The following is a 112095-nucleotide window of genomic DNA, read 5'->3' as shown; positions in this document are numbered from 1 at the left end:
CCTGCTCGCCGCCGGGCGGATCGCCCGCGTCACCGGCTCCTACATCGGGGCGAACAAGGAGTTCGCCCGGCAGTACCTGGCCGGGGAACTGGAGGTCGAGCTGATCCCGCAGGGCACGCTGGCCGAGCGGCTGCGCGCGGGCGGGGCCGGGATCCCGGCGTTCTTCACCCCGGCCGGGGTGGGCACGCAGGTCGCGGAGGGCGGCCTGCCGTGGCGCTACGACGGTGAGGGCGGTGTCGCGCTGGCCTCGCCGCCGAAGGAGGTGCGGGAGTTCGACGGCACGGAATATGTGCTGGAGCACGGGATCCGCACCGACTTCGCCCTCGTCCGGGCCGCGAAGGGCGACCGGCACGGGAACCTGGTCTTCAACAAGTCCTCCCGCAACTTCAATCCCCTCGCCGCGATGGCGGGCAAGGTGACCATCGCCGAGGTGGAGGAGTTGGTGGAGCCGGGTGAGATCGACCCGGACGCGGTGCATCTGCCGGGGATCTTCGTGCAGCGGGTGGTCGCGCTGACGCCCGAGCAGGCGGCGGACAAGCGGATCGAGCAGCGGACGGTGAGCGGCTGATGGCCTGGACACGCGAGGAGATGGCCGCCCGGGCCGCCCGGGAGCTGCGGGACGGCCAGTACGTGAACCTGGGCATCGGCCTGCCCACCCTGATCCCGAACCATCTCCCGCCGGGCGTCGAGGTGATCCTGGAGTCGGAGAACGGCATCCTGGGCACCGGCCCCTACCCCACCGAGGAGCAGGTCGACCCCGACCTGATCAACGCGGGCAAGGAGACCGTCACGGTCCTGCCGGGCGCCTCCTTCTTCGACTCCGCGCTCTCCTTCGGGATGATCCGCGGCGGGCACATCGACGTCGCGGTGCTCGGCGCGATGCAGGTGTCCGCCGGGGGCGATCTCGCCAACTGGGCCATCCCCGGCAAGATGATCACCGGGATCGGCGGGGCCATGGACCTGGTCCACGGCGCCCGCACGGTCATCGTCGTGATGACGCACACCGCGAAGGACGGCAGCCCGAAGATCCTGGAGGACTGCGCGCTTCCGCTGACCGGCAAGGCATGCGTCGACCGGATCATCACGGACCTCGGCGTACTGGACGTGACGGACGAGGGCCTGGTGCTGATCGAGACCGCGCCGGGTGTCGCCGTCGAGGAGATACTCGCCAGGACCGCCGCCAAGGTCCGCATGCCGGAGGAGATCTCATGAAGGACGTCTACATCGTCGACGCCGTCCGCACGCCGTTCGGCAGGTACAACGGCTCGCTCGCGGCCGTCCGCCCGGACGATCTCGCCGCCCACGCCATCCGCGAACTCCTCGCCCGTACCCCCGACTTGGACCCGTCCCGGATCGAGGACGTGTACTTCGGCAACGCGAACGGCGCGGGCGAGGAGAACCGCAATGTCGGCCGTATGGCGGCCCTGTTGGCCGGGCTGCCCACCTCCGTACCGGGCGTGACCGTCAACCGGCTGTGCGCCTCCGGCCTGGAGGCGGTGATCCAGGCGGCCCGCGCCATCGCGGTCGGCGACGCCTCCATCGCCGTAGCGGGCGGGGTGGAGTCGATGACCCGGGCGCCGTATGTACTGCCCAAGTCGGACCGGCCCTTCCCGGCCGGGCACGCCGAGCTGTACTCGACGACGCTGGGCTGGCGGATGGTCAACCCGAGGATGGACCCGCAGTGGACGATCCCGCTGGGCGAGTCCGCCGAACTCATCGCCGACAAGCACAAGATCACGCGTGAGCAGCAGGACGAGTACGCGCTCGCCAGCCACCGCAAGGCGACTCGGGCCCAGGCGGAGGGCCTGTTCGACGGGGAGATCGCCCCGGTGTCGATCCCGCAGCGCAAGGGCGAGCCGGTCGTCTTCGCCGCCGACGAATGCGTACGCGTCGACGCCTCGCCGGCGGCGATGGCCAGGCTCAAGCCGTCCTTCCGCACCGAGCACGGCACGGTCACCGCGGGCAACGCGTCCCCCTTGAACGACGGCGCCGCGGCCCTGCTCCTCGTCGACGAGGAGGGTCTGAAGGCCACCGGCCGCGAACCCCTCGCCCGCGTGTCCGCCTCCGGGGTCTCCGCGATCGAGCCGCAGTACTTCGGGCTCGCCCCCGTCGAGGCGGTCAACCGCGCCCTCGCCAAGGCGGGCAAGGGATTTGACGACCTGTCAACTCTCGAACTCAACGAGGCCTTCGCCGCGCAGGTGCTCGGTTGCGTTGCCGAGTGGCCCGAGTTCGACCCGGCGATCCTCAACCCCCGGGGCGGCGCGATCGCGCTGGGCCACCCGCTCGGTGCCTCCGGGGCCCGCCTGGCCGGCACGGTCGCCCACCAACTCGCCCGCCGCGGCACCGGAGTCGGTGTCGCCACCCTCTGCATCGGCGTCGGCCAGGGCCTCGCCCTCGTCCTCGAACGCTGAGCCACGCAGCCGCACACGCCCCAGGAGCCGCAGTGACTTCCCCGCACCTGCTGCATCACCAGGCCGTCGGACCGGCCGACGCACCGCTGCTGGTCCTCGGCCCGTCCCTGGGCACGTCGACGACCGTCTGGCAGGCACAGCTGGCCGCCCTCTCCCGCGACCACCGGGTACTGAGCTTCGACCTTCCCGGACACGGCGGTTCACCGAGCGGTCTGCTCCCCGCTCCAGAACCGGACGGCACGACGGTCGAGGGCCTCGCGTCTCTGGTCCTCGACCTCGTCGACCACCACGGCCGGGATCGCTTCCACTACGCGGGCATCTCGCTGGGCGGCGCCATCGGGGCCCACCTCGCGGTCCAACACCCCGACCGCGTGGCCTCGTTGGCGCTGATCTGCTCGTCCGCCCACTTCGGCCCGCCGGAACCCTGGCGGGAACGCGCCGCCCTCGTACGGCTCAAGGGGACCGAGCCACTGCTGGTGAGCAGCCCCGGCCGCTGGTTCGCCGAACCGCATACGGCCGAACAGCCCCTTGGTCGCGCCCTGCTGCGCAACCTCGCCGACGCCGATCCGGTCGGCTACGCGGCCTGCTGCGACGCCCTCGCCGCCTACGACCTGCGGCCCGACCTGGCCCGGATCACGGCTCCCACGCTCGTCGTCGGGGGCTCCCACGACCTGGCAACGCCCTTGCCCCACGCCCAGGAACTGGCGGACGGGATTCCCCGCGCAAAGCTGGAGACGGTCGCCGCCGGCCATCTCGCCGTGGAGCAGCCCGACGCTGTACAGGCCGTGCTGAACACGCATCTCAGTACTGCGTAACCACCCGGTGGATCTGCTCCCACTTGTCGGCGGACGCCGCGTACTCACCTCCCATGGCGGGAGCTTGCCGAGATTCCTTTGCGGAGCGATTTCGGGTGAGCTGTCCGGATGTTACGACCACGGCGACCCCCCGCCGTTGCTACTCGACGGTGACCAGGACTTCGACCGGGTCACATCCGGGAGCGGAGGCGAGGAGGTGGATCTTGCCGGGGCCGGTGGGGCGGAGGACGGCCAAGGCGCGGCCCTCGTAGGTACGGCGTTCGGTGGCGTCGAAGCGTTCCTCGGAGGCCGGATCGCCGCTGCCGAAGCCCAACAGGACTCCCGCGCCCGAGACTTCGAGGTGCACCGCGCGGTCGGCCGCGGTGTGGAGGGTGCCGTCCGGGTCCGTCAGGGTGACGGTGACGTACGCGAGGTCGCCGCGGTTCGCGGTGATGACCGGGCGGTCGGCCTCTGCGCGCAGCCGCACCTCGCCGGTCGCGGAGCGCAGGGTGGTACGGCCGGTTTCGGCGCCGTCCCGGTAGGCGATGGCGAGGAGTTCGCCGGGCTCGTACGTCGTGTCGAACTCGGTGCGGAAGCGGTGGTCCTCGCCCACCGGCTGCCGTCCCAACGAGCCTCCGTTGACGAGGAGTTCGACCTCGTCGGCGTCGCCGTAGACCTCGACGGCGACCGGCTCGCCCTCGAATCCCGGCCAGGTCCAGCTGGAGATCGAGTCGCTCCAGGCCCACGGCGTCCCGGCGTAGGTCTTGCCGTGGTGTTCGGGGCGGCGGACCGCGATGTACGGCTCGGACCGCAGACCGAAGACGATCTCGCGGTAGTAGGAGGCGGGGCGGCGGTGCCCGGTGATGTCGAGGTCGCCGCAGCCCGCGACCAGGTAGGGGTACGGAGCGGTGTGCGCGGGGCGCGGGGCGTCCGGGGTGAGGTACTGCGGGCGTCCGATGCCGACCTCGCCCAGGTAGTCCCAGCCGGTCCAGGTGAAGTCGCCGATGACGTGGCCGTGTTGCTTCACCAGGCGCCAGTTGCCGTCGATGCGGGTGGGGAAGGTCTCGGTGCCGAGGATGATGCGGTTGGGGAACAGGTCCTTGTCCAGGGCGTAGCGGGCCTCGGCGTAGTTCATGCCGGCGACGTCGAGAACGGCGAAGGACTCGGCCGTCTTCTCCGACACGAGGCCGGAGGCGCTGATCGCGTTCATCATGTCGCCCGCGTCGACCATGAGGGTGTTGATGCCCTTCTCCTCACCCTCACCCGCATCGGCCGGCTTCTCCTGCGACTGCTGCCGCATCTTGGCGAGTTCGGACATCACGGCGAGCATGCCGTTCACCGCGTTGGTGACGTAGCGAGTGCTGTCCAATGAGCGGACCTTCTCGGCGAGTTCGCGCCCCCACGCGGCGCCGAAGGGCGAGCCGGTCTCGGGGATCTCGTTGCCGATCGAGTACATGATGACGCTGGGGTGGTTGACGTCCTTGGCGACCATCGCCTCGATGTCGCGCTCCCACCATTCCGGGAAGTTCAGGCTGTAGTCGAACTCGCTCTTGCCGGACGTCCACACGTCGAAGGCCTCGTCCACCACCAGCATGCCGAGGCGGTCGCAGGCGTCCAACATCGCCTTGCTCATGGGGTTGTGGGACATGCGGATCGCGTTGAACCCGGCGTCCTTGAGGAGTTGGACCCGTCGTTCCTCGGCGCGGGCGAACGTCGCCGCGCCCAGTACGCCGTTGTCGTGGTGGACGCAGGCGCCGCGCAGCTTGACCGTCTCGCCGTTGATCCGCAGCCCGAGTTCGGGGTCCAGACTCAGCGAACGGATGCCGAAGGTGACGGTCTCGGTGTCCAGGTCCTTCAGACTCACAGTGGCGGCGTACAGGGTGGGCGCGTCCGGGCTCCACAGCAACGGGGAACGGACGTACAGGCGTTGACGTACGGTCGCAGGTTCGCCCGGCAGCACCGTGGCCTTCGAGACGTCGATCGCGACGACGCTCCCGCCGGCATCACGGATCTCAGTGACGACGTCGACCGTACGGGCCGTGATCGAGTCGTTCTCGACCCTCGTCGCGACCTCGACGACCGCCCGCTCGTCGTTGATGTCCGGGGTGGTGACGCGGACCCCGTCGGGCGCGATCCGGACCACCTCGCCGACCAGCAGCCACGTGTCGCGGTAGATGCCCGCGCCGGTATACCAGCGCGAGTCGCGATGGGCGCGGGCCTCGACGCGGATCTCGTTGTCCTCGCCGAAGCGCAGGAACCGGTCGGCGTCGATGAAGAAGTGCGAGTATCCGAAGGGCCGTTGGCCGGCGTAGTCACCGTTGACGAACACGACGGCATCGCGGTAGACGCCCTCGAACTCGAAGAGGATCCGCTTGCCCCGGTGCTCCTCGGGAACCGAGAACGTCTTGCGGTACTCGTACGTCCCGCCCGGGAAGTACGCGCCGGCGCCGCCCTCCATCGTGACCTCGCCGCCCGGGGCCGTACGCTCCCGCTCGATCATCGCGTCGTGCGGGAGCGTCACCGGACGGAAGGGAACCCTCGCGCCGGACAGTTCGGCGAAGGGATTGACCTTGGGGCGGGTCTGCCAGCCGTCGTTGAAGGATGTGCGCATCATGTGGTCTCCGTGGAGTGCGGGGTGGGGGCAGATCCGGTCAGCCGTGCCCCCAGCCAGACACGGCCGCGCTCCACGAGTTCCCGGGCGATGCGCGTGTCGGGAGCCCAGGCCTCGAAGCCGTGGGGAGCGCCGGGGACGAGGTCGAAGGCGCAGTCCACGCCCGCGTCGCGCAGACGATCGGCGTAGGTGCGGCACTCGTCGGCGAACAGGTCGATGTCGCCCACGCTGATCCAGGCCGGTGGCAGACCGCTCAGGTCACCGCGCCGGGCCGCGACCGCGTGGTCGGGGGCGTGCGGGCCGCCGGGCTCGGCGCCGAGGTAGGCGCCCCAACCGGTCCGGTTCGCGGCGTTGTTCCACACCCGGTGCCGCACCTGGTCGAGCTCGCGGCGTGCGGTGGTGCGGTCGTCGAGCATCGGAGCGAACAGCCACTGCCCGGCCGGCCGGACCCCGCCGGCATCGTGCAGCCGCTGCGCCAGGCAGGCCGCCAGACCCGCGCCGGCGCTGGAACCTCCGACGACGATGCGCTCCTGGTCGACCCCGAGGTCCCCGGCCGACTCCAGCAACCACTGCCACGCGGCGAAGGTGTCGTCGAGAGGGGCCGGGAAGGGGTGCTCGGGGGCGAGGCGGTAGTTCGCCGAGACGACGACGATGCCGAGCGCGTGGGCCGTCGCGGAGCAGAAGGCGTCGTCCTGGACGACATCGCCGATGACGTACCCACCGCCGTGCACCCACAGCAGCGCCGCCCCCGAACCGCCACCGGCAGGCGTGTACAGGCGTATGCCCTGCCCCTGGTCGGTTTCGGTGACGTCGACGCCGTCGACCGGAGCGCCCGGCCCGCGCCGGCGGACCAGGGCACGCACGACCTGCCGCCCCCACTTCCGCCGGATCGGCAGGCGCGGCATCCGTGCGACGCTGCGGCGCAGCTCCGGGTCGACCAGGTCGAGCTTCATGGGCGCCACTCCCGTGGTAAATCGTATTACCATGTGTTCGCGGGTAATCTATCCAGCGCGCCGAAAACGCACAACCCACTGACCAGGGCGCACGCAGGAGGCCCGCCGACGGTCCCCGTCCCGAGGAGCGAGTGAGTGAGCAAGTCCACGCAGTCCCCGCGCGCGACAGCCAAAGACGTCGCCCGGGCCAGTGGCGTCTCACAGACCACGGTGAGTTTCGTGCTCAACGGCGCGGCCGGGCACGTCTCCCAGGAGACACGGGAACGGGTGCGGGAAGCCGCTCGCACGCTCGGGTACGTCCCCAACGGATCGGCGCAGGCGTTGCGCAAAGGGGCGTCCCGCATCGTCCTGCTCAACATCGAGGGAATCCCCACCGGCAGCAGCCTCGGCAGCTACATCCGGGGCCTCGACGCCGAACTCGCCTCGCACCACCACGTACTCCTGGTGCTCCACGGCCACCTCTCCTCGCAGGCGCTCTCCGATGTCGCCCAGGCCGTCTCCGCCCGGGCCGTGATCGACCTGAGCGACGCCGGCCGTGCGGACGCGATCGTCACCGACGCCGCAACGTCCCTCGACGCGTTCTCCGCTCAGGCCGACGTCCCGGTCCAGTACCTCGTCGACCGAGGTCACCGGCACATCGCCACCGTCATGCCGGACACCCCTGAACTCCAGGCTCTGGCCGGTCTGCGAGAGCGGCTCATCCGGCAGGCCACGCAGGCCGCGGGCCTGGCCGACCATCCGACGCTGGTCCTTCCTGCCGGCCTCGATGCCGCCGAGGAACGGCTACGGACCTTCCGCGCCGAGCACCCGGAGGTGACGGCGGTCCTCGCCTACAACGACGACCTCGCACTCGTGACGCTCGCCGCGATGCGGCACATCGGACTGCGGGCACCGGAGGATCTCGCCGTCATCGGGTTCGACGACACCCCGCACGGAGCACTGTTCTCACCTGCTCTGACCACCGTGCACATCGACGCGGAGGCCATCGGCCGCATCGCCGCACGCAGCGCACTGGGCCTGCCGGCGGCCGACACCACCCCCGAACCGGCGCGAGTGATCGTTCGGCAGTCCGCGTAGCCGACTACCGGGCCACCCGGACCGGCAGGATCACCGCGGACGGGTGCTCGGGATCGTGGAACACCTCCTGATCCGCGGCGCGGAGGGTTGCGGCGGTCGCCCTCGGCTCGCCGGTGCCCGGATTGCGGTTGTAGCGCGGGAAGGCCCCGCTGGACACCTGGACCCGGATGCGGTGACCGCGCCGGAAGCGGTACGCCGTAGGCCACAGCCGCACCGTCGCACAGGAAGGCTTGTCGGCGCCGGTCAGGCTGACCAGGCCGTCGCACACGTTGGTCGAGCGGCCCTTGTCGTCCACGTCGCACAGCCGGACGAACACATCGGCGTACGGGAGGCTGGACTTGAACCAGATCTCGGCGGAGACCTCGCCGATCACCTCGGTGTCCGTGTCGAGCGTGGCGGTGGTGTACGTGAGCACGTCCGGCCGGGCTTCGAGCCCGGTGTTGTCGACGCGGCCCCCCTTGACGCCGAGGGCCAGGCGCACCCCACCGACGGCTGGAGTCGGGTCCGCCGGGTCGTAGCGGTAGCCGTCCGGCGCGGACTCGCCTGGCGTATCCGTGGCCAGGGGGCCGCCCGGGTGGAGATGGAAGCGCTGCGGTGAGTATCCCGGCGGCGGCCAGGACGGGAAGTCGCGCCAGGTCTCCGCGCCCATGACGAACAACCGGACCGGGGCGCGCTCGGGCGGCTGCTCGCCGCGGGCGTGCGCCAGCCCGAAGTCGAGGGCCTCGGCGGCCGCCGTGACCCCCACGCCCCTGGAGGTGTGCGACCACGGGCCGACCGTGAGCCGGGCCGGACGCCCGGCCGCCTGCAGGGCCTCGTGGTCGCGGAGTTGGCCCGGAAGGAAGATGTCGTACCAGCCGCCGACCGAACTCACCGGTATGGCGATGTCGGCCACCCGGTGGCTGTGGTCGGCCTCCGCCCATCGCGGCGTGCCGGCGTCGTGGGTGAGGACGTCCTGGATGTAGTCGGACCGACGGCCCATGGCAGCGACATCGGCCTGGCCGAGCGGCAGCGTGCGCAGGGCGCGTTGCACCCGCTTCGCCTCCAGCAACTGGCGCGGCATCGCCCACCGGCGTTCCTGGCCGGCGACCATGACGCCCCAGCCGAACGGCGTCTCCAGGGAGAATCCGTCCGTGCGGAGGAACTCCAGGGTGAGGGCCGACTCCGACACCGCCGGGATCATCGCCTTGACCTGCGGCGGCAGTTGGTCGGCCACCGCCCACTGGACGAAGCCGAGGTAGCTCATCCCGTACAGCACCATCGACTCGCCGAACCAGGGCTGCTTGATCACCCACTCCAGCGTGTCCAGCCCGTCCTCGCGCTCGCGCCGAAACGGGTCGAAGTCTCCGCCCGAGCCGAACGTCCCACGCGTGCTCTGGATCAGCACCTGGAAACCGCGCTCGGCCAACGGCCGGACCATCGGCCCCGCAGCCATGCCCGCCCGGCCATAGGGAATACGGAGGAGAACGGTCGGCAAGCCCTCGCCCCCGGTCCTCGGGGCCCAGCGGTCGGCCAGCAGGACGGCCCCGTCACGCACCGGCACCCGCAGATCGCGCTCGACGACCAAGTCCCTTGTCAGGGGCGGCGGAAGGCGCAGCAGGCGCTGAGTGAGATGGCTGCCCAGGTTCATCGGTGTGTCCTCCGTCTGCTCCTACGTGGTGACCGTCGGCGTATACCTACCCCGGTTCCAGGCCCGGTGTCGGGCCGTGGACGGCTTCCGGCGGTTCGCGATCCCCTTCACACCGTCCGTGGTCAGGTAACTGACCACGGCGACACCGCCATTGAAGAGGAACAGGAACCAGAGCGTGGAGGACTTGGACAGGAACGCCTTGATCTTAGGCTTCTTCGCGATGCGCGAGCCCGCCGGCATCGAGACGGCGATCCCGGGGACCGGGTTGAGGTCACAGCAATCGGTCGACCAGCCCGTCGACGTAGTCCGGGGTGAGCGGGCCCATGCCGAACAAGACGCGGATATACATCGGGGCCAGGATGTGGTCCAGCACGTCGAACGCGTCGGGTGCGTGCTCGCCGCGTTCGCGGGCGCGATCGAGCATGGACTGCAGTTGCCGGGTGCGTTCGTCGCGGAGGTCGTCACGTGCCCGTAGGCCCTGCTGACCGTTGCTCGACAGGGCGACGGCCAGGCGCACCACCATGAGACCGTCCGGTCCGGTGATCTCGCGGGCCACGTTGGCCGCGTAAGTGCGCAGGTCGCCGACCAGGCTCCCGGTGTCGGGCATCGGCGACCGCGCGTTGAGGCGGGTGAGCGCCACGTCGGTGAGCAGGGTCTCCAGGCTGCCCCACCGGCGGTAGATGCTGCTGTCGGCCACGCCCGCGCGGGCTGCGACCTCGCCGACGGTGAAGTTGCCGTAGCCGCGCTCGCTGATCAGGTCGGCGACGGCCTGGTGCACCGCCGCGCCGACGCGGGCGCTGCGCCCGCCGGGCCGCCGGGCTCGCTGTCGCTCGTTCACGCCCCCACCTTAACGCAGTTATCACTTGCGTTTGCGAGGCGATCCTCCTTACAGTCGCCTAACGCAGCCACCGACTGCTTTAGAGCGCCCAGCGGCTGACCACGTCGGCCGCGGAGAGGCGCAAACCAACGATGGAGAGGAATCCCATGGCTGCATCGCCCGCGGCCGTAGGCAGTCGACCGAACCGGGCCGTGCTGCTCACGGTGACCTGCCTGGGCCAGTTCATGGTCCTGCTCGACAACACGATTGTTGGAGCAGCGCTGCCCGATATGCAGCACCGGCTGCACACTCACCTGACCGGTCTGCAATGGATCGTCGACGCGTACGTACTGCTGGTCGCCATGCTGCTGCTGTCCGGCGGTGTCTTCGCCGACCGGTTCGGCCGCAAGCGGGTGTACCTGGCCGGCGTGGCGGTGTTCACCACCGCGTCGGTCCTGTGCAGCCTCGCGCCCTCGGTCGGCTGGCTGGTCGCCGGCCGGGTGCTGCAGGGCATCGGGGCCGCGGCACTGAGCCCTGCCTCGCTCGCCCTGCTCGCCGCCGCCCATCCCGTGCCGCAAGAACGGATCAAGGCGATCGGGCTGTGGGCCGGATTCAGCGGAATCGGTCTGGCCGCAGGCCCCGTGGCCGGCGGCGTGCTGACGGATGCCTTCGGCTGGCCCGCCATCTTCCTGGTCAATCTGCCCATCGGCGTGGTCCTTCTGCTGGTCGGTCTGCGCACTCTTGAAGAGGCCCGCAATCCGAGCGCCCCCGCGATCGATGTCCCGGGGACGGCGCTGTCCGTTCTGGGGGTGGGGGCGCTGGCCTACGGGCTGATCGAGGGTGGTGCCCGCGGCTGGACGTCGCCGGTGATCCTGGGCGGCTTCACCGCCGTGGTGATCCTCCTCGCCGCTTTCGTCGCCGTCGAAGCGCGTCGCTCCGCTCCGATGCTGCCGCTGCGGCTGTTCCGGCAGCCCCTGTTCACCGTGTCCAACACCGCCATGGTCGTGGTGGGGTTCGCGCTCATGGGTTCGTCGTTCTTCTTCTCCCAGTTCTTCGTGTACGTCCAGGGCAGCTCGATCCTGCGCGCCGGCCTGCAGACCCTGCCGGTATCCCTCGCCATGGTGATCGTCAGCCCGTACGCGGGCCGGCTCGCCGCCCGGTACGGCTTCCGCATCGTGGTGACCACCGGCCTGGCCCTGGCCGGCCTGGGTCTGCTGGCGCTCGGGATGGTGCACGCCGACACCGGCTACGGGAACGTGTGGTGGCGGCTGACAGTCGTCGGCATCGGCTTCGCCCTGGCCATGTCCCCACTGACGGGAGCCGCCATCCAGGCAGTCGGCCCGCAGGAAGGCGGCCTCGCATCAGGCATCAGCAGCACCACCCGGCAGATCGGCGCGGTGCTCGGCGTGGCGGTACTCGGAGCCATCGTCCGCACCCGGCAATCCGGCGGCGCCTCCTTCGAGACTGGCCTCGACAGCGCCTTCCTCGCTGCCGGCACCGTCACTTTGGCCACCGCCGTGTTCACCGGCCTGTGGCTGGCGAGGTCCGAGCCCGCGGAAGGCTCCGCGGCGCCGCAACGTTCTACCGATCCAGGTGCGGTTACCCTCTCGAACGAGGCATCCGCGAACAGCCGTTGACGGCGAGACCGACCTTGGCCGGGAGGCGCCCCGCCGGATGATCCCCCGGCGGGACGCCTCCCGGCCAACAGGATGATGCTCCGCGCCTCTCACCAATGAATGACCAGATGCGAGACGGTTCTGACAGGCTGTCCGGGGGAGCCCGTGCCGCACCCGCGGCGGGAAGACCGCGACGAAGTACCACATGCCGCGCTTTATCCTCGTCCCCGCCCTCCGCGAGGAGCTGGAGGTGCCGGTACCCGAGGACCGCGGCCCGGTCGGCCGTGGAAGCCCGGCCCGCCGGTCGAGGCGGCGTCGGCCGCCGCAGCGACCAAGCCGATCCGAATCGGTTATTGCAGGATGCGCCCCTGGTCATCGAAGCCTTGTGTTCGCTGGACCGATCTGTCGTGTGAGAAGCGGTTCGCGGTTCGCTTCGGGCGAGGGTGAGTTTCGTCGACGAGGTCAGCGAGACAGTCCAGCTGGCCCGGACGTCGCGTCGCTTCTTCGATCCGCCCGACAGGGATCAGGCCGTCGAGGACGTCGACGACGAACTGGGACGCGGGGCATGGCTTCGAACTCGTCTCGTGAGTCGTCGTTCAGCACCGTGTGCGTATCAGGTGACGGATGCTCAACGATGGCTGGGCCCGCCGGTCAGTCGATGCCTTCGATGATGCGGAAGTCGCGCTCGACGCCGTCGGGGAGGGCCACCAGCGCCTTCTGGTATGCCTCGCTCTCGTATGCCGCGACGGCCTGTTCAAAGCTGTCGAACTCGATCAGAACGACGCGTTGCGTGATTCCGGCCTCGTGGGCGACGACTCGACCGCCACGGGACAGGAGGCGCCCGCCCCCAGCCTGGACAGCCGGACGGGCCAGCTTGTCGTAGGCAGTCAGCCTCTCAGGGTCGGAAATGGCGGGGTAGACACTGACCCAGTAGCCCTTAGCCATGGAAACCTCCTGTATTCGGCCGGACACGTCCGACTTCGAATTGACACTCAGATCGATCGATCCCGGCGACGGGTACTGCGGTCAGTTGAATCGTCATATGCGCAGGTTAGGGCTTGATGTGCGGTCGAGGGAAAGACCGGTACGGGATAGACTCAGAACGGATCGTTATCAATCGGCAGGGAGGGCACATGGCGCCGGATACGGTGAGCCTGCGGTACTTCCTGGTGCTGGCGCAGGAGTTGAACTTCACCCGCGCGGCCGCACGGATCGGTATCGCACAGCCCGCACTCAGCGCCCGGATGCGCCGATTGGAGGCGGAACTCGGTACGGCCCTGCTGGTCCGCAACACGCGTAGCGTCGTATTGACCACGGCCGGTGCGGCTTTGGCGGAGTCCGCGCCGCCCGCGCTGGCGGCGCTGGACCGGGCATGGGACACCGCCCGGAGCGCGGCGGCCGGTGAACTGGGCACGCTGCGCATCGGATACAGCCTCAGCGCCGGGGCCGAGACGGCACCGGCCCTGGTGGACAGGCTGATTCGCGGCAACAGCGGACTCGAGGTCGGCGCGGTCCCGATGGCGACACCGGAGATCTCCCCCGCGGTCGCCGACGGCCGCATCGATGCCGGGATCACCCGCGGTGAACAGCCGGGCCGTGGCGTGCGCCGGTTCCTGCTGCGGCGTCAGCGCGTCGGGGTCCAGCTGGCGCAGCACCATCCGCTGGCCGAACACCCGGAGATCGAGATCGCCGACGCGGCCGCGTATCCGCTGCGACTCCCGGACCGTGCGGCCAACCCCGTGATCCACGATCAGCTGTCCGCACTGTTCCGAGACACCCGACCACACCCCCGATTCCACACGCCCGCAGTCTCTTTCGACATGTCTCAGCGCGACCTGCGCGACGGGGTCACCCTCGCCCCGGCCGGAGAAGCCGCGGTCACGGCACAACCGGCCGGTCTCACCTGGCGACCGCTGCGGGGCGCGCCCAGCCTGACGATCCACCTGGTCCTCCCACGCGAGCAGTCGCCGCTACACCGCCGCATCCGTGCCGTCGCCAAAACCCTGGCGCACGAGCTGCACTGGCTGCCGGACTGACGCGCAAGAGGTCAAGCGAGACGGACGCCTGCGGTGGCGAGGCCGAAGACCTTGCGCCCGGCGGACTTCGCGGTGATGACGACGGCGGTCTTGCTGAAGGTCCGACACGACCTCGCTACGCCGGCGGATCAGCATCCGATGATGGCCCCGGGTCCGGTCCGAGTCGTACACCGCGGCGACGTCCTCGCCCAGCCCGAGATCTCGGCGGATACCGCGCCTTCGCCGACGCCGAACCGGACAAGCACGGGTAACCGGCGGGAACGCCCGCCGTCAACGGCGTCCATGACGTCGGTCAATGCTTAACGCCAACCACTGTTCCCTTGCTCCCCGAGGCCGGATCCCGACTCGGAGGCGTCTGTCATCGGCTCGTCGTTGTTCTGTTCGTCCAGGGCCGCGAAGGCGTCAAGACGGGCTTGAGTATCTTCGAGACCTTGGCGCTGAACATCAGGAAGGTCTCCAACGGGATCCAGACCAGCGGGTCCGGCGGCGTTTGCCCTGCCCGCGTTCGGATCTCCAGGAGCGCGACCTGCGCGTATCGGATGTCTCGTGCCAGCCAGGTCGGGTATACCCGCTGAGCCCACTCGTCCCAGATCAACTTCTCAGTCGCAGCGACCATCCTCCACGCGCTCGGTGCTCGACGGCATTCGATTTGCGTCGCCGGACGCTGACAGGTCTATCTGCTTGGCAGCACGCGGACCCTGGTCTCCGTGGTGGACGCCAGTTCCCGCCGCAAGGCGGTGATCTCGTCGTGCTGGGTGGCGAGGCGGGAGAGTGCCTGTGCTCGGAAGTTTTGGAGATCACCGACTTCGGTGTTCCTCCTGGCAAGACGTTCGCGCAGGCTGGCGACCTCGGCCTTGAGCCGCTCGATCTGGGCGAGGCGTGGGTCGGGACGATGTCCGGCAACCTGGGCAGCGGTCCGCCGGCGATCGAACTCGGCTTTCAGATGCGGGTAGGCGCGGTAGAGGGTCGCTCGTGGCACTCCCGCGAGGGTGCACAGGCTCTTGACGTCGCACTTCAGGCCGTCTGGGGCGGGTCCGACAAGGAGCTGTTGCATTGCTGCCCGGATCCTGGCCCCGGCTTCGTTCTGGCGTTCCTGCGTCATCTCTCAGGTTCCTCCTCAGTGTGTCCGGAGGTGTCGATCTCGGCGACGATGCGGGTGGCGCGGTGGAACGCGGCCTGGGCTCGTGCCCGTTCAGGCTTGGAGAGTCTGAGGTTGCCCAAGAAGACGGCCTGGGTGTTCTCGGCATGGTCGGCCCAGATCTGCCGGTGCTGGGAGTGATGGGTGGCCTGCGGGCAGCGCGCCGAGTCACACATCCCCATAAGGGGTTCACCGGCGTCCGGGGTGCCGGCGAGCTTCAGGCACAAAGCCTTCCCTGGATCGGAGAACCAGCAGTAGTTACCGACACCGAGGTGCAGGGTCTTCGCCTTCGCCTTGAGGACACGCTCGACGCGCCGGTCGTCGATGACGGTGACCGGCCCGGCGTCGTGCCGTGCCAGGATCTGGTCGACGGTCTTGAAGGCGCCGATGAGGTCGCGGGCACCCTGGCCGCTGGGCAGGATCCCGCGCTGGTAGTCCTCGTAGGTGGCGACGGTCAGCCGTAGATGTTCGGCTTCTTCCTCGGCGGCTACCTCGGCGGCGAAGGCAGCCTGGTGTCCGCCGGGGCGGGCAGCATAGCCCTCGGCCGTGGCCACACTGACATGCTTGAGGTGCAGTTTCACGGCCATCAGGCCGTGCGGACGCTGGGCGATGGCCATCGCGAGCGTGCCCCGCAGAGCTCTGGGGTTGACCGGGCCGTCGGGGAGGGGCTCCAGGCCGAGCCGCTGTCCGTACTCGCCGTTCACCCGTGCACGCAGGGCGGTATAGCGGCTGTTGCTGTTGTTGGATGCCTTGGCGAACAGCCGCTTACCGCCGACGAGGGCTTCGGCTGTGGCGATGGCCCGGTGCACGTCTTCGGTGACCACCCACGCGTCCTCGGTCCCGCCGAATGCCTGGCCCTTGATGCGGCGGGAGACCAAGCGGTAGCGGGTGCCGCCGCCGGGCCGCCGTTCCTGCTGGCCTCAGCCGCTCGTCAGTTCCGCCAGCTCCGAGGAACGCATCCCGGAAAGCGCCGAGGTGAGGAAGTAGGCAGCCGAGGTGACGGCATGGACCGTGGCGTCCAGTTGGTGCCGGGCCATCGGCAGGGCCCAGGGCACCGGTGTGCCGTCATCGTGCCGGGACACCAGGGCCGCATCGCGGCACCAGGGCTGCTGAAGGCCGCACTCACTTACCCACCGTTCCAGCTCGGGACGGAGCCTCTCCAGGTCCCTGCGGTGCCCCATGGCCCCCACCGCCTGAACGACGAGCGGATCAAGCCCAGTAGTGCAGGATCACGGAACGAACCTGGAGTGAGACACGAGACAGAGCGAGAGATAACACTCGTACGAGCGAAGGAACTTCACTCCTACGAGACACGCTCAAACCGCAGAGCTAACGCCCGCTGCTCGACCGCCCAGCAGGAACTCCGATCCCAGCTCGACGCACTCGCCCGCGCCAAACTGCAAGCGGGTGTTCTCCGAGAGGATCCCACCCGGATCGCGCACGTCCCGGGATCGTCACTCCGGCTCGATGATCGACACGGTCTTGTAGCGCAGGAACTCGTCGATGCCGGCCCGTCCGCCCTCCTTGCCGTAACCGCTGATTCCGAGACCGCCGAAGGGCGTGTACGGGAGGTTCTGGCGCGCACCGTTGACGTAGACACCACCGGCCTTCAGACGCTCGGCCACCCGGTGGACGCGGGTGAGGCTCGTCGACTGGATGTTGGCGCCGAGCCCGTACGGCGTGCTGTTGGCGAGGGCGACCGCCTCGTCCTCGGTCGCGAACTTGAAGACCAGCAGCACGGGTCCGAAGACCTCCGTCTGGGCGATCTCGTGGTCGGGATCGACGTCGACGATGACCGTGGGCTCGACGAAGTTCTTGTCGGCGAGGTCACCACCGGCCCTGTTTCCGCCGACGGTGATCCGGCCCGCCTTGTCCCGCCTGGCGCGGTCGAGCATCCCGCAGACCCGCTCGACGGCGGCCGCGTTGATGAGCGGCCCCACCTTGACCCCGGGATCGAACGGATCACCCATCTTGTAGGTCGCGGCGACCGCGGTGACACGTTCGACCACTTCGTCGTAGATGTCCTCGTGCACGATCAGCCGGGTCGGCACCACACAGCCCTGGCCGGCCAGCACCCCGATGCTGTCCCGCACGGCACGGCCTGCCACCGCCTCCAGGTCGCCGGCGTCCGGAAACACGATGCTGCCCGTCTTCCCGCCCAACTCGAGTACCGCGGGCTTGAGTTGTTCGGCGCAGGCATGCATGATCCTGCGCGCCGCGACGGGTCCTCCGGTGAAGCTCACCTTCTCCACCTTCGGGTGGCGCACCAGGGCCTCTCCTGCCTCCGGACCACCGCTGAGAATGCTGCACACGCCGTCCGGCACACCGGCCTCCCGCAGCAACTGCCCGTACAGGTGCGGTGAGAAGGGCGTGAACTCCGACGGTTTGACCACCACGCAGTTCCCCGCGGCGAGCGCCGGTATGACCTTCATCCCCAGCGAGACGACGGGGCCGTTCCAGGTGACGATGACTCCGACGACGCCGTACGGCTGCGGCGCCGTGTAGGAGAAGTACCCGCGCGTGTCGAGCGTCGAGATCAGCTCGCCGGACAGCTTGTCGCACCACCCGGCGTAGTAGCGCGTCCAGCTGATCGAGTTGTCGACGATCCGCAGGCCGAAGTGGGTCGGAGTGCCGCCGTCGAGCGCCTGGAGGTCGACGAACTCCTGACGGTGTTCGTCCAGCAGATCGGCGAAACGTGTCAGGACGTCGCGCCGCGCCTCCGGCGTCCAGCGGCGCCAGGCCTCCGCCTGTGCGGCGGCCAGTTCGACGGCCTCGTTGATCTCGGTGGCACCGGCCAACGGGATGGCCGCCTGCACCTCGCCCGTGTACGGATTGCGGTGTTCGAAGACACCGCCGGACCCGGAATCGAGGATCTTGTCACCGTAGTGAAGCCGGACTTGTGGAGCGGTTACGGTCATGGGTGCCTCTCGGAGAACTCTTGACCAGCGGTGATGTTGTTGCCGAGGTGCGGAGGCCGAACAGCAACCGGTGTTCGCGCTGTCAGCGGACGGCGAATCCGGCGTCGAGCGGCAGTTGGACACCGGTGATGTAGGCGGCTTGATCGGATACCAGCCACGCGACGGCGTTGGCGATGTCCTCGGCTTGGAGAATGTCGATCGGGAGGGCGTTGCGCATCTGGCTGATCGGGGTCTTCTCGCCTCTGGCGGCCTGCGCCTGGAGTTCCTCCATGACCGGGTTCTGCGTCATGCCCGACACCACGCCGGTGGGGTGAATGGTGTTGACCCGAATCCTCTCGTCGGCGTACTCGTTGGCGAGTACCTGCATGAGGCCGACCAGGCCCCTCTTCGCCGCTGTGTAGGCCTGGCCCCCTGCCTTGTCGTTCGCGACACCCTTGATCCCGGCCGCGGAACTCGTGATGACGACCGATCCGCCGCGCCCTCCGTCACGGATCGCCGGCAGCACCACCTCGATGGTGCGCCATACGCCCGTCAGGTTCACGTCGATGATGTCGACCCAGGTGCGGTCGCGGTCGCCGTCGGGGGAGAGCCGGATGATGCCGGCGTTCGCGAGCAGGACATCGACCCGGCCGAAGCGTTCGACGCCGTGGTCCAGTACCCGGCGCAGATCGTCATAACTGCGCACGTCGCCCTTCTCGGCGACGATCGCCCCGCCGACCGCTTCGACGGCCTTGACGGTCGCCCGCAGGTCGTCCTCGGTCGCGTTCGGGTAGTCCATCGACTCGATGTTCTCGCAGATGTCGAGACCGATGATGTCCATGCCCTGCGAGGCGAGTTTCACCGCGTGGGCCCGGCCCTGACCGCGGGCGACACCGGTGATGAAGGCGACCTTCCTGCCTGGCTCCATGGCAATCCCTATCTGTAGGTGACGAGTTGAGGGGGCAGGTGGGAGTACTCGTTGAAGGTGACGAGCGTGCTGCCTCGGCTTCCGACGACAACTCGCGTGACTCCGCTGTTCACCGCTACTCGATTGAGTGCGAGCCACTGTCGCTGCCCTCCTCCCAGCAGCGAGGCGGCGATCCAGCCGATCACTCCGGCGCTGGTGAAGACGACAGCGGTTTCCCCCGAGGCCAACTCGGCGGCCACTTTCCCCAGTGCGCTGTCCACCCGGTTCGTGAAGGCGGGAAAGGGCTCCGCGTACTCATGATCGTGAATTCCCGAGGCCCATCGGGGAATTGCCTGATCGAGCGGTTCGGAATCAGGAATGTCCGGCTTGCGATGCGCCGCGCGAACGTCTTCGTGGTCGAACTCGTTCCATGCTTCGTCGACTTCCACGGATGTCGACCACTGCGACGCGAGGCGTGTGCGACGGGCGGTGTCCTGTTGGCGTTTGAGACGGCCGGTCAGAATCCGGGTCGCGGAGACACCGCGCCGACGGAATTCCGTACCGAGCATCTCGGACTGGACTTCGCCGGTACCGGAGAGCACGTCGTAGTCCGCCGCGCCCACCGACGCCTGGCCGTGCCGGACGAAGAGGATCACACCCATCACGGCATCCCCGCCTTCGATGTGTGGAGCCGGGCAAGGCGCAACCCTTCCATCTGACTTTGTGCCTCTACGTTCCACTCGCCGCAGGAACACCAGCACCGATAACGGTCGCCGTCGGGAACGACCGCCTGGCCGTCACAGGAACCTCCGCTGTTCGCCACGCTCGTCAGGAACTCGAGTGGCTTCTCCTCCAGCGCACTCTCGTAGTCGTCGGCCATGCCTCACTCCTTCTCGGCGTCGGCGTCGGCGGCCACGCGGAACACGGGGAGGAGCCAGCCATCGGTGATGGGATGGAAGTCGACGGTCAGCGCCATCCCGATCCGTACGTTCTCCGGTTCGACGCCGATCACGTTCGTGATCAGCCTCGCCCCGGGCGCGTCCGGCAGGTCGACCACGGCCGGGACCAGGGTCAGATCCGGCAGCCCGGGATAGCCGTGCACCACGGCGAAGCTGTAGACCGTCGCGCGGCCGGACAGTTGGGGCCAGTCCACCGAGGTGGACTGGCACTCCGGGCAGAACGGGGTGGGAGGCAGTCGGAAGGTTCCACAGTCGCCGCACTTCGGCGCCACCAGCCGCCGTTGCTTCGCGGCCTGCCAGAACGGCTCGGTCATGGCGTCCGTGGCGATCCTGACGACGTCTGACGGCAGAGCTGTCGCGACGCGCGCCGCGCTCATCGGTCACGCCCCAGGATCAGGCCGCTGACCGGCAGACTGGCCGGCCCGCCGGTGCACAGCGCGAACTCGGCGTCGGCGACCTGGTTGATCGCGGTGCCGCGCATCTGCTCGACGCCCTCGACGATGTGGGTCATACCGATGACGTACGCCTCGGAGAGCTGTCCGCCGTGAGGGTTCACCGCGATGCTCCCCGGCTTCCGTCGGGGGGAGTAGCGAATCGCGCCGCTCTCGACGAACGGGCCACCGTCGCCCTTGTCGCAGAAGCCGTAGTCCTCCAGCTGCATCAGCACCATCGGTGTGAAGTGGTCGTAGATCAGCGCCACATCGATGTCCTGCGGCGTGATGCCCGCCTGCTTGTAGAGGCGTCCGGCGATCGGCTTGTGACCGGACGAGGTGAAGGTCTCGTCCGGCATGCCGTACCACGAGAACGCGCGGCCCCAGTCGCGGGTGCCGCCGTGCGCGACGGCCACCACGGGGACCGGCCGCTGCCGCAGATCGCGGGCGCGATCGACCGAGGCCGTGATCACCGCCACCGCTCCCTCCGTCTCCAGGCAGAAGTCGTACACGCACAGCGGCTCGGCGATCATTCGCCCGCTGAAGTACTCCTCGCGGGTCAAGGGAGTCTTCTGGATCGCCTTGGGCCGGTTCAGCGCGTTGTGCCGGGTGGAGATGGCGATCTCGGCGAACGCGTCCCTGGTGGTGCCGTACTGATGCATGTGACGTCGCGCCAGCACCGACATCAGGTGGCCCGGACCCGCCAGTCCGGACGGTTGGAGGAAGGAGCCGATGGGGCTTACCGGCTTGGCCGCTATCACCGTGCCGAGGCGTTGCTTCTGCTGCTGCAGTGCCATGACCGTGACGACGACAGACGCGTCGCCGGCGACAACGGCCGCGCGTGCGAGGCCGATCGCCCCCGCGGAGCCGCCGCCACCGTTGGTGAGCGACGCCGAGAAACGGACCTCGGGGATACCGAGGGTCTCCATGAAGTCGGCGGACTCCATCTTGTCGCCGTACCCGGCACCGGCGCCCGAGTAGTAGGCGAAGCCGTCGATCTCCTTGACCGAGAGCCCGGCGTCCGCGCAGGCGGCGAGGATGGCTTCGCCGGCGAGTTGCGTGATGCTCTTGCCGGCGGACTCACCCCGCCGGTAGTAGGGCGTGGCGCCGACGCCGACGATCGCGACGTCGCGCAGTCCCGAATCCTGCGGCATCAGGTCAGACCCCGCTCGTGGGGACCGGTGGGACATGCGGGAAGAGTTCGAAGAACGCGCCCTGCGTGATCCGCAGCCGGGTCTGCTCCGAAACGCCGTCGAACAGCGCCTTCAGGGTGTCCTGCGTGTGCCCGAAGGTGCCTTCCATGTGCGGGTAGTCGGAACCGAACATCACGTTCCGGTAGCCCATCGCCTCGAACGCCGCGACCGCCGTCTCGTCGTGCTGGAAGGAGGCGTACACCTGGGTCATCAGGGTTTCCTTCGGGTCCCGTTCGAGTTTGGGACGCACCGCCATGTGGTGCTGGCGGTAGCCCTCCAGCATGCGGTCGCCCAGGAACGGGATCCAGGTGGCACCGCCCTCGGAGATCAGCACCTTCAGATCGGGGTGCCGGTCGAGCGCGCCGGAGGCCACCAGCTTCATGGCGGCACGCTGGCCGGAGAACGTCGTTTCGGCGTAGTTCATGACCGCCCCGCCGGGGCCGCGGTAGACCACCCCCGCGCCACCGCTCGTCATGTCCACCGGATCGGTGCCGATGTGGAAGGCAAGAACCATCCGTGCACGCTCGGCGGCATCCCAGAACGGCTCCCAGTCCGTTCGATGCCAGTCCGGGGCGCTGGGGTGCGGAGTGGTGGGCAGGAACACGGCCCGGAAGCCCTGCTCGGCAGCCCACTCGAGCTCGGAGATCGCGTCCTGAACCACCAACGTCGACACCTGGGCGGTGACGACGTAGCGGTCCGAGACCGCCGCGATCTCCTCCAGCGCCCACTCGTTGCCGGCCCGCATGCATGCCTTGAGCAGCTCGGGTGTCCGGAAAGTCGAGGCCCACATCCCCAGCGAGGGGAAGATGACCTCACCCCAGACACCTTCCTGGTCCAGGTCGTCGAGACGCACCCGCGCATCGCGGATGCCCCGTGCCTTCCGGCTCTCCTCCAGGAACTCCCTGGCCACCGAGGTCGGCAGCTTCCGACGGAACGACTGACCGTCGACATGCACCGTCTCGTACTCCCCGTCCGGGTCCTTCTCGGACTTCGGCGTCAGGTCGGCGAGCCGCTTGGGCAACCGCGACTCCCAGAGATCGCTCGGTTCGAGGAAGTGCGAGTCGCCGGAGTTGGTCCAGATCTTCGGCATCGTGTGGTCCTCCGGAAGTAGGGAGGCAAATGGCCTGCGTTGCCAGGTCTTCGCATCGAACTGTTCCACCGACCGGGCCGACTGTCCATACTTTCTAAGGCTTCTCCATTAGTTTTGGCGTTGCACCGGCTGCGTGATGTCCACGAACATGGGCGTCGGCCGGCTCCCCCCGACGTGAACGAGGACGAGGACCATGGAAGTGGACGCGAAGGCCGCAGGCGGCAGGCGTCGGCATACGACGGGGGAGGCGACCCGGGAGCTGTTGATGACGACCGCCGAGCGGCTGTTCGCCGTGCGGGGGGTCGAGGGTGTGACCTTGCGGGAGATCCAGGTCGAGGCAGGCCAGTCCAACTCGTCGGTGATCACGTACCACTTCGGTTCGAAGGCGGGCCTGGTCCGGGATCTGATCGCCTTCCGCTACCGGGCCATCGACGCGCGCCGGGCCGCGTTGATCGAGGAAGCCCGGGCCGACGGCGTGTCCGATGACCCCCTGGCGGCGGTGTGGCTGATCGTCCGTCCGCTGATCGAGAGCATCGAGGCCGGCGAGATGTTCGTGCCGTTCCTGGCCAGGCTTGCTCCCGCGAGCGCGGACGCGGAGTACTGGCCGAGACAGATCGACGACGCCACCGACGTGCTCCAGGAGTTGGTGCCCGGTCTGCTCGGCGACTTGCCCGATCGAGTACGGCGCGGCCGCGAGGTGCAGCTCTACAACAGCGTGCTCAACCTCCTGGGCGATCATGCGCGGAGCCGGCACAGGATCAGTGAGGCGCAGCTCAACAACTACATCGACGGGTGGGTGGGCATGCTGACCGCCCCCGTCTCGGCGGCCACGTCCGACCTCATGGAGGAAGAGGCGCGCGCGAAGAACCGCCAGGGGTGACGCCCGCGGACGACAGCGTGGCGGCAGTCGTCCCCCGAAGACCAGGTCAGCATGTCGATGCTCCGCGCTTGCGAGGAGCCGCGGCTGTTTCCTGCAGCGAGCGGACGATGTCCGCGTGCCAGTCGGGGTCGGAATCCTGCGGGAGGGTGAGCCCGATCCGGTCGGCGTAGCCGCCGATGTGCTGACGCATCGCCTCGGCGAGCCCCTCCGGCTCGGCGGCGACCGCGAAGGCGCCGAACACTTCGTCGTCGATGAGTGCACCCATCTCGGCCCATCGACCCTGCCTCGACAGTGCTGACAGCTCGGTCTGCAGGTCGCCCCAGCCGTGCAGTTCGAGCACCGGGCGGTACGACGGGGTGGAAGCGTAGAAGGCGATCTGGTCGCGGACTGCGGCGATCGCCCGGTCTCGTGCGGGTCCGTCCGGATCGGTCACCACGAACGGGCTGGCCCGTACCTCGAAGCTGTTCCTGTCTCGGCCCGCGGCGGCGAGGCCGCGGTCGACGGCGGGTTGTGTCACCTCCTGCACGTACCGCGCGGTGGTGAAGCTGTGCAGGATGAGACCGTCGGCGACCTGGGCGGTGGCCTCGGTCATTCGTGGCCCGACCGCCGCGACGAACACAGCGGGCGGTGGCACGTCGAGGGGCCCCGGATCGAACCTCGGCGGCATGAGGGTGTGCTGGGTGAAGTCACCGCGGAAGTCCAGCGGAGTCCCGTCCTGCCATGCCTGCCATATGGCGCGCAGTGCGCTGACGTACTCGCTCATCCGCTCGGCCGGCCGGGACCAGGGCATCGCGAACCTGCGCTCGATGTGAGGGCGCACCTGGGAGCCCAGGCCGAGTTGCAGCCGGCCTCCGGAGAATCGTTGCAGATCCCAGGCCGCCATCGCGGTACTCATCGGACTGCGGGCGAACGCCACGAGGATGGACGTTCCCAGGGTGATCCGGCTTGTGCCGTCAGCCGCCAACGCGACCGGGAGGAGACCGTCGTGTGCCACCTCCGGGACCAGCACGGAGTCGTAACCGAGATGCTCCAGGGCCGATGCGCCGGCGCGCGCGTCCGCGAGCCCACCGTTGAGCCTTCCGTCCACCTGCACGGTGTCTTCGTCCTTTCCGATGTGGGCCGAACGAGCAGGGGCAGCCCCGGCCCTACAGTTGATCCCGGTTCCGGGCCGTCACCGCGCGGCGCCGGTCCTCCAGCAGGCCGAGGTCCGGCCGATGGGTCTCGGAGATCGTCCGCTCGACCGCGAGCGCCGCCCCGATCGTGGGCTCGCCGCCCTCTCGGTACATGCGCTTCAGCGTGCGCATCGTCTCGTGCGGCACCTCGCCGACGGCAGTGGCGAGCTCGATCGCACGGTCGAGAAGCGCCTCGTGCGCGACGACTTCGGTGACCAGCCCGATGCGCAGGGCTTCGGCCGCGCCGATCACCTCTCCGGTGAACGACATGCGTCGCGCCCACGCCTGCCCGACGACACCCGGCAGGCGTGCGGTCATCCCGCCGCCGGGCAGCACTCCGACACGGGCATGCGTGTCCGCGAAGACCGCACGCTCGGAGGCGACCAGGAAGTCACACCCGAGCGCGATCTCCAATCCGCCTGTGAACGTCGCGCCGTTGATCGCGCCGATGATCGGAGTCGTCATCCGCGCCACCTGCTGGACGCATGGTTCCTCGCGATGCCGGCGGAAGTAGGCCTCCCTTTCGCGAGCGGCCTGCTTGAGATCCACGCCGGCGCAGAACGCGGGGTCGACGCCGGTCAGCACCACCGCTCGCACTTCGGGATCGGCGTCCGAGTCGACCAGCCCTGTGTACAGGGCGCTTATCAACTCGCCACCGAGCGCGTTGCGCGCCTTGGGTCGATTCATCGTGAGGATGCGGACCGAACCGACGTCCGCGATGAGCACCGTCTCGCTCACGCTTCGGCGACCAGTTCCGCTGCGACTCGTCCCGCCTCGAGGATCGAGTCGTTGTAGTGCGCGACCTTCGGATTGGTGACCTCACCCTTCAGGAAGCGGGCGTAGCCGCCTTCGAGGACGATGGCGAGTTTGAAATTCGCGAGCACTTCGTAGTACCGGTAATGGTCGAGCGGGTTCCCGGTCAACTCGCGGTATATGTCGACCATCTCGTCTCTGAGCGGCATCCCCGTGTAGTCGACGTACCTGCTGTGGACGTCCTCGACGCGTGCCGGCCACTGCCTCATCAGCCAGGCGAGATCGAGGACGGGATCACCCACGGTCGCCATCTCCCAGTCGACGATGGCGGCGAGTGCCGGCTCGGGGCCGTGCCGGAACATGACGTTGAGGAACGAGTAGTCGCCGTGCATGATGCCGGGTGCCCACTGGGAGGGGATGTTTTCGCGCAGCCACCCGCCCGCTTCGGCAAGGCCGGGGATGTCGCGGAAGCGGAACCTGTCCCAGTGCGCGGTCCAGCGATCGACCTGCCGCTCGTGGAAGCCGTCCGGTTTACCGAAACCCGTGAGCCCGCGTGCCTGCCAGTCGACCGCCGAGAGGGTCGCGAGACCACGGACGAGTTCGTATGCGAGCTGTCGGCGAGGGGCGACGCCGTGCTCGGCCGCGAAGGGTTCCGGCCAGGACATCGAGGCCGCCGGGGACCAGCCCTCGACCTCGGACATCACGTAGAACGTGGCGCCGAGAACGTCGTGGTCGGTGCAGATGGCCAACGGTGTGGCGTGCGGGACATCGGTGCCCTCGAGCGCGGTCAGCAGCCGGAACTCGCGTTCCATCGCGCCATTGCGGCCGTCCGGGACGACTCGCGGCGGGCGCCGCAGGATCATCCGCTGCGCCCCGCCCCCCAGCCTCGCCACGATGTTCTGGTTGCCGCCATTGATCGGATCGACGACCAGTGCCTCGGGCCGGTCCACAAGGGACCGCTCGACCAGCCAGGCGGCGAGGTGCTCATGGTCGAGCTCATCGACGGTCATGACCCCGGGAACCTCCGACGTGATGGACGTAACGGATTCTATCAACGCGGCGTTGACGAGAAGAGTATCCTCATTCAAAGTGGGTTGGCAACGACGGAAGGAAGACATGGTCGACTTCTCGATCGATGCGGAGTTCCAGCAGAAGCTGGACTGGATGTCGGACTTCGTGGAGAACCGCATCCGCCCACTGGAGTACGTCTACGACTACGACATCGACGCTGCCTACGACGTCGACAACCGGGCCCTGCGCAAGGTCGTCAGGCATCTGCAGGACGAGGTGAAGGCGCAGGGGCTGTGGGCGGCTCACCTCCCGCCGCATCTGGGCGGGCAGGGGTTCGGGGCCGTCAAACTCACCTACATCAACGAGCACTTCGGGGGCTCGGCGTTCGGGCCGGTCGTCTTCGGGTGCCAGGGGCCCGACAGCGGCAACTCCGAGATCCTCGCCATGTTCGGCACCGACGAGCAGAAGAAGACCTATCTGGAGCCCCTGCTGGCCAACGAAGTCTTCTCCTGTTACGCGATGACCGAACCGCAGGGTGGCTCTGATCCGACCAACTTCCGGACGCGGGCCGTTCGTGACGGTGACGACTGGGTCATCACGGGCGAGAAGTGGTTTGCCTCCAATGCCAACCACGCCGCCTTCATGATCGTCATGTGCGTGACGGATCCGGGGGCGCCGCCGCACGGTCGCGCGACCATGTTCATCGTTCCCACCGACGCGCCCGGGTTCGAGGTGGTGCGCAACATCGGACTCTGGGGGGACAACCCCGGTAGCGGTGGGCACCCTTGGCTCCGCTTCAACGCAGTGCGCGTACCGGACACCGCGCGCCTCGGCCCGGTGGGGGAGGGCTTCAAGGTCGCGCAGTCACGGCTTGGCGGTGGGCGACTGCACCATGCCCAGCGCACCGTGGGCCACGTCAAGCACATGCTCGATCTCATGGGGGAGCGCGCTCTCAGCCGAGAGTCGTACGGCGAGGTGATCGCGCAGAAGCAGGCCGTTCAGCATGACCTCGCACGGAGCTTCATTGAGTATCAGCAATTTCGGCTCCTCGTTCTGTATACCGCGTGGATGTTCGACCAGCGCGCCGAACACGGTCGCGAAGGCCGCAAGATGATCTCCGCCGTGAAGGCGGCCATGGCCAAGATCGCGCAGGACGTCACCGTCCGCGCCGTTCACCTGCACGGTTCCATCGGCGTGTCCAACGTGATGCGGTTCGGCCAGTACATGGCTCTCGCCCTGCATGAGGGTATGGCCGACGGGGTCACCGAACTGCACCTCTCCTCGGTGGCGCGGGCGTTGTTGCGCGACTATCAGCCTGCGAAAGGGAACTTTCCGACCGAGGTGCTCTTCGAGCGGAAGGCGTGGGCCGCGGACCAGTTGCGGCCCGTCCTCGACCAGGTGGGGGTCACGTTCGAGGAGAGCCGAGGCACTGTCGATGTGGTTCCCGTGTCCCCGCCTTGGCGGCCGCCGTCGATCACGCCGACCGGGTGACCAGTCCGGAGAGCGCGATGTCCGCCAGGCCATCGGCGAGATCCTGGGCCGAGAGCGTGCGACCGGGTTCGTACCAGCGGAAGGTCCACGCGACAAGACCGACGATCGACTGCGCGACGATCCCTACGGGAAGCCTGGTCGTGAACTCGCCGGAAGCGACCGCTTCCTGGACGAAACCCTCGATGAACTCGAACTGGCGCTGGGACAGATCAATGATCGGATCCAGATCGCTCTGCTTGATGCCCTCGAACCGGGACAGGTCCTCGTGCACCCAGATGTAGAGGTAGGGGAAGTGGCGGTCGTAGTGCCTCATCAGCACACTGATTCCGGCCCGCAGCTTGTCAGCCGGTGACTGCTCGGACTGCGACACCTTCGTGAGGTCCTCGTCGCTCTCGATGAGAGCGCGGTGCACCATGTCCGCGAGCAGCTCTTCCTTGCCCGCGACGTAGTAGTAGATGCTGGCGCGATCCGCCCCGAGCTCCTCGGCGACGTCGCGCAGTGTCATGTCGTGAAACCCCTTGCGACGCATCACCGTTGTCGCCGCGAACTCAAGCTCTGCCCGCCTGCGCAGATACGTCTCGCTGGGACGTTTCCGGGCCTTGCTACGCCGGCGGTCGATATGGCTGCCCGCCTCGGCGCCGCTGTCGTCGTTGGCCGTCCCCATGCCGTGAATCCTACGGCGTGCGTCGGCCTCCTACCGTCCGTCACCGTCCCCGGCCGGCGAAGGCTCCGAGCGCCGAGGCCAGGGCCGGTGCGTCGGCGAGAGCACGCAGCATGTCGTTGAGGTGGGTGCAGCCGGCGACGCCGGCCAGCACGCTGAGGACCATCGGACGAAGTTCTCCGAGCGGGCGACCGATGAGGTGAGTCGTGTTCGGAACGGCGAGCGGGCACTCGCGGTAGGGAAGCACCCGGGGGACCGGCTCGACCGACTGCAGGACGAAGCCGGCCGCATCGGCTTCCGCGGTCAGGGCGTATTCGTGGATCGACTGTCGGCCTCCCTCCGGGAGGGTCGAGGAGTCCTGGAAGAAAGCGTCGACCTGGACCGTGGAACCACTCGTCCACAGGTCCAGGCGCCGGGCCCGGCGCATGGAGACCTCGTGGTGGTCGACGACCTCGTGCCAGGCCCGGTCGTCGTCGACATCGTCGATGCCCACGGCACGCCCCCGGTGTTGCTCCCACCGAAGTGTGCCGTCGGGCGCCAGCGCGCTCGATCCCTCCTGATATCCGGTGCACACGCCGGTCATGACTCTGCGTCGGACCTCCTCCTTGCCCGCCAGGTAGCGCTCCATGCCGTACCACGGTCGGAACGCCGATCCGGACACCAGCGTGGCACCGGGAAGGTCGTCGAGCAGCAGATGGAGCGGCGTCGCGGCGGAGACGTCCGCTGCCGCCACCTCGGCCAGCCGCGCGCGATGCCCGCTCATTCCGGAGTGACCGACGAGGCCGTCGAGCAGGGGGCGTTCGGGTGCCGTGGAGATCTCCGCGATCAGCCGCCGGGGATCGAGGACGACCCGCATCCGAGCTTCGGCGACGACCGAGGCGGTTCCGTCCGCCGACGTCACCAGATCACGCGCACGGCCGTCGAGGATCGTCTCGCCTCCCATCCCGTCGGGCCAGGTGGCGTCGATCGTGCTGGTGCGCCGTATCGAACCCGGACGACGAGCGGGAGCCGAGGTCCCCGGTCCGCCGGGCGTCAGTCCCGTCGGCACGTCGAGCCCCATCACCCCTCGCGTCGGACCGTCACGTGACGTCAACGCACGACTCCCGCGTCGCGGAGACCGGCGATGCGGGCTTCGTCGTATCCGATCGCGCGCAACAGGGCGTCGGTGTGCCGGCCCAGGGTGCAGCCCCCCTCCGCCTTGGTCGTCGACCGGGAGAAGCGGTTGAGCGGGGCGAGGCGACGGTGCTCGTCGAAGATCGGGCTGTACGCGTCGACGGCGTAGCCCGCGTCGTAGAACTCGTCGCTCTGCATGTGCCGTTCCGCCGGTGTCTGGGTGACCGCGACGCAGCCGACGTCCTTCGCCGTGAGCTCGGCCTCCCACTCGGCCTTCGTCCGGGTGGCGAAGATCTTGGTGAGTACGTCCGCGAGCGCGTCGTTGTTGGCGGCACGCGCCCGGCCCGTGGCGAACCGCTCGTCGGCCAGGTCGCCGGGGTCGCCGAGACCAGTGGTCAGCGCGGCCCAGTCCCGTTGCGCCGGCGCGGCGAGGAACAGCCAGCCGTCGGATGCGGCATACATCCGGTAGAGAGCACTGAGACCTCGGAAGTCGGCGTCGACACGAGGATGCGCGGGACGTCCCTCATAGCTGGTGTTGTGGGCGATCAGTGCCTGGGTGCCCGTGCCGAGCATCGTGGCGACGATGTCGGTCAGTTCGATCCCGCGACGCTTCGCGTAGATCCCGAGGAGCAGGGTCGAGCCCACGCCGAGGGCGGCCATCCCGTCGGCCTGGACCGCCGGGACCGTTCCGCCGGCGTACAGTTTGCGGGCCTGATCCAGCAGCTGGTCGCGATTCTCCGCGGGGCGGCCGACCACCTGCGCGTCGGTCACGGAGACTCCCGATGCCGCGCCGATGGACGGTGCGTAGGCGGGCTTGGATCCGTACGGGCCGTCGATCCCGTAACCGGGGGCGTTCACGTAGACCAGATCCGGGTTGAGCGACTTCAGCGAGGTCTCGTCGGCGCCGATCCGGGCGGCGGCGCCCGCCCGGTAGCACTGGAGCACCACGTCGACCTGCTTGACCAACTCGCGCAGGATCTCCAGCCCTTCGGGGGCCCGGAGGTCCACGGCGATGCTCTCCTTCCCCTGGAGCGCCTTCGCGCCACCCGCCTCGGGGAACGCCATGATGCCGCGGATCAGGTCGCCTTCGAGAGGCTCGACCTTGATGACCCGCGCACCGAGGTCGGCGAGGAGAGTGGCGCCGTACGGTCCCGCGTACATCAGGCCGAGTTCGAGGACCGTCACACCGGCGAGGGGGAGCCCCGAGTGGCCGTGCGGTTCCCCGGCGTTCAGGGGACTTCCGCTCGGATCCTTCACCGGCGGCTCGCCGGCCGCCAGTTGTCGCAGCTCCCGGGTGTGCTCGCCGAGGCGAGGGGCGCGCCGGATCCTGGTGAGCGGACGTCCGGCCGCGTGGACCAGGGTCGACGGCTGGCGTACCGGGCCGAGGTCCGGATCGTCGACCACGGCCACGCGGCCCTCGTGCACCAGCTGGGGATGGTCGAGCGCCTCGTCCGGTGAACGGAACTGCTCGCCGAAGACATCCGGATTGCCGGCGAACGTCTCTTCCCACTCCCGCAGCGTCCGCTTCCCGACCTTCGAGATCATCTTGTTCCACCACTCGAACCGGAGCTCGGGCGTCGGAAGCATCGGAAAGCCTTCCCACTTCGGATCGGCGAGCTCGGAGCTCAGGCCGAGCTCGTCCAGCCAGGCCTGCATGAGCCGCGGCGCCGTCTGCGCGAACTGCAGCCAAGTGCCGTCCGCCGTCGCGGCGATGAGCATCGCGTACTGCAGCTTGGTCTGCGGCCGCCCCTGGTCGTCGTAGGCCGCACCCGTCGGCTGGAACGCCTCCGGAAAGCGGCTGAGCACCAGCTCGTGGAACCAGTTGTACGGGTCGTACGCTCCGACCCCGGTCACCAGATCGGACTCCACCACCTGGCCCAGGCCGCTCTCCTCCCGTTCGAGCAGCGCGGCAAGGATGCCCTGGACCGCTGCCTGCGCTGCCGCGAACGACGCGTAAGGAGTGGTGACGTAGGCGGGATCCGGTCCTGCGGTGAGTTGGTGCTTGGAGTGGAGAACGCCGCTCTTGGCCATGATCAGCGCCTCGTAGCCCTTGCGGTCGGACCATGGTCCGCGGGTTCCCCATCCGGTGATGAGAGCCGCGACCAGTCGTGGGTACCGAGCCGCCAACTGCTCGGCAGTGAAGCCGAGTCGCTCCGCGGCGGCCGGGCGCATCGTGGTGACGGCGACGTCGGCCCTGGTGAGAAGGCCTTCCAACGTCGCGCGATCGGCGTCGTCGTGCAGGTCGAGGGCGATGCTCCGCTTCCCGCGCAGCAAGCCGGGCCAGCCCGGATTCCCGCGCAACGGGCTTCCCCCGGGCGGCTCGACCAGAATGACGTCCGCTCCCGCGTCCGCGAGGAACTGCGTGGCCTGAGCGCCGGGCAGTGTCGTCGAGAGATCGACGACGACGATGCCGTGGAGCGGGCCTTCGCCGAGGTCGTCGTTCTGGTCCGTCATTCTCATCTCCCTTGGACGGGAACCCATATGCCGTCAGTTGAACCGGGTCGTCGCGAGAATGCCGCCGTCGACCAGCAGATCCGTCCCGGTGATGTACGACGCTCGGTCGGAGGCGAGGAACTCGATGGCGTCGGCGGTCTCGACCATCGTGCCCTCGCGGCCGAGGGGCGACCGGCGCAGCATGCTCAGCTTCAATTCGCGGTTGGGCCCGGCGGACTCCAGGGCACCCATCGGGGTGTCGATCGGGCCCGGCGACATCGAGACGATGCGGGCGCCCTTCTCTCCCCATGCCGCCGCACGCCTCCTGCACATGCGGAGCATCGCGAACTTGGTGAGCCGGTAGGCCTGGAGAGGCGTCTGCTCCGCGACCAGTGACTCCAGTCGCTCGACGAAGTCCGGTACCAGCGGGTCGTCGAGCACGGCGGTGATCTCCGGACTCGGCGGTTCGGCAAGGTGCCCGGCGGAGGAGGACACGAAGACCGCGGCCGTGCCCGGCGCGGCCAGGCCGAGACTCATTCGCTCGACCAGCCTCGCCCCGACGAGGTTCACCCTGAGCAGGGTGCGCCAGTCGTCCATCGACGGGGACAGTGCCGCGACGTGTGCGACTGTCCGCAGCCGTCCCCGTGCCGCGACCAGTTCGCCGAGTTCCGCAACCGAGGCGGGTTCCGTGATGTCGCACCGCGTCACCACCGCGTCGATCCCGTCCTCGCGCAGCGCGGCCTCCCGAGCCGGGTTCCTGGCGGCCGACAGGCTGGCCAGCACGAGCCGGTGGGACTGGCCCAGACGCCGTGCCGCCGACATTCCTATGCCGCCCCCGCCGATCACCAACGCGACGGGCAGATCGGGACGTTCGCTCGTCCCGGTCCTCACCTCACGGCCAGAGACCATGACGTCCCCTTTCTCCGGAACCGACGCCGGCCCGATCGCCTGGCGTTCGTCACGTCAGCGCGAACTCGGCGGAGCCGTCGACCACGAGCACACCGTCGTCCTTGCGCAGCTGGATCACGAGCTCCAGGCGTCGCTCGTTGTCGTGCTCGAACAGCCGCACGACCTCGGCCGATGCGATCAGCCGGTCCCCGCGGTACACCACCTGCGTGAAGCGCGTGCGAAAGCGCCGTACGCTCTCCTCCCCGAAGTGGTCGGTGCAGTAAGCGGCGAGCCAGCCGGCACCGAGCATCCCCGCACTGAAGGCCGCGGGATACCCGACGGACCGGGCGAGGTCGTCGTCGTGGTGCATCGGGTTCATGTCACCGCTCGCGCCCTGGTAGCGCACGATGTCGGTCATCGTGACCGGCCCGAACGTGCGCTCCGGAAGACGGGCACCCTGTGCGAGCTCGATCACGACGCCTCCTTGCGCACGTAGGCGGACGTGTACCGGCACTCGGCGCGCAGGAGTCCCTGGTCGTCGTGGAAGGAGACCAGGAAACGGACCAGCACCATCGGTCCCTGGCGGCCCCGCTTGATCCGAACGTCATACAGGCGTTCGGAGTTGTGCAGCGTTTCGCCTGCCCGCGGTATGGGGCCATGGAAGAAGTACTCCTGCTCCAGTGAGAGCAGATTCCGCACATCGGGCTCGATCCCGACCGTTGCGCACGCCTCCGCCACTTCGGGCGCGCGCACTGTCTCCCCGATGCGGCTCCAATAGATCACCGTTGCCAGGAAGGTCGGCGGAATCGGAGCGTTCGAGTTGTCGAGGTAGGCGGGGCGAGCCGCCGCTGTCGCGTTGGCGTACTCCCGTACCTTGCCCCACTCGATGGGCATGATCGCCATACCTGCTCCTCACAGTTGATCCGCAGGAGGTCTTCGCATCGCACTATTTCGCTGACGGATCCGACCGTCAATACTTTCTAAGAGTTGATCATTATCTTTTGGTGTTGGACGGCGGACGCGCGGTGGTTTCGAGCAGTGCCCCAGAAGTCAGGGCTGACCGGGATTCAGGACTACGAAGAGCCCCTCCGCTTCGGCGCAGAGCACGTCACCGTGACGAATCTCGGCCCTGAGCACGCGCTTTCGGCCTTCCTCGCTCACGAACCAGCCGTGTACGTCGAGTTCTACTCCGATCGGGGTGACCGACCGGAAGTCGGTGTGCAGGTAGGCGGTGCGGGCCCGGCTGCGGCCGGCCGAGCCCGACAGCCGACCCAGGACCTCGTCGAAGAGAAGCGGGATGGCGCCACCATGGACCGCTCCGTTCCCGCCCAGGAAGTAGCGGCCGAAGCGGACCGTGCCACGGACACTGAAGCGATCGGCCTCGTGGACCCGGAAAGCCGGTGCCATCGTCTGGCCACGGCCCAGCACGTCGTCCCGGTGCCCGAAGACCTGCTCGCGCTCGGGAACCGCCGCGTCCGAGAGCCGCTCGCACCAGGCGCCGAGGTCATGCGCCAGTGCGGCCACCGTCCCGGTGTCCGGCCGCGCGGCGGCGACATGGTCCAAGAAGGTGCGCAGGCGGGCGATCATTTCGCCGTACCCGTCTCCGGGCTCGCCGCCCGGTCCCGTCGACCGGGTCCATGATTCGACCTGCGGGATCCGCTCCGGCTCGGCGGTGTCCAGCCCGAGCGCCGGGTCGTCGGACCGTTTGCTGCCGAGCGGCTTCTCCTCAAGTGCGCCCTCACCGCTTGTCATGATCCTTCACTCCTTGTTCGTGGGTTCGCTCGCACTCGGGTCGGCTCACTGCGAAGAGGCGTGAGCGGGGTTCGATCTCGCCGAGGTGTTACGAACGGTTGACAGGCGGATTCGCGGGTGTGACTCTGATTAGAGGCTACTGATTATAGGTCAGATGCGAAAATATCGGGCATAATTCTCCGTAGAGATGTGATTCGGGGAGGAGTTTAGTGCCCTGAATAGGAGGGTGGCGGTCGTGTTTACGAGCTCGGCACTGGGTGCGTCGGCCATGCCTGTGGAATCGATCATCGACCCTCTGGGCGAATGCATCGCGGCGATGCCGAACCGCCATGACCGCCATGACCGCCATGACGAAGAAGCCGGCGACCGGCGCTGTCCGGAACGTACCGTCCTCGGAAGGGTCGCCTCGATCATGGAGGCCTTCAACGGCGGTCAGCAGGTGCTCGGTCTCGGTGACCTCGGTGAGTGCACGGGGCTGCCGAAGTCGACCGTGCATCGCCTGGCCGACCAACTGTGCCAGGTCGGGTGGTTGGAACGTGATCCGGGCGGATACCGCGTCGGTATGCGGCTGTTCGAACTGGGGGGCCTGGCTGTCGAGGGAAACCGGCTCCAGGAAGCCGCGTTCCCGCACCTGCAAGCCCTCGCGGCCAAGACCGGAATGTCCGTGCAACTCGGCATCCTCGACCGGACCGAGGTCGTGTATCTCGAACGTATCGTGGTGGGCCCGATCCGGTTGCCGACCCGACGCGGCGGACGCCAGCCCGCCTACTGCACCGCGCTGGGCAAGGCGATGACAGCGTTCGACGGCGAAGCCATGCGCGCGGTGGTCTCCGCGCAGATGCCGAGAAGGACGGCGAACACGATCACGGAACCCTTCGCCCTGTGGACCGAGCTCGACCAGATTCGTAAGGTCGGCGTGGCGTTCGACCGTAGCGAGGCGTACGAGGAACTCGCCTGCGTCGCCGCCCCGATCCGTAGCGCGGGGCGCGCTATCGGGGCGGTTTCGGTCACCAGCCCGGCCGGCCGGATGCGTTGGCGTATGGCGTCCGAGGCCGTGCGCAGCACGGCTGCCACGATCTGGAACGCGAGCTTCAGGGTCGGGAGCGCGAGCGGCTGGATGTAGCGGCCGCTTCTCCTCGACTGCGGCGTCTCCCGGGCAAAGCTCGACTGCCGACAGACTGCTGGTCAGCGATGGACCCAGCCCGCGTCGTGCCAGTACGTCAGGAGCTTCTCCATCGGTTCGGGCCAGGTCTCGATGTAGGTGACGCCCTCGGGGCCGGCCGTCATGATGTAGGGGGTTCCGGCTGTGCTGATCCAGAATTCGCCCGGACCGACGGTCCGGCTCCCCTCCTCCCCGTCCTTGCCCCAGGCGACGTGGAACCGGCCGCCGAACACGATGATCAACTCGTCGAGGTTGTGGTGGTGGCGGGGCACCGAGAAGTTCGGGGCGCACCGGAGCCCGTTCAGATTGAACGAACCATCGACCTTGGTCGAGAGCCACATGTTGCCCTCGAAGGTCTTCTGCATGTCGACCGGGGCGTCAGCGAGGAGACCACCTCCATGCCACAAGTACGTGGGAGCGGCTTGATCGACCGGCAATTCGATCCAGCCCTCGTCGGACAGCAGACTGAAGAACTCGATTCCCATGCCCCGATTCTGTGGAACGAGGCGGGGCGTGTCATCGGTACATCCCGGTGGCCGGAACGGGCGCGGTGGTCGGAGGGCAAGTACATCCCGATGAGCGGAACGGGCCGACGACATGACGGACGGCCGCGCGTACGGTCGCGGCGTGACTCTTACTTTCGGTGATCTGGTGGAGGACGCGGACTGGGTCCCGATGGACCTGGATCAGCAGAGGCATCCGAACTACTTCTGGAACGACGGTGGTTCGCTGCGCGACGCACCGGTGGACTTCCGGGCGACATTCGACGGGGCGATGTGGGTGACCACCAAGCCGATCGACATGCCGCGCTTCAATCGCAACCCGCTGCGCGTGCGCCCGAACTTCACGGTGCCCCGTCACCACCACAACGTGGACGAGATGCTCTTCGTCTTCGCGGGCGAGTACCACATCGAGCACTACGAGGCGGGCGAGCCGCAGACCGTGCGGGTGGGGCCGGGGGACTTCTTCCTCAGCCGTGCCGGCACGCCGTACACGATGACGGCCGGACCCGCGGGCGTCACCTACATCGAGACCTGGCCGAAGCCGGTGACCGAACTCGAGACGTACTGGCACGACGTCGGCTGGGTCCGACTGTAGTCACCGCCGGGTTCGTGTCCCGGCCCCTGAGGGCCGGGACCCCGGATCAGTCCGTCCAGAGGAACCGGTCGGCGACACGGTGGTGGTTGTAGATGGTCATCTCCTGCTCTTCGCTGAGCCGGTGGCCGTCGAAGCTCGGAGAGTGCATGCCGACCGTGACTTCCTTGGCGTTCATCAGATCCTGGGTGAAGATCTCGCCGAGGTCGGCTTCGCGGAAGTCCTCGAAGAACTCGGGCTGGAAGTCCCTCTTCTTGTCGTAGTCGGCGACGGGAACCTGGTCCAGGCTGAAGATCTCGAAGAGGCAGCTGTCCGGGTCCAGGCCGTTGGGGCGCGCCCGGTAGCCGAACACCGACCCCTGATTGGGCAGCAGGATCGTGTTCGGGAACACGTTCCACGCCGTACCGGCCTCCGCCCACTGCTCGGGGGTGATGACCGGCCAGTCGTAGCCCTCGGCGAGCGACAGTTCCCGGTACAGCTGGAGGAAGTACTGACCGGCGGTCATCCCCTCCGGCACGTCCGCGGTCTTGAGCGCCTCGGCGGCACGCCAGCTCCGCTCGTTCTCCAGGCCGCGCATGTCGTCGGCGATGTACTGCACGCTCAGCGCGACGCTGAGCCGCTCGTCGGTCACGCCTCCCGTGCCCCGGTTGGTCGGGTCCTTGGCGGCGTTGTCGGGATTCATGTCCTTCTTCTGGCCGACGCTCGAGTAGTGCGCATGCCGCTCGTACACGGTCGTGGGCGCCCAGATCCGTGACTCGAGTTCCTTCATCGAGGCGATGTTCGTGTTCGACTTGTCGAAGCGGTAGAGCTGCGGATGGGTCCCCGCCACGTGGTACGCCTCAAGGAATCCGTCCAGCGCGGTCTTCCAGTTGCACGGCAGCAGCACGCTCTTGAACCACCGGTACCGCATGTGCTCGAACTGGAACGGTGCGAAGATCCTCGGGATCGGGTCGAGGTACTCCAGGAGCGGCTTTGCGTCGGGGTCCATGTTGATGAACACGAACCCGCCCCACTGCTCCACCCGTACCTGGACCAGGCCCAGGTCGTCGTCCGAGCGGGGCACGAACTCCTCACGGTCGAGCACCAGCCTGATCGAGCCGTCCAGGTTCCAACGCCACCCGTGGAACGGGCAGATGAGCGAGCCGACGCGACCCCGTCCCCGCGCGAGGCGGGTACCGCGATGCCGGCACGCGTTGAAATAGGCGCGGATCGAGTCCTTGGCCTCCCGCACGATCAGGATCGAATGACCGCCGATCTCGTACTCGACGAAACATCCGACACCCGGCAATTCCTCGACGCGGCAGGCCATGAGCCACGCCCGCGTGAACACCTTCTCCAGCTCCAACTTGAGGAACTCGGAGTCCAGGTACCGGCCCTTGGGCACGAACGCACGGGAAAGCCGGTACTTCTCCGGGACTTTCTCGGCGGGGACATCGCCCTCGAACCAAGGAACGGGACGGGCCAACCGGGGCTCGATTTCCACAGACACCAAAAATCACTCCTCGACTCGTCGTACGCGCACGGCTCCGGGCGCGCACAAGGTGATGTCAGCCCGCGTCGGGGCCGGCGACCTCGGTCCCGTCGGCGCGCCGCACCACGTGGATGCAGTTGCCCGGGCACTCGTCGGCGGCGTCGATGACGTCCAAGCGCAGCCGCTCCTCCACGTCGGCCTGCGACCCTTCCGACATCAGCAGCTCCCCGTCGGCGTCGGCCTTGACGTAGGCCAGCCCATCGCCGCCGAACTCGAAGACCTCGGGCGCGTACTGGGTGCACAGACCGTCACCGGTGCACAGTTTCTGATCGATCCACACCCGTACCTCATCGCTCACGAGCCTCGCCCTCCTCGTCCACAGAAAGCTCCGAGCGCTTCACGACGTGCGGACATCCACAGGTCATCGCCCTTCGTCCGTCATCGCAGTGGCGCTGAACACGACTCTCCACGCGGCGTCCCAGGCCGTCCACCGGCCGTTCCATCAGACGGGACCGGAGCCGACGGCCCGGCGCGGGCGCGCCATACACTCAACCGGCCATCCGCTGCTGATGCCGCGCGAGCCGTGTGGCGGCGTCCCGGTCGTCGGCCTGTTTGCCACCGATTCCGCCGGTGGGGAGCGCCTCCGCCGCTCCCCACCACTCCCAGGAGGTCGGCCCGTGGCCGAGACCGTGACCACAGACATCCTCATCGTCGGTGCCGGCCCGATCGGCCTCTACGGCGCCTACTGCGCGGGCTTCCGCGGGCTGCGCACCGTCCTGGTCGACGCGTTGCCGCAGTGCGGTGGCCAGATCACCGCGCTCTACCCCGAGAAGCAGATCCGGGACATCGCGGCTGTTCCCGGCGCCCGCGGCCGCGACGTCGTGACCGCCCTCAAGGACCAGGCCGACGCGTTCGACCCGACCTACCTGCTCGGCCGTCAGGCGGTTGAGCTCAGGCACTCGCCCGACGGACGCCCGCAGGTCACCCTCTCCGACGGCACCACGGTCGATACCGGCGCTGTCGTGCTGACCGCCGGGATCGGCACGTTCACCCCGCGATCCCTCCCGGCCGGGGAGGAGTTCCTCGGCCGGGGGCTGAGCTACTTCGTCCCGGACCCGGCGGAGCACTCCGACCGTGACGTCCTCGTCGTCGGAGGCGGGGACAGTGCGGTCGACTGGGCGCTCGCCCTGCACCCGATCGCCCGCTCGGTGACCCTCGTACACCGTCGCGGCACGTTTCGGGCACACGCGGCGAGCGTGCGCGAGCTGCATGAACGCGGCGTCGACATCGTCACCAACGCCCAGGTGGAGACCCTGGCCGGCGACGACCGGCTGCGCCAGGCGCACCTCCGGGTCGACGGAGAGGACAAGGCCCGGGTGCTGAAGGTGGAGGCGGTGGTGGCCGCGCTCGGCTTCATCAGCAACCTCGGGCCACTGGCCGACTGGGGCGTCCGACTGGACCGGCGCACGATCGTCGTCGACACCCGGATGCGCACCACCGTCGACCGGATCTACGCTGCCGGTGATGTCACCGCGTACCCCGGCAAGGTCCGCCTGATGTCCGTCGGCTTCGGGGAGGTCGCGACCGCGGTCAACAACGCGGCGGTCGCCCTGGACCCCGCGCTGTCTCTCTTTCCCGGTCACTCGACCGAGTCGGCCTGACCGCCGACGCCCTCTCGAAGTGCCGCTTTTCGAGAGGGCGTTGAGGAGCTCTGGCCTAGCGACTCTCGTCGGCCATGTCGAGGGCGGCGATGTAGGAGAACGCCATCGACGAGCCCACGGGGCCTCCCGCGCCGGGGTAGATCCGGCCGGACATCGGAGCCATCGTGTTCCCCGACGCGTACAGGCCCGTGATCACCGAGCCGTCGGGCCTCAGGACGCGCGCCTGGTCGTCCGTCCTGAGGCCCCCCTTGGTCCCCAGGTCGGACAGCACGATCGTGGCCGCGTAGAACGGCGGTTTGTCGATCACGCCCAGGCAGGGGTTGGGCCCGTCGGTGTGGGCTCCCGCCAAGTGCGTGATCATGAGGTCCCAGGGATCCTCGCCACGACCGAAGTTCTCGTCCTTGCCGCTGCGGGCGTAACCGTTGAACTCCTCGACGCTCTGGGTGAGCGCACCCGCGGGCAGGCCGATCAGTCGCGCGAGTTCCTCAAGCGTCTCGGCCCGCTTCAGGACACCCGCGTCGATGAACCTGTCGACGTCGAACCATCCTGGGACCTGCGGCGCGACAGGAAGCGCCGCGAAAGCCCTCTCGTTGTCGATCTGGCGCTGGTCGAACACCCAGTGCGTGGGAAGGTGCGACACGTCCGAGGACCTGTGCGCCCGGAGCATCTCGTGGCCAGCCCGGTCGTACGGGAGGCGTTCGTTCATGTAGCGCTGTCCGGCGGCGTTGACCCAGATGCCGCTCCAGACCGACGTGTAGAACACCGGACGCGTGTCGGGGACGACGAGGCCCGGCGCGAACCATGATTCGTCGAGCAGGTCGGTCGCCGCGCCGATCTCGATGCCCGCGGTGAGGGCGTCGCCGGTGTTGCCCGGGCAGCCCTGGGTCCACTCGTCGGTGATTCCGGGCTGGAACCGCTCACGGAGCGTGCTGTTCCGCTCGTAACCGCCCGCGGCCAGGAGTACGCCCCGGCTCGCGCGGAACGTCACCCTCTTGCCCTCGCTGAGGGCCTCGACCCCGACGACCGTGCCGTCCTCGACGACGAGGCGCTCCAGCCCGGTGTTCGTCAGCACGGTGCCGTTGCCGGTCTCCACGAACGCGAGCAGCGCGCGGCCGATGAGGGCCTGCCCGCCGATCATCACGGACTCGACCTCGACTCCCCAGCGCTCCGTCCACAGAGGCCTGCGCACCAGGGGCTCCAGAACACCGAGTTCGGACCGGTCGAAGTCCTGGGGGAAGACGGTGCGTCCCTGCGGGAGGCTCCCCGGCCGTCCGGCGAAGTAGTCGGGCACCCCCTGCCAGAAGAATCGGCCGAACCGCGGATTCCTCTCCAGCTCGTCGATCATGGGAGGCCCCGCCTGAAGGAACGCCTCCCGCAGCGATGCCGGAGAGTCGTCGCCGACGATCGCGTCGAGGTAGGGACGCGCGACGTCGGGACCGTCCTCGATGCCTGCTCGCCGCTCCGCCGCGTTGCCGGGGAGCCAGATTCCGGCACCGGAGTACGCGGTGGTCCCACCGACGTACTCGGTCTTCTCGATGACCAGCGTGCGCAGCCCGCGAGAGGCCGCGGCGTACGCGCCGACGAGCCCCGCGCCCGAGCCGACGACGATGACATCGTAGGAATCAGCTGTGCCTTCGCTGCTCATGACGGTTCCTCTCACGATGTGCGGAGCATCGGATGCACACGGCCCGACTCACCACGAAGAGCGCCGTGCCGAAAGAATCAGCGACTCAGCCCCGGCCCGCGTTCGACGCCGCCTCGAGCTGCGCGAACCCCTGTGCGGCGACCTCGTCGAGCTCCATGATTTCGACGAAGTGGCCCAACTCGGCCGTCATGTCGAGATATCCGAAACGGATGGCACCGCTGTCCCCGAACTGCTTCCACGTCCTGCCGCTCGCGTCGACGATCGCGGACGCCTCGTCGAAGTCGTCGACGCGGAAGCCCAGATGATGCAGCGTCGCCGGTTCCCCTGGCCTGATGGCGTCCCGGTAGAGGTCGACCATGCCGCCGACCGGGCGGATGATCTCCAGATTGGTCGGACCGGCGTTGACCAGGGCGACATCGATGACCCACTCGTCAGCCGGCTCACCGTCAACCACCACGAAGGCTGTCCTCGGGTCGTCGACACCGGCCCGGGGCCGGCCTCCGCCCAGCGACGACTTGAAGTGCTTGACGCACTCCACGGTCCCCAACCTCGACTCGAGGAACGACGCTGCGGCGTCGATGTCGTCCGTCACGTATCCGAGCTGCATGAAATTGCGGAAAAGGTCACTCAACGCCCGCATTCCGCACCCCTTTGCCCTGGTAGTCCCGGCTGCCCCAGCGGATGGTGCCGCGCGTCACTGCTGTGTGTCACCACTGCAGACCAGCACGGGAATCGACTTTCCACCCGACGTCCGCGGTCGTCCATCACATGTCCCACCAGACGGAATCATCGGCGACGGCGCGGCTCCCGCTCGTCGGTCGTCGAGCCCGCCCGCACTGAGGCCCGGCACTTTCGCGCGGGTCACACATCACCCCTGGTGTGGCACGATGCGGCGATGACCACATCGGGTGAAGGGGCGGCGCCACTGCGGCCTGGCCTGGACCGGGGATCGATCGAGCACCGGCTCATCACGATGCGCAGGGCGCTCGGGCAACTCGACTCCCTCGGACCAGTGGGCCGCGCGCGCCTGGAGCGCGATCCGGGGACCGGGCTCGTCGTCGAGCGGATCCTGGCGCTCCTGATCGACCTGGCCTTCGCGATCAACAGCCGCGTCTCCGCAGCCGTGTTGGGTGAAGATCCGCAGACACCCGCCGCCTCGTTCGGCGCGGCGGAGAAGGCCGGCATGATCGACGCGGAGCTGGCTGCGGCCCTCGCGTCGCCGGACGGCCCGCACAACGTCCTCGTGCAGCTGTACCTGGACACCGAACCCGAGGAGATCGCCGCGATCGTGTCCGCCGCGCGGTCCGAATACCGGGAGTACGTGCGGCAGGTGGCCGACTGGATCTCGGCCGATGTTCCGGAGGGCTGAAGGTGGTGTCGGCCATCGCGGACGCCGAGACGACCTACACCACCATCACCACCAGGCCGGGGAAGTAGCGGGTCACTGCCCCTCCCATCGGCCGACGTCGAACGCGATCACCGGCGGCGCACGGTCACGGAACGGGCTCCGGTGTCTGCTCGCCAAGGTAGGCCCGTTCCAGCAGCCCGGGATCCTCGGCGAGCCTTGCGGCGGATCCGCTCAGCACCGTTTCGCCGTGCACCAGGACCACCGCCCGGTCCGCCACCTCCAGGGCCAGGCGGACATGCTGCTCAACCAGCACGACCGCCGTGCCGGTGTCCTCGGCGATCCGCCGGACGATCGGCAGCAGTTCCTCGACGATCACCGGGGCCAGCCCCATGCTGAGCTCGTCGATGAGCAGCACCCGTGGGTCCTGGATCATGGCCCGGCCCAGGGCCAGCATCTGCTGCTCCCCGCCGGAGAGCATTCCGGCCGCGACCTTCAGACGTTTTCCCAACGCCGGGAAGTAGTCGAGCACTTGCTCCACGGTGCTGCCTTGACGCCGTCGGGCGAGCGTCAGGTTGTCCCGTACGGTCAGCTGGGTGAACAGCGATCGGTCGTCGGGTACGAGGACCAGCCCCCGCCGGGCGACTTCCCGGGCCCGGCCGCCACGAATCCGGTGGCCGTCCAGGGTGACCGACCCGTCCAGGCGCGGCAGCAGGCCCGCCAGCGTCATCAACAGGGTGGTTTTCCCCGCGCCGTTGGGCCCCAGCAGGGCGGTGACCTCGCCGGGGAGCAGCTTCAGGTCGAACGCGCGCACCACCGGCCGTCCCTTGGTGTAGCCCGCGTCCACGCCCTCACATGTCAGCAGTTCCTGCCCGGTCACTGGACGACCTCCCCATGCACCCGGCTCGCGTCGACCTGGTTCGCATCGACTTGGGTCGCACCGAGGTAGGCGGTGGCGACCCGTGGATCGGCCTTGATCTCGGCAGGGGTCCCGTCCGCGATCACCTTTCCGATGTCCAGCACGACGATCCGGTCGCACACGTCGAGCACCAGCCCCATGTCGTGGTCGATCAGCAGTACCGTCACGCCGTCGGCCCGCACGGCACGCAGGCGGTCACCCAGCCAGCGGCTCTCGGAGCTGTCCAGGCCGGCCGCGGGCTCGTCGAGCAGCAGCATCCGGGGACGGCCTGCCAGGGCGCGCGCGATCGACACCAACTGCCGCCTGCCCTGGGACAGTTCACGCGCCGGCTGAGCCCGGAACCGGCTCAGGTGCAGCGTCTCGAACAACCGATTCCGCAGCTCCAGCCCCTGCATGGTGCCGACGTGATCGCCGCCGTGCCGGGCCGCCGCCTCCCCGACCAGTACGTTCTCCTCCACGCTGAGGTCCTCGTAGAGCTCGATGCCCTGGAAGGTGCGCCCGAGGCCCGCCCGACCCCGCTGATGCGGCTTCAGCGACGAGATCGGCCGCGCGTCGAACTCGACTTCTCCGGTGCTGCGGTTGTACCCGCTGATCGCGTCGAGCAGCGTGGTCTTTCCCGCACCGTTCGGGCCGATCACGCCGACGATCTCGCCCGAGCGCACCTCGAAGGACACCGAATCGACCGCCACCACACCGCCGTAACGGACCCCGATGTCGCGCACCGAGAGCACCACCTCGCCCGGATCGGGAACCGGCGGACGGGTGGACGGTGCCGTCCCGGTCAGCACCTCGGCGTCCTGGTCGTCCACGGCGTCGACGGTGGGCCCGCGCCCGCGTCGTAGCCTGGCCATCAGGTCGTGCGCCGGCCCGACGATGCCCTCCGGGTTCATGATCACGGTGAGCACCAGGCCGATGCCCATGATCACGCCGTACCACTCACCCATGGACAAGGCCCGGTCCAGCAGTACGGGCAGCAGGCCTCCGGCGCCCATCACCCCGGCCACGAGGCCGCCGGACAGGGAGGTGATGCCCGCCAGATACGCGGTGGCGAACAAGCCCAGTCCACCGATCGCGGTGAACATCTCGGCGTCGGCGACGGTCTGTTGGTAGCCCAGCAGAGCACCTCCGAGCCCGGCGATGAACGCTCCGATCGCGAAGGCGACGATCTTCGTACGGGCGACGTCGATCCCGGCGGCTGCGGCCGACCGCTCGTTGGCGCGCACGGCGAGCATCGCCGCACCGAGCCGGCTGCGGCGCAGCCACGCCACCCCCAGGCCGACCAGCAACAGCACCACCAGACACAGCAACGCGAACGGGATCCGCGGATAGCCCTCGCCGGCACCGATGCCCAGATCGATCCCGAACAGGTGCGGCGAGGGGACCTTCGAGCCGTCCAGGCCGCCGTTGAGCTCGGTGTTGCGGAACCAGAAGGCTTCGAGAGCCACCGCCAGCGCGACCGTGACCACCGCCGCCGGCAGACCGCGGATCCGCAGGGCGGGCAGCCCGATAACGACGCCGATCACCATCGCCGCCAAGGCAGCCAGAAGCGGGGCGAACGGGAAGGGGACCCCCCACCCCGCACTCAGCTTGCTGAGGCCGAACGCCCCGACCCCGGCCAGGGTCAGCTGGGCCAGCGAGATCTGTCCCGCGAACCCGGTGACGACCACCAGCGACAGCGAGATCACCGCCAGGGTCAGCGAAGTGATCACCGCGGCGCGGATGCTTCCGTGGGTGGCGAAGAGAACGACGACCGCCAGCCCCGTGCTCACGACAGCCGGGACCAGGATGCGGTCGGGGCGCGGTGCGCGGCCCAACGCCTGCTGGATCAAGGAGCCCCGGGTGGGCAGCGGCCGCCCGCGGACCACGAGGTAGGCCAGGATCACGGCCAGCGGCACCAGTTGCGCCACGCCGGTCTGGGGCAGCCACGACCACTTCCCCTGCAGGAACTGCAGCTCCGACTGGAGCATCCCGATGACCAGACCGGCTCCCACGGCGGGGACCAGCGCGGTGAAGTTGCCGACCAGCGCCGCGGCGAGGGCCGGCACGATGAACAGGGTGTACGAAATCGGCACCAGGGGCACGATCGGCGCGATGAGAATGCCGGACAGGCCGGCGATGGCCGAGCTGAGCGCCCAGTTCGCCACCGCGATCCGCTCCGGCGACAACCCGCTGACCAGTGCGCCCTTCTCCGATTCCGCCGCCGCCCTGGCCGTGAGGCCGAACCGGGTCAGCCGGAACACCAGCGCCAGCGCGACGGTCAGTACGACGATGACCGCCGCGAACCACAGCCGGTCGCCGGGGAGACGCGATCCACCCCATTCCACCGGGTCGTTGGGCAGGATGGCCTTGACCGACACCTGCGCGGTGCCCACCCGCGCGGCGATCACGGCCTGGATCACCAGCATCACCCCGATGGAGGCGACGGCTTTCGCCACCGGTGGCGCGGACCGCAGCTGCCGGAAGACCAGCCCGTACAGCACCACCCCCAACACCGCGGCGAGCACCAGCGCGATCACCATGGCCGGGACGAGCCCGAGCGGTCCGCCGAGCCCGACCGTGGTCGGCAGGCCCGGTATCGGCACCAGCAGCTCACCCCGGCGCAGGAACGCGTAGGTGTAGGCGCTGTACAGCGCGGTCGCCCCGGTGGCGAAGTTGACCACCCCGGAACTGCGGTAGGTCAGGACCAGCGCCAGCGCGAGCGCGCCGAACACCGCCCCACTCCCCAGTCCCAGCAACAGAAACACGACGTACTGGCTCATCGGCGAGACCGTTCCTTCCGGCTGCTCCGACCTACTGGGCGAACAACGGACTGGGATCGATGACCCGCACCTTGTCCAGCTTGCCGCCGGTCATCGTGCCGGTGATCACCTTCGCCGAACAGGCCGCCTTCATCCCCGGCACCGCCGAGGAGTCACAGGTGAACGTGGAGCCGTGGCCCGCGGGCAACACGATGTTCTTGGCCGAGCTCAGGGCCGCGGAGATCGTCTTCGGCGTGACGTCGCCGGTCAGGCCGTGCAGCGCACGTACCAGGCCGAGCACGCCCTGGTACCCGACGGCCGCGTATCCCTGGGTGGGGGTGTCGGGGCTGTACTGCTTCATCACCTGTCGGTAGAGCTGGGCCTCGACGTGGTCACTGGCCGGGTCGAAGCCGCTGAACACCTGCGCGCCGTCCATGCCCGCGCCCACGGCTTCGATGACTTCGGGGGCCACGCACGACTGCACGAGCTCCCGAGGGGTGTCGGCGCTGAGCGTGCCCAGCGCCTGGAGCACGGAGGTGCACACGGTCGACTCGCCGATCACGGCGACGGCATCGGGCTTCTTCGCCAGCGCGGCACTCACCTGAGGCGACGCGTCCGGTGTGCCCGCCGCTATCGTCACGAGCTGCAGGTCGACGCCGGCCTTGGCGAAGAACGGCTTGCCGATGGCCTCCATACCGCTCACCGCGGCCGGTACGTCGATCACGAACGCGGCGACCTTCTTGTACCCCTTCTCCTTCGAGTACGCGGCCATCGCCGTCATGTTCGCCGGGAAACCGCCCGTCCAGGAGAAGGAGTTGGCGCTGGTGGCCTCCGCGTTGCTGGCGCCCACGGCGGTCGCCCAGGGAATGCCGGCCTGGGTCACGATCGGCACCATGGAGTCGCCCAGACCGCTGCTCGTCAGCACGACCGCGTCGACCTTCTGCTCGACCATCTGGTTCGCGCAGTCCCGTGCGGCCGCCGGCTCCTCCTTGGTCTTGCAGATCACGAAGGTGATCGGCCTGCCCGCGATCCCGCCGAGGTTGTCATTGGCGTACTTCCGGGCCGCGTCGGCGGCCTCCCTGTTCTCGGGCTGACTGGTGTTGGCACCGCCCTCGTTGGTGATCAGGCCGATCCTGACCGGCTGCCCGGTGGCTTTCTCGCCCGGGAACGCGCTCGCCAGCGCGGTCGGTATTTCCGTGCTGCCCGCGGTGGTGGCGCCACCGTCACCCTCTCCGCAGCCTGCCAGCAGGATCGCGGTCGAAATCAGTGCGACCGATGCCCGTGACCGGGGTGAGGAGAAGACTCGTCCGACCGACTCAATCATGTCTGCTTCCCGAAGTGTCGGCGAGTGCCCGGCACTCGCTGCGATCAGCGTGGCAGAACGGCAGGCTGGAGCCGCGGCGACGCTGCCGTCTGAGAACGTGAAGAGAGAGCCGGCGCTCGCTGCGAGCAAACCTCACGACCGGCGATAAGGGTGAACTGTTCTCACGGAGCTAATGACCCGCTCCACGTGATCGGTAAGGGGTTCGTCCTGTGCGTCGAACCTGAGGCGACGTCACCACCGGGCAGTGTGCTCATCTTCGCTCCTTCGCGACAAGATGTTGCGGCCCCGCAAGCCCGAGATAAGAGTATACGTAATTGCTGCTGACCGGAACCTGTCGTGCGGCTCCGTGGTACATGGCCCGTACAGGCTCTGGCCGTTGCCCTGCGTCCTTCGTCCGGCGTCGTCACGGGTCGGTGATGAGTGTCCTCATTGCTTCACCTCTGTGGCCAGGATCTAAGCACTGTGGCCGCTTGGGTGGGGCGGAGGGCCTGGCCCTGCAACGCCTCGGGGGTGTGAACCCTCCATGTCCATCAGGTCAATTGACCCGGACTCTTGACTCGGAATGCGACAGTGGCGATCCTCATCGCATATGTTGCGCCGGTCATGACAAGCCAGTAGTGCGTCGACCGCGCCATCCCGCCGACCGAGGGACGTGGTGACCGTGGCTCGACGCTGGTTCCGCAGACGCAAAGACGTCACCGTGGTGTCGCTGCTCCTCCTGCTGGTGGCCATGGTCCTTGGCCCCACGCCGAGTTCGGCGGCCGGCACGGACTGGTGGGTGCCGACCTCGCGGCCCGCGCAGGACTCCCAGATCAATGTCACCGGTGAGCCGTTCACGGGCACCAACTCCGCGGGCGAGGTCAGCGGTTTCGTCGACGCGCACAACCACCTGTTCTCCAACGAGGCCTTCGGCGGACGGCTGATCTGCGGCAAGGTGTTCTCCGCTGCCGGGATCGCCGACGCGCTCAAGGACTGTCCCGAGCACTACCCCGACGGCACTCTCGCGATCTTCGACTACATCACCCACGGCGGCGACGGCAAGCACGACCCCGTCGGCTGGCCGACGTTCGCGGACTGGCCGGCGTACGACTCGATGACCCATCAGGCGAACTACTACGCCTGGGTGGAGCGCGCCTGGCGCGGCGGGCAGCGGGTGCTCGTCAACGACCTCGTCACCAACGGCATGATCTGCTCGATCTACCCGTTCAAGGACCGCAGTTGCGACGAGATGACGTCGATCCGGCTGCAGGCGAAGCTGACGTACGACCTCCAGGCCTACATCGACGCGATGTACGGCGGCACCGGCAAGGGCTGGTTCCGGATCGTCACCGACAGCGAGCAGGCCCGTGAGGTCATCGAGCAGGGCAAGCTGGCGGTCATCCTGGGTGTCGAGACGTCCGAGCCGTTCGGCTGCAAGCAGATCCTGGACATCGCGCAGTGCAGCAAGGCCGACATCGACAAGGGGCTCGACGAGTTGTACGCGCTCGGCGTGCGCTCCATGTTCCTGTGCCACAAGTTCGACAACGCGCTCTGCGGCGTCCGCTTCGACGAGGGCGGGCTCGGAACGGCCATCAACGTCGGACAGTTCCTGTCGACCGGCACCTTCTGGCAGACCGAGACGTGCAAGGGCCCGCAGCACGACAACCCCATCGGCACGGCCGCGTCCGAGGCCGAGGCGGATCTGCCGGCGGGCACCGAGGTCCCGGCGTACGACGAGGACGCGCAGTGCAACACGCGCGGGCTCACCGAACTCGGCGAGTACGCCGTGCGCGGCATGATGCAGCGCAAGATGATGCTGGAGATCGACCACATGAGCGTCAAGGCCACCGGCCAGGCGCTCGACATCTTCGAGGCCGCGAACTACCCCGGCGTGCTCTCCTCGCACAGCTGGATGGACCTGAACTGGACCGAGCGGGTCTACTCCCTCGGCGGTTTCGTCGCCCAGTACATGCACGGCTCCGAGGACTTCGTCACCGAGGCCGAGCGCACCGAGGCGCTGCGCGACAAGTACGGCGTGGGCTACGGCTACGGCACCGACTTCAACGGCATCGGCGACCACCCCGCCCCGCGCGGCGCCGACACCACCAACCCCGTAACGTACCCCTTCACCAGCGTCGACGGCGGCTCCGTCATCGACAAGCAGACCACCGGCTCGCGCACCTTCGACTACAACACCGACGGCGCCGCCCATGTCGGCCTGATCCCCGACTGGATCGAGGACATCCGGAAGGTCGGCGGCCAGGACACCGTGGACGACCTCTTCCGCGGCGCCGAGTCCTACCTCGGCACCTGGGGGTCGACCGAGCAGCACCAGGCATCGGTCAACCTCGCCAAGGGCAAGGCGGCCACGGCCAGTTCGTCCGAGTCCAACCCGTTCACCAGCTACCAGCCGGGCCAGGCCGTGGACGGCGACGACGGCACCCGCTGGGCCGCCGACTGGAGCGACGACCAGTGGTGGCAGGTCGACCTGGGCTCCACGAACCTGGTCTCCCGGGTCACCCTCGACTGGGAGCGCGCCTACGGGAAGTCGTACCGCATAGAACTCTCCACCGACGGCACGACCTGGCAGACCGCCTGGTCCACCACGACCGGTGACGGCGGGCTCGACACGGCCAAGTTCACGGGTACACCGGCCCGTTACGTCCGCGTACACGGCCTCGACCGCGGCACCGACTGGGGATACTCGCTCTACGAGGTGGGCGTCCACAGCGCCTGACGTACGACACTCTGGGGACACGCATGGCACGCATGCCGTCGGCCGAACGGCGCCGGCAGCTGACGGAAGCGGCGATCAGGGCGATGGCCCGGGACGGCGTCTCGAAGACGACGACCCGGTCCATCGCCGCCGAGGCGGACGTGTCCCTCAGCGTCTTCCACTACTGCTTCGACTCAAAGCAGGCCCTGGTCGAGTCCGTCATCACGACCATCACCGACCACTGTGTGACCGTGGTGACGGAGGCGATACGGCCCAAGGGGACCTTCGAGGAGACCGTCCGGGCCGGGCTCCAGGCGTACTGGGACCACGTCCGCGCCTATCCCGACGAGCACATGCTCACCTATGAGTTGACGCAGTACGCCCTGCGCCAGCCGGGGTTCGAGCATCTGGCGCGACGACAGTACGAGCTGTACAGCGACACGTACGCCGACCTCATCGAAGAGCTGCGCAAGGCCATGGACTTCCAACTCCGCGTGCCCGTCGGCACACTGGCCCGCTATCTGGCCGCGATGACCGACGGGCTGACCCTCAACTACCTCGTGCTCGGTGACGACGAGGCCTGGACCGACATCCTCGACACGGTCACCGCCCACATCGCCGGGCTGGTGCAGTCAGCCCCGTGACCCGTCGCCGCCCGGCGGCCCCCGGAGCAGGAGAAGCCGTGGAAGCCTGTGGAAGACCCACCCCTTGCTGGTTCCCTACTCCGAACTGAGCCAAGAGGAACGGGAGGTGGACCGCGTGCTCGCGCTGGAGACCGTGAAACTGATCCTCCGCCACGGCTACACGCTCCAGGAGCCTGCCGACCGGTGAGAGGTGAAAGGGGCACTCCATGACGACCATCGCGGTGACCGGACACATCGACCTCACGGCGGAGAGTGCTGTTCTGGTCCGCGCGGCGCTGGACGAACTGCTCAAGCGGTACGCCGCCGACGGCGAGCTCGTCGGTGTCTCCTGCCTCGCCAGAGGCGCCGACTCCCTGTTCGCCGAGGCCGTCCTCGCCGCGGGCGGACGTCTCGCCGTCGTCATACCCTCCCGGGACTACCGCCGCAACAGGGTGCGGCCCGACCACGCCGCTGTGTTCGACCACCTGGTCCAGGCCGCCGAAGACGTCCTCGTCCTCCCGCTCGAAACCGCCGGCCGGCAGGCCTACGAGGCCGCCAACAGCGTGCTAGTCGAACGCGCCGACCGCCTCGTGGCCATCTGGGACGGCACTCCCCCCACCGGCAGGGGAGGCGGCACGGCCGACACGGTCCTCGAAGCCCGAGCGGCGGGCGTCCCCGTCGACGTGGTGTGGCCGGACGGCGCTGCCCGCACCCGCTGAGGGCCAAGTGACGTGGGGCACCGGGCTGCTTGACGCCCAGGCCCCACCCACTTAGCGTCCCCTCGACATGTCCGGACAGGGAGGACGACGATGACGGACGCCCCGGACTCCCTCGACAACAGAGCCAGGCAACTCCAGGTGGAGACGCACGGGCTCGACGTGATCGGCGACACCGAGCGCAAGGGCACGCCGAGGACCCTGTTCTGGCCCTGGTTCGGAGCCAACGTCTCGGTCCTCGGGCTCAGTTACGGCGCCTTCGCGCTCGGCTTCGGGATCTCCTTCTGGCAGGCGCTGATCTCCGGCGTGATCGGCATCGTCTTCTCCTTCCTGCTCTGTGGTTTCGTCGCGGTCGCCGGCAAGCGCGGCTCCGCGCCGACCATGGTGCTCAGCCGTGCCGCGTACGGCGTGCGGGGCAACCGGCTCCCGTCGGTGATCTCCTGGATGCTGACCGTCGGCTGGGAGACGGTGCTGTGCTCCCTCGCCACCATGGCCACCGCGACCGTCTTCGACCGGCTCGGCTGGGGCGGCGGCACCGAGACCAAGGTGGTCGCCCTGATCGTGGTGGGCGCGCTGACCGTCATCGGCGGGGTCATGGGTTTCGACCTGATCATGCGGCTGCAGACCGTGATCACCGTGGTCACGGGCGTGCTCACCGTCGTCTACGTCGCCCTCGTCGCCGACGAGATCCACTGGAGCGTGGTCAGCGCCGTACCCGCCGGCTCCGCCCAGGAGTTCATCGGCGCCCTGGTCTTCATGATGACCGGCTTCGGCCTCGGCTGGGTCAACGCGGCCGCCGACTACTCCCGCTATCTGCCGCGCGGTTCCTCCAGCCGAGGCGTGATCGGCTGGACCACCTTCGGCGCCTCGGTGGCCCCGCTGATCCTGCTGGTCTTCGGGCTGTTGCTGGCCGGCTCCTCCAGCAAGCTGAACGCGGCCATCGCCGTCGACCCGATCGGCGCGCTGACCACGATCCTGCCCACCTGGTTCCTGGTCCCGTTCGCGGTCGTCGCCGTGCTGGGACTGGTCGGCGGCGCGGTCCTCGACATCTACTCCTCCGGCCTGGCCCTGCTCTCCGCGGGCCTGCGGGTCCCCCGTTACGTAGCCGCGCTCGTCGACGGCGTCCTGATGATCGCGGGCTCGATCTACATCGTCTTCTTCGCCGACGACTTCCTCGGCCAGTTCATGGGCTTCCTGACCACACTGGGCGTGCCCATCGCCGCCTGGTGCGGCATCATGCTCGCCGACCTGGCCCTGCGCCGCCGAGACTACGACGAGGGCGACCTCTTCCGCCCCCGGGGCCGCTACGGTGACGTGGCGCTCGCACCCCTGCTCCTCACCCTCGCCGTCACCGCCGTCGGCTGGGGCCTGGTCACCAACTCGGCCGCGAGCTGGCTGGAATGGCAGGGCTATCTGCTCGACCCGGTGGGCCTCGGCGGCAAGTCCGGCGCCTGGGCCTACGCCAACCTCGGCGTCCTGGTCGCGCTCGCCCTCGGCTTCCTCGGCACCCTCGCGCTGAGCCGCGGCAGGGTGCGGGCACAGGAACAGCAGGCCCCGAGCCCGGAGTCGACCGAGACGGCACCGAGCGCATGACCAGGACCACCGGCCAACTCGCCGTCATCGACATGCAGCGCGTCTTCGCCGAGCCCGACAGCCCCTGGGCCACCCCGCGTTTCGCCGAGGCGGCGGCAGGTGTACGACGACTGCTGCCGGCCTTCGCCGAACGCGTCACCTTCACCCGCTTCCTGGCCCCGGAGAAACCCACCGGCGCCTGGCGCGCCTACTACGAGCAGTGGCCCTTCGCGCTCCGGCCGCCGGACGCTCCGCTGTGGCAGCTCGTCGATGAATTCGCCCCGGTGGCACGGCACTTGGTGGAGGCGACCACCTTCGGCAAGTGGAACCCGCAACTCGCCGCACGCGTCGCCCCGGACTCCCGCCTGGTCCTGGCCGGCGTCAGCACCGACTGCTGCGTCCTGTCCACGGCCCTCGCCGCCGCCGACGCCGGAGTCGAGGTGCTGGTCGTCGCCGACGCCTGCGCGGGCGCGGACGACGACTCGCACGCCAAGGCGCTGCACATCATGGACCTGTACCGGCCCCTGATCCGCGTGGTCACGGTCGCCGAACTGCTCGGAGCGAGGAGCGACGGCTAATCGTCGCATTCGGCTGACGACCTTCAGAGAGTCTCGTTGCGCCACCCCTTTACGTGCCTGTCATGTCCCTGTAGCTTCCGCGAAGTCGCAAGAAATTTCAGGAACTTGCCGGTTCTTCTTGCAAGGAGCCTCCAAAGGGCCTTTGCGGGACCCGTATTGGAGTCGCGATGAGACGTACACCCCCACGCCTGTCCCGGCGTCCGCTCGCGGCGTTCGCGGCGGCGACCGGACTGCTCGGACTGCTCTCCGGCGCCCCGGACACCGGCACTTCGGCCCCCATGGACACGGTGGCCGACGCCTCCAACACGGCGACCGTCTTCTACTACACGAAGACCAAGAACTGGTCGTCCACGTATCTGCACTACGCCCCCGACGGCGGATCGTGGACGACCGTCCCCGGTGTCGTGATGGAGACGGCCTGCACGGACTGGGTGAAGAAGACCGTCGACCTGGGCGCGGCCACCGGACTGCAGGCCACCTTCAACAACGGCAGCGGCACCTGGGACAACAACGGCGGCAGCAACTACGCCCTCGGTACCGGCACCATCACGGTCAAGGACGGTGTGATCGCCCACAGCGACCCGTGCACCGACACGGACACCGGCTCCGGGAACGAGGCCACGGTCTACTACTCGACCGCCACCTCCGGCTGGACCACCGCCAACATCCACTACGCGCCCACGGGCGGCTCCTGGACCACGGTCCCGGGCGTCGGCATGGAGGCCGCCTGCACCGGCTGGTGGAAGAAGACCCTCGACATCGGCACCGCCACCTCGCTGAAAGCGGCCTTCAACAACGGCAACGGCGTGTGGGACAACAACAACAGCGCCGACTACACGATCCCCACCGGCACCACGACCGTGAAGGACAGGACGGTCACCACTGACGCCACCGACCCGTGCGCGGCCGAGGAACCGGACATCGAGGCACCCACCGCGCCGACCAAGGTCACGGCGAGTGCCACCAACACGTCGGTCGTGGTGAGTTGGGAGGGCGCGACCGACAACACGGGCGTGACGAAGTACCAGCTCACGCGCACCGGCGGAACCAAGGGCACGGTCGTCACCGATATCGCCTCAACGGTCCAGTCCGACACCGGACTTGAGGAGAACACCACCTACACCTACACAGTGAAGTCCGTCGACGCCGCAGGCAACACCTCGCCCGCCTCCGCCGAGGCCACGGCGACGACCGGCGAGAAGACCCCCGAGGCCGCGGCCGGCACCCCGCTGGTCACCGATCCCCGCAAGGATCCCATCTACTTCGTCCTCACCGCCCGCTTCTACGACGGCGACAGCTCCAACAACCGCGGCGGCAGCCAGCACACCAAGTCCGGCAACGCCGCCAACAACGACCCCATGTTCCGGGGCGACTTCAAGGGCCTGGTCGAGAAGCTCGACTACATCAAGGCGCTCGGCTTCTCCGCCGTCTGGATCACCCCGGTCGTCCTCAACCGCTCGGACTACGACTACCACGGCTATCACGGTTACGACTTCTACAAGGTCGACCCACGCCTGGAATCGGACGGCGCCTCCTACCAGGACCTCATCAACGCGGCCCACGCCAAGGGCATGAAGATCTACCAGGACGTCGTCTACAACCACAGCTCCCGCTGGGGCGCCAAGGGCCTGTTCACACCCACCGTGTACGGCGTCCGCGACTCCCAGTGGAGTTGGTACTACGACGAGAAGAACGAGGGTTTCGAGTACGACGGCCTCACCGTCGAGTCCAAGTCCGGGAAGTCGTACTACAACGGCGACCTGTGGTCCACCGCCGAGCCGACCGGCAACACCTGCGTCAACTGGGGCACGCCCACCGGCGGCAAGAGCTCCGAGGGCTATACCCTCTACAACTGCCAGTGGCCGAGCCCCACTTCGGGCATGTTCCCGAAGGCCTACTACCACCAGTGCTGGATCGGCAACTGGGAGGGCGAGGACTCGCGGTCCTGCTGGCTGCATGAGGATCTCGCCGACTTCAACACCGAGAACACCACGGTCCAGAACTACCTGATCGGCGCCTACGACAAGTACATCGACATGGGCGTCGACGGATTCCGCGTCGACACGGCCGTACACATCCCGCGCGTCACCTGGAACCGCCGCTTCCTGCCCGCCATCTACGACCGCGTGACCCAGAAGTTCGGTACGGACGCCGCCGCGAACTTCTTCGTCTTCGGCGAGGTGGGCGCCTTCGTCAACGACAAGTGGAACCGCGGGTCCGTGAACCACTCGGCGCAGTTCTTCACCTGGAAGGAACGCAAGGAGTACAGCGCCGACGACGAGACGGCTGCCATCGAGCAGTTCACCTACGAGAACAACCTCGGCACCGCCAACCAGCCGACCTCCACCAACGCCTTCCTCAGCGGCAACAGCTACCACACCCCGGATCACAGTCAGTTCAGCGGCATGAACATCATCGACATGCGTATGCACATGAACTTCGGTGACGCGCAGAACGCCTACAGCAACGGCAAGGACTCCGACGACAGCGTCAACGACGCCACGTACAACGTCGTCTACGTCGACAGCCACGACTACGGCCCCAACAAGTCGAGCACCCGCTACAGCGGCGGCACCGACGCCTGGGCCGAGAACATGGCCCTGATGTGGACCTTCCGCGGCATCCCGACGCTGTACTACGGCTCCGAGATCGAGTTCCAGAAGGGCAAGCAGATCGACTGCGGGCCGACCTGCCCGCTGGCGTCCACGGGACGGGCGTACTACGGCGACCACCTCGAAGGCACCGTCACAGCCACCGAGTTCGGTACGGCGGACTCGGCGACCGGTGAGGTCGCGACGACCCTGGCCCAGCCGCTGGTCAAGCACCTCCAGCGGCTGAACCAGATCCGCCGAGCGATCCCCGCCCTGCAGATGGGGCAGTACTCCACCGACGGCATCAGCGGCTCGATGGCCTTCAAACGCCGCTACACCAGCGGGAGTACGGACAGCTTCGCCCTCGTCACGGTCACCGGTGACGCCACCTTCACGGGCATCCCGAACGGAACGTACAGGGACGCTGTCACCGGTGACGTGAAGACGGTGACCGGCGGCACGCTCTCCGTGGCGGCGCCCGGGAAGGGCAACCTGCGGGTGTACGTGCTGAACGGCCCCGGGAAGATCGGCAGCGACGGAACGTACCTGAAGTAGGGCACGGCACGCGTCTTCGGGCCCGGGGGAGTGGACCCCGGGCCCGAAGACGTCGTCAGATGCGGTCCGCCGCGATCAGCAGATAGTGGAAGCTCTCCTCCTTGTACGCCGTCAGGAACGCCTCCTCGATGCCCGTCGCCACCTCGGACCTGGCCCGCAGCTCCCAGTACGGGATCGTCGCCGGCGTCAGGTCGACGACGTCGATGGGGACGAGGTTGTGCGCGGACAGGGCCTTGAAGTACTCGCTGCGCGGATGGATGTTGCACGTGTAGTGCTCGTCGATCCTGCTGACGGCCTTGGAACGAAGGCCCTGTACGTCGTTCGAGCAGCCGGTGATGCACACGTACCGGCCGCCGTACTCCAGCAGCCGCGCGAACTCCCCGTACAGCTCGAAGAGATCGACGTACATCGTCGTCTCGTTGGTCCAGATCGCGCGCCGTGAACCGGTGGCAAAGCCGGTGTCGAGCATGTTGCGGAAGTGGAAGCGCACCTGGTCGGAGACGTTGCGACGGAGCGCCTGGTCGTTGGCGAAGGCGACCTGCTGCTCGGAGATGCTGACACCGTCGACGGTGCAGCCGAAGCGGGCGTTGGCCATGATGCTGGTGCCGCCGCGGCCGGAACCGCCGTCGAGAAGGTGGTCCTCCGGGCGGATGTCGCCTAGGTGGTCGAGGAGGACGTCGGCCTGCGCGGTCTCCAGGCGGTGCATCTCCTCGATCATGCGCTGCTCGCGGGTGTCGGCGGGGCCCTCAAGAACTGACGGATCGTAGTCGCCGAGGCCGTAGTGGTGGTGGTAGAGGCCGTCGACCTCGCCGAGCTTGAGGTTGACCGCGTTCCGTTCGGCGTTCCAGTAGGCGGCGACGGACTTCTGGTAGGCGGTGCGCAGGACGCGGTGCACGGTGTTCGAGGCCGTCGTGTCGGTGAGGGACATGGTCATGGAATCTCCTTGCAGACAAAGGGACTTCGATCAAGGGGACTTCGGGCTTGGAGGTGTCAGTCGGTCGTGGCGTAGCGGGCGCTGCCGGCGTGCCACTCGCGGCTGCCGCCGAGCCAGGCCCAGGTGCCGGCCAGGAAGCGGCGCAGTTCTGGTGAGCCGGTCAGGGCGAGCGCGGCGGCTTCTGCCTCGAAGGTGTGCATGAGTTCGTTGTGGAGGTCGACGGTGCGGTCGACCGCCTCCTCAAGGGAGCAGTCGTCCTCGGCGGCGATCAGCCTCGGCAGGCTGAAGTCCGTCGGGTCCTCCTTGCCCATGGAGTAGAGGTCGTTGACGATCACGCTCGCCGAGCCGGCCATCGTGAACGCCCGCCGCACCCGAGGGTCGGAGAACTCGCCCTGGGGCAGCTCGTATCCGGCGACCGCGTCGACGAGCACCATGCAGGGCACGAAGCTGTTCTCATGCCGGTGCATCAGGAACTCCCAGACGGGCGGCCAGTGTTCGGCGGTATGCCAGACGCCCTCCTGGTTGTAGGCCACGAACATGATCGACAGTTCGTTGCGGAGCCGGCGCACCTGGGTCGTGGTGGCGTGCCGGGCCAGGTTGCCGAGGCTGTCGCGCAGGGCCCGCATGACCGGGTCGGCGCGGACGACCTCCTCCAGCTGGGGCGCGTACTGCAGGGGGAGATGGGCCTGGTCGATCACGGAGTGGGCGATGGCCAGGCGCTGCCCGAGCACGTCGTGCCGGGCCACCTCCACGTCGCCGTCCATGTAGTGGTCGTCGACGGACCACTCGGCGAGCGCGCACTTCGCCGCCGCCAGCAGCCGGTCGGGGTCGTCCGACTCGGGGTGCGCGAGCATGATGAGCCGCCCGAAGCCGGCCTTGCGGACCTTGTCGAGTTGGCCGGGATAGATCCCGACCTCCTCTGCCCACTCGACCAGCCGCTCGTTGACGGTGTCTCCGAGAGCGGGATCGTCGCGGAGGGCGGGCGGACAGTGCAGCCGCGACCCCGGTCGCGCGGGCGGGACCTCCTGGAGTGGTTGTGGTGGCGCGAACACCCGGGCTGCCGAAGTGCCCAGCCCGGTAGGGCCGTTGGGCAGGACCGGCTTCACCGGACGGACGACCTCGGGCGGGGCCGGAAGCAGTCGCGGCTCGGCCGTGACCCGCGCCGACAGCAGGGCCGTCACCAGCTCCGCCAGATCACGGTTCGCCGGGGGCGCGAGGGCTCTGGAGATCAGTGACACCGGCGTCAGCTCCCGCTCACGCGGGAGACCTCGACGTTCTCCAGGATCCCCAGCGCGTCCGGCACCAGTACCGCCGCCGAGAAGTAGGTGCTCACCAGGTAGGAGATGACCGCCTGTTCGTTGACGCCCATGAAGCGCACGTTCAGGCCCGGCTCGACCTCGTCCGGGATCCCCGTCTGGAACAGCCCGATCACCCCCTGCTCGTCCTCGCCGGTGCGCAGCGCGAGGATCGACGACGTACGGGCTTCGGTGACCGGGATCTTGCCGCACGGCAGCAGCGGCACTCCGCGCCACGCGGGCAGGTGATGACCGCCCAGGTCGATGCTGCCGAAGTAGATGCCCCGCTTGTTGCACTCCCGGCCGAACGCGGAGATCGCCTTTGGATGCGCGAACAGGAAACGGGTGTCGCGGCGCATGCTCAGCAGCTCGTCCAGGTCGTCGGGGGTCGGCGGCCCGGAGTGGGTGGAGATCCGCTGGTCGTAGTCGGCGTTGTGCAGCAGCCCGAACTCCGGGTTGTTGACCAGCTCGTTCTCCTGGCGCTCGCGCAACGCCTCGACGGTCAGGCGGAGTTGCTGCTGGGTCTGGTTCATCGGCTGGTTGTAGAGGTCGGCGACGCGGGTGTGCACCCGCAGCACTGTCTGCGCCACGCTCAACTCGTATTCGCGCGGCTGGAGTTCGTAGTCCACGAAGGTGGCCGGCAGGTCCGGCTCGCCCACATGTCCGGAGCTGAGCGCGATGTCGGCCTCGCCCGAACGGTTGCGGGGCCGCTGCTCTTCGCGACCGGTCCGCTCCACGTGCGCGCGCAGTTCGGCGTGCCGGTCCGCCACCGCCCGGTACGCCGCGTGCGGCAGCGCGAGCACGGTGGTGGCCGTCGCCGCACGGGCCGTGACGTCCCAGACGCCGTCCGGCCCGGCGAGCACCTGGCCGCCGAAGGCATCGCCGTCGGCCAGCAGGCCGACGACCGCCTCGTCGCCGTAGGGGCCTTCGCCGATCTGCTCGACCTTGCCGTGCGCGACGAGATAGACATGGTCGGCCGGATGGCCGGCCTCCACGATCAACTGGCCGGGCGCGTACTCCTGCTGCACGAACCGCTCCGCCAGCGCGCCGAGCGCGTCGCCGTCCGAAAGGCCGCGCAGTAAGGGGAGTTCGCCCAGCTCCGCGGGGACGACCCTGACCTCGGACCCGGTCTTCACGAAGGAGAGGCGTCCGTCGCCCACCGCGTAGGACAGCCGGCGGTTGACGCGATAGGTGCCGCCCGGCACGTTCACCCAGGGCAGCATGCGCGTCAGCCAGCGCGAACTGATGCCCCGCATCTGGGGTTCGGACTTGGTCGTCGTCGTCAGGTTCCGCGCGGCAGCGGTACCGAGGCTCTGCTGTTCCCGTTCCGCGGCGCCCGCCGCGGGCGCCGTATCGGTCTCGACCGACATGGGTTCCTTCTCTCCTGTCGCGTCCGTGACGGTGTGCTGGTGATCCGTCACACTCCGCGCATACAGCTACCCGTGATCGAAGACGGTGAGTGATGACTTCGGACGGCGTGCGAGGCACGTGCGACCCGGCCGTGCCTCCGCACCACCCCCGATTCACTCGGATTCGCCCGGTTGGCGGTATCCGGTCGGTACCCGCACGGCACCGGGCGTGTTCAATCACTCGTATCGCGTCACGTACGGATGGCCCCACCCGTCAGGAGGCACCGTGATCGCCGCTCCCGAACCCGGTCTGACCGAACGAGACATCATCGAACGGGCCGTGACCCTCAGGCCCGTGCTGCTCGAACGCCAGCCGGAGACCGAACAGTTGACGCACTACCCCAAGGACACGCACGACGACTTCCTGCGGGCCGGCTTCTACCGGATCCTCCAGCCGCGCCGCTACGGCGGATACGAGTTCGGCCTGCCCGTCTTCTACCGCGTGGTCACCGAGATCGCGCGCGGCTGCCCCTCCACCGGCTGGGCCCTGTCGCTCACCGCCGCCCACGTCCTCCAGGTCGCCGGGCTCTACGAGGAGAAGGCGCAGGACGAGATCTTCGGCACCGACGGCGACTTCCGCGCCGCGTCCACCGTCATGCCCGTCGGCGTCGCCCGTCCCGACGGCGACGGGCATGTCGTGCTCGACGGAACGTGGCCGTACTCCTCGGGCGCCCCCTACTCCACCCACTACATCGGCCAGACCCTGCGCGCCCCCGGCAAACCCGGGGATCCGCCGGGGCCGCTGGTGCTGTTCGTCGCCCCGCGATCGGTGTGGACGGTGCTCGACGACTGGCACGGCGTGCTCGGCCTGCGCGGCAGCGGCTCCAACAGCATCCACATGGAACAGGCGCGCATCCCGGCGTACTTCACCCGCGAGGCGAGCCTCCTCGACCTGCCCGTCGAGGGCGGCACGGTCGGCAGCGAGCTGCACGGCAATCCGATGTACGCCGGGCGCGCCCCGAGCTTCTACCACGGGGAGCTCGCCGCCATCATGATCGGCATCGCGTACGCCGCCGCCGACGAGTACGCCCGTGCCATCGCCGCCCGCCCGCTCGTCCTGGAACCGGACCGCACCCGGTCCGAACTCCACGACTTTCAGCGGAACCTGGGCGAGGCGCTCGGGGTGATCCACACGGCGCACGCGGCGCTGCAGCAGACGGCCGCGGACTGGATGGAGACCTGCCGCCGGAACGCGTCCGGCGAGGCCCCCTTCACCGCCGCCGAGGACAACCGCCTCGCGCTCACGTTCCTGAACGCCGGGCGTATGGCCTGGGACGTGTTCCAGGACATCCTGTTCCGTACGGCGGGATCCCGGCACGCGCGCGACGGCGAACGGATGCAGCGCTATTTCCGGGACGCGGCCACGTACTGGACCCACGTCGGCCCCGGCATGGCCGAGCCCCTCGCCCGCCGGGTCGGCTGCGACCGGCTGGGCCTGCCCTCCGACCACATACACCTGATTCCCTGAGCGTCTCGCGCATGCTCCTGGCCCGCTCGGGTACGCGAGGGACACCGCGCCGGGCACGGATCTTCGCCCGGGCGGGCCGCACGACCGCACCTACCAGGGGACTTGTCATGGAGACACCCGCGTACGACAACACCGTCACACCCGCCCAGCGGGCGCTCGACGCGCTGGCCGTGAACACCGAGGACACGGCGGCGCTGGACACGCTCGCGACCTGCGACGTGCTGGTCCCGGTGCCGGACGACGTGAGTGACGAGGACGCCGGCGATCCGGTGGCGGTGGCGCTGCCCGTCCTGGAACAGCCGGGCGGCGACCCGGCAGTGCCCGTGTTCACCTCGGAACTGGAGCTGGCCGAGCTCCTGCCGTTCGTCTCCCGCTACCGAGTGGTGTCGCTGGGCGCGCTCGCCTCCCAGTGGCCGGCCGACGACCTCTCGCTGACCATCGACGCGGCCGCCCCACACGGCCTGACCCTCACCTCGGAGGGCGTACGCACCCTGCTGGCCCGGCCGTACCGCTGAGCGCCCGCCTCACAGGCCCTTTCCGGGGTTGAGGATCCCCCGGGGGTCGAACGCCTGCTTGATTCGCCGTTGCAACGCGTGCGCCGCGGGACCCAGCTCGTCCGCCACCCACTGCCGCTTCAGCACCCCGACCCCGTGCTCGCCGGTCAGTGTCCCGCCGAGCCGCAGCGCCAGCGCGAAGATCTCGCCCGCAGCCTCCCAGGCCGCCTCCGGCAGCCGGTCCAGGGACGGGTCCACCACGATGATCGGATGCAGATTGCCGTCCGCCGCGTGCGCGATGGTGAAGACCGGCACCCCGTGACGCTCGGAGACGGCGCGGATCTCCCGCACCGCCTCGGCGAGCCGGGAACGGGGAACCGCGATGTCCTCGATCAGCGGCCGGCCCAGCTTCTCCAGCGCAGGCAGGGCGAGCCGGCGGGCGGCGAGCAGCGACTCGGCCTCGGCGGGGTCCCCGGTCGTCTCCACCGTCGTGGCCAGGGGAGTGAGCAGCCGCGATACGGTCTCCGCCTCGGCCGCCGCACCCGCACCGTCACACTGGACGATCAGCAGGGCGGCCCCCCGCTCCCGCAGCGCCGGGTCGACCGCATCGAGGACCGGCCCGTCGACCAGCTCGGCGAGCGCCGGCACGACACCGGCCCGGCCGATCGCGTACGAGGCCTCGGCCGCCGCCTCGAAGGACGGGAAGTACGCGGCGATCGTGGTCGTCGCCACCGGCAGCGGCCGCAGCCGCAGGGTCGCCGAGGTGATCACCGCGAGGGTGCCCTCGGAGCCGGTGAGCAGGGCGGTCAGGTCGTAGCCGGTGACGCCCTTGACCGTACGGCGGCCGGTGCGGACCACGGTCCCGTCGGCGAGGACGGCCTCCAGACCGAGCACGCTGTCCCGCGTCACGCCGTACTTGGCGCAGCGCAGCCCGCCCGCGTTGGTGGCGATGTTCCCGCCGATGGTCGACAGGGCCGCACTCGCCGGATCGGGCGCGTACCGCAGCCCGTGCGCCGCCGCCGCACGGTCCAGCTCGGCGGTGATCACGCCGGGTTCCACGACGGCGAGCTGGTCGTCGACCGACAGTTCGAGGACGCGGTCCATCCGGGACAGATCCAGGACCAGCGCGCCCTCACTCGCCGTGGCTCCGCCCGACAGACCGGTGCCCGCGCCCCGGGGTACCACCGGCACGCGCAGGTCGTGCGCGTGCCGGAGTGTGACGGTGACGTCCTCGGTGCGGCGGGCGTGGACGACGGCGAGGGGTTCGCCGGCCGGGCGGGTGCCGGAGCGGTCGGTGGAGTGCGCGGCCAGCGCGGCCGGGTCGGTGGCCAGGCGGTCCGGCGCGAGGTCGCGGGCGAGCAGTCCCAGGAGCTGGGCGGCCGTGGTCGTGGTCGTGGCGGGTGCGGTCACAGGTTCAGCGCCTTCGTTCCGATCGCGAGCAGGGCGATGTCCTCCTGGGGCGCGTGCACGGGTGCGCACTGGATGTCCCGGAAATGCCGTTCCAGGGGGTTGCCACGGGCCAGGCCCGGATTGCCGAGCAGCCGTACGGCCAACTCCACGGCCCGTACACCGTGCCGATCGGCCAGCACCCGGGCACCGAGGGCCTGTTCGGGCTGGTACGAGGCGTCGGCGGCGTCGACCCGCGCGGCGCCGCCGAACACCAGCTGCTCGGCGCCGGCGAGCAGCACCTCGATCTCCCCGGCCGTCCGCCGGAAGCGCTCCGTACGGGCCACCGCATGACCGAGGTTGGCGGGCACGCGCGCGTGGGCGAACGTGTGGAAGGTGGACTGGGCCGCCCGGGCCACCCCCAAGTACAGGGCGGCGAGCGGGAGATGGAGGGACGCGCCCGCCCGGTTGTCCTGCTCCGCCCCCGGACCGTGCGGCGCGAGCCCGATCACGTGCTCGAAGGGGACCTCCACGTCCCGGAACGCCACATCGTGACTGCCGCTGGCCCGCAGGCCCAACTGGTCCCAGCGGCCTACGATTTCGATGCCGGGCGAGTCGCCGGGCACCAGAAAGGTGCCCACCCGTGGCTCCGGTTCGTCGGTCGTGGCCCACACCAGGAACCAGTCGAGCCCCTCCGCTCCCGTCACGAATCGCTTCCGTCCGCTGATCGCCCAGCCGTCGGCCGTGCGCCGGGCGAGCGTGGCGGGCAGCCCGCCCCGCGCAGGGGAGCCCAGATCGGGCTCCACGCGCGCGTGGTTGATCAGCACGGGGCGCGCGAACGACTCCTTGACCACGCGCGCGTACAGCTCCTCGGGCCAGTGCGGCTCGGCCGCCTGCCGGGCGTGTGTGTTCAGCGTCATCGCCGCGATCAGGGCGACGGAGGGGTCGGCCTGGCCGAGCGTGTGGAGGATACGCGCGATCTCCTCGACGCCCGCGCCCCGGCCGCCGTACCGCCCACCGATCGTCGCGGTGAGCAGGCCCGCCCCATGGGCGATCCGGAGGGACTCGGCGGGAAAGGCGGCCGAACGGTCGTAGCCGGCGGCGAGTTCGGCGATGCGCCCGGTCACAGGGCCTTCTTCAGGTCGGAGTTGAGGGCGGTGGTCCAGAAGGACTTCACGTCCAGGTGGGACTTCAGCGCCCCGAGTTCGGTGAAGACGTCGGCGACCTTCTGCTGCGAGGCGATGGTGTCCTCGCCGACGGTCCGGGCCTGGGTCGGGCGCTGGGCCTGGGCGGCGAGCAGGTCCTTCTTCGCCTGGGCGAGCGGCTGGTGGGTGGCGTCGGAGGTGATCTTGGCGAAGCCGTCCTCGTGGCCGTCACGGACGTAGGCGTACGCCTTGGTGATCCGTGCGATCAGATCGGCCGCGGCCGCCTTCTGCTCCGGGCTCTTCAGGACGCTGTCCCGCGCCGACCAGAGGAAGTTGCCGGACAGGATGTCCTTGCCCGAGCCGACCGTCGTGGCGCCCTGCTGGTGGGCGGTGATGATCGACGTGCCGTATGAGGCGAAGGCGTCGATGGAGCCGCCGTTGAGGGCGGCGAGCCCGTCGTTGGGCAGGAGCGGCTTGGCGTCGACGTCGGACCACTTCAGGCCCGCCTGCTTGAGCAGCTCGTAGAGGAAGTAGTGGGCGGTGGTGTTCTGGACGTAGCCGACCTTCTTGCCCTTCAGGCCGGCGATGTCGGTCACCGTCGAGCCCTTGGGGACGACGACCTCCTGGTTGAGAGTCGCGCCTCGCTGTACGGCGACGACCTTGAAGTTGGGTGAGCCGTCGGCGGCGGCGAAGATCGGCGGGATCTCGCTGGAGGAGGCGAGGTCGAGGGCTCCGGCGCGGATCGCCTGCAACTGCTGGTCTCCGCCCTGGAACTGGCTCCACTTCACCTTGTACGGGGTGTCGTCGAGGCCGGCGTACTTCAGGACCGCCTCCTCGACCTTCCAGCCGGTGGCGCCGACTCTGAGCGTGACGGAGGACGGGGACTCGGCCTGCGCCTCGGTCCCGCACGCCGCCGCGAAGGGCAGAAGCAGGGCGAGGGCGGCGGCGGACGTGCGGAGGGAACGGCGGAACAACACGGGATCTCCATCAGGCTGCTTGGGTCGTGGCGCGGTGGGCGAGCTCCTGGCGGACCAGGGGCAGGACGTAACGGGCGTAGTCGATCGCGTCGTTGAGCGGGTCGTAGCCGCGGATCGACAGCAGGTCGCAGCCGATGTCGACGTAGTCGAGGAGGGCCTTCGCCACCGTCTCGGGCGAGCCGACCAGGGCCGTCGACGCGCCGGCGGCGTTGGTGGCCACCGCGGGGGCGGTCCACAGGCAGCGGTCGTGGACCTCGCCGCGCTCGGCGATGTCGAGCAGCCGCTGCGAACCGACGTTGGCCGGGCGGCCGGAGGTGCGGTAGTGGCGCAGCAGCTCTGTCCCGGCCGTCTGCTCCTTGAGCACACCCAGCGTGCGGTGCGCCTTCTCCCAGGCCAGTTCGTCGGTGGGTGCGATGATCGGGCGGAACGACACCCAGATACGGGGGTGCGGGCGCCCGGCGGCATCGGCGACCGCGTTGACGGCGGCGATCTGCTCGGCCGTCTCCTTGAGCGGCTCGCCCCACAGCCCGAAGATGTCGCCCTGCTGGCCGCCCACCCGGTACGCGTCCTGGGACGAACCGCCGACCGACACCGGGATCAGCCCGTTCACGGGCTTCACATCGGAGTGGTAGCCCTCGAACCGGAAGTACTTGCCCTCGTGCGAGACGGGACCGTCGGCCGTCCACACCTGCCTCAGGATCCGGATGTATTCGTCCGAACGCTCGTACCGCTCCGCCTTGTTGAGGTAGTCGCCCTCCCGGCGCTGCTCCTCGTCGCTGCCCCCGGAGATGATGTGCAGCGACAGACGGCCGCCGCTGATCCGGTCGAGGGTGGCCAGGGCGCGGGCCGCGTGCGTCGGGAAGATCACGCCGGGCCGGTGCGCCAGGATCGGGCGGATCCGCTCGGTGTGGGTGGCGACGAACTGGGCGAGCTGGAGGGCGTCGGGGGACGCCGAGTGATAGGCGACCAGGGTGTGGTCGAAGCCCCCGTCGTCGAGGGCGCGGGCGTACTTGCGGACGTAGTCGGGGTCGAAGCCGGTCCGGCTGCTCGCGGCGGGGCCGTTGGTGCCGGCGTCGGTGTGGGTGGCGCTGATGAACTCGACAGGCATGCGGAACTCCTTGACGGGCGCGGCTACTTGAGGAGAGAGGTGTCGGAGGACTTCGCGACATCCACGTTCGGATCGAGGACGCCGATGCCGTTCATGAGGTCGGCCACGCCCTGGACGGTCGTGCTCACGTCCGAGGTGATCGGCAGGACCTTGCTGTACGCGGCCGAGGCGAGTGTCTTCGCCACGGAGGCGTCGGCGCCGTTGTGCTCCACGATGGCCTTGGCGTAGGCGTCCTGGTGGGTGCTGGTCCACTCCAGGGCCGTACCGAGGCGCGTCAGGAAGTCGGCGAGCGCGGCCTTCTTCCCACTGTCCGCGAGCGCTAGGTCGGAGGCGCCGATGAAGCCGTAGCCGCTGATGCGGCCGTCGGCGCCGTCGACGAGGAGCTTGCCGCCCTGCTCAAGGCCGACGGCCTGGTAGACGCCGAAGGTCGCCCAGATCTTGATCTTCCCGGAGGAGAAGGCGGCCTGCGCGTCGGTCGGCAGCAGGTACTGGACCTTCACGTCCGAGTAGTCGAGACCGTTCTGCTGCAGGACGTTGGCGAGCAGATACTCCGCGATGCTGCCCTTCGCCGAGGACACCACGACCTTCTGGCCCTTGAGATCCTTGACGCTGTCGATGCCGGAGTCCTTGCGGACGATGATCCCGGTGTGCTTGCCGTCGTTCTTCAGCGCGGCCACGTTCTTGAACTTCACCCCGCCGCTCAGCGCCTGGAGCGCGGGCAGATCGGCGGAGTACGTGGTGTCGGCGGCGCCCGCCTGCACGGCCTGGTAGAGCGGGGCGGCGCCCTCGAACTCGGCCCACTTCACCTTGTACTTGGCGCTCTTGAGCGCGTCGGAGGCGGCCACGATCGTCTGGAGGGTCTTGGCCTGGTCGCCGATGGTCAGGGTGACATCGGAGCTCTTCGTGGAGGTGTCCGCCGAGGAGTCGGCGCCGCAGGCGGTCAGCGCCAGCAGGGTGGTGAGGCTCAGTGCGGCGGTGGCGATTCTGCGGATCACGAGGGGGTCCCTTCCAGGGTCTTTGCGGTGGTCGTAGGGGAGTGGGCGGGGGTGACGCCGAGCCAGCCGAGTAGGCGGGCGCGGAGGGTGACGAACTCGGGGGCCGTCAGATCGCGAGGGCGGGGCAGGTCGACGACGACCTCGTGCGCGATGCGGCCCTCGTCCATCACCAGGACGCGGTCGGCGAGGAGAAGCGCCTCCTCCACGTCATGGGTGACCAGGAGGATCGCGCAGCCGTGCCGCTGCCACAGCTCGGCGACCAGTTGCTGCACCTTGCCGCGGGTCAGCGCGTCGAGGGCGCCGAAGGGCTCGTCCAGGAGCAGCAGTTCGGGCTCGCGGACCAGAGCGCGGGCGAGTGAGACGCGCTGCGCCTGCCCGCCGCTGAGGGTTTTGGGCCAGACGGTCGCGCGGTCCGCGATGCCGACCTCGTCGAGTGCCTGCTCGGCGAGGGCTCGGTCGGGGCGGCCGGGCAGCCCGAGGACGACATTGCGCCACACCTTCAGCCAGGGCAGCAGCCGCGGCGACTGGAAGGCGGCACTGCGGCGCGCCGGCACGGTCACCTCACCGCCGATCTCGTCGTCGAGCCCGGCGAGGATCCGCAGCAGCGTCGACTTGCCGCAGCCACTGTGTCCGAGGAGAGCCACGAACTCGCCCTCACGCAGGTCGAGATCGAGGTCGTGCAGGACGGTGTTGCCGTCGAAGGCCTTCGAAAGCCCCCTGATTTCCACGCTGTTGGCCATGTGGCTCACGCCTCGCCCTCGAAGTTGGCCCGCCAGGTCAGCAGCCGTCGCGACAGGATCCGCACCGCGAAGTCGCAGGCCAGACCCAGCAGCGCGTACACGACGAGGCAGAGCACGATGACGTCCGTGCGGAAGTACTGCTGGGCGTTGCTCATCAGATAGCCGAGGCCCGCGTCCGCGTTGATCTGCTCGGCGAAGACCAGCGCGAGCCACGCGGTGGACAGCGCGTACCGGAGTCCCACGAGTGCCCCGGGCAGCGCGCTCGGCAGGATGACGTACCGGATGAGCCCGAGCCGGCCGAGCCCCATCATCCGGGCGGCCTCGACGAGTTGGGCGTCGGTGGAGCGGATACCGCCGTAGATGTTGAAGTACAGCGGGTACGTCACGCCGAGCGCGACCAGCGCGACCTTCGGGGTCTCCTCGATGCCGAACCACACGATGAACAGCGGGATCAGGCCCACCCAGGGGATCGCCCGGAACATGCCCATGGAGGAGTCGATGACGTCCTCGCCTAGCCGGAACAGTCCGGCCAGCAGGGAGAGGCTCAGGGCGACGGTCGCTCCGATGAGGAAGCCGGTGGCGGCACGGCGGCCCGACGCGGCGATGGCGCTGGGGAGTTCACCGTTCTTCGTGAGCTCGACGGCCTGCCGCAGGACGTCCACGGGGGAGGCCAGCACGGTCTCCGGGAGGACGCCGGTGGCGGAGGTGAGGAACCAGAGGAGCACGAGGCCGACGGGTCCGGAGGCGCGGCGTACGGAGCGGGGGACGGTGAAGCGGCGGGCGGACCTGGCCGTGCCGCGGATGGTGACGCGGGTGGATGGCGCGGGGGCTTTGTCCGTGGGTATTGCCTGCTGCGGCAGCACCGCCGCGTCGAGCGGTTTCGTCGTCATGGGTGGTTTCCCTTCGCGGCCGGGCGGTCGGGGTCGGCGGACCAGGCGGACCAGGAGCCGGGGAAGAGAACGGCCTCGAAGCCGGCGATCTCCAGCGCGGCGATCTGGTGGGCGGCCGTGACACCGGAGCCGCAGTAGACACCGATGCGCGAGGCCTCACCCGCACCCCGTTCCTCGAACCGCTTCCGCAGCACCTCGGGCGGCAGGAAGGTCCCGTCGGCCGCGAGATTCTCCCCGGTGGGGGCGGACACGGCGCCCGGGATGTGGCCCGCGCGAGGGTCGACGGGCTCCACCTCCCCGCGATACCGCTCGGCGGCCCGGGCATCCAACAGCAGCCCGGATACGGCGAGTTCGGCGGCGCCATCGGCATCGGTGACCGGCAGCCCACCCGCACGCAGGACGACGTCACCCGGTTCCGGCGCGGCGGGAGTCCCGGACTCCAGCGGCAACCCGGCCGCACGCCACGCCCCCAACGCCCCGTCGAGCAGCGTCACATGAGGCACACCCGCAAACCGCAGCAGCCACCAGGCGCGGGCCGCGGCCGTGTTCCCGAGGTCGTCGTACACGACCACGGGCCGATCGCCGCCGACGCCCCAACGGCGCGCCGCCGCCTGCAAGTTGGCAAGGGTCGGCAGGGGGTGGCGGCCGCCCTCCGGGCTCGGCGGCGCGGCCAGCTCGGTGTCCAGGTCGACATAAACCGCACGCGGGATGTGGCCGTCGGCGTAGTGGTCACGGCCGTGCGGATCCCCGAGCGCCCAGCGGACGTCGAGGACGACGGGCGGCCGGCCGGAGTCCAGCTGACCACGCAGCTCCTCGACAGTCGTCGTCACCGGGGCGCTCATGCGAGCCCCTCCGCGATCGCGGGCAGCTCGTCGGACAGCCGCAGTCGCTCAAGGAACAGGACGACCGTCGCGGCGGCGGTGCGGTGCAGCGCGTCGTTGAGGACGTCGTGCCGGCCCCCGTTGAAGGTGACCGTGCGCACGCCCGGGTGTCCCGCGTACACGGTGAGCGCCTGGTCGAGCGGGCTCACGGCGTCGTCCTTGCCGTGCAGGGCCAGTACCGGGACGTGGATCAGGTCCAGGCGGAGTTCGGGAAGGCCGTCCGGGGTCTCGTCGAGTGCCCCGCGCCGGAAACCGGAGTCGTTCTTGAGGCGGCCCTGATGTGTCGGGCAGGCGGTGCGGGCCTCGACCTCGGCCTCCCAACTCCCCGACACCCAGGGGCCGGTGGGCAGACCGACCAGGATCAGCGCGTCGACTCCGGCGGTCCGGTCGGCAGCGAGTCGAGCCGCGTACCGGGCCCCTGTGTCCGAACCGACCAGCACCTTCGGGCCGGGCAGCGACTCGTCGGCCAGCAGCTTCGCCGCCGCGTCGAGGACGGACGGATCGGCGGACGGGTCGCCGAGGGCACGGACGCGGTAGGCGTCGTAGGCGAGACGGCGGCCGAACCGCTCGTACACACCGCCGTGTTCGCCCCGCCCGGCCAGCACGATGAGCGTGCCGCGCGCGGCGAGACCTTCGGGTTCGTCCCAGGAGGACAGCGAGGAGGGCATGAGGGGGCAACTCCCTTGTGAGGGAAGGGGAAACGTGCGAGGCAAGGGAAAAGGGCACGCGAGACCCGCCGGCACGTGTCAGAAGGAGAGAGACGTGGTCAGCTCAGGCCGAGAAAGGGGGAACGCCCGTGGGCGGAAGTGATCAGCGACAGCGCGCGCTGCACGCCACGCCGAAGTCGATGACTCGGCGCTGCGTCAGAAAGGCAGCAGAAGCGGTCGTGTGCAACATGCGCTCATCATGACCGGCCCGGACCGGCCGCGTCCAACGATGATTCCGCATCGAAACCGATCAGGTATCGCGATCGATGCCCGGAGCAGCTACCGTCACGGGCATGCCCCAACCTGTCCTCGACATCGTGGCCCTGCGCAGCCTGACCGCGATAGCCGACTGCGGCGGCTTCCACCGGGCCGCCCGGACGCTGGCGCTGAGCCAGTCCGCGGTCAGCCAGCACGTCCGCCGACTGGAGAAGACACTCGGCCGGCCCGTCGTCGAACGGGAGGGCCGGGGCACCCGCTTCACCCCCGAGGGACGGCTGCTGCTCGAACAGGCCCGCCGGATCCTCGCCGTGCACGACGAGGCGGTGCGCGTCCTGCTCGACGCGGACGGCGACACCGTCACCATCGGCTCCACCGAGCACGCCGCCGACCAGTTCCTGCCCCGGCTGACCGCCGCCGTCCAGGAGGTGCGACCCGGCTGCCGGGTCCGCTTCCGCATCGACCGCTCGGCCCGCCTCGTCGAGGCCGTCGAGCGCGGCAGCGTCGACGTCGCGGTGTACGTCACCGAGGCCGCCGCCACCGAGGGCACTCCCGTCGGCGGCCTCCCCCTCACCTGGCACGCGACGCCCGGCTGGCGCCCGCCGCCCGCACCCGCCCCCGTCCCGCTGGTCGCCATCGAGGACCCGTGCGCGATCCGCCGCCGCGCCATCGCGACGCTCGCCGCGCACGGCGTACCCGCCACGGTCGTCGGCGACGCCGGCTATCTCGCGGGCGTCCTCGACATCGCCCGCACCGGCCAGGGAGTCGCCCTCCTCGCCTCGGTAGGCCCCGCCCCCGACGGCCTCACCCCGTACGAGGGCCTACCGTCGGTCACCCCGATCCCGATGAGTGCGCTGTCCCGCCCAGGCGCCGACCCGGCAACGGCGGAGGCCGCCTTCCAGGCGGTACAGGACCTACTGCGCTGAGGTGGGGGGCGGCTCCATATGTCGGCGACGGTTCGGCAGCGCCCCGAAAGGGGCGCGGGGAACTGCGCGACCAGCCACGACGGCGCCGCAGCGAACCGACAACGCCTCACGCAACTTACAGCTGAGCGCCAAGCATGCGGCCCAGCACCGCCCGTTGCAGCGGCAGAACCTCACCGTGCAGATCGCGCCCCTTACGGGTCAGCGCCACCCACACACCGCGCCGATCCTCCGCGCAGACGGACCGCACGACCAGCCCGTCCTTCTCCAGCCGCCCGATGAGACGGGAGAGGGCGCTCTGACTGAGATGAAGACGCCCGACAAGGTTCTGCACCCGGCACTGGTCGCCCTCCTGGGGCGACTCGGTCGCGAGCATGTCGAGCACCTCGAAATCGCTCGCGCCCAGGCCGTGGGGGTGCAGCACGCGGTCGATCTCGCACATCGTGCGCGCGTGCACCGAAAGGATGTCCCGCCACTGTTCTTCCAGCCGGGCACCGGCCGTGTTCGCTGCCATACACCCCATGTTAATGCGCGTGCATGAATGCGAGGCCGGTGCCCGCGGGAGCTCCTGGGCTCAGGCGTCCTGGGTCAGCCCGATGAGGTTGCCGTCCGCGTCCCTCACCGAGGCGATGAGCTTGCCGCCGCCGACGTCCGTGACGTCCGTGAGCAGCTCCGCCCCGGCCTCCAGCAGGGCCGCCAGCCGGGTCCGGATGTCGGGGACGGTCCAGTACGGCACCGGGCCGGTCATGCCCTTGCTGTGTCCGTTCGGGTCGAGGCCCACGTCCTGACCGGCGTCCTTGAAACCGACGTAGTAGGGCTCGTCCGCGTACGGCTCCGTCTCCAGCAGGGCGCTGAACAGGGCCTTCGCCCGGGCGATGTCCTTGACGGGGTAGATGATCGTGTTGAGGCCGGCGGTCATGGGGTGCTCCCTGGAGAAGTGTGGCCCGATGGATTTCGTCGGTGGTTCCACGCTAGGACGGGCTAGCGGGTCTGGCTTCTCCGATCCTGACCGGTTGCTCCCTACGCACCCCACCGGTCACGTCGACTCCCGCTTCACCAGCTCCGTGGGCAGGATCACCGCCGCCGGATCCTCGCCGCCGATCTGCGCGAGCAGTACCCGGACCATCTCGGCGCTGATCCGGTCGTAGGGCTGCCGGATGGTCGTCAGCTGGGGGCGGGCGGCCAACGCGGCCGAGGAATCGTCGAAGCCGCCCACCGACACGTCCTTGGGGACACTGCGTCCCGCCCGCTCCAGTGCGGTGAGCACACCCTGTGCCATCAGGTCGGACGCGACGAACACGGCGTCCAGGTCCGGGCACTGGGCCAGCAGCCGCTCCGCGCCGGCTTCGCCGCTGGCCCGGCTGTAGTCGCCGGAGACGACGAGGCGGTCGTCGTACTCGATGCCCTCCTCGGCCAGGACCTCGCGGTAGCCGGCGAGGCGTTCCACACCGCCCGGGGTGTCGAGCGGACCGGTCACCACGCCGATGCGGCGGCGGCCCAGCGACAGGAGATGGCGGACCATGTCCCGGGCCCCGTCGCGGTCGGCCGCCGCCACGTAGCTCACCTTGGAGCCGAGGCCGATCGGCTTGCCGCACGCGACCAGCGGGACGCCCGCCTCGCACAGCTGCTCCGCTACCGGGTCCCCGGAGTGGCTGGAGACCAGCAGTACCCCGTCGACGTGACCGGCGGTGATGTACCGCGTTATGCGCCGCCGTTCATCCTCCGTGCCCGCCAGCATCAGCAGCAGCGGGATGTCGTGCGCCGCCAGTGCCTGGGTGCAACCCCGCAGCAGGACATTGAAGTTGGGGTCCTCGAAGAACCGCTCCTGAGGCTCCGTCAGCAGAAAGCCGATCGAGTCGGAGCGGCCGGTGATGAGCGAACGGGCGTGGCGGTTGACCACGTACCCCGTTTTGCGGATCGCGGCGTTCACCGCCTCCTGCGCGGCGGGGCTGACGTAGTGCCCGCCGTTGAGAACACGCGACACGGTGCCTCGTGAGACTCCCGCCTCGCGCGCCACGTCATGGATCGTCGGCGGTTTGCGCCGGCCCCCCGTATTGCTCATGGTCATGACTTTACGGCTCCGGAGAGGAGATCGAGGCTCCAGAACCGCTGGATGACCAGGAAGAGCGCGATGAGCGGAATGACCGCCAGCAGCGCGCCGGTGATCACCAGCGTGTACAGCGCCGGGGTGTTGGCGCCCTGTTCGAGAAGCGTGAACAGACCGAGCGTGATCGGGAACCTCTCGTCGTCGCTGAGCATGATGTACGGGAGCAGGAAGTTGTTCCACACGGCCACGAACTGGAAGAGGAACACCGTCACCAGGCCGGGCACCATCATCGGGAGCGCGATCCGGGTGAAGATCCGCCACTCGCTCGCACCGTCCATCCTCCCGGCCTCGACCACGTCAGCGGGCACGGCCGCGGCGGCGTAGATCCTGGCGAGATAGACGCCGTACGGGGAGAGGACGAGGGGCAGGAGCACGGACGCGTACGAGTCCGTGAGGTCCGCCTTCGCCAGCAGCAGGTACTGCGGGATGGCCAGGATCACCGGCGGCATCAGCACACCGGCCATCAGGATGCTGAACACCGTCTCGCGGCCACGGAAGCGGTACATCGCGAGCGCGTAGCCGCTGACCGCCGAGACGGCCGTCGACAGGAAGGCGCCGAGACCGGCGTACAGGGCGGAGTTGCCCATCCACTTCCAGTAGATGCCGTCGCGGTAGGCGTTGAGATCCTTCAGGTTCTCGGTGAAACCGGTGCCCGGCAGGAAGGTGAAGGTGGAGAACAGTTCACTGCCCGACTTGGTGGCCGCGATCACCACCCAGGCGACGGGCAGCAGACAGTAGAGCGCGCCGAGCAACAGCGTCAGCGTCGGGACGAAGGCGATCCGGCGGCGCAGCGGCGGCCCCTGGGCGGTCCCGGGGGTCGTACCGGCGGCCGGTGCGGCCTTTCGTACGGCAAGAGAACTCATCGTGCTTCCTCCTGCTTGTTACGGGAGTTCGCGGCACGCAGGAAGCCGAAGGACATGACGAGGGTGACGACGGCGATGAGTGCGGCCTCCGCCGCGGCGGAGTAGATGTCACCGTTCTTGAAGGCGTCCTGGTACACCTTCATCAGCGGACTCCAGGTCGTGGAGACGGAGTTGGTGAGGGGCTTGAGGGTGGTCGGTTCGCTGAACACCTGGAGCGTCGCGATGATCGAGAAGAAGAAGGTGAGCACCAGCGAGGGCGCCACCATCGGGATCTTGATCCGCAGCGCGACCTGCAGCGGCGTGGCACCGTCCAGCTTCGCCGCCTCGTACACCTCGGCCGGAATGGCCTGCAGCGAGGTGTAGATGACGATCATGTTGAAGCCGGTGCCGCCCCAGACCGCGATGTTGGAGAGGGCGATGTACAGCGGTCCGCCGTCCAGCAGGTCCGGCTGCGGCATCCCCAGCTTGTCGAGGACGAAGTAGAAGGGGCTGACGTCCGGGAGGTACAGGAAGCCCCAGAGCATCGCGGCGACGACGCCGGGAATGGCGTACGGCAGGAAGATCGCCAGCCGCGTGAAGGGGGCGAGGCGCACCTTGTCCGTGTCGAGCATCAGCGCGAAGATCAGCGCGAGGCCGAGCATCACCGGGATCACGATGGCGCCGTAGCCCAGGACGCGCAGCGCGCCGTCGAGCAGCTCGGAGTCGGTGAGCGCGTCGGTGTAGTTCTCCAGGCCCGCCCAGACTTCCTTGCGGGCGCCGGCCCCGAGGCCCAGGCCCTTGACCTGGACCTTGTGCAGGCTCAGCCAGAGCGCGTACCCGATGGGCAGCGCGAAGAAGAGGGCGAAGAGGATCGTCGCGGGGAGGAGGAAAGCGTACGGGGCCCCCTTGACCCCGTACGACTTCCGGCGTGCCTTGGTCACTCCGCGACCCCGAAGCCCTGCTTCTTGAGGTCGGCGACGGTGGCGTCCTGCATGGTCTTCAGAGCGGCACCGAAGTCCGACTTGTCCTTGGCGGCGGCGCCGAAGGCGTCGTTGAAGGCCGTGTAGGCGACGTTCACGTTCGGGCCCCAGGCGGAGGGGGCCGTGGTCTTCGCGATCTCGGCGGCCTTGGTGTAGAAGTCCGTCTGGTTCGAGAAGTAGTCCGGCGGGGTGGTGAAGGCGCCGCTGGTCTGGGCGTTGGTGGCGGCCGGGTAGATGCCGCCCTCCTTCGCCAGCGCCGTCAGGGCCGCGTCGTCGGTGTTCAGCCACGCGGCGAACTTCGCGGCGGCCGCCTGGTGCTTGGAGTCCGTGGTGACGGCGGTGGAGGAGCCGCCCCAGCTGCCGGTCACGCTCTCACCGGACGACCACTGGGGGAGCGGGGCCATTTCCCACTTGCCCTTGGTGTCGGGCGCGGCCGTGGTGAGCGTGCCAGGCGCCCACACCGCGGAGACCCAGGCGATCTGCTTGCCGGTGTTCAGCGCCTTGTTCCAGGACGGCGTGTACATCGGCTGGTTGTCGATCGCGCCCTCCTTGACGAGGCCACCCCAGAAATCGGCGACCTTCTGCGTCGCCGCGTCGTCGATGCCGACCTTCCACTTCTCGCCCTCGGTCGTCCACCACTTGGCGCCGGCCTGCTGGGCGAGGCCCGCGAAGAGACCGGAGTCGTTGGCGGAGAACGTCGTCAGGTCCGTGTCCGGCGACTTCTTCTTCAGCGTGCGCGCGGTCTCGGCGAACTCCTCCCAGGTCGTCGGAACCGTCAGGCCGTACTTCTTGAACAGGTCCGCGCGGTAGTAGAACATCATCGGCCCGATGTCCTGCGGGATCGCGTAGACAGCGTCCGTGCCCAGCGTGGTCTGCTGCCAGACGCCGTCGGCGAACTTGCTCTTCGCGTCGCCCGCGTCCTTGGCTATGTCCGCCAGCGCGTCATTGCTGACCAGCGTCGGCAGCGCCTGGTACTCGGCCTGCACCAGGTCGGGCGCCTTGCCGGCCTTGTGCGCGGTGAGGATCTTGGTGACCAGCGTGTCGCCGGACGCCTGCTTCTTCACCGTGACCGTGATCTGGTCCTTCTTGCCCTGCCCCTTGTTCCACAGGTCGACGACCTTGTCCATGCCGGGCGTCCAGGTCCAGTACGTCAGCGAGACCGGCCCCGACTCGGCGTCGCTGTTGTCGTCGGACGAGCCGCAGGCGGCGAGAGCGGTGGCGCCGAGCGCGACCGCGACAGCTGTTGACACGAGGCGTCGGTGCGTCGTGATGGGCATGGATCGTTCTCCCCTGACCAGGGTCCTCGCCTGCTGCGAGAACCTGCCCTGTTATTGCGCGGTTCGCCTCCGGGGCGCCCCTTCGGCTCACTCGCGGTGCTTCTGTGAGCGTTCACAGTAGAGAAACATCCAGGACACTTGTCAATGGTTGTTGCTGTGCGGTTATGTTGGGCTCGCGCCGACAGCGCTGTGTGTGCACGTTCCCAAATGATCGATAAAACGGGAGAGATCCATGCCGGAGACCACCCCCAGGGGCCTCACCAGGCTCGCCTTCGGTGGGGACTACAACCCCGAGCAGTGGCCGGAAAAGGTCTGGCACGAGGACGTACGGCTCATGCGGGAAGCCGGCGTGAGCATGGTGAGCGTCGGCATCTTCTCCTGGGCCCTGCTGGAACCCACACCCGGGGCGTACGACTTCGGCTGGCTCGACCGTCTGCTCGACCTCCTGCACGAGAACGGCATACGCGCGGATCTGGGCACCCCGACCGTGGCGCCGCCCGCCTGGTTCTACCGGGCCCACCCCGACGCGCTGCCCATGACCGCCGAGGGCGTGCGATACGAGTTCGGCTCGCGCGCCGCCATCTGTCACAGCAACGCCGACTACCGCGCGGCCGCCGCGAACATCACCACCCGGCTCGCCGAGCGCTACGGCGATCACCCGGCCCTCGCGATGTGGCACGTGCACAACGAGTACGGCGTCCCCGTCTCGGCCTGCTACTGCGAGTCCTGCGCCGCCCACTTCCGCCGCTGGCTGGAGTCGACGTACGACACGGTCGACGCGGTCAACGAGGCCTGGGGCACCGCGTTTTGGGGCCAGCGGTACGCGGACCTCGGCCAGATCAACCCGCCGCGAGCCACCCCGACCGTCGGCAACCCGGCGCAGGCGCTGGACTACAAGCGGTTCGCCGACGCCACCATGCGCGAGAACTTCGTGATGGAGCGGGACATCCTGCACCGCCTGTCACCCGGCATCCCGGTCACCACGAACTTCATGGCCGCACTCAGCCAGTGCGACTCCGTCGACTACTGGGCCTGGGGCCGCGAGGTCGACATCGTCACCAACGACCACTACCTGATCACCGACGGCCGCCGCACCCACGTGAACCTCGCGATGGCCGCCGACATCACCCGTTCCGTCGGCGGCGGCGCCCCCTGGCTGCTGCTCGAACACTCCACCTCGGGCGTCAACTGGCAGCCCCGCAACCCAGCCAAGGCCCCCGGCGAGATGGCCCGCAACTCCCTCGCGCACGTGGCCCGCGGCTCCGACGGCGCCATGTTCTTCCAGTGGCGGCAGTCGCGGCGCGGCGCCGAGAAGTTCCACTCGGCGATGCTGCCGCACGGCGGCACCGAGACCCGGGTGTGGCGCGAGGTCGTCGAACTCGGCGCGTCCCTCGACTCGTTGAGCCAGATCCGCTCCACGCGCACCCAGGCCGACGTGGCCGTCCTGTGGGACTGGCACTCCTGGTGGGCGCAGAACCTCCAGTGGCGCCCCAGCGAGGACCACGACCCGCGCGAGCGCGCCGACGCCTTCTACGAGGCCCTCTACGACCGCCACCTCACGGTCGACTTCGCCCACCCGGAAGCCGACTTGTCGGCCTATCCCCTTGTCGTCGTGCCCGCGCTCTACCTGATGACGGAGGCCGCCGGGAACAACCTCAAGGAGTACGTCGAGAACGGCGGCACCCTCGTCGTCTCGTACTTCTCCGGCATCGTCGACGAGCACGACGCCGTGCACGAGGGCGCCTACCCGGGCCCGCTGCGCGACGTACTAGGCCTGACCGTCGAGGAGTTCTCACCGCTCCTGAAGGGCGACACCGTGCGTATCGCCGGCCCCGACGGCTCCGAGCTCACCGGTGACGTGTGGACCGAGTTCGTGGTGCCGGGCGACGCCGAGACCGTGTGGACGTACGCCGACGGCCTCACCGCCGGCCACCCGGCCGTCACCCGGCACCGCCTCGGCGAGGGCACCGCCTGGTACGTGTCGACCCGACTCGACGCACACGGCCTGGACGCCCTGCTCGGCTGGGCCGCCGAGGACGCCCGCGTCGCACCCCGCGCCGACCTGCCCCACGACGTCGAAGTCGTGCGCCGCACCGGCGAGTCGGGCACCTATCTGTTCGCGATCAACCACAGTCCGTCGGACGCCAAGGTGCCGCTGGAAGCGCACGGCACCGAACTGCTGACGGGCGAACGAGCCGCGGGCCGCCTCGCGGTACCCGCCGGAGCCGTCCGGGTCGTACGACTCGACGGCTGAGCCGCCAACTCCCCTCCGTCCGTGAGTGCCACGAGAGCCGCGGGCGGAGGGGCTCTCCCTCCAGCGCCATCGTGAGGGACATCCCCATCCCCATCACGTCGAAGGGACGACGGACGAAGATGTTCCATCCCAGACGCACACTCAGGGCCCTGCTGCTGCCGCTCGCGGCCGGACTCGCCCTCACCGCCCTGCCCGCACAGACGGCGCAGGCGGCCAGCACCCTCACCAACGCCGGCTTCGAGTCGGACGGCGCGGGAGTCGCCACGCCGACCGGCTGGTCCGAGTACGGGTCCACCGGCGCCAGTTACGTCGAAGCCGGTGGCCACAGCGGGAGTTACCGCCTGACCCACTACTCGTCCTCCGCCTACACGGTGGAGACCTACCAGTACCTGTCGGGGCTCACCAACGGGAACTACAAGCTCACCGCCTGGGTCCGCTCGGGGGGCGGGCAGAACTCCGCCTACATAGCCCTGAAGAACTGCGGGAGTTCGGAGCAGCGCACCGACCTGCCGGTCTCCGCCAGCGGGTGGATCCGCATCGTCGTGCCCATCGCGGTGACGAACAACCAGTGCACCATCAGCATCAACTCCAATGCCAACGCGGGCAACTGGATCAATGTTGACGACCTGACCTTCGCCTCAGGCACGGGCGGGACGAGCATCCACGGCGCCGACGTCTCCTCCCTCGCCAAGAGCGAGGCCCTCGGCGGTGTCTACAAGACCAGCTCCGGCACCACGAGCGACGCGCTCACCGTCCTGAAGTCCGCCGGCATGAACTACGCGCGCCTCAAGGTCTGGGTCAACCCGGCCGACGGCTACAACAACAAGACGCGCGTCCTCGCCATGGCCAAGCGCGTCAAGGCGCAGGGCATGAAGCTGCTGGTCGACTTCCACTACTCGGACACCTGGGCCGACCCGGGCGCCCAGACCAAGCCGGCCGCCTGGTCCGGACACTCCTACAGTCAGTTGAAGACGGACGTGTACAACCACACGTACGACGTCCTCAACGCGCTGAAGGCGCAGGGCACCACGGCCGACATGGTCCAGGTCGGCAACGAGATCAACGGCGGCATGCTGTGGTCCGAGGGCTCCACCGACAACTGGTCGCAGCTCGCCGGGCTCCTCAACTCCGGCTACGACGCGGTCAAGGCGGTCAGCTCGTCCACCACCGTCGCACTGCACCTCGCCAAGGGCGGCGACCTGTCGGGCACTCGCTGGTGGTTCGACAGTGCGGTCTCCAACGGAGTGAAGTTCGACGTGATCGGTCTGTCGTACTACGGCTACTGGCACGGTTCGCTCTACGACTTCCAGACCACTCTGGACGACGCGGCCTCCCGCTACGGCAAGCCGGTCTACGTCGCCGAGACGGCGTACCCGTTCCGCCTGGACAGCGAAGACTCGTGGACGAACATCATCGACACGACCGGTGAGCTGGTCTCCGGCTACGCGGCGAGCACGGCCGGCCAGACGCGGTGGATGAAGGACATCGCGAGCATCGTCGAGGCCGTCCCGAACGGCCGCGGTCTCGGCGTCTTCTACTGGGAGGCCACCTGGACCGCGGTCACCGGCAACGGCTGGGATCCGACCGACTCCACCTCCGGCAACGGCTGGGAGAACCAGGCGCTGTTCGGCTACGACGACAAGGCCCTTCCGGCGATGGCATGGTTCAGCCACCGCTGACCCCCTGACGCGAGGGCCCGGCCGCTGAGGGGCGGCCGGGCCCTCGCCCCTGCCCGAAGTGACCCCGGTGCGCATATGGGGTTACCGTCCCTGCTGGTGACGGCAAGGGCCCGCATGCCGGGCCCCGGCGAGCAGGAGAGTTACGACCATGAGAGCCCCGGAGGCCGAGAGCCTCGGCGCCGGCCCCCGCGCCCCACGGCGGTCCGTCCTGCGCGGCCAAGGCCAGGTCGTCGCGGTGGTCGCCCTCGGCGGCGGTATCGGAGCCACGGCCCGCTACGCGGCCTCGCTCTGGTGGCCCGCGCAGTCGGGTGGATTCCCCTGGACGACCTTCTGGGTCAACGTCGTCGGTTGCGCCGTCATAGGCGTGTTCATGGTGCTCGTCACCGAGGTCCTGGCCGCCCACCGGCTGGTCCGCCCGTTCTTCGGCACCGGCGTGCTCGGCGGCTTCACCACGTTCTCGACCTACGCTGTCGACATCCAGAAACTGATCGACGCGGGCCACCCCCGCACCGCCCTCGCCTACCTCGCCGCGACCCTCCTCACGGCGCTCGCGGCGGTGTGGCTCGCGATGACGGCGACCCGCCGTGTCCTGAAGGGGAGGCAACGATGACGAGGCTGACCGGCAGCGCCCTGCGCGTGACCGTCTTCGTCGGCGAACACGACACCTGGCACCACAAGCCGCTGTACTCGGAGATCGTGCACCGGGCTCACACGGCCGGCCTCGCGGGCGCGAGCGTCTTCCGCGGCATCGAGGGCTTCGGCGCCTCCTCCCTGATCCACACCTCACGACTGCTGTCCCTGAGTGAGGACCTCCCGGTGGCGATCGTGATCGTCGACACGGAGGACCGGGTCAGGGCCTTCCTGCCCCAGCTCGACGAACTCGTCACCGAGGGACTGGTGATTCTCGACGACTGCGAGGTCATCCGGTACATCGGCCGCGACGGCGCAACGGATGGCACACATCCCGGCAAAACGGACAAGAAAGGTAAGAAGTCGTAGTGAACTGGCTGCTGGTCGTCGTCGGCGGCATGGTCGGCGCCCCGCTCCGCTATCTGACCGACCGAGCGGTGCAGTCCAGGCACGACTCCGTCTTCCCCTGGGGCACCTTCGCGGTGAACGTGACCGGCTGCCTGATCCTGGGACTCCTGACCGGCGCGGCGACCGCCGGCGCCGCCAGTTCCCACCTGCAGTTGCTGCTCGGCACGGGGCTGTGCGGGGCCCTGACGACGTACTCGACCTTCTCGTACGAGACCCTGAAGCTGACCGAGACCGGGGCGGGGCTCCATGCCGCCGCCAACGTCGTCGGGAGCGTGGTGGCGGGGCTCGGTATGGCGTTCGCGGGAGTGTGGATCGCCCAGACGGTGTGGTCCTAGCCCACGGGACCGCACCCGGGCGCGGTAGAACTGGTCACCGCAACGTCTCACCGCACTGTCGACCAACACCCCAGAACTGGATCCCATGAGCGCCATCTCCGTCGGTCAGGCCGTCGTCCTCGGAGCCGTCGAGGGGGTGACCGAGTTCCTGCCCGTCTCGTCCACCGGGCATCTGAAGATCACCGAGGGGCTGATGGGAATCCCCGTCGACGACAACGCCGTCGTCGGGTTCTCGGCCGTCATCCAGGTCGGCGCGATCGCCGCCGTCCTCGTGTACTTCTTCAAGGACATCGTGCGGATCGTCTCCGCGTGGGGCCGTGGTCTGCGGAACAAGGAGGAGCGCTACCACCACGACTACAAGTTCGCCTGGTGGGTGATCTACGCGACGATCCCCATCGTCGCCGTGGGCCTCGCCGCCAAACCGCTCATCGAGGGGCCGCTGGCCTCCCTCTGGGTGGTCGCGGGCTCGCTGATCGTCGGCAGCGGTGTGATGTGGGCGGCGGACCAGATCGGCCGGCACAAGCGCGGTGAGGACGACACCTCGTTCAAGGACGCGATGCTGGTCGGCAGCTCCCAGATCCTCGCCCTGCTCTTCCCCGGCTTCTCGCGATCCGGCGCCACCATGTCCACCGCGCTGATCCTCGACCTGGACCGCGTCGCCGCCACCCGGCTCTCGTTCTTCCTCGGCATCCCGGCCCTCACCGGCGCGGGCATCTACGAGCTGAAGGACGCCCTGGGCACGGGGGCGGGCGTCGCGCCGCTGGCCGTCGGCACGCTCGTCTCCTTCGTCGTCGCCTACGCCTCCATCGCCTGGCTGCTGAAGTTCGTCGCCAAGCACTCCTTCAACGCCTTCGTCATCTACCGGATCGTCGTCGGCGTGCTGCTGTTCGGACTGCTCGCCACGGGCACCCTCAACAGCTGATCGCGACGGGGTGTGGCGCGGTATTCACGCTCCACACCCCGTGAAAGTCACCTTTCGCGCACCTTGACAGCACCCTCCTGCCGCGCGCAGGATCACTCCCGTGAACCTGTCAGACAGCCAGACAGGTGGTTCGGCACCTCGGCGCGTCAGCGCCATGGAAGCGGTGCTCACCCACCTGCGCGGAGCCATCGAGCGCGGCGACTACGCCATCGGCGACAAACTCCCCTCCGAGGCGGAGCTCTGCCGCACCCTGGAGATCAGCCGCCCGGTGCTGCGCGAGGCCCTGCGTGCCCTGCAGACGATGGGGCTGACCGTCTCCAAGACCGGCAAGGGCACCTTCGTCGTCGCCAACGCCGTCGAGGACCCCACCTTCGGCGACTACGCGGCCAGCGACCTCCTGGAAGTGCGCCGCCACGTCGAGATCCCGGTCGCCGGATACGCGGCCGCCCGCCGCACCCCGGAGAACCTCGACCACCTGGCCCACCTTCTGGACCGGATGGAGTCGGAGACCGACACCACCGCATGGGTCGCGATGGACACGCTCTTCCACCTCGCCGTGGCCGAGGCCGCCCAGAACCCGGTGTTCCGCCGGGTCATCGAGGAGATCCGCGACGCCCTGGCCCGCCAGTCGGCGTTCCTCAACGAGCTGGGCGGCCGGCGCGAGCAGTCCAACCGCGAGCACCGGGCGATCGTCGAGGCGCTGATCGACGGCAGCGAGCAGGACGCCGTCGAGGCCATGTCCCACCACCTCGACCGGGTCGAGACGACCCTCACCGACATCGTGCGCTCCGCGCGCACGGACCCCCCCACGGAAGGCGGACCCGAGGCGTGAGCGAGCAGATCCTGCGCGACGACGTGCAGAAACGTTCCGGCCATGTCGACGCCGGAGACGCGGGCTACAGCAAGTCGCTGAAGCACCGGCACGTCAACATGATCGCCATCGGCGGCGCCATCGGCACCGGCCTGTTCCTCGGCGCCGGCGGCCGCCTGGCCGACGCCGGGCCTTCGTTGTTCATCGCCTACGCGGTCTGCGGCATCTTCGCGTTCCTGGTCGTGCGCGCCCTCGGCGAACTCGTCCTGTACCGCCCGTCCTCCGGCGCCTTCGTGTCGTACGCCCGGGAGTTCCTGGGGGAGAAGGGCGCGTATGTCGCGGGCTGGATGTACTTCCTGAACTGGGCCACCACCGGTATCGCCGACATCACCGCGGTGGCCGTCTACACCCACTACTGGGGCATGTTCTCCGACATCCCGCAGTGGGTGATCGCGCTCATCGCGCTCGCCGTCGTCCTCACCGTGAACCTCATCTCGGTGAAGATGTTCGGCGAGCTGGAGTTCTGGTTCGCCATCATCAAGGTGAGCGCGCTCGTGGCGTTCATGTTGATCGGCATCTTCCTGCTGGTCACCCAGCACCCGGTGGGCGACACCACTCCGGGCCCGTCCCTGATCACCGACAACGGCGGCGTCTTCCCGGGCGGCCTGCTGCCCATGCTCCTGATCATCCAGGGCGTCGTCTTCGCCTACGCCTCCGTGGAGCTGGTGGGCGTCGCGGCCGGTGAGACCGAGAACCCCGAGAAGATCATGCCGAAGGCGATCAACTCGATCATGTGGCGCGTCGGCCTCTTCTACGTCGGCTCGGTCGTCCTGCTGTCGATGCTGCTGCCGTGGAACAAGTACACGTCCGGCGAGAGCCCCTTCGTGACCGTCCTCTCCAACATCGGCATCCCCGCGGCCGGCGGCGTCATGAACCTCGTCGTCCTCACGGCGGCCATGTCCTCGCTCAACTCCGGCCTGTACTCCACCGGCCGCATCCTGCGCTCCATGGCGATGTCGGGCTCGGCCCCGAAGTTCACCGGCAACATGAGCCGCACCCAGGTCCCGTACGGCGGCATCCTGCTCACCAGCGGCATCTGCGTCGTCGGCGTCGGCCTCAACTTCGTCGTCCCCGCCGACGCGTTCGAGATCGTGCTCAACTTCGCCGCGATCGGCATCCTCGCCACCTGGGGCATGATCATGATCTGTCACCTGGTGTTCTGGCGGAAGACCGAGAACGGTGAACTGTCCCGGCCGAGCTACCGCCTCCCGGGCTCCCCCTGGACCGAACTCGTGACCCTGGCCTTCCTCGCCTCGGTCCTGGTCCTCATGTACGCCGACGGCGGCGCCGGACGCACCACCGTGCTGTGTCTCCCGCTGATCGCCGGAGCGCTCGTCGCGGGCTGGTACGGCGTACGCCGTCAGGTCGCCCGCAAGTCCGCCGGCGCCGACGCGTGAACAGCGCGCCGGCCCACTCCAACCCACCAGTGATGCAGGCAGTCATGTACAGCAGTTCCCTCGCGGCACCACCCATGATCCGCGAACCCCTCCACACGCCCGTCGCCCACCTCATACGCGGCGGCGTCGTCGAGGGCATCCACTACGGTTCCGTCGTCGTCCTCGACCAGGCAGGCGACGTCGGCTTCCAACTCGGCGACATCGAGGCCGCGTTCTATCCGCGCTCCGCGCTCAAGCCCGTCCAGGCCGTCGCCATGCTGCGGGCGGGGCTGCCGCTCGACGGTGACCTGCTCTCCCTCGCCGCGGCGAGTCACTCCGGCGAGGAACGCCACCTTGCCGGGACTCGGCGCATCCTCGAAATGGCCGGGCTCAGCGAGGACGACCTGCGTAACGTGCCCGACCTGCCGTTCGGTCCGGCTGTGCGGGACGCCTGGGTCCGGGAGGGGCGTCAGCCCTCACGCCTGGCCCAGAACTGCTCCGGCAAGCACGCGGCCATGCTCTACACCTGCCGGCTGAACGGCTGGTCCCTGGACGACTACCTCGATCCCGGTCACCCTCTCCAGCAGGCGATCGCGGAGATCGTCGAGGACCTCACCGGGCAGCGCATCGCCCAGGTCACCGTCGACGGGTGCGGCGCGCCTCTGTTCTCCATCTCCCTGCACGGACTCGCCCGTGCCGCCGCTCGCATCACCACCGCGGCGCCTGGTACGCCGGAAGCGCAGGTCGCCGATGCGATGCGGTCTTACCCGGACATGGCTTCCGGGGCGGGGCGGGATGTCGCCGCGTTGATGCGGGCCGTGCCGGGGCTGCTTGCCAAGGATGGGTTCGAGGGGGTTCAGGTGGCTGCGCTGCCGGATGGGCGGGCCGTTGCGGTGAAGATCGCCGACGGGGCCAATCGGGCGCGTGTGCCGGTTGCCGCGGCGGCGCTTGGGCGGGCGGGGGTTGACCCGGCCCTGCTCACCGAGTTCGCGGGGGAGCCGTTGCTCGGGGGTGGGGAGCCGGTGGGTCGTGTTCGGCCGGTGCGTGCGCTCGACCCCGTCGCTTTGCCGGCCTGCGCGTAGCGCTTCGCCGGACAGGTCGTCCTTGATCTGCGGGTCGGTTGTGGCTGGTCGCGCAGTTCCCCGCGCCCCTTGGGGCGTTGGCCTGAGCGCCAGCCAGGATGGCGCCCTTCTCCCCTCAACCCTCAGAAAACAGAAAGAGGCCCTGCACCCTCATGACCGTCGTCACCCGCCGCGAACACGATCTGCTCGGAGACCGGGACGTTCCCGCCGACGCCTACTGGGGTGTCCACACCCTGCGTGCCACCGAGAACTTTCCCATCACCGGAACGCCGATCTCCGCCTACCCGCATCTGATCGACGCCCTGGCCGCCGTCAAGGAGGCCGCCGCTCTCGCCAACGAGGAGCTCGGGCTGCTGGAGTCCAGGAAAGCGGCCGCGATTGTCGAGGCCTGCCGGGAGATTCGGGACGGCAAGCTGCACGAACAGTTTGTTGTCGACGTGATCCAGGGCGGTGCCGGCACCTCGACCAACATGAACGCCAACGAGGTGGTCGCCAACCGGGCGTTGGAGCTGTTGGGGCACGCCAAGGGCGACTATCGGCACCTGCACCCCAACGAGGATGTCAACCTCGGTCAGTCAACCAATGACGTGTATCCCACGGCGGTCAAGATAGCGACGGTCTTCGCCGTACATGGACTGCTCAAGTCGATGTCCGTACTGCAGGACTCCTTCGCCCGCAAGGCGGTCGAGTTCCGTGACGTGCTCAAGATGGGCCGTACACAGTTGCAGGACGCGGTGCCCATGACGCTCGGTCAAGAGTTCTCCGCGTATGCCGTCATGATTGACGAGGATCGCAACCGCCTTGACGAGGCCGTCCAGTTGATCCATGAGATCAACCTGGGTGCCACGGCCATCGGTACAGGCCTCAACGCCCCCGCCGGATACGCCGAGTCGGCCCGCCGTCACCTCGCCGAGATCACCGGACTGCCTCTGGTCACGGCCGCCAACCTGGTCGAAGCCACCCAGGACTGCGGGGCGTTCGTCCAGATGTCGGGCGTGCTCAAGCGGGTCGCGGTCAAGCTCTCCAAGAGCTGCAACGATCTCCGTCTGCTCTCCTCCGGGCCGCGCGCGGGCCTCGGCGAGATCAACCTGCCGCCCGTGCAGGCCGGTTCCAGCATCATGCCCGGCAAGGTGAACCCGGTGATCCCCGAGGTCGTCAACCAGGTCGCCTTCGAGGTGATCGGCAACGACGTCACCATCACCATGGCCGCCGAGGCCGGACAGCTCCAGCTCAACGCCTTCGAGCCGATCATCCTGCACTCCCTCTCCGAGTCCATCACGCACCTGCGCGCCGCCTGTCTGACGCTCGCCGAACGCTGCGTCGACGGGATCACCGCCAACACCGAGGTGCTGCGCGCGACCGTGGAGAACTCCATCGGCCTGGTCACGGCGCTCAACCCGCACATCGGCTACACAGCCGCCACCGACATCGCCAAGGAGGCCCTTGCCACCGGCCGGGGAGTCGCCGAACTCGTCCTGGAGAAGGGCCTGTTGCCCGCCGAGAAGCTCGCCGCCCTGCTGCGGCCGGAGATCCTCGCGGGCAGCGGAGCCGGGACCGTCTGATCCACCGACGCGCTCCGGGAGCGGGCGGGAGGCACAATAGTGATCATGACCTCCGTCATGGCATTCCACCCGGTCCTGGAGCGCATCGCCGAGGAGATCGAGCGGACCCCCGGCCGCGGCCGCCCCGCCGACTACATCCCGGCGCTCGCGGCCTGCGACCCGCGCCGCTTCGGCATGGCCGTCGCGGAACTGGACGGCACGGTGTACGGCGTGGGGGACTGGCGGCAGCCGTTCTCGACACAGTCCATCACCAAGGTCTTCACCCTCGCGCTCGACCTGGCCCGCGAGGGCGACGAACTGTGGGAGCACGTGGGCCGCGAGCCCTCCGGCAACCCCTTCAACTCCCTGGTGCAGCTGGAGTACGAGAGCGGCATCCCGCGCAACCCGTTCATCAACGCGGGCGCGCTGGTCGTCACCGACCGCCTCCAGACCCGTACCGGCGACGCGGCCGGCGCACTTCTGGCCTTCCTGCGTGCGGAGAGCGGCAACCCGACCCTCGACTTCCGCAAGGACGTCGCCGACTCCGAAGCCGCGCACGGCGATCGCAACGCGGCCCTCGCCCACTTCATGAAGTCCTACGGCAACATCGACAACCCGGTACCGGCCCTCCTCGACCAGTACTTCCGCCAGTGCTCGATCGAGGCATCCTGCGCGGACCTGGCCCTCGCCGCCGGCTTCCTGGCCCGCCACGGCATCCGCGCCGACGGCACCCGCCTCCTCACCATGAGCCAGGCCAAACAGGTCAACGCGGTCATGCTGACCTGCGGCACATACGACGCGGCAGGCGAATTCGCCTACAGGGTCGGCCTCCCCGGCAAGAGCGGAGTGGGCGGCGGCATCATCGCGGTGGTACCGGGCCGCTGCACGCTGTGCGTATGGGGCCCGGGCTTGGACGAACGAGGTAACTCAGTGACGGGAGTGGCGGCCCTGGACCGCTTCACAACACTGACAGGCGTATCAGTGTTCTGAGAGAGAAGGTCACTTGCTGACGGAGGGGGCAGCAGTACCGCTAAGGGGCGCGGGGAACTGCGCGACCAGCCCCCACCGGCTCGCAGCCGTCGAACAACCCCTGCGATCACCCACCGGTAACACGTAGGACCCCACCCGGAGAACCTGACGACGCTTTCCGGCCACCCACGATTGACACGCTTCCTGAGTGTTGGCCATGGCTTTCCCCGTCGATCTCCGCCGCTGCCAGGTACTGGGCCTGGCCGGTACCGCCTTCCTCGCCCTGGGAGGTGAGACGGCAGGCGCCCTGCCAGTACGCGAACTCATCGCGCCCTCGTCGGGGCGCGCGGCGCTCGGCCTGGTCGGCGTCTACTTCGGCGTGGTCCTGCTGATCGCCGCCTGGGCCCTGCTCGGCCGGATGGTGCGCAGCTCCGAACCGCCCACCCCGCGCTCGCTGATGCTCGTCCTCGTCGTCTGGGCGGCCCCGCTGCTCATCGCGCCGCCATTGTTCAGCCGGGACGTGTACAGCTATCTCGCGCAGGGCGCCATGGTCGACGCGCACATGGATGTGTACACCCACGGCCCCGCCATGCTGGGCGGCCCGCTCGCCGACGAGGTCGCCCCGGTGTGGCAGAACACCACGACCCCGTACGGCCCGGTGTTCCTCGCGGCAGCCTCCGCACTGTCCGGGCTGACCCGGGGCGAGATCCCGGCAGGCCTGTTCGGCATGCGGCTGATCGCGCTGATCGGCGTCGCGCTGATGGCGGCCGCGCTGCCCCGGCTCGCCCGGCACAGCGGCGCCGACCCGGCCGCCGCGCTCTGGCTGGGCGCGCTCAACCCGCTGGTGCTGCTGCACCTGGTTGCGGGCGCCCACAACGACGCCATCATGCTGGGGCTGCTCGGCGTGGGCCTGGTCGCGGCGCTCGGCCGGTGGCCGGTGCTGGGCGCCGTACTCGTCACGCTCGCCGCGCTGGTGAAGGCGCCCGCCGTGCTGGGCCTCGCCGCGGTCGTGGCCCTCCAGATCCGCCGGGGACGCAGCCCGGTGCGGGCTGTGCTCACCACAGTGGTCGCGGCCGGCGCCACGACCGTCGTCACCACCACCCTGACCGGAACGGGCTACGGCTGGATAAGCGCCCTGAGGACACCGGTGTCGCCGCAGAACTGGGCGCTGACCAGCCTCCTCGGCCGGGCGACCGCAGCAGTGCTCACGAAGCTCGGCAGCGACCTGGCACCCCTCGCCATCCCGGCCTGGCACACGCTCGGCCTCGTGGCCACCGCCGTCGCCGTGCTCGCCATATGGCTGCGCCGACCGCGCTTCAGCCCGGTCTACGCACTCGGCCTCAGCCTGGCCGTGGTGGTCGTCCTCGGCCCGGCGATCCGGCCCTGGTACGCCCTGTGGGCCCTGTTCCTCATCGCCGCGGCGGCGCCCAGCACCTCGGTACGGCACCGGCTGGCGGCGGTGACGGGCGTGGTCGCGCTCCTCGCCCTGCCGAGCGGCATGCCCGCCGGCACCGAAGAACTGATCCTCGCCGTCTCCGGCGGCGCACTCGCGGTCGTCGTCCTGTGGCAGGCCCACCAGGCCGCGCAGGCCCCGGCCCTTGGACGTACGGCATGAGAAAGCCGAGAATCACACAGCCCCGCACCGACCGCGGACGGCTGTTTCTCGTGCTGGCCCTCGCGGCCGCCGTCACCGTCTTCACCGCGACCGTGCCGCTGCTGCGCGACTGGTTCGACCTGCGCGTCTACTACGGGACCGTCAACAGCTGGGTCCACGACGGCGGACGGATCTACGACTACCACGTGCCCGGCACGACGTACGGCTTCACCTACCCGCCGTTCGCCGCCGTCGGCATGATGCCGATGGCGCTGGTCGGACTGCACACCGCGATCGCACTCGCGCTGCTCCTCAACCTGGCGGCCCTGGCGGTGGTCCTGCGGATCCTGACCGGGCGGCAGTGGCGCCGGTACGGCTGGTACGGCTGTGCCCTCGGCGTCTGTGCCCTGGCCCTGTTCGAACCGCTCCGCGACACCTTCAGCTTCGGCCAGGTCAACCTGCTGCTGCTGGCCCTGGTGCTCGCCGACGCGTGGCTGCTCACCACCGGGCGGGGCCGCTGGGCCGGGGTCGGCATCGGTCTGGCCGCCGCCATCAAGCTCACGCCCGCGCTCTTCATCGGCCTGCTGCTGATCGGCCGGCGGTGGCGTGCCGCCGGGGTCGCCACGGCCGTCGCCGCGGCGGCGACCGGAGTCGCGATGTGGGTGGCACCGGACGCCTCGCGCTTCTACTGGACCGAGGCACTGTGGGACACGACCCGCATCGGCCGCCTGTCCTACGTCTCCAACCAGTCCCTGCAAGGCGTCCTGGCGCGGCTCGCCGCACCGGACGAGCCGAGCCGGGCCGTCTGGGGCGTGGTGGTCCTGCTGGTCCTGGGCTTCTGGGCGTGGCGGGTCCGTGGGGCCGTCGGCGCCGGGGACTGGGCCGGCGCCTTCGCCCTGACGGGGCTGACCGCGTGTCTCGTCAGCCCGATCACGTGGGTGCACCATCTCGTGTGGCTGCTGCCGTCCTTCGCCGTGTTGATCCGCGCGGGGCGCCCGCGCGTCGCGGGCGCCCTGTACGCGGTGCTGTGCACCAGCGTGGTGTGGCTGTGGTTCCACGACTCGTCCGGTATCGACGGGTTCCTCGGCAGCAACACGTACACGTGGATCACGCTCGGACTGCTGCTGCGGCTGCCGGTCGGTCAACCCGCCGCGGGCCGCCCGCCCCTGCGCCTCAGCGCCAGCGCCACCGCAGCCGCGCCGAGCCCGGCGGCGCCCGCGATCGCACCCACCGCCGCCCAGCCGGGGCCGTCCTCCGCCGTGACCGGCGGGACGGCCGGCAGCGCGGCCGGTCCGGGCCTTGGCCTGGCACGCAAGGCGTCCAGCGAGCCCACCGGATCCACCCGCCCGGCAGCCCCGAACCCCCAGTCGAGCAGCGAACGCGCCTCCTCGTAGACGGCGAAACCGTCGCCCTCCTGGGGGTTCAGCACCGTGACGACAAGGGTGCGCCCGCCCCGGCGCGCGGCGGCGACGAGTGTGTTCCCGGCATTGCTGGTGTAGCCGTTCTTGACACCGATGAGCCCGGGATACGGCTCCACGCCGTCCTCGCCGGTCAGCAGCCGGTTGGTGTTCTGGATCTCGTACGACCACCCGCCACCGTCCGGGAATTCGGCCTCGGCGGTGGAGCAGTACCGCGCGAAGTCGGCGTTGCGCAGCCCGGCCCGGCCGAAGACCGCGAGGTCGTACGCCGACGACACCTGGCCGGGCGTGTCGTAGCCGTCGGGCGACAGTACGTGCGTGTCCATCGCGCCCAGGGAACGCGCCTTGGCCTGCATCCTGGCCGCCGCGCTGCGCCAGCCCCCGCTGAGCCGGGCGAGAACGTGCACGGCGTCGTTGCCGGAGTTGAGGAAGACCCCGCGCCACAGGTCGGCGACGCGGTAGGTGCGGCCCTCGGCGACGCCGACCAGGCTGCTGCCCGCACCGACGTCCGACAGCTCGTCCTCGCCGACGCGGTGCCGGAGCCCTCCGGGGAGGGCCGGGAGCACGGTGAGGGCGAACAGGGTCTTGAGGGTGCTGGCCGGTGGCAGCTTGCGGTGCGCGTCGTGCGCGGCGAGCACCTCGCCGGTGCGGGCGTCGGCCACCACCCATGACAGGGCCGAGATGTCCGGGACCTCGGGTGCGTCTGGGCGCGGCCGGACCTGGGTGCCGGGTTGGAAGAGCCGGCTCGGCTGCGGTGCCGTCACCCCCGGTCTGGCGGGTGTACCGGGGTCCGCCGCGGCGGGCGTCAGCGCGAGTGTGCCGGCCGTGCAGAGAGCGCAGGTCAGGCTGGCGGCGCGGGAAGAGAAACCGATGGTCATACCGTCAACGTAGGAATGGAGCCTACGTACGGCGTGGTGCCCGGGCCGGTGGGTGCGAGCGAGCACCCGGATGCGCTAGCGCTCCGCTGGGTGGGCCGTTTTTGGCTGCGGGTCCGGTGGGGGCTGGTCGCGCCCACGCGGCGGAGCCGCACATCGATACAGCCCCGCGCCCCTGGGTGGGTGCAGTCCTGCTCAGTTTATCGTGGGGAGTGTCGGTTGGATCTTGCGTAGGAACGTCTCGTTGTCCGGGGTGGTGCGCAGGCGGTCCAGGAGCGTTTCCAGGGCTGCCTGGGCGTCCCTGGGCTGGAGGACCCGTCGTAGGCCTTGTACCGTCGTCAACTCGGCCGGGGTCAGGAGGAGTTCCTCGCGGCGGGTGCCGGACGGGGTGATGTCCACGGCCGGGAAGACTCGGTGGGCGGCCAGGTCGCGGTTGAGGCGGAGTTCCATGTTGCCGGTGCCCTTGAGCTCTTCGAAGAAGAAGCCGTCGGCTCGGGAGCCGGTCTCCACCAAGGCCGTGGCGAGGATGGTGAGGGAGCCGCCCTCCTCGGCCAGGCGGGCCGCGCCGAAGAAGCGCTTGGGGCCGATCAGGGCGGTCGCGTCGACACCGCCGCTGAGGGTGCGGCCACCGGCGGCGGCCGCGTTGTTGTGCGCCCGGCACAGCCGGGTCAGGGAGTCGAGGAGGATCACGACGTCCTCGCCCGCCTCGACGAGCCGCTTGGCCCGCTCGATGACGAGGTCGGCGAGCGCGATGTGCTGCTTGGGCGTCTTGTCGAACGTCGAGGCGTACACCTCGCCGCGCACGGAGCGCCGCATGTCGGTGACCTCCTCGGGGCGCTCGTCGAGCAGCACCACCATGAGGCGGGCCTCGGGGTGGTTGCCGGCGACGGCGGCCGCGATCTGCTGGAGCAGCACGGTCTTGCCGGTCTTGGGCGGGGCCACGATCAGCCCGCGCTGGCCCTTGCCGACGGGGGCGATCAGGTCGGCGACGCGTCCGGTCAGGCCGGACGCCGGGTGTTCGAGACGGAGCCGCTCGCGCGGGTGGAGCGGGGTGAGGTCACGGAAGTGACGGCGGCCGCGCAGTGCGTCTGGCGTGCGCCCGTTGACGCGGGCGACCTCGGTGAGGGAGCGCTGTGCCCCGCGGACGCCTTCGACGAGGTCGCCCTTGCGCAGGCCGTGACGGCGGATCAGCGCGGGGGAGACCTGGAGGTCGGACGGCGAGGGCAGGAGGCTCTCGGCACGCAGGTGCCCCTTCCCGTTGCCGTCGATGTCGAGGACGCCGGTGGCTGCCTGGGTGGGGGGCTGCTGCTTGACTGGGGGGTGTTCGAGTGTGGTGGTCATGATGTGTGCGTCCTTTCGAGGACGGAGGCATGTGGCATGCGGAAGGAAGGGGGGAGAAGCCGCGAAGGGGCGCGAGCCGGCGAGCCGGCGCGCCGACGGGCGGCGGGGAACAACACCTCGGGTACGGCAGAACAACGCCGATGGCGAGGTGATGCAGGGAAGCTGATGTGCCGGTCCTGGAACGACGATGGCCGATCAGCTGTCTGAAGAGGAACTGGCACCGGCGCCCGGAAGGGGGCGTACACAAGTGCTAGCCGCACTGTACCACCCCGTGCGGGGCCGCGGCTGTGAGCTACGACTCAGCGGCTTGCCAGCAGGCCGTAGAGAAGCGGGATCCGCGGCTCGGTCAGCCGCCACCAGCCGGACGGTGAGCGCTCCATGCGCGGCCAGCGTGGCCAGGGCAGTTCGTCGCTCTCGCGCAGTCGCCGGATGGTGAGTCCCGCTCCGATCAACGCGTTGACGACCTCATCCATTCCGTGCATCCACTCGAAACTGTCGGTCGCGCCCTCGACGGCCGGCCCGTCGGTGTAGGTGTACGTCGCGTCGCGGTGGACGGCGCCGGCACTGCCCAGGTAGTCGTGGCGCAGCAGGAGCTCAGGCCCCTCGTCCGGCGCGGGCTTGGGGCCCAGCGAGTTGAGCAGCGGGTGGAATTCGACGATGTACAACCGGCCGCCCGGGCGCAGGAGTTGGGCGACGACGCCCGCCCAGCGCTCCAGATCGGGCAGATAGCACAGCGCGCCCTTGCCGGTGTACACGACGTCGAACTGCCGCCCGCCCACGGCCTCGACGGCGTCGTACACGTTCGCCCGCACATAGCCGACGTCGACACCCGCCTTTGCGGCGATGTCACGCGCGGCCGCCACCGACGCCTCGGAGAAGTCGAGTCCCACGGCCCGCGCACCCCGCTGCGCGAAGGCCAGCGTCTCCGTGCCGAGGTGGCACTGGAGGTGGAGCACGTCCTGGCCGGCCAGGACGCCGAGGTCGTCCCACTCGAAGCCGGCGAACCAGCGGGCGGGGTCGGGGCCGTCGTCGAGACCGTAGAACCGGCTGGCGAGGTGGACGGGGGTCCGGGCGTCCCAGTTCGCCTGGTTGGATCGCATCATCCGCTCGTGCGCGTCGGTCATGGCGCCACTATCGCAGCCTCCCCGCCTCATACCAGCCATACGAACCCCCGATGGCCCTCCGCTGACGCATTTCTTGTTCTCGCCAAAGGCCGTACCTACGCTGCGAGCACCGCATCAGGGCGGCATGGGACAAGGGACTTGGCAATCATGGGTCGACTGGCCGGGAAAATCGCTTTCATCAGTGGAACGGGGGCCGGAATTGGGCGGGCGGCGGCCCAGGTATTCGCTGCGGAAGGCGCGAACGTATTCGGCTGTGACATCGACGAGGACAGCGCCGCGGAAACCGTGGAAATCGTCGAGAAGGCCGGCGGTGTCATGCGGTCACTGGCCCCCGTCGATCTCTCCACCGAAGCCGGTGCCCGGGAGTGGATCGACGCCGGTATCGCGGCCTTCGGCGGGATCGACATCCTCTACAACAACGCCTCCGCGCTGCGGAACGGCCCGTTCGAGACCATGCCCGCCGAGGACTGGTACTTCACCATCAAGAACGAGCTCGACATCCCGTACTTCTGCACGCAGGCCGCCTGGCCCCACCTGATCGCCCGCGGCGGCGGCGCCGTCCTCAACGTCGCCTCCGTGGCCGCCGTACGCGGAGCGCCGTTCATGCCGATGGTGCCGCACGGAGCCGCCAAGGGCGGGGTCCTCGCGATGAGCAAGCACCTGTGCGCGGCCGGCGCCCCGCACCACATCCGGGTCAACACCATCGCCCCCGGTATGACCCGCACTTCGGCAACCGCGCCCTTCCTGGACGACCCGGACGGGCCCAGGGCCCAGCTGGAGGCGCGGATCCCGGTCGGGCGGGTGGGGGAGCCGGAGGACATCGCGCGCGCCGCGGCCTTCCTCTGCTCCGAGGAGGCGGCGTTCGTCAACGGCGCAAACCTCATGGTCGACGGCGGCGACAGCGCCATGGCGGGCTGAAGCGGCATGACCACACGACTGGACCACGTGGGCGTCAACGTACGCGAGCTGGCCGCCCAAACCGCCTGGTACACCGACGCGTTCGGGCTGCGGACCGTCTTCGAGTTCCACCTCGAAGGGCCCGGTCTGCGCGGCATCGTCCTGGAGCATCCGCACGGCTGGCGCATCGAGCTCCTCGCCCGGCCCGGCTCCGCCCCGGGCCTGCGCGCGCCCGACCCGCTGACCGCGGCCCTCACCGAGGGCTACGGGCACTTCGCGGTCACCACCCCCGAACTCGACCCCGTCTACGAGGCCTTGGTAGCCCACGGCGCGGGCGAGGTCATGAAACCCGGGCCGTCCCCCGAGCCCGGCGTGCGCATGGCCTGGGTCGGTGACCCCGAGGGAAATCTCATCGAACTCATAGAGCGCAGCACCACAGTTTCCCGCTGAGATGGAGTACGGAATGACGAAGGTCGCGAAAAGACTCGACACGGGCACACTCATAGCCTGCTGTCTGGCAGTTGCCGCCGCGCAGCTGTGCATTACCGTTCCCTCGCCCATCAACGGGGAAATTCAAGCCGCATTCGGGGCATCCGGTTCCCAGGTCGCCTGGGTGACCTCCGCCTTCATTCTCCCCACCGCCATTCTTGAACTGAATTTCGGTGTGGTGGGCGACCTCTTCGGCCGCAAGCGCCTGTTGGTGCTCGGCGGGCTCGTCCTGGCGCTCGGTGAGCTCCTCAACGCCACCTCGCAGAACATCACCATGATGTGGGTCGGCCAGGCTCTGGCCGGTATCGGCGCCGCCGCCCTCTTCCCGAGCTCCCTCGCGGTCATCGCGGCCGCCACACCCGACCAGAAGGACCGGGCCAAGGCGGTCTCCACCTGGGCCCTGAGCATCTCCCTCGCCTCGGCCGTGGGACCGCTGTCCTCCGGGATCCTCGCCACCGTCGCCGACTTCCGCTGGGCGTTCGTGCCGCCGGTCGTTCTCGGTCTCGTCGTCGCCGTCGCCTGCTGGAAGCTGGTCACCGACTCCAAGGCTCCCGAGGGCCGCACGCTGGACTGGCCCGGCCAGATCACCATCGCCGTCGGTCTGACCGCGCTGCTGTGGGGCATCATCGAGGGCGGTGAGCGCGGCTGGAGCAGCCCGGCGATCGTCGGCTCGCTGGCCCTGGCCGCCGTGGCCCTCGTCGGGTTCATCGTCGCGGAGAAGCGCGCCGCGTCCCCGATGTTCAACCTGGACCTGCTGAAGATCCCGTCGTTCGCGGCGGCGGCCGTCGTCGCCCTGGCCGGGATGTTCGGCTTCATCGGCACCGCCTACTGCGTCTCCATCCGGCTCGGCGCGGTGATGCACCTGAGCGCGCTGCGGGCCGGCATGCCGTTCGTGATCCTGCAGCTGATCCCGCTCCTTCTGGCGCCCGTGCTGAGCAAGATGCTCACCCGGGTGGACGCCCGCTGGCTGCTGATGGGCGGCCTGCTGCCGATGGCCGCCGGCCAGTTCTGGATCGCCGCGCTGCCCATCACCACCACCTCCCTCGCGGCCTTCATCGGCCCGGTGATGCTGCTCGGCATCGGCTTCATCTGCGTCGTGTCCTCGCTGACCTCGGCGGCCGTGAACGCCGTACCGATCAACATGACCGGCATGGCCAGCGGCGCCACGAGCCTGGTCCGCGAGTTCGGCCAGGGACTCGGCCCAGCCGTGATCAGCACGATCGCGATGAGCGTCGCGTCCTCCGCGCTGGTCGGCAAGCTCAGCGGCGCCGACGCCGGAATGGAGGCGGCGGCCGGACCTCTGGCCGTCGTCAACGCGGGCAGCGACAGCGCCCGGGCGGCCGCCCAGGCCGCGCTCGGCCACGGCATGGCCGTGGGTGTGGTGATCTGCGGCTGCGCCTCCCTGGTCGGTGCGGTGGTCACCCTGCTGCTGGTGCGGAAGAACACCGCACGCTCGACCGCCGACGTGACCGACGAGACGGCGGTGCAGGCCGCTACGGCGTAACGCGTACCGCGAGGAGAAAAGGCCGGGGCCGGCAGCCCCGGCCTTTTCTCGTACTCGGGGGCATCTGTGTGTCGATTCGCCGGGATGCCGTTCGTCGGTGGGGTGTAGGAAGCTCATGACCACCGGGAGGAACCATGAAGTACATGCTGCTCGTCTGCGGCGACGACACCGCCGACGCCTCCGGCATGCGACCCGTCGAACCCTGGGTCGAGAAGCTCGGCGACAGCGGCACCCGCCTGCACGGCCACCGCCTCGCGGACCCCGCCGACGCCGTCACCGTACGGGTGCGCGGCGGCGAGGTGCTGCGGACCGACGGACCGTTCGCGGAGACGAAGGAGTACGTCGCCGGCTTCGACATCGTGGAGTGCGACAGTCTGGAGGAGGCGATCGAGGCGGCCGCGAGCCATCCCGTCGCCGACATCGGCGCCATGGAGGTGCGCCCCTTCTGGGAGGACGAGGACCCGGAGGGTGAGATCCGCCGCCTCGACGCGGAACTCACCGAAGCGGCCCGCGCGCGGGACGTCGAGCGGGCCCTGGCCTGCTACACGCCCGACACCGAGGTGTTCCTCCCCGAGAGCGGACCGCGGCCGCTCGGCCGCGACGCCCTCCGCAAGGCCCAGGAGGCGGGCTACGCGACCCTGACCGGGCCGGTCGCCCGCGAGGCTCTGGAGTTCCGGCTCCGCGTGGACGAGAGCGTCGCGTTCGCCCACGCCCTCGTCCGGATCCGCGGCACCCGCACCGACGGGACGGGGTTCGACGAGACCCGGCATGTGACCACCGGCTACCGCCTGATCAGCGACCGCTGGCTGATCGCGCACGAGCACGCGTCGGCGCCCCTCGACGCCGACAGCGAGTAAGCAGACAGCGAGTAAGGAGGCGTCATGAAATACGTCCTGTTCATCTGCACCCCCGTGGGCGGCGAGGAACTCAGCCCCGAGGAGATCGCCGAGAGCCCCCGCTTCGCCGAGTACATCGACCTGGTGCGCGGCGGCGACATCGTGAAGGGCGGCGCGCGGCTGCGCCCGGCCTCCGACGCCACGACCGTGCGCGTCCAGGGCGACGAGGTCCTGCTCAGCGACGGACCGTTCGTCGAGTCCAAGGAGTACGTCGCCGGCGTCGACATCATCGAGGTCGCCGACCTCGACGAGGCCATCGCGCTCGCCTCCAGGCACCCCGCCGCACTCGGCGGCGGCTCGGTCGAGGTGCGGCCGGTCTGGGAATGACGGAAACCACTGTGAAGGAAACCACTGTGGAGGAGGCTGTCGCCGCCGCCTTCCGCGAGGAGTGGGGCCAGGTTGTCGCCACCCTGATCCGGGTGACCGGCGACTGGGACCTCGCCGAGGAATGCGCGCAGGACGCCTTCGCCCAGGCCCTCGACCGGTGGCGGCGCGACGGAGTGCCGCGCCGTCCCGGCGCCTGGCTCACCACGACCGCCCGCAACCGCGCCCTGGACGTCCTGCGCCGGGAGGCGGTGGGGGCGGCCAAACTCCGGGAGGCGGCGTTGCTGGCACGGGACGAGGGGCCGTACGACCCCGAACGCGACTACGAAGGCGCCGACAGCGGCGTCTCGGACGACCGGCTGCGGCTGATCTTCACCTGCTGCCACCCCGCACTGCCCATCGAGGCCCGGGTCGCGCTGACCCTGCGCACCCTCGCGGGGCTGACCACGTCCGAGATCGCCCGTGCCTTCCTTATCCCCGAGGCGACCATGGCGCAGCGGCTCGTGCGGGCCAAACGGAAGATCCGCAACGCCGGCATCCCGTACCGGGTTCCGCCCGCGCATCTCCTGCCCGAACGCACGACGGGCGTGCTCGGTGTCCTCTACCTCCTCTTCAACGAGGGCTACGCGGCCACCACCGGCACCGACCTGGTCCGCACGAACCTGTGCGCCGAGGCGATCCGGCTGGCCCGCGTCCTGGCCCGGCTCATGCCCGACGAGCCGGAAGCCCTCGGCCTGCTCGCGCTCCTGCTGCTGCACGACGCCCGCCGGGAGACCCGGGTGGATTCGGCGGGCGAGCTGGTGACGCTGGAGGACCAGGACCGCACGGCCTGGGACCGGGCCGAGATCGACGAGGGCACCACCCTGCTGGAGACCGCACTGCGCCGGGGCCGCCCCGGGCCGTACCAGATCCAGGCCGCCATCTCGGCCTGCCACACCACCGCGGCCACCGCCGAGGAGACCGACTGGGCCGACATCGCCGCCCTGTACGGCGAGTTGGAGCGGTTCGTGCCCTCCGCCGTGGTCCGGCTCAACCGCGCGGTCGCCGTCGGCGCGGCACAGAGCCCGGAGGCGGGACTGACCCTGGTCGCGGACCTGGAGCGGGCCGGCGAACTGGCCGGCTACCACCTGCTCCCCGCCACCCGCGCCGACCTGCTGCGCCGCAGCGGACGTACGGCGGAGGCGGCCGAGGCGTACGAACGGGCACTGGAGCTGGTCGAGAACGACGCGGAGCGGCGGTTCCTCGAAAAGCGGCTCGCGGAGTGTCGATCGGCCTAGGGATGCTCCGTCACTGCGCGTCGAGCGCGTTAGTGATCGCCTTCACACCGCCGTGCGCCGCAAAGCCGCCGTCCACCGTGATCTCCGCGCCGTTGACGTACGACGCCTCGTCGGAGAGGAGGTAGACGACCAGCGGTGCCACCTCGTCGACCGTGCCCGCGCGGCCCTGTGGGGTCAGTGAGAGGTGGGCCTCGACGAATACCGGGTTGGCGGTGGCCATGAGGGGGGTCTCGATGTAGCCGGGGTGGATGACGTTCGTGCGGATGCCGCGCGGGGCCAGCTCCAGCGCGGCCACCTTCGACAGGCCCCGCAGCGCCCACTTGCTGGTCGTGTAGGCGACCGCGTGATGGGCGGTGAGGCCGGCGACCGAGCCGACGTTCACGATGGACGACCCGGCGGGCATCAGCGGGGTGAGGGCCTGGATGCCGAGCATCGCGCCCGTGGTGTTCACGGCGAACGCCCGGTTCCAGTCGGCGAGTTCGACCTCGCCGAGGCGGGCCCGCATGGGGATCCCGGCGTTGTTGACCAGGCCGTGCACGACGTCGAGGGAGGCCGCCAGCGCCGCCCACTCGTCCGGCGACGACACGTCCAGATGACGAAAGCGCACGTCCAGGCCGTCGGCGCGCAGGGACGCGGCCAGCTTCTCGCCGGCCTCGTCCAGGACGTCGGTCGCGACCACCGTCGCACCCTCGCGGGCGGCAGCCGTCACCTCCGCGGCTCCCTGGCCCTGCGCGGCTCCGGTGACGACGACGGTACGGCCGGCCAGGCGCGTGCGGCTCACGGTTCCTCCAAGGGGTGCGGGATTCCTCCCGTCCACGCTAGGAAGCCGCGGACAGCTCCGGAAACGCGCCTTCGTCATGGCTGGCATCGACGGAGGCGATCTCCTCGACCGTAGCCTCCAGCGGCTCGTCGAGCGAGGCCCCGACCTTCCGCACCGTCTCCCGCAGCCAGCGGTGCGCCGGATCCGAGTGCCGGTTGTGGTGCCAGTACATGGCCTCCACCAGCGGCACCTCGGGGAACGGCGTCGGTACGGCCGTACAGCGCGCGAAGCCCTCGTAGCGCCGGGCCAGCCGCTCGGGTATCAGCGCCACCAGGTCCGTGCCGCCCACCAGGAACGGCAGCACGCTGAAGCCCGGCGCGCTGACCTGCACCTTCGGCACGATGCCCAAGGTCTCCAGCTGGCGGTCCGCGGGCGTCGCGCTCTTGCCGAACGCGGACGCGGCGTGCGGCAGCTCGGCCAGGTCGCGCAGGGTGAGCCGCCCGTCGACCAGACGCGGATTGTCGGGGTCGACGATGCACACGAACCGGTCGTGCATCACGGCCTCGCTGATCCCCGGCAGCCGGTAGCCGAGCGGCACCACCATCAGGTCGTGGCAGCGCAGATGCGTCTCGTTCTCCGGCTGGCCGTGGACCAGGGGGTGGAAGTCGATCCGTACGCCGGGCGCCTCGGCGGCGATGACCCGCAGCAGCGGCTCCACGAACACCGTCATCACGTAGTCCGACATCACGATCGAGAAGCGCTGCCGGCTGCGCTCGGGGTCGAAGTGCCGGGTCAGCGACATCGCCTCCTCGGCCTTGTACAGCGAGGCCTGGACGACCGGCAGCAGCCGCTCGGCGAGCGGGGTCAGCTCATACTCGCGGCCCACGCGCACCAGCAGCTCGTCGTTGAAGTGCCGCCGCAGCCGGGCCAGCGAGCCGCTCATCGCGGACTGGCTGGTGGAGAGCCGGATTCCGGCGTGCGTGACGTTCTTTTCCTCAAGAAGCGCTTCCAACGCCACCAGAAGATTGAGATCGATCGCTCCGAGACCCACGGATGTCCCCTTCCGGCCACGTCATTGAAGCATCGGTGAACGGAGGCTAGCTGGCGGACGGCGGCCGAGGAAGAGGGGCGGGCGTTCTCTCAGGAAGATGTGATGACAGCCATGCGACTGGCGAATACGAGCAGGTCAAAGGGCCTGTGCGCCGACAGCTCGCGCACAGGCCCGGCACAGTCGAACATGCTACGGGCGTGGGGTGCGGCCCCGTTTCCGAGCCCGCGGAAGGTAGGCGTCCGCGCGTCCGGTGACGATGCGGTTGGAGAGGCTGCCGAGGCGTTCCACGGTGAGCAGCACCTCGTCGCCGGGCTTGAGGGGCGGCGGGGTGCGCTCCCCGACCCGGCCCCAGAACTCGGCGAGCGCGCCCCAGCCGCAGGTGCCCGAGCCGAGGATGTCGCCGGGGCGCACCCAGGCGTCGCGGGACGCGTAGGCGATCATCTCCTCGAAGGTCCAGGAGATGTTGGCGAGGGTGTCGCGGCCGATCAGTTCGCCGTTGAGGATGACGGTCATCTCCAGGTCGAGGAAGCCGTCGGCGTCCCTGCGGTCCTCGACCTCGTCGGCCGTCACCAGATACGGGCCGAGTGTGTTGGCGAAGTCCTTGCCCTTGGAGAAGCCGAGGCCCAGGTTCTTCTCGGGCTTCTGCAGGTCGCGCGCCGACCAGTCGTTGAAGACCGTGTAGCCGACGATGTGCTCACGAGCTTCCTCCGGCGTGAGGTCGCGTCCCGCACGCCCGATGACCGCACCCACCTCCAGCTCGAAGTCGAGGACCGAGCAGCCCGCGGGGATCGGCACGTCGTCGTACGCGCCGTAACCCGCGTGCGGGTTGGTGAAGTAGAAGTTGGGCGCCCGGTACCACTCCTCCGGTACGTGCTCCAGCCCGTCCAGCGACTTCGACACGCCCTCGATGTGCGCCTCGAAACCGACGAAGTCCCGGATCGACGGGGGCTTCAGCGGTGGCAGCAGCCGTACCTGATCCACCGTCAGGTCACTGCTGTGCGTGAGGGCTTCGGCGCCTGCCGCGTGCAGCACCTCCTGCTCGATCAGGGTCAGCAGGGTGACCCCTTCGGGCAGTGGGTGAACGACGCCGTCCCTGATCGCCGCGGCGCGCTCCACGCCCTCGTACTCGTATGTCGCGAAACGCATGGCTCACTGCTCCCAGTGGTTGGTGTTGGTGACGGTGCCCGCGCTCAGAAATCCGGCGAACAGGCCCTTGGGGTCGCGGGCGGCGCGGATCTCCTGGAGCCGCCGCCACTGCTCGTCGCCCATGAACTTCAGCTGCCGGACGGTGAAGTCGGAGTCCCCGAGGTACTGGCCAGCGGTGACCGGCTGCATGTCCGCCATCGCCGCGTCCAGCCAGGCGCGCAACTCGGCGTCGCGCTCGGGTTCGTCGTGGACGACGTAGGTGGCGCAGTAGATCTCCGACTGCAACGAGAAGGCCATGTCGGGGAGTTCGCGCAACGGGGCCATGGAGAACCAGATGGTGAAGGTCTGCCGGGTGGGGTGCTGGGTGAACGCCTTGCGGATCGCCGGGACGACCTCCGCCGCCGTGCCGGTCAGCCAGGCGTTGTCGACGAGATAGCGGTGGCCCTCCGGGTTGGCGGTCCGCTGGCCCCGCAACTGCTCGGCGAACGTGGTCGGTTCGGCCTCGACGCGGAAGAGCGCCCGGTCCGCGTACGGGTTGGCGTGCAGCGGGGCCAGCGCCTCGGCCGCCTCCTCGGGGGTGTCGGTCAGCGCCACGCCCGTGACCAGCAGCACCGGCCCGTCGAAGTCGGGCAGCGGCGGCGTCTGCGTCAGGGCGACGATCTCCACCAGGTCCGACACCGTGTGGTGCATGCCGTGCAGCCAGGTCATGACCTCGTCGAAGAGGGCCAGGGGGTACGCGTGCACGGTGTGCGCCAGATGCTTCGGCAGCGGGCGGGTGCGCAGGTGGAAGCGGGTGACGACACCGAAGAAGCCGGGGCCCGCTCCGCGCGCCGCCCAGAACAGGTCGCTGTGGTGCGTGTCGTCCGCCCGCACCAGCTCGCCCTCGGCGGTGACGAGGTCGATGGCGACGATGTTCTCCGCCGCCCAGCCCCAGCCGCGCGCGTTCCAGCCCTGCCCGCCCTGGAGGAGGAAGCCGCCGATACCGACGGAGGGACAGTGCCCGCCGTTGAAGAAGCGGCCGAACTCGCCGAGATACGGGTTGAGTTCGTCGCCACCCTTGACGCTGGGGGTCGCCGTCACCAACTCGGTCCGCGCGTCGTACGACATCTCCCGGAAGTCCCCGAGATCGATCAGCAGCGCCTCCTCCCGCACCGACCAGGCGGCCCAGCTGTGTCCGCCGGAGCGGACGGCGACCTGCCAGCCACGCTCCAGGGCGAGTCGTACGCCCTCGACGACGTCCTGCTCGGTCTCCGCCTTCAGTACGGCTGCAGGGGTACGGTCCGACGGGCGGCGGGCGTTGAAGACGCGGCCGAAGCAGGCCTCCTCGAAGTCCTCGTCGCCGGGGAAGTGGAGGGTGCCGGAGAAAAGGTTGTTCTGCGGGGATTCGGGGGTCGTCCCCCGATTGATAGCAGCCACGTGCGTACTCACTTGATCGCGATCGGGTTGACGGGGGCGCCCACCGCGCCGGTCACCGGCAACGGGGCGGCGACCAGCAGGAACTCGTAGACGCCGTCGGCAGCGCAGTCCTCGGCCAGCGTCTCCAGGTCCCACATCTCGCCCAGCGGGAGGCCCATGTTGGGGATCGCGATCTGGTGCAGCGGGGACATCGCCGGCTCGGCGAACTCGTAGGGGCGCACCTCAAGTCCCCAGGTGTCGGAGGCGATCGCCGCGATCTCCGTGCGGTGGAGCCAGCCGAGGGTGGTGAAGGAGAGGCCGGGGGCGTCGCCGGCGGCGTAACCGCCCCACTCGCCAAGCCGTCGTACGCGGCCGAGTTGGCCGGTGCGGACGAGTACGAGGTCGCCGCGCCGGACGCTCGACGTGGCGCCCTGTGCCTCGATCGTGGCCCGCAGGTGCTCCTCCAGGATGGGGAAGCCGTCGGGGAGTTCACCGTGTTCGTCGCCGACCGCCCGGCCCACGTCGAGGAGAACACCGCGGCCCGTGAAGGCCTCCTTCATGTGCTCGATGCCGGTGACCGAGTCGCCGTTGCCGTTGACGATGGTGCACGGACGGCCGTTCCAGGCCTGCTTGTTGTCGTAGATGTGGCCCAGGCCGTCCCACTGGGTGGAGGCCTGCAACGGCATCACGATGTGGTCGTCGGCTCCGCCGAAGCCGTGCGGGAAACCCTGTGTCTCGGCGGCCGCGTCCGAGCCGGTGTCCTTCATGTAGTGGACGGGGTTGATCCGGCCGCGGAAACCGCGCTGCGGACCGTCCTCGTTGAACTCCTGCGCGAGGGAGAAGGCCCGCCCGCGCCGGACCAGACCGACCGCGTGCGCCCGTATCGCGTCGTCGATGTGGTTGAGCGTGCCGAGCACGTCGTCCTCGCCCCAGCGTCCCCAATTGCGGTACGCGGAACGGGCCTTGGCGAGTTCTTCCTCGATGGGCCCCACGGTCGTCATCGGGTACGTCCTTTCAGCAGCAGGTCCAGGGCGTTGCCCCCGGCGACGGCGGCCCGGTCGGCCGGGGCGAGCCCGGCTGCGTCCAGGCGGGTGACGGGGTCGTCGACGCCCATGTCGAAGGGGTAGTCCGTGCCGAGGACGACCCGGTCGGCGCCCACCTCCTCGACCAGGTGGCGCAGGGCGCGCGGGGTGTAGACGAGGGCGTCGAACCACATCCGCCGCAGATACGCGCTGGGCGGCTCGGCGCAGCCGCGTGCGTCCTCGCGGGCGTGCCAGGCGTGGTCGGAGCGGCCGACGTAGGTGGGCAGGTAGCCGCCGCCGTGCGCGGCCACCAGCTTCAGGCGCGGGAAGCGGTCCAGGACGCCGGTGAAGATCAGGTGCGACAGCGCGATCGTCGTCTCGACCGGCTGGCCGACCGTGTTGCCCAGGTAGTGGGTCGCAAGCCGCTCGCCCAGCGAGCAGCCCCACGGGTGCACGAAGACGACCGCGCCCAGTTCCTCCGCCTTCTGCCACACGGCGTCGTGCGCCGGATCGGCCAGCTCCCGGCCGTCGACGGTCGTGGACACGCTGATCCCGTACAGGCCGTACTCGGTGACCGCCTTGTCCAGGAGGGCGACGGCGAGATCCGGGTGCTGGAGCGGGACCGTGCCGAGGCCGTACAGCCGCTCGGGCGCCTCGGCGCAGTGCGCGGCCACCGCCTCGTTGACGGTACGGGCGAGGCGCAGTGCGAGATCCGGGTCCGCCCAGTAGTGGTGCATCGGCATTGGGCCGACCACCTGGATGTCGACGCCCATCGCGTCCAGGTCGGCGAGGCGGGCCGTCATTCCCGTCAACTTCGGTGCCAGGCGCTGGAGTTGGGCCCGGTTGACGGCCAGGGATGCGGGGGAGTGGGCGCTCTGTTCGGCCGCCAGCTCGGCGGCGAGGCCGGGCGTGCCCGCGACCAGGGCGTCGGCGGCGGGGACGGCGAGATGGCCGTGGAAGTCCACGGTGGGAGCTTCCGGGTGCGTGCTCATGCGGCCGCCGTCAGGGAGTCCAACGTCTCGGACATGATCCGCGCGGGGTCGGCGCCGGGCGTGCCCGGGTGGATCTCCCACTCGGCCAGCTGGAGCGAGTTCTCCAGAACCATCCGCACCCGCGGCAACCGCCGGGCCATGAAGTGGTCGAGGGCCTTCTCCAGCGGCTCGTCCCCGGTGACCAGCTCCGCCAGCAGCACCGCGTCCTCCACGCACATCGCGGCGCCCTGGGCGATCAGTGGGGGGCACGCGTGTGCCGCGTCGCCGATGATCGTCGTACGGCCGCGGTGCCAGGGCTCGTCGACGAGGATCGCCTCGATCCAGCGGTAGTCGACCGCCGTGTCCTCGGGCAGCGAGGCGAGGATCTTGCCCCAGGTGCCGCCGTATCCGGCACCGCGCTCGCGCAGCAGCGACAGCGGGGCTCTGGGGCCGATCAGGGAGGAGTCCAGGTTCTCGTCGAGGAGGTAGGCGTAGCACTGGTCCGGCGAGATCGGGCTGTAGCCGGCCTTGAAGCGGGGGCCGCCGTAGTACACCTCGGCGCAGTCCATCTCGGCGGGGCGGTCGGCGACGACCCGGAAGATCGACATGCCGACCGGGCGGGGCCGGGTGTCGATGCCGATGAGGGAGCGGAAGCGGGAGTTGATGCCGTCGGCGCCCACCACGAGGTCGTAGCGGCCGGTGGAGCCGTCGGTGAAGGTCACGTCGACGTGGTCGGGGGACTGGTCGAGGCGGTCGACGCTCAGGCCGAGGCGGACCCGCACCCCGTGCGCGTACACGGCGTCGCACAGGGCGTTCTGGAGGTCCGAGCGCAGCGCGCCCGCCGTGGACGGCAGGTCCGCGCCGCCGGTGTGCGGAGTGGCCAGCTCGGTGATCAGCTCCCCGTCGGCCCGGCGCAGCCGCATGATGTCGAACGGCACCGCCCGGGCCAGCGCCCGGTCCAGCACGCCCACCGAGCGCAACGCCTTCAGCGCGTTGCCCTGGATGGTGATGCCGTGGCCCACACCGAACCACTGGGGCGAGATCTCGACGAGCTCCACCTCGGCGCCGCGCTGGGCGAGCGCGAGGCACAGCACGCTTCCGGTGATGCCGCCGCCGACGACGAGCACCTTTTGTACGGGCATGGTGATCCTTGCGAACGTAGAAGAGGAGTGGGGGCAGCCGTCAGCCGGCGAAGCGCGCGCCGAGCTCGTGGTAATGCTCGACGGCCGGTGCGGCGGCGAAGAACGGGCCGACCAGGGCCCGCCACCGCTGGAAGCGCTCCGACTCGCGGAAACCGACCGTGTGCGCTTCGACCGACTCCCAGCCGACCAGCAGCAGGAACACCTGGGGCCGCTCCGCGCAGCGCAGCAGCTCGGCCCAGCGGAAGCCGTCGGCCTCGGCGAGCACCTCGCGGCCCTTGCCGAAGGCCTCCTGGAACTCCGTTTCCCGGCCGGCTTCGACGGTCAACTCGGCGTGCTCGACGACCACGTTCATCTCCTCGGTTGGTGGGGTGCTCCGAGCCTGCTCGGGCGGTGGATGCAGGGTCAACGGATCGAGGCATCGACAAGGGGGACGTCATGCATCCCGCACGGTGATGGAGCCCCCCGCGCGGCGGAGCCGCATATCGATACGGCGCGCCCATCGGCCCGCTGATGGCAGGCATCGCGAACGGCCATTTCCGCCGCGTGCCCCGGCTGCCTAGCGTCGAGGGCAAGCCCGCAGCCGTACGAGGAGAGCGCCCGTGCCCGATCCACTGCCCACCCATGCCGGACCGTTCGCGCTCGGCACCTTCGCCAGACAGGACGCGGCCGGCAGTTTCCCCGGCCTGGTCACCGGGGCGCGGGTGCGCGACCTGTCCGAGCTCGTGCCGTCCGTGCGCGCGCTCGTCGAGGACTGGGACGACTGGCTGCCCCGCCTCGCCGAACTCGTCGTCTCCGCCGACGGCACCTGGTTCGACCTGGCCGCCCTGCGTGTCCTGACGCCCATCGAGCCGGGCCAGGTGCTGCAGAGCGGCGCCAACTACCGCAAGCACGTGGTCGATCTGGTCGCCGCCGAGCGGGAGAGCGTGCACGGAGCGACCCCCGAGGAGGCCCGCGCCGACGCCGAGAAGATGATGGACGAGCGGATCCGCAGCGGCGTCCCGTACGTCTTCCTCGGCACCCCGCGCGCGATCTGCGGCCCCTACGACGACATCGTGCTCCCCGCGCTCGGCGAGCAGCACGACTGGGAACTCGAACTCGCCCTCGTCATCGGCAGGTCGGGCAAGAACATCCCCGAAGAGGACGCGATGTCGTACGTCGCCGCGTACACCATCTGCAACGACCTCACCACCCGGGACCGCCTCTACCGGCCCGATCTGAAGGCCATCGGCACCGACTGGTTCACCGCCAAGAACGCCGACACCTTCCTGCCGACCGGACCCTTCCTGGTGCCGGCCGCCTTTGCCGGTGACCCCTCCGATCTGCGAATCACCTTGCGCCACAACGGAGTTGTCCGGCAGGACGAGTCCACCAAGGACATGATCTTCGACATCCCGAGGCTCATCGCGTACGTCTCCACGACCACCACGCTGCGCCCCGGCGACCTGCTGCTCACCGGCTCCCCGGCCGGCAACGGCGCGCACTGGGGCGTCTTCCTCAAGCCGGGGGACGTCGTGGAGTCGGAGATCACGGGCCTGGGGCACCAGCGCAACACCGTCAGGAGCCACGTATGAGCTTCCAGCCCATCACCCATCTGCGCCATGTCGACCTGGCCGTACCGGACTTCGCCAAGCAGCGCGCCTTCTACGGCACCACCTGGGGCCTGACGGAGGTCGCGAACGACAGCGGTATCGCCTTCTTCGCCGCCGAGGGCAGCCCCGAGCAGTACATCGTCCGGATCCGCGAGGACGAGCGGAAGCGGATGGACCTGGTCGCCTTCGGGGCCGTGTCACCGGCCGCCGTGGACGAGCTGCATGGGCGGCTCGGCCGAGCCGGAGTGCAACTGGTCAGTGAACCCGGGGCGTTGGACACCCCGGGCGGAGGCTACGGCTTCCGCTTCTTCGACCCGGACGGGCGGGTCGTCGAGGTCTCCGCGGACGTCGAGACCCGGACGCACCGAAAGATCGAGGAGCGCGAGGCGATCCCCGTCCGGCTCTCCCACTGCGTGGTCAACTCCCAGGACCCGGAGGGCCTGCGGGACTTCTACGTCGAGCACCTCGGCTTCCGGCTCACCGACACCCTGTACTCCACGCACATGGGCGACCTCATGTACTTCCTGCGGTGCAGCCCCCTGCACCACTCCTTCGCCATCGCCCGAGGGCCCCATGTGTCCCTGCACCACGCCTCGTTCGAGATGCGCGGCGTCGAGGAGTACATGCGGGGCACGGGGCGTGCGCTGCGTGCCGGGACCCGGCTCACCTGGGGTCCGGGCCGCCACCTGGCCGGCGACAACACCTTCTCGTACTTCCACGACCCGCACGGCAACACCGTGGAGTACACCACCGAACTCGCCGTCCTCGAAGAGGACCTGTGGCATCCCGGCCGCCACGACGTGGACGACCCGATCACCCAGGACCAGTGGGGAACGGCCGACCCGATGAGCGAGTCGGTCGCCAAGGAGCAGTTCAACGACCCCGACGTGCTGTTCGTCGCTCCTCCGGTGTGATCCAACTACCTGTAGAAAGGCCGCAGTTGTGGCAACGACCCTGAAGCACGCCGTACCCAAGGCCGAGGTCACCGCCTCCCTCGACCAGGTGCGCGCCACCGTCACCGACGTCATCGCGGACATC

Annotated in this window: 107 protein-coding genes and 1 pseudogene (2 of these 108 running past the window's edge); 45 read left to right on the top strand and 63 right to left on the bottom strand. The window is 69.5% G+C overall.

Annotation, left to right across the window (positions count from 1 at the left end):
* The 4 genes in view from AC5DRG_RS05210 to AC5DRG_RS05195 are tightly spaced (at most 32 nt apart) and all read left to right on the top strand, a layout consistent with a single transcriptional unit that may run on beyond the window.
* Positions 1-568, top strand: partial view of a CoA transferase subunit A gene (locus AC5DRG_RS05210; protein ID WP_491808390.1) — the 3' portion only. It extends 188 nt beyond the left edge of the window; 568 of the gene's 756 nt are visible here — the last part of the coding sequence; the start codon falls outside the window, past its left edge; the stop codon is at positions 566-568.
* Positions 568-1212: a CoA transferase subunit B gene (locus AC5DRG_RS05205; protein ID WP_491808389.1), complete on the top strand. Its 645-nt coding sequence runs from the start codon at positions 568-570 to the stop codon at positions 1210-1212. Before AC5DRG_RS05210 ends, AC5DRG_RS05205 begins: the two co-directional genes overlap by 1 nt.
* Positions 1209-2411, top strand: a complete 1203-nt coding sequence (locus AC5DRG_RS05200; protein ID WP_491808387.1) for a thiolase family protein — start codon at positions 1209-1211, stop codon at positions 2409-2411. Before AC5DRG_RS05205 ends, AC5DRG_RS05200 begins: the two co-directional genes overlap by 4 nt.
* A 32-nt stretch (positions 2412-2443) precedes the next feature.
* Positions 2444-3226 (top strand): alpha/beta fold hydrolase, encoded by a 783-nt coding sequence (locus AC5DRG_RS05195; protein ID WP_491808386.1) that lies wholly within the window; start codon positions 2444-2446, stop codon positions 3224-3226.
* A 139-nt stretch (positions 3227-3365) separates the two neighbouring features.
* Here AC5DRG_RS05195 and AC5DRG_RS05190 read toward each other — a convergent pair whose 3' ends face one another.
* Positions 3366-5819, bottom strand: a complete 2454-nt coding sequence (locus AC5DRG_RS05190; protein WP_491808385.1) for a glycoside hydrolase family 2 TIM barrel-domain containing protein — start codon at positions 5817-5819, stop codon at positions 3366-3368.
* Positions 5816-6769: an alpha/beta hydrolase gene (locus AC5DRG_RS05185; protein WP_491808384.1), complete on the bottom strand. Its 954-nt coding sequence runs from the start codon at positions 6767-6769 to the stop codon at positions 5816-5818. Before AC5DRG_RS05185 ends, AC5DRG_RS05190 begins: the two co-directional genes overlap by 4 nt.
* A gap of 135 nt (positions 6770-6904) precedes the next feature.
* Between AC5DRG_RS05185 and AC5DRG_RS05180 the strand changes: the two genes are divergently transcribed.
* Positions 6905-7846, top strand: a complete 942-nt coding sequence (locus tag AC5DRG_RS05180) for a LacI family DNA-binding transcriptional regulator (RefSeq protein ID WP_491808382.1) — start codon at positions 6905-6907, stop codon at positions 7844-7846.
* A 4-nt stretch (positions 7847-7850) separates the two neighbouring features.
* Here AC5DRG_RS05180 and AC5DRG_RS05175 read toward each other — a convergent pair whose 3' ends face one another.
* The 3 genes from AC5DRG_RS05175 to AC5DRG_RS05165 are packed head-to-tail and all read right to left on the bottom strand — an operon-like array spanning position 7851 to position 10311.
* Positions 7851-9473, bottom strand: a complete 1623-nt coding sequence (locus tag AC5DRG_RS05175) for a CocE/NonD family hydrolase (RefSeq protein ID WP_491808381.1) — start codon at positions 9471-9473, stop codon at positions 7851-7853.
* Positions 9474-9494: 21 nt separating this feature from the next.
* A complete protein-coding gene (locus AC5DRG_RS05170; protein ID WP_491808380.1) occupies positions 9495-9713 on the bottom strand; it encodes a hypothetical protein in 219 nt (72 codons plus the stop codon).
* A 31-nt stretch (positions 9714-9744) separates the two neighbouring features.
* Positions 9745-10311, bottom strand: a complete 567-nt coding sequence (locus AC5DRG_RS05165) for a TetR/AcrR family transcriptional regulator (RefSeq protein WP_491808378.1) — start codon at positions 10309-10311, stop codon at positions 9745-9747.
* Between the two features lie 146 nt (positions 10312-10457).
* Between AC5DRG_RS05165 and AC5DRG_RS05160 the strand changes: the two genes are divergently transcribed.
* The gene (locus AC5DRG_RS05160) at positions 10458-11927 is read left to right on the top strand and encodes an MFS transporter (protein ID WP_491808376.1); all 1470 of its coding nucleotides are present in this window, start codon (positions 10458-10460) and stop codon (positions 11925-11927) included.
* 630 nt (positions 11928-12557) lie between these two features.
* Here AC5DRG_RS05160 and AC5DRG_RS05155 read toward each other — a convergent pair.
* On the bottom strand, positions 12558-12851 hold the full coding sequence (locus AC5DRG_RS05155) for a DUF1330 domain-containing protein (protein WP_336203725.1): 294 nt from the start codon (positions 12849-12851) through the stop codon (positions 12558-12560).
* A 188-nt stretch (positions 12852-13039) separates the two neighbouring features.
* Between AC5DRG_RS05155 and AC5DRG_RS05150 the strand changes: the two genes are divergently transcribed.
* Positions 13040-13942, top strand: coding sequence for a LysR family transcriptional regulator (locus tag AC5DRG_RS05150; protein ID WP_491808374.1), 903 nt, complete (start codon positions 13040-13042; stop codon positions 13940-13942).
* Positions 13943-14615: 673 nt separating this feature from the next.
* On the opposite strand, the gene AC5DRG_RS05145 is transcribed toward AC5DRG_RS05150, so the two are convergent.
* From AC5DRG_RS05145 to AC5DRG_RS05100, 10 genes are all read right to left on the bottom strand, one after another.
* On the bottom strand, positions 14616-15044 hold the full coding sequence (locus AC5DRG_RS05145; protein ID WP_491808372.1) for a hypothetical protein: 429 nt from the start codon (positions 15042-15044) through the stop codon (positions 14616-14618).
* Positions 15041-15958, bottom strand: a complete 918-nt coding sequence (locus AC5DRG_RS05140; RefSeq protein ID WP_491808371.1) for a hypothetical protein — start codon at positions 15956-15958, stop codon at positions 15041-15043. The genes AC5DRG_RS05145 and AC5DRG_RS05140 overlap by 4 nt, the downstream gene beginning before the upstream one ends.
* Positions 15959-16000: 42 nt before the next feature.
* Entirely contained in the window at positions 16001-16261 is a 261-nt protein-coding gene (locus tag AC5DRG_RS05135; RefSeq protein WP_491808369.1) for a hypothetical protein, read from the bottom strand.
* Between the two features lie 273 nt (positions 16262-16534).
* A complete protein-coding gene (locus AC5DRG_RS05130; RefSeq protein WP_491808367.1) occupies positions 16535-17998 on the bottom strand; it encodes an aldehyde dehydrogenase family protein in 1464 nt (487 codons plus the stop codon).
* An 82-nt stretch (positions 17999-18080) separates the two neighbouring features.
* Positions 18081-18905, bottom strand: coding sequence for a mycofactocin-coupled SDR family oxidoreductase (locus AC5DRG_RS05125; protein WP_491808366.1), 825 nt, complete (start codon positions 18903-18905; stop codon positions 18081-18083).
* An 8-nt stretch (positions 18906-18913) separates the two neighbouring features.
* Positions 18914-19546 (bottom strand): histidine phosphatase family protein, encoded by a 633-nt coding sequence (locus AC5DRG_RS05120; protein WP_491808365.1) that lies wholly within the window; start codon positions 19544-19546, stop codon positions 18914-18916.
* Positions 19546-19764 (bottom strand): hypothetical protein, encoded by a 219-nt coding sequence (locus tag AC5DRG_RS05115; protein ID WP_491808363.1) that lies wholly within the window; start codon positions 19762-19764, stop codon positions 19546-19548. Before AC5DRG_RS05115 ends, AC5DRG_RS05120 begins: the two co-directional genes overlap by 1 nt.
* A 3-nt stretch (positions 19765-19767) precedes the next feature.
* Entirely contained in the window at positions 19768-20220 is a 453-nt protein-coding gene (locus tag AC5DRG_RS05110; RefSeq protein ID WP_491808362.1) for a Zn-ribbon domain-containing OB-fold protein, read from the bottom strand.
* Positions 20217-21428 carry a thiolase C-terminal domain-containing protein gene (locus AC5DRG_RS05105; protein ID WP_491808361.1) on the bottom strand — a complete coding sequence of 404 codons (1212 nt, stop codon included), beginning with the start codon at positions 21426-21428 and terminating at the stop codon, positions 20217-20219. The genes AC5DRG_RS05110 and AC5DRG_RS05105 overlap by 4 nt, the downstream gene beginning before the upstream one ends.
* A 4-nt stretch (positions 21429-21432) precedes the next feature.
* Entirely contained in the window at positions 21433-22557 is a 1125-nt protein-coding gene (locus AC5DRG_RS05100; RefSeq protein ID WP_491808359.1) for an amidohydrolase family protein, read from the bottom strand.
* Positions 22558-22750: 193 nt separating this feature from the next.
* On the opposite strand from AC5DRG_RS05100, the gene AC5DRG_RS05095 reads away from it, so the two are divergent.
* Positions 22751-23437 carry a TetR/AcrR family transcriptional regulator gene (locus AC5DRG_RS05095; protein ID WP_491808357.1) on the top strand — a complete coding sequence of 229 codons (687 nt, stop codon included), beginning with the start codon at positions 22751-22753 and terminating at the stop codon, positions 23435-23437.
* A 46-nt stretch (positions 23438-23483) separates the two neighbouring features.
* On the opposite strand, the gene AC5DRG_RS05090 is transcribed toward AC5DRG_RS05095, so the two are convergent.
* From AC5DRG_RS05090 to AC5DRG_RS05080, 3 genes are read right to left on the bottom strand one after another with little or no spacing between them, the layout of a single operon-like run.
* The gene (locus tag AC5DRG_RS05090) at positions 23484-24530 is read right to left on the bottom strand and encodes a TIGR03617 family F420-dependent LLM class oxidoreductase (protein ID WP_491808356.1); all 1047 of its coding nucleotides are present in this window, start codon (positions 24528-24530) and stop codon (positions 23484-23486) included.
* Between the two features lie 52 nt (positions 24531-24582).
* Positions 24583-25347 carry an enoyl-CoA hydratase gene (locus AC5DRG_RS05085; protein WP_491808354.1) on the bottom strand — a complete coding sequence of 255 codons (765 nt, stop codon included), beginning with the start codon at positions 25345-25347 and terminating at the stop codon, positions 24583-24585.
* Positions 25344-26372, bottom strand: coding sequence for a phosphotransferase family protein (locus tag AC5DRG_RS05080; protein ID WP_491808352.1), 1029 nt, complete (start codon positions 26370-26372; stop codon positions 25344-25346). Before AC5DRG_RS05080 ends, AC5DRG_RS05085 begins: the two co-directional genes overlap by 4 nt.
* Before the next feature lie 106 nt (positions 26373-26478).
* On the opposite strand from AC5DRG_RS05080, the gene AC5DRG_RS05075 reads away from it, so the two are divergent.
* A complete protein-coding gene (locus AC5DRG_RS05075) occupies positions 26479-27864 on the top strand; it encodes an acyl-CoA dehydrogenase family protein (protein ID WP_491808350.1) in 1386 nt (461 codons plus the stop codon).
* Here AC5DRG_RS05075 and AC5DRG_RS05070 read toward each other — a convergent pair.
* The 7 genes from AC5DRG_RS05070 to AC5DRG_RS05040 form a co-directional block, all read right to left on the bottom strand.
* Complete coding sequence (locus tag AC5DRG_RS05070; protein ID WP_491808348.1) at positions 27848-28528, bottom strand: TetR/AcrR family transcriptional regulator; 681 nt, start codon at positions 28526-28528, stop codon at positions 27848-27850. The genes AC5DRG_RS05075 and AC5DRG_RS05070 overlap by 17 nt on opposite strands.
* A gap of 40 nt (positions 28529-28568) precedes the next feature.
* Positions 28569-29573, bottom strand: a complete 1005-nt coding sequence (locus AC5DRG_RS05065; protein ID WP_491808346.1) for a DUF2889 domain-containing protein — start codon at positions 29571-29573, stop codon at positions 28569-28571.
* A gap of 41 nt (positions 29574-29614) precedes the next feature.
* The gene (locus AC5DRG_RS05060) at positions 29615-32092 is read right to left on the bottom strand and encodes a CaiB/BaiF CoA transferase family protein (RefSeq protein ID WP_491808344.1); all 2478 of its coding nucleotides are present in this window, start codon (positions 32090-32092) and stop codon (positions 29615-29617) included.
* 33 nt (positions 32093-32125) lie between these two features.
* Positions 32126-32980, bottom strand: coding sequence for an SDR family oxidoreductase (locus AC5DRG_RS05055; RefSeq protein WP_491808342.1), 855 nt, complete (start codon positions 32978-32980; stop codon positions 32126-32128).
* A gap of 49 nt (positions 32981-33029) precedes the next feature.
* Positions 33030-33434 (bottom strand): MaoC/PaaZ C-terminal domain-containing protein, encoded by a 405-nt coding sequence (locus AC5DRG_RS05050; protein ID WP_491808341.1) that lies wholly within the window; start codon positions 33432-33434, stop codon positions 33030-33032.
* A complete protein-coding gene (locus tag AC5DRG_RS05045; protein ID WP_491808340.1) occupies positions 33431-33862 on the bottom strand; it encodes an FAS1-like dehydratase domain-containing protein in 432 nt (143 codons plus the stop codon). Before AC5DRG_RS05045 ends, AC5DRG_RS05050 begins: the two co-directional genes overlap by 4 nt.
* Before the next feature lie 147 nt (positions 33863-34009).
* Positions 34010-34711 (bottom strand): PaaI family thioesterase, encoded by a 702-nt coding sequence (locus AC5DRG_RS05040; RefSeq protein WP_491808339.1) that lies wholly within the window; start codon positions 34709-34711, stop codon positions 34010-34012.
* Between the two features lie 268 nt (positions 34712-34979).
* Between AC5DRG_RS05040 and AC5DRG_RS05035 the strand changes: the two genes are divergently transcribed.
* A complete protein-coding gene (locus tag AC5DRG_RS05035; RefSeq protein WP_491808338.1) occupies positions 34980-35834 on the top strand; it encodes an IclR family transcriptional regulator in 855 nt (284 codons plus the stop codon).
* Positions 35835-35896: 62 nt separating this feature from the next.
* Here AC5DRG_RS05035 and AC5DRG_RS05030 read toward each other — a convergent pair whose 3' ends face one another.
* The gene (locus tag AC5DRG_RS05030; RefSeq protein ID WP_491808337.1) at positions 35897-36358 is read right to left on the bottom strand and encodes a cupin domain-containing protein; all 462 of its coding nucleotides are present in this window, start codon (positions 36356-36358) and stop codon (positions 35897-35899) included.
* Positions 36359-36500: 142 nt separating this feature from the next.
* Here AC5DRG_RS05030 and AC5DRG_RS05025 point away from each other — a divergent pair, with 142 nt between their 5' ends.
* Positions 36501-36971, top strand: a complete 471-nt coding sequence (locus AC5DRG_RS05025; protein WP_491808336.1) for a cupin domain-containing protein — start codon at positions 36501-36503, stop codon at positions 36969-36971.
* Positions 36972-37017: 46 nt separating this feature from the next.
* On the opposite strand, the gene AC5DRG_RS05020 is transcribed toward AC5DRG_RS05025, so the two are convergent.
* Complete coding sequence (locus AC5DRG_RS05020) at positions 37018-38457, bottom strand: aromatic ring-hydroxylating oxygenase subunit alpha (RefSeq protein WP_491808334.1); 1440 nt, start codon at positions 38455-38457, stop codon at positions 37018-37020.
* Positions 38458-38515: 58 nt separating this feature from the next.
* The gene (locus tag AC5DRG_RS05015; RefSeq protein WP_491808332.1) at positions 38516-38797 is read right to left on the bottom strand and encodes a ferredoxin; all 282 of its coding nucleotides are present in this window, start codon (positions 38795-38797) and stop codon (positions 38516-38518) included.
* A gap of 319 nt (positions 38798-39116) precedes the next feature.
* Between AC5DRG_RS05015 and AC5DRG_RS05010 the strand changes: the two genes are divergently transcribed.
* A complete protein-coding gene (locus AC5DRG_RS05010) occupies positions 39117-40100 on the top strand; it encodes an NAD(P)/FAD-dependent oxidoreductase (RefSeq protein ID WP_491808331.1) in 984 nt (327 codons plus the stop codon).
* 55 nt (positions 40101-40155) lie between these two features.
* Here AC5DRG_RS05010 and AC5DRG_RS05005 read toward each other — a convergent pair whose 3' ends face one another.
* Entirely contained in the window at positions 40156-41745 is a 1590-nt protein-coding gene (locus AC5DRG_RS05005) for an FAD-dependent oxidoreductase (RefSeq protein ID WP_491808330.1), read from the bottom strand.
* 85 nt (positions 41746-41830) lie between these two features.
* Positions 41831-42352, bottom strand: a complete 522-nt coding sequence (locus AC5DRG_RS05000) for a VOC family protein (protein ID WP_491808329.1) — start codon at positions 42350-42352, stop codon at positions 41831-41833.
* A 288-nt stretch (positions 42353-42640) separates the two neighbouring features.
* On the opposite strand from AC5DRG_RS05000, the gene AC5DRG_RS04995 reads away from it, so the two are divergent.
* Positions 42641-43114, top strand: coding sequence for a DUF86 domain-containing protein (locus tag AC5DRG_RS04995; RefSeq protein WP_491808328.1), 474 nt, complete (start codon positions 42641-42643; stop codon positions 43112-43114).
* A 124-nt stretch (positions 43115-43238) separates the two neighbouring features.
* On the opposite strand, the gene AC5DRG_RS04990 is transcribed toward AC5DRG_RS04995, so the two are convergent.
* From AC5DRG_RS04990 to AC5DRG_RS04980, 3 genes are read right to left on the bottom strand one after another with little or no spacing between them, the layout of a single operon-like run.
* Entirely contained in the window at positions 43239-43970 is a 732-nt protein-coding gene (locus tag AC5DRG_RS04990) for an ABC transporter ATP-binding protein (RefSeq protein WP_491808326.1), read from the bottom strand.
* Positions 43967-46768 carry an ABC transporter permease subunit gene (locus tag AC5DRG_RS04985; protein ID WP_491808325.1) on the bottom strand — a complete coding sequence of 934 codons (2802 nt, stop codon included), beginning with the start codon at positions 46766-46768 and terminating at the stop codon, positions 43967-43969. Before AC5DRG_RS04985 ends, AC5DRG_RS04990 begins: the two co-directional genes overlap by 4 nt.
* A gap of 31 nt (positions 46769-46799) precedes the next feature.
* Complete coding sequence (locus AC5DRG_RS04980; protein WP_491808324.1) at positions 46800-48071, bottom strand: ABC transporter substrate-binding protein; 1272 nt, start codon at positions 48069-48071, stop codon at positions 46800-46802.
* A gap of 730 nt (positions 48072-48801) precedes the next feature.
* Between AC5DRG_RS04980 and AC5DRG_RS04975 the strand changes: the two genes are divergently transcribed.
* From AC5DRG_RS04975 to AC5DRG_RS04945, 7 genes are all read left to right on the top strand, one after another.
* Positions 48802-50787: a discoidin domain-containing protein gene (locus tag AC5DRG_RS04975; RefSeq protein WP_491812972.1), complete on the top strand. Its 1986-nt coding sequence runs from the start codon at positions 48802-48804 to the stop codon at positions 50785-50787.
* Positions 50788-50810: 23 nt separating this feature from the next.
* Positions 50811-51410: a TetR/AcrR family transcriptional regulator gene (locus AC5DRG_RS04970; protein ID WP_491808323.1), complete on the top strand. Its 600-nt coding sequence runs from the start codon at positions 50811-50813 to the stop codon at positions 51408-51410.
* Positions 51334-51597: a RyR domain-containing protein gene (locus AC5DRG_RS04965; protein ID WP_491808322.1), complete on the top strand. Its 264-nt coding sequence runs from the start codon at positions 51334-51336 to the stop codon at positions 51595-51597. The genes AC5DRG_RS04970 and AC5DRG_RS04965 overlap by 77 nt, the downstream gene beginning before the upstream one ends.
* 19 nt (positions 51598-51616) lie before the next feature.
* Positions 51617-52108, top strand: coding sequence for a hypothetical protein (locus tag AC5DRG_RS04960; protein ID WP_491808321.1), 492 nt, complete (start codon positions 51617-51619; stop codon positions 52106-52108).
* Positions 52109-52198: 90 nt separating this feature from the next.
* Entirely contained in the window at positions 52199-53698 is a 1500-nt protein-coding gene (locus tag AC5DRG_RS04955; RefSeq protein WP_491808319.1) for a purine-cytosine permease family protein, read from the top strand.
* Positions 53695-54255, top strand: coding sequence for a cysteine hydrolase family protein (locus AC5DRG_RS04950; RefSeq protein WP_491808318.1), 561 nt, complete (start codon positions 53695-53697; stop codon positions 54253-54255). Before AC5DRG_RS04955 ends, AC5DRG_RS04950 begins: the two co-directional genes overlap by 4 nt.
* Positions 54256-54422: 167 nt before the next feature.
* On the top strand, positions 54423-57401 hold the full coding sequence (locus AC5DRG_RS04945; protein WP_491808316.1) for a carbohydrate binding domain-containing protein: 2979 nt from the start codon (positions 54423-54425) through the stop codon (positions 57399-57401).
* A 55-nt stretch (positions 57402-57456) separates the two neighbouring features.
* Here AC5DRG_RS04945 and AC5DRG_RS04940 read toward each other — a convergent pair whose 3' ends face one another.
* The 3 genes from AC5DRG_RS04940 to AC5DRG_RS04930 are packed head-to-tail and all read right to left on the bottom strand — an operon-like array spanning position 57457 to position 61000.
* Positions 57457-58335: a geranyl diphosphate 2-C-methyltransferase gene (locus tag AC5DRG_RS04940; RefSeq protein WP_491808315.1), complete on the bottom strand. Its 879-nt coding sequence runs from the start codon at positions 58333-58335 to the stop codon at positions 57457-57459.
* A gap of 56 nt (positions 58336-58391) precedes the next feature.
* Positions 58392-59573, bottom strand: a complete 1182-nt coding sequence (locus tag AC5DRG_RS04935) for a family 2 encapsulin nanocompartment cargo protein terpene cyclase (protein ID WP_491808314.1) — start codon at positions 59571-59573, stop codon at positions 58392-58394.
* A 5-nt stretch (positions 59574-59578) separates the two neighbouring features.
* On the bottom strand, positions 59579-61000 hold the full coding sequence (locus AC5DRG_RS04930) for a family 2B encapsulin nanocompartment shell protein (protein WP_491808312.1): 1422 nt from the start codon (positions 60998-61000) through the stop codon (positions 59579-59581).
* A gap of 265 nt (positions 61001-61265) precedes the next feature.
* Here AC5DRG_RS04930 and AC5DRG_RS04925 point away from each other — a divergent pair, with 265 nt between their 5' ends.
* Both AC5DRG_RS04925 and AC5DRG_RS04920 read left to right on the top strand, forming a co-directional pair.
* On the top strand, positions 61266-62507 hold the full coding sequence (locus AC5DRG_RS04925) for an acyl-CoA dehydrogenase family protein (protein ID WP_491808311.1): 1242 nt from the start codon (positions 61266-61268) through the stop codon (positions 62505-62507).
* 107 nt (positions 62508-62614) lie between these two features.
* On the top strand, positions 62615-63022 hold the full coding sequence (locus tag AC5DRG_RS04920; RefSeq protein WP_491808310.1) for an SseB family protein: 408 nt from the start codon (positions 62615-62617) through the stop codon (positions 63020-63022).
* 9 nt (positions 63023-63031) lie between these two features.
* On the opposite strand, the gene AC5DRG_RS04915 is transcribed toward AC5DRG_RS04920, so the two are convergent.
* From AC5DRG_RS04915 to AC5DRG_RS04875, 9 genes are read right to left on the bottom strand one after another with little or no spacing between them, the layout of a single operon-like run.
* Positions 63032-64411, bottom strand: coding sequence for an FAD-binding oxidoreductase (locus AC5DRG_RS04915; RefSeq protein WP_491808309.1), 1380 nt, complete (start codon positions 64409-64411; stop codon positions 63032-63034).
* Positions 64408-65514 (bottom strand): acyl-CoA dehydrogenase family protein, encoded by a 1107-nt coding sequence (locus tag AC5DRG_RS04910; RefSeq protein ID WP_491808308.1) that lies wholly within the window; start codon positions 65512-65514, stop codon positions 64408-64410. Before AC5DRG_RS04910 ends, AC5DRG_RS04915 begins: the two co-directional genes overlap by 4 nt.
* Entirely contained in the window at positions 65511-66509 is a 999-nt protein-coding gene (locus AC5DRG_RS04905) for an ABC transporter substrate-binding protein (RefSeq protein WP_491808307.1), read from the bottom strand. The genes AC5DRG_RS04910 and AC5DRG_RS04905 overlap by 4 nt, the downstream gene beginning before the upstream one ends.
* A 10-nt stretch (positions 66510-66519) precedes the next feature.
* A complete protein-coding gene (locus tag AC5DRG_RS04900; protein WP_491808306.1) occupies positions 66520-67617 on the bottom strand; it encodes an LLM class flavin-dependent oxidoreductase in 1098 nt (365 codons plus the stop codon).
* 23 nt (positions 67618-67640) lie between these two features.
* On the bottom strand, positions 67641-68612 hold the full coding sequence (locus AC5DRG_RS04895; protein WP_491808305.1) for an ABC transporter substrate-binding protein: 972 nt from the start codon (positions 68610-68612) through the stop codon (positions 67641-67643).
* Positions 68609-69352, bottom strand: a complete 744-nt coding sequence (locus AC5DRG_RS04890; RefSeq protein WP_491808304.1) for an ABC transporter ATP-binding protein — start codon at positions 69350-69352, stop codon at positions 68609-68611. The genes AC5DRG_RS04895 and AC5DRG_RS04890 overlap by 4 nt, the downstream gene beginning before the upstream one ends.
* A 5-nt stretch (positions 69353-69357) precedes the next feature.
* Positions 69358-70242: an ABC transporter permease gene (locus tag AC5DRG_RS04885; protein ID WP_491808303.1), complete on the bottom strand. Its 885-nt coding sequence runs from the start codon at positions 70240-70242 to the stop codon at positions 69358-69360.
* Complete coding sequence (locus tag AC5DRG_RS04880; RefSeq protein ID WP_491808302.1) at positions 70239-71084, bottom strand: sulfurtransferase; 846 nt, start codon at positions 71082-71084, stop codon at positions 70239-70241. Before AC5DRG_RS04880 ends, AC5DRG_RS04885 begins: the two co-directional genes overlap by 4 nt.
* On the bottom strand, positions 71081-71791 hold the full coding sequence (locus AC5DRG_RS04875; RefSeq protein ID WP_491808301.1) for an alpha/beta hydrolase: 711 nt from the start codon (positions 71789-71791) through the stop codon (positions 71081-71083). Before AC5DRG_RS04875 ends, AC5DRG_RS04880 begins: the two co-directional genes overlap by 4 nt.
* A 332-nt stretch (positions 71792-72123) precedes the next feature.
* On the opposite strand from AC5DRG_RS04875, the gene AC5DRG_RS04870 reads away from it, so the two are divergent.
* Positions 72124-72972, top strand: coding sequence for a LysR family transcriptional regulator (locus AC5DRG_RS04870; RefSeq protein ID WP_491808300.1), 849 nt, complete (start codon positions 72124-72126; stop codon positions 72970-72972).
* 115 nt (positions 72973-73087) lie between these two features.
* Here AC5DRG_RS04870 and AC5DRG_RS04865 read toward each other — a convergent pair whose 3' ends face one another.
* From AC5DRG_RS04865 to AC5DRG_RS04840, 6 genes are all read right to left on the bottom strand, one after another.
* Positions 73088-73483, bottom strand: coding sequence for a MarR family winged helix-turn-helix transcriptional regulator (locus AC5DRG_RS04865; protein WP_491808299.1), 396 nt, complete (start codon positions 73481-73483; stop codon positions 73088-73090).
* Between the two features lie 60 nt (positions 73484-73543).
* Positions 73544-73888, bottom strand: a complete 345-nt coding sequence (locus tag AC5DRG_RS04860) for a VOC family protein (RefSeq protein ID WP_491808298.1) — start codon at positions 73886-73888, stop codon at positions 73544-73546.
* Positions 73889-74005: 117 nt separating this feature from the next.
* Positions 74006-75037: a LacI family DNA-binding transcriptional regulator gene (locus AC5DRG_RS04855; protein ID WP_491808297.1), complete on the bottom strand. Its 1032-nt coding sequence runs from the start codon at positions 75035-75037 to the stop codon at positions 74006-74008.
* The gene (locus tag AC5DRG_RS04850) at positions 75034-75939 is read right to left on the bottom strand and encodes a carbohydrate ABC transporter permease (RefSeq protein WP_491808296.1); all 906 of its coding nucleotides are present in this window, start codon (positions 75937-75939) and stop codon (positions 75034-75036) included. Before AC5DRG_RS04850 ends, AC5DRG_RS04855 begins: the two co-directional genes overlap by 4 nt.
* The gene (locus tag AC5DRG_RS04845) at positions 75936-76859 is read right to left on the bottom strand and encodes a carbohydrate ABC transporter permease (RefSeq protein ID WP_491808295.1); all 924 of its coding nucleotides are present in this window, start codon (positions 76857-76859) and stop codon (positions 75936-75938) included. Before AC5DRG_RS04845 ends, AC5DRG_RS04850 begins: the two co-directional genes overlap by 4 nt.
* Positions 76856-78175, bottom strand: a complete 1320-nt coding sequence (locus AC5DRG_RS04840; protein WP_491808294.1) for an ABC transporter substrate-binding protein — start codon at positions 78173-78175, stop codon at positions 76856-76858. Before AC5DRG_RS04840 ends, AC5DRG_RS04845 begins: the two co-directional genes overlap by 4 nt.
* Before the next feature lie 232 nt (positions 78176-78407).
* Here AC5DRG_RS04840 and AC5DRG_RS04835 point away from each other — a divergent pair, with 232 nt between their 5' ends.
* The 13 genes from AC5DRG_RS04835 to AC5DRG_RS04775 all read left to right on the top strand — a co-directional run bounded on the left by AC5DRG_RS04835 (position 78408) and on the right by AC5DRG_RS04775 (position 93230).
* The gene (locus AC5DRG_RS04835) at positions 78408-80429 is read left to right on the top strand and encodes a beta-galactosidase (RefSeq protein ID WP_491808292.1); all 2022 of its coding nucleotides are present in this window, start codon (positions 78408-78410) and stop codon (positions 80427-80429) included.
* A gap of 119 nt (positions 80430-80548) precedes the next feature.
* Positions 80549-82108 (top strand): glycosyl hydrolase 53 family protein, encoded by a 1560-nt coding sequence (locus tag AC5DRG_RS04830; RefSeq protein WP_491808291.1) that lies wholly within the window; start codon positions 80549-80551, stop codon positions 82106-82108.
* A 148-nt stretch (positions 82109-82256) separates the two neighbouring features.
* On the top strand, positions 82257-82718 hold the full coding sequence (gene crcB, locus AC5DRG_RS04825) for a fluoride efflux transporter CrcB (RefSeq protein ID WP_491808290.1): 462 nt from the start codon (positions 82257-82259) through the stop codon (positions 82716-82718).
* A complete protein-coding gene (locus AC5DRG_RS04820) occupies positions 82715-83107 on the top strand; it encodes a DUF190 domain-containing protein (RefSeq protein WP_491808289.1) in 393 nt (130 codons plus the stop codon). Before crcB (AC5DRG_RS04825) ends, AC5DRG_RS04820 begins: the two co-directional genes overlap by 4 nt.
* Positions 83107-83481 carry a fluoride efflux transporter CrcB gene (gene crcB, locus AC5DRG_RS04815; protein ID WP_491808288.1) on the top strand — a complete coding sequence of 125 codons (375 nt, stop codon included), beginning with the start codon at positions 83107-83109 and terminating at the stop codon, positions 83479-83481. The genes AC5DRG_RS04820 and crcB (AC5DRG_RS04815) overlap by 1 nt, the downstream gene beginning before the upstream one ends.
* Before the next feature lie 85 nt (positions 83482-83566).
* Positions 83567-84403: an undecaprenyl-diphosphate phosphatase gene (locus tag AC5DRG_RS04810; protein ID WP_491808287.1), complete on the top strand. Its 837-nt coding sequence runs from the start codon at positions 83567-83569 to the stop codon at positions 84401-84403.
* Between the two features lie 154 nt (positions 84404-84557).
* Positions 84558-85235 (top strand): FadR/GntR family transcriptional regulator, encoded by a 678-nt coding sequence (locus AC5DRG_RS04805; protein ID WP_491812971.1) that lies wholly within the window; start codon positions 84558-84560, stop codon positions 85233-85235.
* Positions 85232-86671, top strand: coding sequence for an amino acid permease (locus tag AC5DRG_RS04800; RefSeq protein ID WP_491808286.1), 1440 nt, complete (start codon positions 85232-85234; stop codon positions 86669-86671). Before AC5DRG_RS04805 ends, AC5DRG_RS04800 begins: the two co-directional genes overlap by 4 nt.
* A gap of 44 nt (positions 86672-86715) precedes the next feature.
* Positions 86716-87732 carry an asparaginase gene (locus AC5DRG_RS04795; RefSeq protein WP_491808285.1) on the top strand — a complete coding sequence of 339 codons (1017 nt, stop codon included), beginning with the start codon at positions 86716-86718 and terminating at the stop codon, positions 87730-87732.
* A gap of 152 nt (positions 87733-87884) precedes the next feature.
* Positions 87885-89294 (top strand): aspartate ammonia-lyase, encoded by a 1410-nt coding sequence (gene aspA / locus AC5DRG_RS04790; protein ID WP_491808284.1) that lies wholly within the window; start codon positions 87885-87887, stop codon positions 89292-89294.
* A gap of 45 nt (positions 89295-89339) precedes the next feature.
* On the top strand, positions 89340-90263 hold the full coding sequence (locus AC5DRG_RS04785) for a glutaminase (protein WP_491808283.1): 924 nt from the start codon (positions 89340-89342) through the stop codon (positions 90261-90263).
* A 196-nt stretch (positions 90264-90459) separates the two neighbouring features.
* A complete protein-coding gene (gene mptB, locus AC5DRG_RS04780) occupies positions 90460-91857 on the top strand; it encodes a polyprenol phosphomannose-dependent alpha 1,6 mannosyltransferase MptB (RefSeq protein ID WP_491808282.1) in 1398 nt (465 codons plus the stop codon).
* An 11-nt stretch (positions 91858-91868) separates the two neighbouring features.
* On the top strand, positions 91869-93230 hold the full coding sequence (locus tag AC5DRG_RS04775; protein WP_491812970.1) for a glycosyltransferase 87 family protein: 1362 nt from the start codon (positions 91869-91871) through the stop codon (positions 93228-93230).
* A 35-nt stretch (positions 93231-93265) separates the two neighbouring features.
* Here AC5DRG_RS04775 and AC5DRG_RS04770 read toward each other — a convergent pair.
* From AC5DRG_RS04770 to AC5DRG_RS04760, 3 genes and pseudogenes are all read right to left on the bottom strand, one after another.
* Positions 93266-94132 (bottom strand): annotated as a pseudogene (locus AC5DRG_RS04770) (D-alanyl-D-alanine carboxypeptidase family protein); the annotation flags it as partial.
* Positions 94133-94324: 192 nt separating this feature from the next.
* On the bottom strand, positions 94325-95470 hold the full coding sequence (rho, locus tag AC5DRG_RS04765) for a transcription termination factor Rho (protein WP_491808281.1): 1146 nt from the start codon (positions 95468-95470) through the stop codon (positions 94325-94327).
* Between the two features lie 299 nt (positions 95471-95769).
* Positions 95770-96594, bottom strand: a complete 825-nt coding sequence (locus AC5DRG_RS04760) for a class I SAM-dependent methyltransferase (protein WP_491808280.1) — start codon at positions 96592-96594, stop codon at positions 95770-95772.
* Between the two features lie 147 nt (positions 96595-96741).
* On the opposite strand from AC5DRG_RS04760, the gene AC5DRG_RS04755 reads away from it, so the two are divergent.
* The 6 genes from AC5DRG_RS04755 (at position 96742) to AC5DRG_RS04730 (ending at position 101981) form a co-directional block, all read left to right on the top strand.
* Positions 96742-97512 (top strand): SDR family NAD(P)-dependent oxidoreductase, encoded by a 771-nt coding sequence (locus tag AC5DRG_RS04755; RefSeq protein ID WP_491808279.1) that lies wholly within the window; start codon positions 96742-96744, stop codon positions 97510-97512.
* A gap of 6 nt (positions 97513-97518) precedes the next feature.
* Positions 97519-97941, top strand: a complete 423-nt coding sequence (locus AC5DRG_RS04750; RefSeq protein ID WP_491808278.1) for a VOC family protein — start codon at positions 97519-97521, stop codon at positions 97939-97941.
* Between the two features lies 1 nt (position 97942).
* Positions 97943-99484, top strand: coding sequence for an MFS transporter (locus AC5DRG_RS04745; RefSeq protein ID WP_491808277.1), 1542 nt, complete (start codon positions 97943-97945; stop codon positions 99482-99484).
* 134 nt (positions 99485-99618) lie between these two features.
* Positions 99619-100341 (top strand): YciI family protein, encoded by a 723-nt coding sequence (locus AC5DRG_RS04740; protein ID WP_491808276.1) that lies wholly within the window; start codon positions 99619-99621, stop codon positions 100339-100341.
* Between the two features lie 24 nt (positions 100342-100365).
* Entirely contained in the window at positions 100366-100707 is a 342-nt protein-coding gene (locus AC5DRG_RS04735) for a YciI family protein (RefSeq protein ID WP_491808275.1), read from the top strand.
* A complete protein-coding gene (locus AC5DRG_RS04730; protein WP_491808274.1) occupies positions 100704-101981 on the top strand; it encodes an RNA polymerase sigma factor in 1278 nt (425 codons plus the stop codon). The genes AC5DRG_RS04735 and AC5DRG_RS04730 overlap by 4 nt, the downstream gene beginning before the upstream one ends.
* A gap of 10 nt (positions 101982-101991) precedes the next feature.
* Here AC5DRG_RS04730 and AC5DRG_RS04725 read toward each other — a convergent pair whose 3' ends face one another.
* From AC5DRG_RS04725 to AC5DRG_RS04690, 8 genes are all read right to left on the bottom strand, one after another.
* A complete protein-coding gene (locus AC5DRG_RS04725) occupies positions 101992-102762 on the bottom strand; it encodes an SDR family NAD(P)-dependent oxidoreductase (protein WP_491808273.1) in 771 nt (256 codons plus the stop codon).
* Between the two features lie 37 nt (positions 102763-102799).
* Positions 102800-103792 carry a LysR family transcriptional regulator gene (locus AC5DRG_RS04720; protein ID WP_491808272.1) on the bottom strand — a complete coding sequence of 331 codons (993 nt, stop codon included), beginning with the start codon at positions 103790-103792 and terminating at the stop codon, positions 102800-102802.
* A 189-nt stretch (positions 103793-103981) separates the two neighbouring features.
* Positions 103982-104938, bottom strand: a complete 957-nt coding sequence (locus AC5DRG_RS04715) for a fumarylacetoacetate hydrolase family protein (protein WP_491808270.1) — start codon at positions 104936-104938, stop codon at positions 103982-103984.
* A 3-nt stretch (positions 104939-104941) separates the two neighbouring features.
* Complete coding sequence (locus AC5DRG_RS04710) at positions 104942-106354, bottom strand: FAD-binding oxidoreductase (RefSeq protein WP_491808268.1); 1413 nt, start codon at positions 106352-106354, stop codon at positions 104942-104944.
* Between the two features lie 8 nt (positions 106355-106362).
* Positions 106363-107334: a cyclase family protein gene (locus tag AC5DRG_RS04705; protein ID WP_491808267.1), complete on the bottom strand. Its 972-nt coding sequence runs from the start codon at positions 107332-107334 to the stop codon at positions 106363-106365.
* Positions 107331-108347 carry an amidohydrolase family protein gene (locus AC5DRG_RS04700; protein WP_491808266.1) on the bottom strand — a complete coding sequence of 339 codons (1017 nt, stop codon included), beginning with the start codon at positions 108345-108347 and terminating at the stop codon, positions 107331-107333. Before AC5DRG_RS04700 ends, AC5DRG_RS04705 begins: the two co-directional genes overlap by 4 nt.
* The gene (locus AC5DRG_RS04695; protein ID WP_491808265.1) at positions 108344-109468 is read right to left on the bottom strand and encodes an FAD-dependent monooxygenase; all 1125 of its coding nucleotides are present in this window, start codon (positions 109466-109468) and stop codon (positions 108344-108346) included. The genes AC5DRG_RS04700 and AC5DRG_RS04695 overlap by 4 nt, the downstream gene beginning before the upstream one ends.
* Before the next feature lie 40 nt (positions 109469-109508).
* A complete protein-coding gene (locus AC5DRG_RS04690; protein WP_491808263.1) occupies positions 109509-109820 on the bottom strand; it encodes an antibiotic biosynthesis monooxygenase family protein in 312 nt (103 codons plus the stop codon).
* A 247-nt stretch (positions 109821-110067) separates the two neighbouring features.
* Here AC5DRG_RS04690 and AC5DRG_RS04685 point away from each other — a divergent pair, with 247 nt between their 5' ends.
* The 3 genes in view from AC5DRG_RS04685 to hisD are tightly spaced (at most 28 nt apart) and all read left to right on the top strand, a layout consistent with a single transcriptional unit that may run on beyond the window.
* On the top strand, positions 110068-111039 hold the full coding sequence (locus AC5DRG_RS04685; protein ID WP_491808261.1) for a fumarylacetoacetate hydrolase family protein: 972 nt from the start codon (positions 110068-110070) through the stop codon (positions 111037-111039).
* Complete coding sequence (locus AC5DRG_RS04680; RefSeq protein ID WP_491808260.1) at positions 111036-111971, top strand: VOC family protein; 936 nt, start codon at positions 111036-111038, stop codon at positions 111969-111971. Before AC5DRG_RS04685 ends, AC5DRG_RS04680 begins: the two co-directional genes overlap by 4 nt.
* Before the next feature lie 28 nt (positions 111972-111999).
* Positions 112000-112095, top strand: the 5' end (the start) of a protein-coding gene (gene hisD / locus AC5DRG_RS04675; protein ID WP_491808259.1) for a histidinol dehydrogenase. The gene runs 1206 nt beyond the window's last position; only the first 96 of its 1302 coding nucleotides appear in the window; it begins with the start codon at positions 112000-112002; its stop codon lies off the right edge, out of view.

This window comes from Streptomyces sp. JLBG701, from assembly GCF_058544905.1.
Note: the sequence above shows the minus strand (reverse complement) of the source record. Positions and strands in the feature narration are given on the sequence as shown.

What these genes read in the sequence shown, in the direction of transcription:
- AC5DRG_RS04950 (WP_491808318.1), top strand. Translation starts at nt 53,695, where the DNA reads ATGACCAGGACCACCGGCCAACTCGCCGTCATCGACATGCAGCGCGTC.
- AC5DRG_RS04745 (WP_491808277.1), top strand. Translation starts at nt 97,943, where the DNA reads ATGGAGTACGGAATGACGAAGGTCGCGAAAAGACTCGACACGGGCACA.
- AC5DRG_RS04955 (WP_491808319.1), top strand. Translation starts at nt 52,199, where the DNA reads ATGACGGACGCCCCGGACTCCCTCGACAACAGAGCCAGGCAACTCCAG.
- AC5DRG_RS04835 (WP_491808292.1), top strand. Translation starts at nt 78,408, where the DNA reads ATGCCGGAGACCACCCCCAGGGGCCTCACCAGGCTCGCCTTCGGTGGG.
- AC5DRG_RS05070 (WP_491808348.1), bottom strand. Translation starts at nt 28,528, where the DNA reads ATGGGGACGGCCAACGACGACAGCGGCGCCGAGGCGGGCAGCCATATC.
- AC5DRG_RS05005 (WP_491808330.1), bottom strand. Translation starts at nt 41,745, where the DNA reads ATGAGCAGCGAAGGCACAGCTGATTCCTACGATGTCATCGTCGTCGGC.
- AC5DRG_RS04680 (WP_491808260.1), top strand. Translation starts at nt 111,036, where the DNA reads ATGAGCTTCCAGCCCATCACCCATCTGCGCCATGTCGACCTGGCCGTA.
- AC5DRG_RS04705 (WP_491808267.1), bottom strand. Translation starts at nt 107,334, where the DNA reads ATGACGACCGTGGGGCCCATCGAGGAAGAACTCGCCAAGGCCCGTTCC.
- AC5DRG_RS04930 (WP_491808312.1), bottom strand. Translation starts at nt 61,000, where the DNA reads ATGTCGGTCGAGACCGATACGGCGCCCGCGGCGGGCGCCGCGGAACGG.
- AC5DRG_RS04700 (WP_491808266.1), bottom strand. Translation starts at nt 108,347, where the DNA reads ATGAGCACGCACCCGGAAGCTCCCACCGTGGACTTCCACGGCCATCTC.
- AC5DRG_RS04740 (WP_491808276.1), top strand. Translation starts at nt 99,619, where the DNA reads ATGAAGTACATGCTGCTCGTCTGCGGCGACGACACCGCCGACGCCTCC.
- AC5DRG_RS05200 (WP_491808387.1), top strand. Translation starts at nt 1,209, where the DNA reads ATGAAGGACGTCTACATCGTCGACGCCGTCCGCACGCCGTTCGGCAGG.
- AC5DRG_RS04880 (WP_491808302.1), bottom strand. Translation starts at nt 71,084, where the DNA reads ATGAGCGCCCCGGTGACGACGACTGTCGAGGAGCTGCGTGGTCAGCTG.
- AC5DRG_RS04840 (WP_491808294.1), bottom strand. Translation starts at nt 78,175, where the DNA reads ATGCCCATCACGACGCACCGACGCCTCGTGTCAACAGCTGTCGCGGTC.
- AC5DRG_RS04795 (WP_491808285.1), top strand. Translation starts at nt 86,716, where the DNA reads ATGTACAGCAGTTCCCTCGCGGCACCACCCATGATCCGCGAACCCCTC.
- crcB (WP_491808290.1), top strand. Translation starts at nt 82,257, where the DNA reads ATGAGAGCCCCGGAGGCCGAGAGCCTCGGCGCCGGCCCCCGCGCCCCA.
- AC5DRG_RS04870 (WP_491808300.1), top strand. Translation starts at nt 72,124, where the DNA reads ATGCCCCAACCTGTCCTCGACATCGTGGCCCTGCGCAGCCTGACCGCG.
- AC5DRG_RS05175 (WP_491808381.1), bottom strand. Translation starts at nt 9,473, where the DNA reads ATGAACCTGGGCAGCCATCTCACTCAGCGCCTGCTGCGCCTTCCGCCG.
- AC5DRG_RS05060 (WP_491808344.1), bottom strand. Translation starts at nt 32,092, where the DNA reads ATGACGGACCAGAACGACGACCTCGGCGAAGGCCCGCTCCACGGCATC.
- AC5DRG_RS04805 (WP_491812971.1), top strand. Translation starts at nt 84,558, where the DNA reads ATGGAAGCGGTGCTCACCCACCTGCGCGGAGCCATCGAGCGCGGCGAC.
- AC5DRG_RS04715 (WP_491808270.1), bottom strand. Translation starts at nt 104,938, where the DNA reads ATGCGTTTCGCGACATACGAGTACGAGGGCGTGGAGCGCGCCGCGGCG.
- AC5DRG_RS05075 (WP_491808350.1), top strand. Translation starts at nt 26,479, where the DNA reads ATGGTCGACTTCTCGATCGATGCGGAGTTCCAGCAGAAGCTGGACTGG.
- aspA (WP_491808284.1), top strand. Translation starts at nt 87,885, where the DNA reads ATGACCGTCGTCACCCGCCGCGAACACGATCTGCTCGGAGACCGGGAC.
- AC5DRG_RS05035 (WP_491808338.1), top strand. Translation starts at nt 34,980, where the DNA reads ATGCCTGTGGAATCGATCATCGACCCTCTGGGCGAATGCATCGCGGCG.
- AC5DRG_RS04945 (WP_491808316.1), top strand. Translation starts at nt 54,423, where the DNA reads ATGAGACGTACACCCCCACGCCTGTCCCGGCGTCCGCTCGCGGCGTTC.
- AC5DRG_RS04885 (WP_491808303.1), bottom strand. Translation starts at nt 70,242, where the DNA reads ATGACGACGAAACCGCTCGACGCGGCGGTGCTGCCGCAGCAGGCAATA.
- AC5DRG_RS04860 (WP_491808298.1), bottom strand. Translation starts at nt 73,888, where the DNA reads ATGACCGCCGGCCTCAACACGATCATCTACCCCGTCAAGGACATCGCC.
- AC5DRG_RS04750 (WP_491808278.1), top strand. Translation starts at nt 97,519, where the DNA reads ATGACCACACGACTGGACCACGTGGGCGTCAACGTACGCGAGCTGGCC.
- AC5DRG_RS04985 (WP_491808325.1), bottom strand. Translation starts at nt 46,768, where the DNA reads ATGAGCCAGTACGTCGTGTTTCTGTTGCTGGGACTGGGGAGTGGGGCG.
- AC5DRG_RS05100 (WP_491808359.1), bottom strand. Translation starts at nt 22,557, where the DNA reads ATGCCGAAGATCTGGACCAACTCCGGCGACTCGCACTTCCTCGAACCG.
- AC5DRG_RS05055 (WP_491808342.1), bottom strand. Translation starts at nt 32,980, where the DNA reads ATGGTCTCTGGCCGTGAGGTGAGGACCGGGACGAGCGAACGTCCCGAT.
- AC5DRG_RS04960 (WP_491808321.1), top strand. Translation starts at nt 51,617, where the DNA reads ATGACGACCATCGCGGTGACCGGACACATCGACCTCACGGCGGAGAGT.
- AC5DRG_RS04755 (WP_491808279.1), top strand. Translation starts at nt 96,742, where the DNA reads ATGGGTCGACTGGCCGGGAAAATCGCTTTCATCAGTGGAACGGGGGCC.
- AC5DRG_RS04980 (WP_491808324.1), bottom strand. Translation starts at nt 48,071, where the DNA reads ATGATTGAGTCGGTCGGACGAGTCTTCTCCTCACCCCGGTCACGGGCA.
- mptB (WP_491808282.1), top strand. Translation starts at nt 90,460, where the DNA reads ATGGCTTTCCCCGTCGATCTCCGCCGCTGCCAGGTACTGGGCCTGGCC.
- AC5DRG_RS05120 (WP_491808365.1), bottom strand. Translation starts at nt 19,546, where the DNA reads ATGGGTGTGATCCTCTTCGTCCGGCACGGCCAGGCGTCGGTGGGCGCG.
- AC5DRG_RS04890 (WP_491808304.1), bottom strand. Translation starts at nt 69,352, where the DNA reads ATGGCCAACAGCGTGGAAATCAGGGGGCTTTCGAAGGCCTTCGACGGC.
- AC5DRG_RS04920 (WP_491808310.1), top strand. Translation starts at nt 62,615, where the DNA reads ATGGAGACACCCGCGTACGACAACACCGTCACACCCGCCCAGCGGGCG.
- AC5DRG_RS05155 (WP_336203725.1), bottom strand. Translation starts at nt 12,851, where the DNA reads ATGGCTAAGGGCTACTGGGTCAGTGTCTACCCCGCCATTTCCGACCCT.
- AC5DRG_RS05115 (WP_491808363.1), bottom strand. Translation starts at nt 19,764, where the DNA reads ATGGCCGACGACTACGAGAGTGCGCTGGAGGAGAAGCCACTCGAGTTC.
- AC5DRG_RS04900 (WP_491808306.1), bottom strand. Translation starts at nt 67,617, where the DNA reads ATGCCTGTCGAGTTCATCAGCGCCACCCACACCGACGCCGGCACCAAC.
- AC5DRG_RS04695 (WP_491808265.1), bottom strand. Translation starts at nt 109,468, where the DNA reads ATGCCCGTACAAAAGGTGCTCGTCGTCGGCGGCGGCATCACCGGAAGC.
- AC5DRG_RS04865 (WP_491808299.1), bottom strand. Translation starts at nt 73,483, where the DNA reads ATGGCAGCGAACACGGCCGGTGCCCGGCTGGAAGAACAGTGGCGGGAC.
- AC5DRG_RS04850 (WP_491808296.1), bottom strand. Translation starts at nt 75,939, where the DNA reads ATGAGTTCTCTTGCCGTACGAAAGGCCGCACCGGCCGCCGGTACGACC.
- AC5DRG_RS05080 (WP_491808352.1), bottom strand. Translation starts at nt 26,372, where the DNA reads ATGACCGTCGATGAGCTCGACCATGAGCACCTCGCCGCCTGGCTGGTC.
- AC5DRG_RS04940 (WP_491808315.1), bottom strand. Translation starts at nt 58,335, where the DNA reads ATGACCATGTCCCTCACCGACACGACGGCCTCGAACACCGTGCACCGC.
- AC5DRG_RS04970 (WP_491808323.1), top strand. Translation starts at nt 50,811, where the DNA reads ATGGCACGCATGCCGTCGGCCGAACGGCGCCGGCAGCTGACGGAAGCG.
- AC5DRG_RS04760 (WP_491808280.1), bottom strand. Translation starts at nt 96,594, where the DNA reads ATGACCGACGCGCACGAGCGGATGATGCGATCCAACCAGGCGAACTGG.
- AC5DRG_RS05110 (WP_491808362.1), bottom strand. Translation starts at nt 20,220, where the DNA reads ATGAGCGCGGCGCGCGTCGCGACAGCTCTGCCGTCAGACGTCGTCAGG.
- AC5DRG_RS05205 (WP_491808389.1), top strand. Translation starts at nt 568, where the DNA reads ATGGCCTGGACACGCGAGGAGATGGCCGCCCGGGCCGCCCGGGAGCTG.
- AC5DRG_RS05190 (WP_491808385.1), bottom strand. Translation starts at nt 5,819, where the DNA reads ATGATGCGCACATCCTTCAACGACGGCTGGCAGACCCGCCCCAAGGTC.
- AC5DRG_RS05040 (WP_491808339.1), bottom strand. Translation starts at nt 34,711, where the DNA reads ATGACAAGCGGTGAGGGCGCACTTGAGGAGAAGCCGCTCGGCAGCAAA.
- AC5DRG_RS04820 (WP_491808289.1), top strand. Translation starts at nt 82,715, where the DNA reads ATGACGAGGCTGACCGGCAGCGCCCTGCGCGTGACCGTCTTCGTCGGC.
- AC5DRG_RS05095 (WP_491808357.1), top strand. Translation starts at nt 22,751, where the DNA reads ATGGAAGTGGACGCGAAGGCCGCAGGCGGCAGGCGTCGGCATACGACG.
- AC5DRG_RS05150 (WP_491808374.1), top strand. Translation starts at nt 13,040, where the DNA reads ATGGCGCCGGATACGGTGAGCCTGCGGTACTTCCTGGTGCTGGCGCAG.
- AC5DRG_RS04875 (WP_491808301.1), bottom strand. Translation starts at nt 71,791, where the DNA reads ATGCCCTCCTCGCTGTCCTCCTGGGACGAACCCGAAGGTCTCGCCGCG.
- AC5DRG_RS04975 (WP_491812972.1), top strand. Translation starts at nt 48,802, where the DNA reads ATGGTCCTTGGCCCCACGCCGAGTTCGGCGGCCGGCACGGACTGGTGG.
- AC5DRG_RS05125 (WP_491808366.1), bottom strand. Translation starts at nt 18,905, where the DNA reads ATGGAGCCAGGCAGGAAGGTCGCCTTCATCACCGGTGTCGCCCGCGGT.
- AC5DRG_RS04735 (WP_491808275.1), top strand. Translation starts at nt 100,366, where the DNA reads ATGAAATACGTCCTGTTCATCTGCACCCCCGTGGGCGGCGAGGAACTC.
- AC5DRG_RS05045 (WP_491808340.1), bottom strand. Translation starts at nt 33,862, where the DNA reads ATGGCGATCATGCCCATCGAGTGGGGCAAGGTACGGGAGTACGCCAAC.
- AC5DRG_RS05030 (WP_491808337.1), bottom strand. Translation starts at nt 36,358, where the DNA reads ATGGGAATCGAGTTCTTCAGTCTGCTGTCCGACGAGGGCTGGATCGAA.
- AC5DRG_RS04830 (WP_491808291.1), top strand. Translation starts at nt 80,549, where the DNA reads ATGTTCCATCCCAGACGCACACTCAGGGCCCTGCTGCTGCCGCTCGCG.
- AC5DRG_RS05000 (WP_491808329.1), bottom strand. Translation starts at nt 42,352, where the DNA reads ATGCAGCTCGGATACGTGACGGACGACATCGACGCCGCAGCGTCGTTC.
- AC5DRG_RS05145 (WP_491808372.1), bottom strand. Translation starts at nt 15,044, where the DNA reads ATGACGCAGGAACGCCAGAACGAAGCCGGGGCCAGGATCCGGGCAGCA.
- AC5DRG_RS05160 (WP_491808376.1), top strand. Translation starts at nt 10,458, where the DNA reads ATGGCTGCATCGCCCGCGGCCGTAGGCAGTCGACCGAACCGGGCCGTG.
- AC5DRG_RS04730 (WP_491808274.1), top strand. Translation starts at nt 100,704, where the DNA reads ATGACGGAAACCACTGTGAAGGAAACCACTGTGGAGGAGGCTGTCGCC.
- AC5DRG_RS05130 (WP_491808367.1), bottom strand. Translation starts at nt 17,998, where the DNA reads ATGACCGTAACCGCTCCACAAGTCCGGCTTCACTACGGTGACAAGATC.
- AC5DRG_RS04690 (WP_491808263.1), bottom strand. Translation starts at nt 109,820, where the DNA reads ATGAACGTGGTCGTCGAGCACGCCGAGTTGACCGTCGAAGCCGGCCGG.
- AC5DRG_RS05105 (WP_491808361.1), bottom strand. Translation starts at nt 21,428, where the DNA reads ATGCCGCAGGATTCGGGACTGCGCGACGTCGCGATCGTCGGCGTCGGC.
- AC5DRG_RS05135 (WP_491808369.1), bottom strand. Translation starts at nt 16,261, where the DNA reads ATGGGGCACCGCAGGGACCTGGAGAGGCTCCGTCCCGAGCTGGAACGG.
- AC5DRG_RS05170 (WP_491808380.1), bottom strand. Translation starts at nt 9,713, where the DNA reads ATGCCGGCGGGCTCGCGCATCGCGAAGAAGCCTAAGATCAAGGCGTTC.
- AC5DRG_RS05185 (WP_491808384.1), bottom strand. Translation starts at nt 6,769, where the DNA reads ATGAAGCTCGACCTGGTCGACCCGGAGCTGCGCCGCAGCGTCGCACGG.
- AC5DRG_RS04995 (WP_491808328.1), top strand. Translation starts at nt 42,641, where the DNA reads ATGACCACATCGGGTGAAGGGGCGGCGCCACTGCGGCCTGGCCTGGAC.
- rho (WP_491808281.1), bottom strand. Translation starts at nt 95,470, where the DNA reads ATGACCACCACACTCGAACACCCCCCAGTCAAGCAGCAGCCCCCCACC.
- AC5DRG_RS04785 (WP_491808283.1), top strand. Translation starts at nt 89,340, where the DNA reads ATGACCTCCGTCATGGCATTCCACCCGGTCCTGGAGCGCATCGCCGAG.
- AC5DRG_RS04855 (WP_491808297.1), bottom strand. Translation starts at nt 75,037, where the DNA reads ATGACCATGAGCAATACGGGGGGCCGGCGCAAACCGCCGACGATCCAT.
- AC5DRG_RS04810 (WP_491808287.1), top strand. Translation starts at nt 83,567, where the DNA reads ATGAGCGCCATCTCCGTCGGTCAGGCCGTCGTCCTCGGAGCCGTCGAG.